At 41.5% G+C, this 115,343-nt stretch carries 120 protein-coding genes and 1 other RNA gene (1 of these 121 running past the window's edge); 34 read left to right on the forward strand and 87 right to left on the reverse strand.

Annotated elements, in window-relative coordinates; all coding sequences use genetic code 11:
- The coding region (locus OIT90_RS05230; RefSeq protein WP_474892328.1) for a BclA C-terminal domain-containing protein at window positions 1–612 on the forward strand (612 nt) is incomplete at its 5' end.
- A gap of 20 nt (window positions 613–632) precedes the next feature.
- Here the strand turns inward: OIT90_RS05230 and OIT90_RS05235 are convergent.
- The 7 genes from OIT90_RS05235 to gltB all read right to left on the reverse strand — a co-directional run bounded on the left by OIT90_RS05235 (window position 633) and on the right by gltB (window position 12,275).
- Window positions 633–1,193 carry a CatB-related O-acetyltransferase gene (locus tag OIT90_RS05235; protein ID WP_260776044.1) on the reverse strand — a complete coding sequence of 187 codons (561 nt, stop codon included), beginning with the start codon at window positions 1,191–1,193 and terminating at the stop codon, window positions 633–635.
- Window positions 1,194–1,257: 64 nt separating this feature from the next.
- Complete coding sequence (locus OIT90_RS05240; RefSeq protein ID WP_058837890.1) at window positions 1,258–2,625, reverse strand: MATE family efflux transporter; 1,368 nt, start codon at window positions 2,623–2,625, stop codon at window positions 1,258–1,260.
- A gap of 25 nt (window positions 2,626–2,650) precedes the next feature.
- Complete coding sequence (gene dacB, locus OIT90_RS05245) at window positions 2,651–4,135, reverse strand: D-alanyl-D-alanine carboxypeptidase/D-alanyl-D-alanine endopeptidase (RefSeq protein ID WP_474892329.1); 1,485 nt, start codon at window positions 4,133–4,135, stop codon at window positions 2,651–2,653.
- Between the two features lie 126 nt (window positions 4,136–4,261).
- On the reverse strand, window positions 4,262–5,236 hold the full coding sequence (locus tag OIT90_RS05250) for a pectinesterase family protein (protein ID WP_474892330.1): 975 nt from the start codon (window positions 5,234–5,236) through the stop codon (window positions 4,262–4,264).
- Between the two features lie 88 nt (window positions 5,237–5,324).
- Window positions 5,325–6,026: a DUF421 domain-containing protein gene (locus OIT90_RS05255; protein ID WP_039179181.1), complete on the reverse strand. Its 702-nt coding sequence runs from the start codon at window positions 6,024–6,026 to the stop codon at window positions 5,325–5,327.
- A 176-nt stretch (window positions 6,027–6,202) separates the two neighbouring features.
- Window positions 6,203–7,687: a glutamate synthase small subunit gene (gene gltD, locus OIT90_RS05260; protein WP_039179183.1), complete on the reverse strand. Its 1,485-nt coding sequence runs from the start codon at window positions 7,685–7,687 to the stop codon at window positions 6,203–6,205.
- Window positions 7,688–7,703: 16 nt separating this feature from the next.
- Entirely contained in the window at window positions 7,704–12,275 is a 4,572-nt protein-coding gene (gene gltB, locus OIT90_RS05265; protein ID WP_260773773.1) for a glutamate synthase large subunit, read from the reverse strand.
- Window positions 12,276–12,427: 152 nt separating this feature from the next.
- Here gltB and gltC point away from each other — a divergent pair, with 152 nt between their 5' ends.
- The 3 genes from gltC (at window position 12,428) to OIT90_RS05280 (ending at window position 16,983) form a co-directional block, all read left to right on the forward strand.
- Window positions 12,428–13,330 carry a glutamate biosynthesis transcriptional regulator GltC gene (gene gltC, locus OIT90_RS05270; protein WP_034280677.1) on the forward strand — a complete coding sequence of 301 codons (903 nt, stop codon included), beginning with the start codon at window positions 12,428–12,430 and terminating at the stop codon, window positions 13,328–13,330.
- A gap of 94 nt (window positions 13,331–13,424) precedes the next feature.
- Window positions 13,425–15,161 (forward strand): ABC transporter ATP-binding protein, encoded by a 1,737-nt coding sequence (locus OIT90_RS05275; protein ID WP_039179191.1) that lies wholly within the window; start codon window positions 13,425–13,427, stop codon window positions 15,159–15,161.
- Window positions 15,154–16,983, forward strand: coding sequence for an ABC transporter ATP-binding protein (locus tag OIT90_RS05280; protein ID WP_039179194.1), 1,830 nt, complete (start codon window positions 15,154–15,156; stop codon window positions 16,981–16,983). Before OIT90_RS05275 ends, OIT90_RS05280 begins: the two co-directional genes overlap by 8 nt.
- A 48-nt stretch (window positions 16,984–17,031) precedes the next feature.
- On the opposite strand, the gene OIT90_RS05285 is transcribed toward OIT90_RS05280, so the two are convergent.
- Window positions 17,032–17,859 (reverse strand): MerR family transcriptional regulator, encoded by an 828-nt coding sequence (locus tag OIT90_RS05285; RefSeq protein ID WP_474892331.1) that lies wholly within the window; start codon window positions 17,857–17,859, stop codon window positions 17,032–17,034.
- 87 nt (window positions 17,860–17,946) lie between these two features.
- Here OIT90_RS05285 and OIT90_RS05290 point away from each other — a divergent pair, with 87 nt between their 5' ends.
- On the forward strand, window positions 17,947–18,510 hold the full coding sequence (locus OIT90_RS05290; RefSeq protein ID WP_474892332.1) for a GNAT family N-acetyltransferase: 564 nt from the start codon (window positions 17,947–17,949) through the stop codon (window positions 18,508–18,510).
- Window positions 18,511–18,578: 68 nt separating this feature from the next.
- Here the strand turns inward: OIT90_RS05290 and OIT90_RS05295 are convergent, their stop codons facing one another.
- Genes OIT90_RS05295 through proC form a run of 3 tightly spaced genes read right to left on the reverse strand, consistent with a single transcriptional unit; the run spans window position 18,579 to window position 21,809 of the window.
- The gene (locus OIT90_RS05295; protein ID WP_474892333.1) at window positions 18,579–19,847 is read right to left on the reverse strand and encodes a glutamate-5-semialdehyde dehydrogenase; all 1,269 of its coding nucleotides are present in this window, start codon (window positions 19,845–19,847) and stop codon (window positions 18,579–18,581) included.
- An 18-nt stretch (window positions 19,848–19,865) separates the two neighbouring features.
- The gene (proB, locus tag OIT90_RS05300) at window positions 19,866–20,984 is read right to left on the reverse strand and encodes a glutamate 5-kinase (RefSeq protein WP_144464578.1); all 1,119 of its coding nucleotides are present in this window, start codon (window positions 20,982–20,984) and stop codon (window positions 19,866–19,868) included.
- Window positions 20,985–21,011: 27 nt separating this feature from the next.
- Window positions 21,012–21,809, reverse strand: a complete 798-nt coding sequence (gene proC / locus OIT90_RS05305) for a pyrroline-5-carboxylate reductase (RefSeq protein WP_474892334.1) — start codon at window positions 21,807–21,809, stop codon at window positions 21,012–21,014.
- 470 nt (window positions 21,810–22,279) lie between these two features.
- Between proC and OIT90_RS05310 the strand changes: the two genes are divergently transcribed.
- The gene (locus OIT90_RS05310; RefSeq protein ID WP_338591197.1) at window positions 22,280–23,476 is read left to right on the forward strand and encodes a cytochrome P450; all 1,197 of its coding nucleotides are present in this window, start codon (window positions 22,280–22,282) and stop codon (window positions 23,474–23,476) included.
- 131 nt (window positions 23,477–23,607) lie between these two features.
- Window positions 23,608–25,650, forward strand: coding sequence for a molybdopterin oxidoreductase family protein (locus tag OIT90_RS05315; RefSeq protein WP_366204838.1), 2,043 nt, complete (start codon window positions 23,608–23,610; stop codon window positions 25,648–25,650).
- Window positions 25,651–25,695: 45 nt separating this feature from the next.
- Here the strand turns inward: OIT90_RS05315 and OIT90_RS05320 are convergent, their stop codons facing one another.
- From OIT90_RS05320 to xylA, 3 genes are all read right to left on the reverse strand, one after another.
- On the reverse strand, window positions 25,696–26,382 hold the full coding sequence (locus tag OIT90_RS05320) for a glycoside hydrolase family 11 protein (RefSeq protein WP_025093139.1): 687 nt from the start codon (window positions 26,380–26,382) through the stop codon (window positions 25,696–25,698).
- Window positions 26,383–26,468: 86 nt separating this feature from the next.
- On the reverse strand, window positions 26,469–27,968 hold the full coding sequence (xylB, locus tag OIT90_RS05325) for a xylulokinase (RefSeq protein WP_474892335.1): 1,500 nt from the start codon (window positions 27,966–27,968) through the stop codon (window positions 26,469–26,471).
- Between the two features lie 35 nt (window positions 27,969–28,003).
- A complete protein-coding gene (gene xylA / locus OIT90_RS05330) occupies window positions 28,004–29,341 on the reverse strand; it encodes a xylose isomerase (protein WP_099663415.1) in 1,338 nt (445 codons plus the stop codon).
- A gap of 210 nt (window positions 29,342–29,551) precedes the next feature.
- On the opposite strand from xylA, the gene xylR reads away from it, so the two are divergent.
- Complete coding sequence (gene xylR / locus OIT90_RS05335; protein ID WP_474892336.1) at window positions 29,552–30,712, forward strand: transcriptional repressor XylR; 1,161 nt, start codon at window positions 29,552–29,554, stop codon at window positions 30,710–30,712.
- A 5-nt stretch (window positions 30,713–30,717) separates the two neighbouring features.
- Here xylR and OIT90_RS05340 read toward each other — a convergent pair whose 3' ends face one another.
- The 3 genes from OIT90_RS05340 to csaA form a co-directional block, all read right to left on the reverse strand.
- A complete protein-coding gene (locus OIT90_RS05340) occupies window positions 30,718–32,367 on the reverse strand; it encodes a glycoside hydrolase family 43 protein (protein WP_474892337.1) in 1,650 nt (549 codons plus the stop codon).
- A gap of 24 nt (window positions 32,368–32,391) precedes the next feature.
- Window positions 32,392–33,783, reverse strand: a complete 1,392-nt coding sequence (locus OIT90_RS05345; RefSeq protein WP_039179225.1) for an MFS transporter — start codon at window positions 33,781–33,783, stop codon at window positions 32,392–32,394.
- Window positions 33,784–34,296: 513 nt separating this feature from the next.
- Window positions 34,297–34,629, reverse strand: a complete 333-nt coding sequence (gene csaA, locus OIT90_RS05350) for a chaperone CsaA (RefSeq protein WP_039179228.1) — start codon at window positions 34,627–34,629, stop codon at window positions 34,297–34,299.
- A 244-nt stretch (window positions 34,630–34,873) separates the two neighbouring features.
- Here csaA and OIT90_RS05355 point away from each other — a divergent pair, with 244 nt between their 5' ends.
- On the forward strand, window positions 34,874–35,353 hold the full coding sequence (locus OIT90_RS05355; RefSeq protein ID WP_039179231.1) for a hypothetical protein: 480 nt from the start codon (window positions 34,874–34,876) through the stop codon (window positions 35,351–35,353).
- Here OIT90_RS05355 and OIT90_RS05360 read toward each other — a convergent pair.
- The 7 genes from OIT90_RS05360 to OIT90_RS05390 all read right to left on the reverse strand — a co-directional run bounded on the left by OIT90_RS05360 (window position 35,350) and on the right by OIT90_RS05390 (window position 41,348).
- Window positions 35,350–36,978 carry a YndJ family protein gene (locus tag OIT90_RS05360; RefSeq protein ID WP_228280261.1) on the reverse strand — a complete coding sequence of 543 codons (1,629 nt, stop codon included), beginning with the start codon at window positions 36,976–36,978 and terminating at the stop codon, window positions 35,350–35,352. The genes OIT90_RS05355 and OIT90_RS05360 overlap by 4 nt on opposite strands.
- Window positions 36,968–37,576, reverse strand: a complete 609-nt coding sequence (locus OIT90_RS05365; protein ID WP_474892338.1) for a DUF4166 domain-containing protein — start codon at window positions 37,574–37,576, stop codon at window positions 36,968–36,970. The genes OIT90_RS05360 and OIT90_RS05365 overlap by 11 nt, the downstream gene beginning before the upstream one ends.
- On the reverse strand, window positions 37,539–38,420 hold the full coding sequence (locus OIT90_RS05370; RefSeq protein ID WP_474892339.1) for a hypothetical protein: 882 nt from the start codon (window positions 38,418–38,420) through the stop codon (window positions 37,539–37,541). The genes OIT90_RS05365 and OIT90_RS05370 overlap by 38 nt, the downstream gene beginning before the upstream one ends.
- 135 nt (window positions 38,421–38,555) lie before the next feature.
- Entirely contained in the window at window positions 38,556–39,128 is a 573-nt protein-coding gene (locus OIT90_RS05375; RefSeq protein ID WP_474892340.1) for a TetR/AcrR family transcriptional regulator, read from the reverse strand.
- A gap of 3 nt (window positions 39,129–39,131) precedes the next feature.
- A complete protein-coding gene (locus tag OIT90_RS05380) occupies window positions 39,132–39,851 on the reverse strand; it encodes an MBL fold metallo-hydrolase (protein ID WP_474892341.1) in 720 nt (239 codons plus the stop codon).
- 36 nt (window positions 39,852–39,887) lie between these two features.
- Window positions 39,888–40,361, reverse strand: a complete 474-nt coding sequence (locus OIT90_RS05385; protein ID WP_474892342.1) for a GyrI-like domain-containing protein — start codon at window positions 40,359–40,361, stop codon at window positions 39,888–39,890.
- 54 nt (window positions 40,362–40,415) lie between these two features.
- Window positions 40,416–41,348 (reverse strand): helix-turn-helix transcriptional regulator, encoded by a 933-nt coding sequence (locus tag OIT90_RS05390; RefSeq protein ID WP_474892343.1) that lies wholly within the window; start codon window positions 41,346–41,348, stop codon window positions 40,416–40,418.
- Between the two features lie 118 nt (window positions 41,349–41,466).
- Here OIT90_RS05390 and OIT90_RS05395 point away from each other — a divergent pair, with 118 nt between their 5' ends.
- Window positions 41,467–41,991 carry a CcdC protein domain-containing protein gene (locus OIT90_RS05395; RefSeq protein ID WP_144494310.1) on the forward strand — a complete coding sequence of 175 codons (525 nt, stop codon included), beginning with the start codon at window positions 41,467–41,469 and terminating at the stop codon, window positions 41,989–41,991.
- Window positions 41,992–42,022: 31 nt separating this feature from the next.
- On the opposite strand, the gene czrA is transcribed toward OIT90_RS05395, so the two are convergent.
- Window positions 42,023–42,352, reverse strand: coding sequence for a Zn(II)-responsive metalloregulatory transcriptional repressor CzrA (gene czrA / locus OIT90_RS05400; RefSeq protein ID WP_024422670.1), 330 nt, complete (start codon window positions 42,350–42,352; stop codon window positions 42,023–42,025).
- A gap of 186 nt (window positions 42,353–42,538) precedes the next feature.
- On the opposite strand from czrA, the gene OIT90_RS05405 reads away from it, so the two are divergent.
- Window positions 42,539–43,864 (forward strand): APC family permease, encoded by a 1,326-nt coding sequence (locus OIT90_RS05405; protein WP_064497471.1) that lies wholly within the window; start codon window positions 42,539–42,541, stop codon window positions 43,862–43,864.
- A gap of 97 nt (window positions 43,865–43,961) precedes the next feature.
- On the forward strand, window positions 43,962–44,624 hold the full coding sequence (locus OIT90_RS05410) for a lysozyme family protein (protein ID WP_039179260.1): 663 nt from the start codon (window positions 43,962–43,964) through the stop codon (window positions 44,622–44,624).
- 231 nt (window positions 44,625–44,855) lie between these two features.
- On the opposite strand, the gene prpB is transcribed toward OIT90_RS05410, so the two are convergent.
- From prpB to OIT90_RS05430, 4 genes are all read right to left on the reverse strand, one after another.
- Complete coding sequence (gene prpB, locus OIT90_RS05415; RefSeq protein WP_039179262.1) at window positions 44,856–45,773, reverse strand: methylisocitrate lyase; 918 nt, start codon at window positions 45,771–45,773, stop codon at window positions 44,856–44,858.
- Between the two features lie 12 nt (window positions 45,774–45,785).
- On the reverse strand, window positions 45,786–47,222 hold the full coding sequence (locus tag OIT90_RS05420) for a bifunctional 2-methylcitrate dehydratase/aconitate hydratase (protein ID WP_474892344.1): 1,437 nt from the start codon (window positions 47,220–47,222) through the stop codon (window positions 45,786–45,788).
- A 2-nt stretch (window positions 47,223–47,224) separates the two neighbouring features.
- Window positions 47,225–48,367 (reverse strand): citrate synthase, encoded by a 1,143-nt coding sequence (gene mmgD, locus OIT90_RS05425; RefSeq protein ID WP_474892345.1) that lies wholly within the window; start codon window positions 48,365–48,367, stop codon window positions 47,225–47,227.
- 168 nt (window positions 48,368–48,535) lie between these two features.
- A complete protein-coding gene (locus tag OIT90_RS05430) occupies window positions 48,536–49,075 on the reverse strand; it encodes a DUF420 domain-containing protein (protein ID WP_024422676.1) in 540 nt (179 codons plus the stop codon).
- 198 nt (window positions 49,076–49,273) lie between these two features.
- Here OIT90_RS05430 and OIT90_RS05435 point away from each other — a divergent pair, with 198 nt between their 5' ends.
- The gene (locus OIT90_RS05435) at window positions 49,274–49,786 is read left to right on the forward strand and encodes a GNAT family protein (RefSeq protein WP_039183160.1); all 513 of its coding nucleotides are present in this window, start codon (window positions 49,274–49,276) and stop codon (window positions 49,784–49,786) included.
- A gap of 153 nt (window positions 49,787–49,939) precedes the next feature.
- Here OIT90_RS05435 and OIT90_RS05440 read toward each other — a convergent pair whose 3' ends face one another.
- The 8 genes from OIT90_RS05440 to OIT90_RS05475 all read right to left on the reverse strand — a co-directional run bounded on the left by OIT90_RS05440 (window position 49,940) and on the right by OIT90_RS05475 (window position 55,651).
- Window positions 49,940–50,731, reverse strand: coding sequence for a LysM peptidoglycan-binding and 3D domain-containing protein (locus OIT90_RS05440; protein WP_039179273.1), 792 nt, complete (start codon window positions 50,729–50,731; stop codon window positions 49,940–49,942).
- Window positions 50,732–50,965: 234 nt separating this feature from the next.
- Window positions 50,966–52,768, reverse strand: a complete 1,803-nt coding sequence (gene recQ / locus OIT90_RS05445) for a DNA helicase RecQ (RefSeq protein WP_474892346.1) — start codon at window positions 52,766–52,768, stop codon at window positions 50,966–50,968.
- A 133-nt stretch (window positions 52,769–52,901) separates the two neighbouring features.
- A non-coding RNA gene (gene ssrS, locus OIT90_RS05450) (6S RNA) lies at window positions 52,902–53,086 on the reverse strand.
- Window positions 53,087–53,218: 132 nt separating this feature from the next.
- Entirely contained in the window at window positions 53,219–53,719 is a 501-nt protein-coding gene (locus tag OIT90_RS05455; RefSeq protein ID WP_372556108.1) for a TraR/DksA family transcriptional regulator, read from the reverse strand.
- Between the two features lie 91 nt (window positions 53,720–53,810).
- Window positions 53,811–54,458, reverse strand: a complete 648-nt coding sequence (locus OIT90_RS05460; protein WP_144490250.1) for an SDR family oxidoreductase — start codon at window positions 54,456–54,458, stop codon at window positions 53,811–53,813.
- A 175-nt stretch (window positions 54,459–54,633) separates the two neighbouring features.
- Complete coding sequence (locus tag OIT90_RS05465; RefSeq protein WP_024422682.1) at window positions 54,634–54,972, reverse strand: PH domain-containing protein; 339 nt, start codon at window positions 54,970–54,972, stop codon at window positions 54,634–54,636.
- Between the two features lie 279 nt (window positions 54,973–55,251).
- On the reverse strand, window positions 55,252–55,389 hold the full coding sequence (locus tag OIT90_RS05470; RefSeq protein ID WP_080967843.1) for a YozQ family protein: 138 nt from the start codon (window positions 55,387–55,389) through the stop codon (window positions 55,252–55,254).
- 49 nt (window positions 55,390–55,438) lie between these two features.
- A complete protein-coding gene (locus OIT90_RS05475; protein ID WP_024422683.1) occupies window positions 55,439–55,651 on the reverse strand; it encodes a DUF6501 family protein in 213 nt (70 codons plus the stop codon).
- A 212-nt stretch (window positions 55,652–55,863) separates the two neighbouring features.
- Between OIT90_RS05475 and OIT90_RS05480 the strand changes: the two genes are divergently transcribed.
- From OIT90_RS05480 to OIT90_RS05495, 4 genes are all read left to right on the forward strand, one after another.
- Window positions 55,864–57,348 (forward strand): aldehyde dehydrogenase family protein, encoded by a 1,485-nt coding sequence (locus OIT90_RS05480; protein ID WP_474892347.1) that lies wholly within the window; start codon window positions 55,864–55,866, stop codon window positions 57,346–57,348.
- Window positions 57,349–57,648: 300 nt separating this feature from the next.
- Complete coding sequence (locus tag OIT90_RS05485; RefSeq protein ID WP_144491444.1) at window positions 57,649–59,523, forward strand: terpene cyclase/mutase family protein; 1,875 nt, start codon at window positions 57,649–57,651, stop codon at window positions 59,521–59,523.
- Complete coding sequence (locus OIT90_RS05490; protein WP_474892348.1) at window positions 59,516–60,337, forward strand: superoxide dismutase; 822 nt, start codon at window positions 59,516–59,518, stop codon at window positions 60,335–60,337. Before OIT90_RS05485 ends, OIT90_RS05490 begins: the two co-directional genes overlap by 8 nt.
- A gap of 149 nt (window positions 60,338–60,486) precedes the next feature.
- Window positions 60,487–61,437, forward strand: coding sequence for a bile acid:sodium symporter family protein (locus OIT90_RS05495; protein ID WP_039179291.1), 951 nt, complete (start codon window positions 60,487–60,489; stop codon window positions 61,435–61,437).
- Window positions 61,438–61,471: 34 nt separating this feature from the next.
- Here the strand turns inward: OIT90_RS05495 and odhB are convergent, their stop codons facing one another.
- The 7 genes from odhB to cdaS form a co-directional block, all read right to left on the reverse strand.
- Window positions 61,472–62,728: a 2-oxoglutarate dehydrogenase complex dihydrolipoyllysine-residue succinyltransferase gene (gene odhB / locus OIT90_RS05500; protein ID WP_039179294.1), complete on the reverse strand. Its 1,257-nt coding sequence runs from the start codon at window positions 62,726–62,728 to the stop codon at window positions 61,472–61,474.
- 14 nt (window positions 62,729–62,742) lie between these two features.
- On the reverse strand, window positions 62,743–65,577 hold the full coding sequence (sucA, locus tag OIT90_RS05505; RefSeq protein WP_039179296.1) for a 2-oxoglutarate dehydrogenase E1 component: 2,835 nt from the start codon (window positions 65,575–65,577) through the stop codon (window positions 62,743–62,745).
- 224 nt (window positions 65,578–65,801) lie between these two features.
- Window positions 65,802–67,718 carry a vWA domain-containing protein gene (locus OIT90_RS05510; RefSeq protein ID WP_474892349.1) on the reverse strand — a complete coding sequence of 639 codons (1,917 nt, stop codon included), beginning with the start codon at window positions 67,716–67,718 and terminating at the stop codon, window positions 65,802–65,804.
- Between the two features lie 11 nt (window positions 67,719–67,729).
- Window positions 67,730–68,608: an ATP-binding protein gene (locus tag OIT90_RS05515; RefSeq protein ID WP_047203292.1), complete on the reverse strand. Its 879-nt coding sequence runs from the start codon at window positions 68,606–68,608 to the stop codon at window positions 67,730–67,732.
- Window positions 68,609–68,697: 89 nt separating this feature from the next.
- Window positions 68,698–69,276, reverse strand: coding sequence for a superoxide dismutase family protein (locus OIT90_RS05520; RefSeq protein WP_212039960.1), 579 nt, complete (start codon window positions 69,274–69,276; stop codon window positions 68,698–68,700).
- Window positions 69,277–69,354: 78 nt separating this feature from the next.
- On the reverse strand, window positions 69,355–70,680 hold the full coding sequence (locus OIT90_RS05525; RefSeq protein WP_039179305.1) for a C40 family peptidase: 1,326 nt from the start codon (window positions 70,678–70,680) through the stop codon (window positions 69,355–69,357).
- A gap of 404 nt (window positions 70,681–71,084) precedes the next feature.
- Window positions 71,085–71,711 carry a sporulation-specific diadenylate cyclase CdaS gene (gene cdaS / locus OIT90_RS05530; protein WP_039179307.1) on the reverse strand — a complete coding sequence of 209 codons (627 nt, stop codon included), beginning with the start codon at window positions 71,709–71,711 and terminating at the stop codon, window positions 71,085–71,087.
- Between the two features lie 82 nt (window positions 71,712–71,793).
- Between cdaS and OIT90_RS05535 the strand changes: the two genes are divergently transcribed.
- Together OIT90_RS05535 and OIT90_RS05540 are read left to right on the forward strand one after the other, a co-directional pair.
- The gene (locus OIT90_RS05535; protein ID WP_008359993.1) at window positions 71,794–71,919 is read left to right on the forward strand and encodes a hypothetical protein; all 126 of its coding nucleotides are present in this window, start codon (window positions 71,794–71,796) and stop codon (window positions 71,917–71,919) included.
- A gap of 59 nt (window positions 71,920–71,978) precedes the next feature.
- Window positions 71,979–73,340 carry an MATE family efflux transporter gene (locus tag OIT90_RS05540; protein ID WP_064497477.1) on the forward strand — a complete coding sequence of 454 codons (1,362 nt, stop codon included), beginning with the start codon at window positions 71,979–71,981 and terminating at the stop codon, window positions 73,338–73,340.
- Between the two features lie 41 nt (window positions 73,341–73,381).
- Here OIT90_RS05540 and bshB2 read toward each other — a convergent pair whose 3' ends face one another.
- The 4 genes from bshB2 to rarD all read right to left on the reverse strand — a co-directional run bounded on the left by bshB2 (window position 73,382) and on the right by rarD (window position 75,684).
- Window positions 73,382–74,047 carry a bacillithiol biosynthesis deacetylase BshB2 gene (gene bshB2, locus OIT90_RS05545; protein ID WP_039179311.1) on the reverse strand — a complete coding sequence of 222 codons (666 nt, stop codon included), beginning with the start codon at window positions 74,045–74,047 and terminating at the stop codon, window positions 73,382–73,384.
- Between the two features lie 18 nt (window positions 74,048–74,065).
- Complete coding sequence (locus OIT90_RS05550) at window positions 74,066–74,416, reverse strand: YojF family protein (protein WP_008359999.1); 351 nt, start codon at window positions 74,414–74,416, stop codon at window positions 74,066–74,068.
- Window positions 74,413–74,694 carry a hypothetical protein gene (locus tag OIT90_RS05555; RefSeq protein WP_024428326.1) on the reverse strand — a complete coding sequence of 94 codons (282 nt, stop codon included), beginning with the start codon at window positions 74,692–74,694 and terminating at the stop codon, window positions 74,413–74,415. Before OIT90_RS05555 ends, OIT90_RS05550 begins: the two co-directional genes overlap by 4 nt.
- A 78-nt stretch (window positions 74,695–74,772) precedes the next feature.
- Window positions 74,773–75,684: an EamA family transporter RarD gene (gene rarD / locus OIT90_RS05560; RefSeq protein WP_474892350.1), complete on the reverse strand. Its 912-nt coding sequence runs from the start codon at window positions 75,682–75,684 to the stop codon at window positions 74,773–74,775.
- An 86-nt stretch (window positions 75,685–75,770) separates the two neighbouring features.
- On the opposite strand from rarD, the gene OIT90_RS05565 reads away from it, so the two are divergent.
- Window positions 75,771–76,244, forward strand: coding sequence for an Hsp20/alpha crystallin family protein (locus OIT90_RS05565; protein ID WP_039179316.1), 474 nt, complete (start codon window positions 75,771–75,773; stop codon window positions 76,242–76,244).
- Window positions 76,245–76,284: 40 nt separating this feature from the next.
- Here OIT90_RS05565 and OIT90_RS05570 read toward each other — a convergent pair whose 3' ends face one another.
- Together OIT90_RS05570 and yodB are read right to left on the reverse strand one after the other, a co-directional pair.
- Entirely contained in the window at window positions 76,285–76,503 is a 219-nt protein-coding gene (locus OIT90_RS05570; RefSeq protein WP_024422697.1) for a hypothetical protein, read from the reverse strand.
- A gap of 75 nt (window positions 76,504–76,578) precedes the next feature.
- Window positions 76,579–76,911, reverse strand: coding sequence for a transcriptional regulator YodB (yodB, locus tag OIT90_RS05575; RefSeq protein WP_041085725.1), 333 nt, complete (start codon window positions 76,909–76,911; stop codon window positions 76,579–76,581).
- A 138-nt stretch (window positions 76,912–77,049) separates the two neighbouring features.
- Here yodB and OIT90_RS05580 point away from each other — a divergent pair, with 138 nt between their 5' ends.
- The 3 genes from OIT90_RS05580 (at window position 77,050) to OIT90_RS05590 (ending at window position 79,595) form a co-directional block, all read left to right on the forward strand.
- A complete protein-coding gene (locus tag OIT90_RS05580) occupies window positions 77,050–77,667 on the forward strand; it encodes a nitroreductase family protein (protein ID WP_058838910.1) in 618 nt (205 codons plus the stop codon).
- Window positions 77,668–77,904: 237 nt separating this feature from the next.
- Entirely contained in the window at window positions 77,905–78,108 is a 204-nt protein-coding gene (locus tag OIT90_RS05585) for a DUF3311 domain-containing protein (protein WP_024422700.1), read from the forward strand.
- Complete coding sequence (locus OIT90_RS05590; protein WP_039179321.1) at window positions 78,108–79,595, forward strand: sodium:solute symporter family protein; 1,488 nt, start codon at window positions 78,108–78,110, stop codon at window positions 79,593–79,595. Before OIT90_RS05585 ends, OIT90_RS05590 begins: the two co-directional genes overlap by 1 nt.
- A gap of 95 nt (window positions 79,596–79,690) precedes the next feature.
- Here the strand turns inward: OIT90_RS05590 and OIT90_RS05595 are convergent, their stop codons facing one another.
- Together OIT90_RS05595 and OIT90_RS05600 are read right to left on the reverse strand one after the other, a co-directional pair.
- Window positions 79,691–80,605, reverse strand: coding sequence for a class I SAM-dependent methyltransferase (locus tag OIT90_RS05595; RefSeq protein ID WP_047203286.1), 915 nt, complete (start codon window positions 80,603–80,605; stop codon window positions 79,691–79,693).
- A 356-nt stretch (window positions 80,606–80,961) separates the two neighbouring features.
- Complete coding sequence (locus tag OIT90_RS05600; protein WP_039179325.1) at window positions 80,962–82,347, reverse strand: S41 family peptidase; 1,386 nt, start codon at window positions 82,345–82,347, stop codon at window positions 80,962–80,964.
- 150 nt (window positions 82,348–82,497) lie between these two features.
- Here OIT90_RS05600 and OIT90_RS05605 point away from each other — a divergent pair, with 150 nt between their 5' ends.
- On the forward strand, window positions 82,498–83,196 hold the full coding sequence (locus OIT90_RS05605) for a class I SAM-dependent methyltransferase (protein ID WP_474892351.1): 699 nt from the start codon (window positions 82,498–82,500) through the stop codon (window positions 83,194–83,196).
- Between the two features lie 92 nt (window positions 83,197–83,288).
- On the forward strand, window positions 83,289–83,540 hold the full coding sequence (locus OIT90_RS05610) for a hypothetical protein (protein ID WP_024422704.1): 252 nt from the start codon (window positions 83,289–83,291) through the stop codon (window positions 83,538–83,540).
- Between the two features lie 50 nt (window positions 83,541–83,590).
- Here OIT90_RS05610 and OIT90_RS05615 read toward each other — a convergent pair whose 3' ends face one another.
- The 5 genes from OIT90_RS05615 to OIT90_RS05635 all read right to left on the reverse strand — a co-directional run bounded on the left by OIT90_RS05615 (window position 83,591) and on the right by OIT90_RS05635 (window position 86,499).
- Window positions 83,591–84,421 (reverse strand): M15 family metallopeptidase, encoded by an 831-nt coding sequence (locus OIT90_RS05615; RefSeq protein WP_039179330.1) that lies wholly within the window; start codon window positions 84,419–84,421, stop codon window positions 83,591–83,593.
- Between the two features lie 68 nt (window positions 84,422–84,489).
- A complete protein-coding gene (gene deoD, locus OIT90_RS05620) occupies window positions 84,490–85,185 on the reverse strand; it encodes a purine-nucleoside phosphorylase (protein ID WP_012010274.1) in 696 nt (231 codons plus the stop codon).
- 112 nt (window positions 85,186–85,297) lie between these two features.
- The gene (locus tag OIT90_RS05625) at window positions 85,298–85,615 is read right to left on the reverse strand and encodes a hypothetical protein (RefSeq protein ID WP_039179333.1); all 318 of its coding nucleotides are present in this window, start codon (window positions 85,613–85,615) and stop codon (window positions 85,298–85,300) included.
- A gap of 54 nt (window positions 85,616–85,669) precedes the next feature.
- Complete coding sequence (locus tag OIT90_RS05630; protein ID WP_039179335.1) at window positions 85,670–86,278, reverse strand: phosphatase PAP2 family protein; 609 nt, start codon at window positions 86,276–86,278, stop codon at window positions 85,670–85,672.
- A 50-nt stretch (window positions 86,279–86,328) separates the two neighbouring features.
- Window positions 86,329–86,499 (reverse strand): YozD family protein, encoded by a 171-nt coding sequence (locus OIT90_RS05635; RefSeq protein ID WP_064497481.1) that lies wholly within the window; start codon window positions 86,497–86,499, stop codon window positions 86,329–86,331.
- Between the two features lie 119 nt (window positions 86,500–86,618).
- Here OIT90_RS05635 and OIT90_RS05640 point away from each other — a divergent pair, with 119 nt between their 5' ends.
- Entirely contained in the window at window positions 86,619–86,753 is a 135-nt protein-coding gene (locus OIT90_RS05640; RefSeq protein WP_255290989.1) for a hypothetical protein, read from the forward strand.
- Here the strand turns inward: OIT90_RS05640 and OIT90_RS05645 are convergent.
- From OIT90_RS05645 to cgeC, 8 genes are all read right to left on the reverse strand, one after another.
- Window positions 86,750–87,430, reverse strand: a complete 681-nt coding sequence (locus OIT90_RS05645; RefSeq protein ID WP_039179337.1) for a hypothetical protein — start codon at window positions 87,428–87,430, stop codon at window positions 86,750–86,752. The genes OIT90_RS05640 and OIT90_RS05645 overlap by 4 nt on opposite strands.
- Window positions 87,431–87,574: 144 nt before the next feature.
- Complete coding sequence (locus OIT90_RS05650) at window positions 87,575–87,799, reverse strand: YozE family protein (RefSeq protein ID WP_474892352.1); 225 nt, start codon at window positions 87,797–87,799, stop codon at window positions 87,575–87,577.
- Between the two features lie 79 nt (window positions 87,800–87,878).
- Window positions 87,879–88,160 (reverse strand): YokU family protein, encoded by a 282-nt coding sequence (locus tag OIT90_RS05655; protein WP_024422710.1) that lies wholly within the window; start codon window positions 88,158–88,160, stop codon window positions 87,879–87,881.
- Window positions 88,161–88,162: 2 nt separating this feature from the next.
- Window positions 88,163–89,563, reverse strand: coding sequence for a lysine 2,3-aminomutase (gene kamA / locus OIT90_RS05660; RefSeq protein ID WP_047203279.1), 1,401 nt, complete (start codon window positions 89,561–89,563; stop codon window positions 88,163–88,165).
- A 117-nt stretch (window positions 89,564–89,680) separates the two neighbouring features.
- The gene (locus tag OIT90_RS05665; RefSeq protein WP_474892353.1) at window positions 89,681–91,057 is read right to left on the reverse strand and encodes a sigma-54 interaction domain-containing protein; all 1,377 of its coding nucleotides are present in this window, start codon (window positions 91,055–91,057) and stop codon (window positions 89,681–89,683) included.
- Window positions 91,018–91,197, reverse strand: coding sequence for a hypothetical protein (locus tag OIT90_RS05670; protein ID WP_144491443.1), 180 nt, complete (start codon window positions 91,195–91,197; stop codon window positions 91,018–91,020). The genes OIT90_RS05665 and OIT90_RS05670 overlap by 40 nt, the downstream gene beginning before the upstream one ends.
- A 5-nt stretch (window positions 91,198–91,202) precedes the next feature.
- Window positions 91,203–92,498, reverse strand: a complete 1,296-nt coding sequence (locus OIT90_RS05675; RefSeq protein ID WP_327841704.1) for a glycosyltransferase family A protein — start codon at window positions 92,496–92,498, stop codon at window positions 91,203–91,205.
- A 17-nt stretch (window positions 92,499–92,515) separates the two neighbouring features.
- Window positions 92,516–92,836 (reverse strand): spore maturation protein CgeC, encoded by a 321-nt coding sequence (gene cgeC, locus OIT90_RS05680; protein WP_041085753.1) that lies wholly within the window; start codon window positions 92,834–92,836, stop codon window positions 92,516–92,518.
- A 207-nt stretch (window positions 92,837–93,043) separates the two neighbouring features.
- Between cgeC and OIT90_RS05685 the strand changes: the two genes are divergently transcribed.
- Complete coding sequence (locus OIT90_RS05685; protein ID WP_268465529.1) at window positions 93,044–93,445, forward strand: hypothetical protein; 402 nt, start codon at window positions 93,044–93,046, stop codon at window positions 93,443–93,445.
- Window positions 93,446–93,460: 15 nt separating this feature from the next.
- Window positions 93,461–94,423 (forward strand): CgeB family protein, encoded by a 963-nt coding sequence (locus tag OIT90_RS05690; protein ID WP_474892354.1) that lies wholly within the window; start codon window positions 93,461–93,463, stop codon window positions 94,421–94,423.
- Window positions 94,424–94,452: 29 nt separating this feature from the next.
- On the opposite strand, the gene OIT90_RS05695 is transcribed toward OIT90_RS05690, so the two are convergent.
- On the reverse strand, window positions 94,453–95,175 hold the full coding sequence (locus OIT90_RS05695; protein WP_099663393.1) for an acylneuraminate cytidylyltransferase family protein: 723 nt from the start codon (window positions 95,173–95,175) through the stop codon (window positions 94,453–94,455).
- Between the two features lie 251 nt (window positions 95,176–95,426).
- On the opposite strand from OIT90_RS05695, the gene OIT90_RS05700 reads away from it, so the two are divergent.
- Entirely contained in the window at window positions 95,427–96,455 is a 1,029-nt protein-coding gene (locus OIT90_RS05700) for an SDR family NAD(P)-dependent oxidoreductase (protein ID WP_212043028.1), read from the forward strand.
- A 51-nt stretch (window positions 96,456–96,506) separates the two neighbouring features.
- Here OIT90_RS05700 and msrB read toward each other — a convergent pair whose 3' ends face one another.
- Together msrB and msrA are read right to left on the reverse strand one after the other, a co-directional pair.
- Window positions 96,507–96,938: a peptide-methionine (R)-S-oxide reductase MsrB gene (gene msrB, locus OIT90_RS05705; protein WP_024422719.1), complete on the reverse strand. Its 432-nt coding sequence runs from the start codon at window positions 96,936–96,938 to the stop codon at window positions 96,507–96,509.
- On the reverse strand, window positions 96,938–97,471 hold the full coding sequence (msrA, locus tag OIT90_RS05710) for a peptide-methionine (S)-S-oxide reductase MsrA (protein ID WP_064497488.1): 534 nt from the start codon (window positions 97,469–97,471) through the stop codon (window positions 96,938–96,940). Before msrA ends, msrB begins: the two co-directional genes overlap by 1 nt.
- 138 nt (window positions 97,472–97,609) lie before the next feature.
- Here msrA and OIT90_RS05715 point away from each other — a divergent pair, with 138 nt between their 5' ends.
- From OIT90_RS05715 to OIT90_RS05725, 3 genes are all read left to right on the forward strand, one after another.
- Window positions 97,610–98,041, forward strand: a complete 432-nt coding sequence (locus OIT90_RS05715; protein WP_007500780.1) for a MarR family transcriptional regulator — start codon at window positions 97,610–97,612, stop codon at window positions 98,039–98,041.
- 54 nt (window positions 98,042–98,095) lie between these two features.
- Window positions 98,096–98,356, forward strand: a complete 261-nt coding sequence (locus tag OIT90_RS05720; RefSeq protein ID WP_060697097.1) for a hypothetical protein — start codon at window positions 98,096–98,098, stop codon at window positions 98,354–98,356.
- 120 nt (window positions 98,357–98,476) lie between these two features.
- Complete coding sequence (locus OIT90_RS05725; protein ID WP_474892498.1) at window positions 98,477–99,142, forward strand: DUF4397 domain-containing protein; 666 nt, start codon at window positions 98,477–98,479, stop codon at window positions 99,140–99,142.
- Window positions 99,143–99,172: 30 nt separating this feature from the next.
- Here OIT90_RS05725 and ypmT read toward each other — a convergent pair whose 3' ends face one another.
- The 7 genes from ypmT to ilvA form a co-directional block, all read right to left on the reverse strand.
- A complete protein-coding gene (ypmT, locus tag OIT90_RS05730; RefSeq protein WP_064497491.1) occupies window positions 99,173–99,370 on the reverse strand; it encodes a protein YpmT in 198 nt (65 codons plus the stop codon).
- 24 nt (window positions 99,371–99,394) lie between these two features.
- Window positions 99,395–99,961, reverse strand: coding sequence for a YpmS family protein (locus OIT90_RS05735; protein WP_064497492.1), 567 nt, complete (start codon window positions 99,959–99,961; stop codon window positions 99,395–99,397).
- Between the two features lie 10 nt (window positions 99,962–99,971).
- Window positions 99,972–100,733: an SGNH/GDSL hydrolase family protein gene (locus OIT90_RS05740; protein WP_058838922.1), complete on the reverse strand. Its 762-nt coding sequence runs from the start codon at window positions 100,731–100,733 to the stop codon at window positions 99,972–99,974.
- Between the two features lie 69 nt (window positions 100,734–100,802).
- Complete coding sequence (locus OIT90_RS05745) at window positions 100,803–101,393, reverse strand: SCO family protein (protein WP_058838899.1); 591 nt, start codon at window positions 101,391–101,393, stop codon at window positions 100,803–100,805.
- Between the two features lie 23 nt (window positions 101,394–101,416).
- Window positions 101,417–102,259: a DegV family protein gene (locus tag OIT90_RS05750; protein WP_024428148.1), complete on the reverse strand. Its 843-nt coding sequence runs from the start codon at window positions 102,257–102,259 to the stop codon at window positions 101,417–101,419.
- Between the two features lie 187 nt (window positions 102,260–102,446).
- A complete protein-coding gene (locus OIT90_RS05755) occupies window positions 102,447–102,698 on the reverse strand; it encodes a YpmP family protein (RefSeq protein ID WP_024422728.1) in 252 nt (83 codons plus the stop codon).
- A 36-nt stretch (window positions 102,699–102,734) separates the two neighbouring features.
- On the reverse strand, window positions 102,735–104,003 hold the full coding sequence (gene ilvA, locus OIT90_RS05760) for a threonine ammonia-lyase IlvA (RefSeq protein WP_025093104.1): 1,269 nt from the start codon (window positions 104,001–104,003) through the stop codon (window positions 102,735–102,737).
- A gap of 181 nt (window positions 104,004–104,184) precedes the next feature.
- On the opposite strand from ilvA, the gene OIT90_RS05765 reads away from it, so the two are divergent.
- Together OIT90_RS05765 and trhA are read left to right on the forward strand one after the other, a co-directional pair.
- Window positions 104,185–105,153 carry a sigma 54-interacting transcriptional regulator gene (locus tag OIT90_RS05765; RefSeq protein WP_474892355.1) on the forward strand — a complete coding sequence of 323 codons (969 nt, stop codon included), beginning with the start codon at window positions 104,185–104,187 and terminating at the stop codon, window positions 105,151–105,153.
- A gap of 14 nt (window positions 105,154–105,167) precedes the next feature.
- On the forward strand, window positions 105,168–105,806 hold the full coding sequence (gene trhA / locus OIT90_RS05770; protein ID WP_024428144.1) for a PAQR family membrane homeostasis protein TrhA: 639 nt from the start codon (window positions 105,168–105,170) through the stop codon (window positions 105,804–105,806).
- A gap of 36 nt (window positions 105,807–105,842) precedes the next feature.
- Here the strand turns inward: trhA and OIT90_RS05775 are convergent, their stop codons facing one another.
- From OIT90_RS05775 to OIT90_RS05830, 12 genes are all read right to left on the reverse strand, one after another.
- A complete protein-coding gene (locus OIT90_RS05775) occupies window positions 105,843–106,466 on the reverse strand; it encodes a lysophospholipid acyltransferase family protein (protein ID WP_059377780.1) in 624 nt (207 codons plus the stop codon).
- Window positions 106,467–106,485: 19 nt separating this feature from the next.
- A complete protein-coding gene (gene folA / locus OIT90_RS05780; protein WP_059377778.1) occupies window positions 106,486–106,971 on the reverse strand; it encodes a type 3 dihydrofolate reductase in 486 nt (161 codons plus the stop codon).
- Window positions 106,968–107,762 carry a thymidylate synthase gene (locus tag OIT90_RS05785; protein ID WP_041085780.1) on the reverse strand — a complete coding sequence of 265 codons (795 nt, stop codon included), beginning with the start codon at window positions 107,760–107,762 and terminating at the stop codon, window positions 106,968–106,970. The genes folA and OIT90_RS05785 overlap by 4 nt, the downstream gene beginning before the upstream one ends.
- 103 nt (window positions 107,763–107,865) lie before the next feature.
- Complete coding sequence (locus OIT90_RS05790) at window positions 107,866–108,393, reverse strand: phosphatidylglycerophosphatase A family protein (protein ID WP_047203262.1); 528 nt, start codon at window positions 108,391–108,393, stop codon at window positions 107,866–107,868.
- An 18-nt stretch (window positions 108,394–108,411) separates the two neighbouring features.
- Entirely contained in the window at window positions 108,412–109,029 is a 618-nt protein-coding gene (locus OIT90_RS05795) for a YpjP family protein (protein WP_059377775.1), read from the reverse strand.
- Window positions 109,030–109,313: 284 nt separating this feature from the next.
- Window positions 109,314–110,102, reverse strand: coding sequence for a class I SAM-dependent methyltransferase (locus tag OIT90_RS05800; protein ID WP_474892356.1), 789 nt, complete (start codon window positions 110,100–110,102; stop codon window positions 109,314–109,316).
- Between the two features lie 66 nt (window positions 110,103–110,168).
- Window positions 110,169–110,603 carry a BrxA/BrxB family bacilliredoxin gene (locus OIT90_RS05805; protein WP_039179382.1) on the reverse strand — a complete coding sequence of 145 codons (435 nt, stop codon included), beginning with the start codon at window positions 110,601–110,603 and terminating at the stop codon, window positions 110,169–110,171.
- Between the two features lie 81 nt (window positions 110,604–110,684).
- Window positions 110,685–112,361: a dihydroxy-acid dehydratase gene (gene ilvD / locus OIT90_RS05810; protein ID WP_024422739.1), complete on the reverse strand. Its 1,677-nt coding sequence runs from the start codon at window positions 112,359–112,361 to the stop codon at window positions 110,685–110,687.
- Window positions 112,362–112,668: 307 nt separating this feature from the next.
- Entirely contained in the window at window positions 112,669–113,805 is a 1,137-nt protein-coding gene (locus tag OIT90_RS05815) for a conserved virulence factor C family protein (protein WP_095408826.1), read from the reverse strand.
- Window positions 113,806–113,835: 30 nt separating this feature from the next.
- A complete protein-coding gene (locus tag OIT90_RS05820; RefSeq protein ID WP_039179389.1) occupies window positions 113,836–114,459 on the reverse strand; it encodes an HD domain-containing protein in 624 nt (207 codons plus the stop codon).
- Window position 114,460: 1 nt separating this feature from the next.
- On the reverse strand, window positions 114,461–114,943 hold the full coding sequence (locus OIT90_RS05825) for a glutathione peroxidase (protein ID WP_041085791.1): 483 nt from the start codon (window positions 114,941–114,943) through the stop codon (window positions 114,461–114,463).
- A gap of 74 nt (window positions 114,944–115,017) precedes the next feature.
- A protein-coding gene (locus tag OIT90_RS05830) for a formate--tetrahydrofolate ligase (protein WP_126681669.1) crosses the window boundary here: on the reverse strand, window positions 115,018–115,343 show its final stretch. 1,357 nt of this gene lie beyond the right edge of the window; only the last 326 of its 1,683 coding nucleotides appear in the window; the start codon falls outside the window, past its right edge; its stop codon occupies window positions 115,018–115,020.

Genomic DNA, 115,343 nt, shown 5'->3' on the forward strand with positions numbered 1-115,343 from the left:
GCTACCGGTGCCACTGGTATTACTGGAGCTACTGGGCCTACCGGTGCCACAGGTATCACCGGAGCCACTGGACCTACCGGCGTCACGGGTATCACCGGAGCTACTGGAGCTACCGGCGCCACAGGCATTACAGGTGCAACTGGTCCTACTGGCGTGACAGGTGTTACTGGTGTCACTGGGGCAACTGGAACAGGTGGTTTTACAGATATTGCACTTTATGCTGCTAATAGTTCTGGACCTACCATTGTTACTGTAGCCGGTGGAACGAATATTCCTCTGCCAAACTTTCAAAACATCACTGGTTTTACGGCAAACGGCACAAGTACTGTTTTTACCGTTCTGCAAACTGGTAAATATTATATTACGTATCAAGTCAACACCACTACAGCTCTTTTGATTAGTACACGTTTGCTTTTAAATGGAGCAACTACTATTTCTGGTTCTGTTCAATCACCTGTTATCTCAACTTCATTTATCAACAACACTGTTATTGTTAATTTAACAGCTGGAAGCACCATTTCACTGCAGTTTTTTGGGGCAGTTGTCACAGCTATTTTAGTTGGCGGGGGCGGTGCTGCAGGAGCAGCCTTGACCATTATACGGCTAAGCTAAACGAAAAAAGAAAGGCTTTTTCAGCCTTTCTTTTTTATGTCTTCTATTACATTTATACACTGTTCAATATCATCAGATTGCAAAAGGTGAAAAACAGATTGGATGATTGAAAACTCTAAATTCCACCATTCTAATAACTGCAGTTTTTCGATTATTTCGGATGAAAATCGATATTTCATGAGCTTCTGAGGATTTCCGGCAGCAATTGCATATGGCGGCACATCTTTTGTGATCACACTATTTGCTCCGATCACGGCCCCGTTTCCTATACATACTCCTGACATAATCGTCGCACCATATCCAATCCATACGTCATGTCCAATATGAACATCTCCCTTCGATTTGGGATGTCCTTTAATGTGGGCAGCTTCTTTGAAAATTTGATTAAATGGATACGTAGTGATCCAATCTGTACGGTGTTCCCCGCCTAAAAAAATTTTCACTTCGTTTGCTATGGAACAAAACTTCCCAATATGTAATGTCGTTCCTTCTCCCCATGTCAGCACTTGGAAATCTGGTCCGGCATAAGAAAAGTCACCGATATTGTACGAGCTTAGTTCACTTCTTTGATTTAAAAACATAGAAGATCCAGCCTCCTTAAAAGTGATAGATCTTCGTATGTATATGCTGCTTTACGCCTTCACATTATGATTGAACAAGCGCTACAATTTGTTTTTTCTTCCATACGAGCTGATAGTAGCTGTATTGGAGGAGTAAGTTCACAAAGAACGCAGCAGGGTAGCCAATCCATATTCCCTTAATGCCAAGGGATGTATAGTGTGATAGCACATAGGCGACTGGTACTTCTACAAGCCAAATGGAACAAATACTAAAGATCGTCGGCCAAAGAACTGTCCCGCTTGCTCTCATTGTGGCTGCAACAATTTGGGCCGTTCCAAAAATGAGATAGCTCCATAGTGTAATGACAACCAAACTATAGGCAATGTCAATCGTCTTAGGATCTGTTAAAAAGATAGATAAAATCTGCGGTGCAAAAATATAAACGAAAATAATGATACATCCGCCTATGGCGAAGTTAAGTCCTAACCCAATTTTAATGACATCTTTCAGTCGATTCATATTCCCTGCACCAATGAATTGTGCTGCAAAGATTGAGACCGCAATGCCAAGACTCACTGCCGGCATCTGCACATAACTCACGACTTGATTGACAACGCCGTAGGCGGCGGTCGCCTGTGATCCATAATCGTTGACAAAAGAAATGACAGCAATTTCTGATAAAGAAATGAGAATCATATTAATACTAGAAGGGATACTTAACTTTAATAACGTTTTTAATAGATCCCCTTTCATCAATAAATGCTTTCTCACCGATGCATCAATACGAAGCGGATGTTTTGTCTTATATAAGTAGATATGTAGAATGATAAACGTCACAATTGTTGAAATCACTGAAGCATACGCAGCGCCATATAAGCCGAACGCCGGCAGTCCCAGCCAGCCAAATAATAAAATGGGCAGCATCAGAATATTTGTTAAGGTACTAATCATTAAGAAATAAAAAGGTGTTTTCGAATCCCCTGTTCCCCGCAAGAATGTTGTATAAACAAAATAAAGAAATAAGATCGGCATTGAGATGAATAAAATTCTGGCGTAAGCCGCACTTTCCTCCACGATATTAGCAGGTGTTCCCATGAGGTTTAAGATGTCTGTTGCGAAAAAACCTCCAATGATCGCTAAAGATACGCCAATCAAAAAAGTGAATGAAAGCGTTGTGCCAATGATTTCTTTTAATTTCTGTTCATTTTTTGCTCCATACGCCTGTCCAATAAGGATCGAGCTTCCCGATCCAATTCCAATGGAAAAAGAAACGAGCAAAAAGAAAAGCGGAAAGAATGCAGAAATGGCAGCTACTGCATCCTCTCCAATCCATCTTCCGACAAGAACAATGGACACTAACTGTCCGATCGATTGCAAAATATTGCTTAGCAAAAGCGGGATGAGAAAAATGGACATGGTTTTTACTAAAGATTGATTGTTATCTAACGTCATGATGGTTCTCCTTCTCTCTCTAAATCTAAAGGTTCTCAGCTAATATGCTGACAATACGGTCTTCTATCTCTTTCCCTTTTTCGTCATCAACAAGGTGATTTAACAAGATGGAAAAAGTGAGCGTTTTTCCGCCCTGCGTGTCAATATATCCAGAAAGTGTGCTGACCGTTGTTAACGACCCTGTTTTTGCACGTACTTTTTCTAGCGTAACTGGTTCTTTCAATCTGTTCCTTAACGTGCCCCCCACCATTCGTTCACTCGCCCCTGCTAAAGGGAGCGCATGTTCATAGGTTTTAAACCATTTTTCCTTTTGAATGTTTGTCAAAAATAAAGTGAACTGGTTAGCAGAGACAAGGTTAATAGGTGATATCCCCGAGCCGTCACGCAAAACTGCAAGCGAAGGATCGATGCCAAACGCAGGAAGCCGTTCATTCATGACGTCCAGCCCAGCTTCAAAGCTCCCTTTGTTCTTCACTTTTTTGCCTAGTTCCTTTAGCAAAATTTCTGCATGTGTATTGTTGCTTAATTTCATCATAGGAACGAGCAGCTCTGATAATGGCATCGATGTATGGGAGGCGATTTTTTTGGCTTTTTTAGGAACTTGTTTTGCTTTCAGTGGTCCTTTTACTTGAATGCCTTCCGCCTTTAACGCTCGTTTCAATAAGTCTAAAGCATAGGCGGCCGGATCCCATAAAGCGACCCATTGTTTAGATGAGCTTGCTTTAACCGGAATGGTCCCAGTCAACGTAATCTTGTTGGTTCCGTGAGAGCGCTTAAAAGAGATTTTCTTTTTTCCGCCTTCTGGAACTGTTTTCACTTGATTGATGACTTGAGCGACATCCGTCTTCGGGATCATCTCATACTCGGCTTTCTGTCCTGCTTTTTTTCCTGGTTTTACTTCGAGAATCACGGTCCCTGCATCATAATCTTGATTCGGTGAAGCCGTGAGAGCAGAAATTTGTGCCCCGTAATATTGATCCTCATCACTCCAAGGCAGATCAATGGAGTATCTCGTGTCATCAAACCAAGTGTCATCTGCTGCAAGCTGTCCGCGAATGCTATGTATTCCGGCCTTTTTGACTTGTTTGGCAAGTGCTGCAAAATCCTTCTCTAATAAAGTCGGATCGCCGGTGCCGCGAAGATAAAGGCTGCCATGTAACGTTTTCTTTTGAATGGAACCATCCATCCAGATGTCTGTAGGGAATGTGTGTGTTTCTCCAAGTATATCAAGTGCGATGGCTGATGTGAGCAGTTTCATATTAGAAGCAGGAGTAAGACGAATATCGGCTTGATGTTCATAAAGAAGAGAGTTGTCAGAAGTATCGCGGACGCTGATGCCAGAGATCGCGCCCTCTAAATCAGGTGCTGTTCGTATGAGTTCGTCTAAAGCGGTCATCCAAGCCAGTGAATCGTCACGAGCTGTGAGCTGTTCATCTTTCGCTGAAAAAGGAAGAAATAAAATCGACAGGATACATATTTGTAAAAACATGAGCTGTGAAAAACGCTTCACGTAATCCCTCCTTATTGTAGCCGCCAAATTTAGAAGAATATGTTCATTATACACAAAAGAACGTTTGTTCTCAAAGGTTTTTTAAACAGAAAAGTCAGCTTTCTTTGACGAAAACTGACAAGCCCTTTACCTCTTTTCTGGATTCCAACCATCGGCTCCTCCAAGAACTGCTTGAACCGTGATCTGACTTGCTTCGTTATTGGTTAAAATAGTTGACCATTTTACGCGGTTTGCTGGACTGCTCCCTGCTCCTGTCGATCCAAATTCTTTATACCTGGCCGTTCTTTCGTTGTCACGGTTATCCCAGTTATGCCATCCCTCTGCTTTTATATGGTCATCCATTTTTGTATGGAGGAATGTCACAGCCGAATAAGGTCTCCACGGACGTCCTAAATAAACCGATTGCGCAGCTGCCGTTCCCTTTTTCAACGTAGCATCTATGAATACGTAGCCGTACCTTTGTGCTTCTGTTGTGGATGCTGCAGTAATATACCCATTTCCAAGGCTTTTTATTTCAGCTCTTTTAAACACAGCCGTGGCTGATCCAAAAATAAAATCGACCGTGCCCTCGATATAGCAGTTTTCATAATATTGCCGCCCTGTGCCTGTTGCATAAAGTGTATCTTGATAGCCTAACACACGTATTTGTTTGAACACAGCCCGGTCGCCAGACACATACAGCGCCACCGCCTGACCAGCATGTCTGCCAGCTGTATTTTGGAAGGTAATATTTTCTGCATAAAAATCGTTTGCACGAATCATTGTGCTTGAGCTATTGGTTGTACTCCCAGTGCTTGCATTTGTGTCATCATACGTAAGGATCGTCTTGTGCTGATCTTCTCCGACAAAAGATACGTGTGGTTTATTTTGCGGAAGCAAAATTTTTTCTCTATATACGCCATTTTTAATATAGATCGTTGCCCGCTGTTGATTGTTTGCTGGAATCGCATCAATGGCAGACTGAACGGTGCGGTATGCCCCGCTTCCCTTTTGATCAACGACAAGGACGCGGTTATGCCCTGCTTCTGCTGCTTGAAGTGAAACTGGGTCATAAAGAAATAGAGACAAGACCATGATAATCCATACGTTTCTATATTTCATCACATATCTCCTCCTCATTTTGTGAACGTTTTCATCAAACATTCTTTTTGATCCTATTCCATACACGCGCAAAAAAACACCCACGTTTTTATGTTGTGGATGTTTTTTTAGATTTTTCATATTGCATTGCATAAATTCCTTCATTTTCAATCCATTCACAAAAGAGAACGTCTCGATAAGAGGAAATATGCTGCTTTTTTAATTGATCACTCAGCCAGGATTCATCAAAGCCAGCTTCTTGTAAATCATCTTTTAAAATTTCGCCGTCAATAATAAACGTTCTAGGCAATTTGACTTCTTTTCCCTTCACGTTCACATCTTCTGCTGTGGCTGGTGCGTATTTCATTTTTGGAAGAACACTGACAGATCCGTCAGTTTCCAGTATGGCATATTCAATTTCATTCAGGGCAAAATGGCCTTTTGCGCGAACCAGTGTCTGCAGCTGATTGATATCAAGCATATTCCTCTTCAACCGGTTGTAGTGAATTTTCCCCTTATCAATCACAAGCGTAGGTCTTCCTTCTAAAAACGCACGAATGGACTTAAAGCGCTGTGAAAGCCATTCAACTGTATAAATGAGAACGCCCCATACCGCAACAGCAAATAAAATGTGCTGAATCTTGACTTCTGGGTCAAAAATGGCGTTTCCGACCATTTCGCCTAAAATAAGTGCAGAAATGAAATCAAACGGTGTGATTTGTGCAAATTGTGTTTTTCCTAATAATTTTGTAATTAAAAATAAAGCAAAAAATCCAATGAAGAGTTCAGTCAAAATATTAACGAACGGCACAAAAGTTCCTTCCTTTCTTACTGCATTTATAACAGCATATACATGAAAGGAGGGATCTAAACGTGTTCGTCATTTCCATCAATGCATCATTCTTCATCTCTATCTCCAATACATAAAAAGCCATGACCACACTTCGGTCATGGCTTTTCTTTATATTGTAACACCCTTTGTTTGACCTATTTTGGCAGAACCGAACTCCCCATTAAATAACGGTCTACCTCGTGCGCCACTTGTCTGCCTTCATTAATTGCCCAGACAATCAAGCTTTGCCCGCGTCTTGCATCTCCCGCTGCAAATACGCCTTCTACATTTGTTGTATATTCCCCATACTTTGCGTCAATGCGATTGTTTTTGCTGTCCACGCCAAAGTGTTTCACAAGCGGCTGTTCAGTTCCCTCAAAACCAATTGCAATAAAGACGAGCTGAGCAGGCCATACCTTCTCTGTCCCTGGAATCTCATGAAATTCAAACTTCCCTTGTTCGTTTTTCACCTTTTCCATTTGAATGGTATGAAGCTCTTTTAATTTCCCATTTTTATCTGCCACAATTTTTGTGGTTTGAATTGAATATTGACGCGGATCTTCTCCGAATTTTGCTTGTGCTTCTTCATAAGCATAATCCAGTGAGAAGACATAAGGCTGTTCTGGCCACATGTTATCCCCTACACGTGTATCCGGAAGCTTTGGATGCTTCCCGAATTGAACAACACTTTTTGCTTTTTGGCGAAGTGCAGTTGCGACGCAGTCAGCGCCTGTATCTCCTCCGCCAATCACAATCACGTCTTTTCCTTTTGCATCAATGAAGTTTTTGTCTTTGAATCCTGAATCAAGCATGCTTTTCGTTGCGAGTGTTAAATAATCCATTGCAAGGTGAATCCCTTTTGCTTCCCTGCCTTCAATTAACAGGTCACGCTGCTTTTGTGCACCTGTACAAAGGATAACCGCATCAAACTGCTCTTTCAGTTCGTCGGCAGTGATATCCACGCCGATTTCTGTGTTTGTCACAAAGTCAATGCCTTCTTGTCTTAGCAGTTTGACTCTTCGCTCGACCACTTCTTTGTCGAGCTTCATATTTGGAATCCCGTAAGTCAGCAGTCCGCCAAGGCGGTCAGAACGCTCGAACACTGTAACAGCGTGTCCTGCTTGGTTTAATTGATCAGCACTTGCAAGTCCTGCTGGTCCTGAGCCGACAATGGCAATTTTCTTCCCTGTACGGCTTGAAGGGATTCTTGGCGTGATCCATCCATTTTCAAAACCTTTATCAATGATCGTGCGTTCGATATTTTTAATCGAAACAGCTGGATCATTAATAGCGACTGTACATGAACCTTCACAAGGCGCAGGACATACTCTCCCAGTAAACTCAGGGAAATTATTTGTTTTTTGCAGTCTTTCGAGCGCTTCTTTCCATCTTCCGCGATAGACCAGGTCATTCCACTCTGGAATTAAATTGTAGATCGGGCAGCCAGACACGCCGCCCCTGATCTCCATACCAATTTGACAAAACGGTGTTCCGCAATCCATACATCTAGCGCCCTGTTTCTTCAATACGTCATCTGTATAAGGAGCTGAATATTCTTTCCAGTCATTTTGACGAGTGAGAGGGTCACGTTCATTTGGCTTTTCTCTTTTATATTCCATAAAACCTGTTGCTTTGCCCATTGTCCTCTCCCCTTTCTTAATGAGCGAGGGCTGCTTTTTGCCCGTTTGCCGTTTCTTGATTTTTCGGTTTTGTATTTGCTTCAAAGGCAAACATCACCGCTTCTTCATGACTGAGGCCCGCTTGTTTTTGTTCTTCAATGCTTTGAAGCATCATTTTGTAATTTCTCGGAATGACTTTGATAAATTGATCCTTTTCTTGCTCCCAGTTTTCAAGAAGTGCTGCTGCTTTTGAGCTGTTTGTATAATCAAGGTGTTCCTTGATCATTTGCTTCACTTCTTGTTCTTCTTCATGATCTGTGAGCTTTTCAAACATGATCATTTCCATGTTGCACATTCTTTTGAACTGTTTGGCATCCGATGTATGGATGTAAGCCACACCACCAGACATACCTGCACCAAAGTTTTTCCCAACGTCTCCTAAAATGACGACACGTCCGCCAGTCATGTATTCACAGCCGTGATCTCCGATTCCTTCAACAACCACATGTACACCTGAATTACGAACAGCAAATCGTTCACCAGCACGTCCGTTAATATAAGCTTTTCCGCTAGTTGCACCGTAAAATGCGACGTTTCCTACAATGACGTTTTCATGTCCATTTTGTAGAAAATGATCAGACGTTTTAACAGCAATTTTGCCTCCTGAGAGTCCTTTGCCGATATAGTCATTTGAATCACCTGTTAAATAGAGAGACATACCCTTTGGCACAAATGCGCCAAAGCTTTGTCCAGCTGAACCAGTGAATCTTAGTGTGATGGTATCCTCTGGCAAGCCCTCTTCCCCGTAGCGCTTAGATACTTCACTGCCAGTGATGGTTCCGGCCACACGGTTGATATTGCGAATGTTCAATGATAGATCAACTGGTGTTTGATGATTCAGCGCTTCTTGTACATAAGGAAGGATTTCATTCATATCCAGCGATTCATCAATTTTATGATTTTGCGGTGTTCTGAATGTCCGCGCTCCTTCTGGCTGATAAAGCAGTGTTTCAAGGTTTAGCTGCCCTGCTTTCCAGTGAGCTTTTGCTCGTTCACTGACCGCTAAGACGTCCGTGCGACCAATTAATTCATCCATTGATGTAAAGCCGAGTTCAGCTAAGATTTCTCTTACTTCTTCTGCAATAAACATCATGAAGTTCACAATGTGATCAGGGTTACCCATGAATTTTTTGCGAAGCTCTGGATTTTGTGTGGCAACACCGACCGGGCAAGTATCTAAATGACATGCTCTCATCATTACGCAGCCCAGCACGACAAGTGGAGCTGTCGCAAAGCCATACTCTTCTGCTCCTAAAATCGCAGCCATGACAACATCGCGGCCAGTCATTAACTTTCCGTCCGTTTCAAGAACAACTCTCTCACGAAGACCGTTTAGCACAAGGGTTTGATGCGCCTCTGCCAATCCAAGCTCCCATGGAAGTCCTGTGTGTTTAATACTCGTTTTCGGTGAAGCTCCTGTACCGCCGTCATAGCCGCTAATGACAATGACGTCTGCAGTTCCTTTTGCTACACCTGCTGCGATCGTGCCAACGCCTGCTTTAGATACAAGCTTGACACTGATGCGTGCATCACGGTTTGCGTTTTTCAAATCATGAATCAGCTGTGCCAAATCCTCGATGGAATAAATATCATGATGCGGCGGTGGTGAAATTAATCCGACACCTGGCGTAGAACCACGTACATCGGCCACCCAAGGATACACTTTATTTCCTGGAAGCTGTCCGCCTTCTCCCGGCTTTGCCCCTTGCGCCATTTTAATTTGCAATTCATCTGCATTGACTAAGTAATGACTTTTCACACCAAATCGGCCAGAAGCGATTTGTTTAATGGCGCTTCTGCGATCATCACCGTGTTCATCTACTGTAAAGCGGGCAGGATCTTCTCCGCCTTCTCCGCTGTTACTTTTACCGCCAATTCGATTCATCGCAATCGCAAGTGCCTCATGCGCTTCTTTACTTAAAGATCCAAATGACATGGCACCTGTCTTAAAGCGGCGCACGATGGATTCAGCAGATTCAACCTCTTCCAGACGAACCGGCTTTTGTTTTGGCTGAAATGCAAACAAATTTCTGAGGAAGCCGATTCTTTCTTCATCCGCTGCCTTTGTATATTGTTTAAATAGGTCGTAATCTTCATTACGGCATGCCCACTGGAGCGTATGGATCGTTTTTGGATTAAAGGCATGGTGCTCTCCATTTTTTCTCCACTGGAATTCACTGCCTGATTCAAGTGTCTGGTCAGTTGCTGCTTGGTACCCTGCTTCATGACGAAGTTTTGCCTCATGAGCAATGGTGTCAAGATCAATCCCGCCAAGCTGAGAAGCTGTTCCTGTGAAATACTCTTGAATGACGTCTTCACTAATCCCGACTGCTTCAAAGATTTGCGCGCCTCTATAGCTTTGCACAGTGGAAATCCCCACTTTGGACATGACTTTGACGACACCTTCTGTCACGCTTTTACCAAACTTTGTAACAGCTTCATCAAAGCTGATCGAAATCGCTTCGTCTGCAATCAGCTGTTTGTACGTTTCATAGACAAGGTAAGGATGGATCGCATCTGCCCCATAGCCAATCAGTGCGGCAAAATGATGAACCTCTCTCACCTCTCCAGATTCAACGATCAGACTGACCTTTGTCCGCAGACCTTGACGCACAAGGTGCTGATGAAGTGCACTTAGCGCAAGAATTGGTGGAATCGGTACTTTTTGTTCTGTCATTTCACGATCTGAAAGGATTAATAAAGAGACACCTTCTCTAATCGCTTTTTCCGCCTCTTCAAACATCGCATCCAGCCCGCGCTTTAAATCATCGGTGAAAAGTGTATGAATTGTTTTGCTTTTAAAGGCATTATGAACAATCGTTTTCAAGCCGTTAAATTGGCCGCTCGTTAAGACCGGAGTATAAAGTTTAATTCTTCGGCATGAATATTCATTCGGATGTAAAATATCGCCTTCGGCACCTAACCAAGTCATGGTTGATGTCACGAGCTGCTCACGAATGGCATCAATCGGCGGGTTCGTGACTTGTGCGAACAACTGCTTAAAATAAGAAAACAGAGACTGCGCACGATCTGATAACACAGCAAGCGGTGTGTCACTTCCCATTGAACCAATTGGGTCCTTTCCTTCCTCTAGTAAAGGAATTAAATACTTTTGAATGTCTTCGTACGTATAATGGAACGCACGCTGACGCGTCAACAAATCATCCATTATACTAGAATTTTCTGAATTTTCTTCCGAGCGATTGACGTGGACCATTTCTTCATCGAGCCATTTTTGATAAGGAAGTTCATTCGCAATGGTCGATTTCACTTCTTCGTCAGAAATAATTCGTCCTTCTTCTAAATCAATGAGCAGCATTTTGCCAGGCTCAAGACGATCTTTATACTTCACATCTTCTTCATTTGTGTCAATCACGCCGACCTCAGAAGAGAAAATGATATGATCATCATTCGTGACATAGTATCTAGCCGGTCTTAATCCGTTTCGGTCTAAGATGGCCCCGATTTGTTTACCGTCCGTAAAGGAAATCGCTGTTGGTCCATCCCATGGCTCCATGAGAGAACTATGGTATTCATAAAATGCCCGTTTCTCTTTCGACATGTGCGTGTTTTCCGTCCAAGGCTCAGGAATCAGCATCATCGCTGTATGAGCAGGTGTACGGCCTGCAAGCACAAAGAATTCAAAGGCATTGTCTAAAATGGATGAATCACTTCCGTCTGCATTCAGCACTGGCAAAATCTTGTCTAAATCGTCTCCGAAGGCTTCAGATACGAATTGTTGTTCTCTTGCTCTCATCCAATTGATGTTTCCTCTTAATGTGTTGATTTCTCCGTTGTGAATTAAGTAACGGTTTGGATGGGCTCTTTCCCATGTAGGAAATGTATTTGTACTAAATCTTGAATGAACAAGTGAAAATGCAGAAACAAATGTTTCATCCTGTAGATCAAGATAAAAAGCATCGACTTGATCTGATGTTAAAAGCCCCTTATATACGATGGTTTGACTCGACAGGCTGACAAAGTAAAATTGTTTTTCCTCTTTTGTTCCCCAGTTCTCAGCCTGTTTACGGATGACATATAATTTTCTTTCAAATGACAAACGATCTGTGATGTTGTCGTTTGCTCCGATAAAGACCTGCCTCACAACCGGACAGCTCTTCGCTGCGACAGTACCAATTTTCCCAGCATCGACAGGAACCGTTCTCCAGCCAATTAATGTTTGGCCTTCCTGTTTAATGAACCCGTTGATTTTCTGTTCGATGGCTTGACGCGTTTTTTCGTCATCATCTTTTGAAAAGAAGACCATTCCTACCCCGTAACGGCCCTTTTCTGGAAGTGCAAATTCTTTGCAGTTCTTTCTAAAGAAAGCGTCTGGCAGCTGTACCATTAAACCGGCACCATCACCTGTATACGGATCACTGCCTTGCCCGCCGCGGTGATCAAGCTGGCACAGCATTTGTAATCCCTTTTTGACGATGCTATGTGTCGCCTCCCCTTTTAAATGGGCGTACAGTCCGATTCCACATGCATCATGTTCAAATTCAGGACGGTAGAGACCTTGTGGTTGTGGTAGTTGATTATAAGTCATCGTTTCTCTCCCCCGTTTAAAAGATCCGTTTTTCACAGTAATAAAATCTCACAAACTCTGTAACTTATTTTAAGTTTTCAAATTGATATAAACAATATATAATTTAGATCAAAACAATCTCTTTTTGAGATAGATGGGTGTGAAGTGCAAAAATGGAGCTTCGTCAATTACGTTATTTTGTAGAAGTCGCAGACCGTGAACACGTGTCAGAAGCGGCTGAAAACTTACATGTTGCCCAATCTGCCATCAGCCGGCAGATTGCGAATTTAGAAGAAGAACTTGGAGTGGCCTTATTCGAACGAGAAGGACGAAATATCAAATTAACGAAGATCGGCAGACAATTTTTAGATCATGTCAGAACTGCACTCAAAGCCATTGATTACGCAAAAGAGCAAATTGATGAATACTTAGATCCCCACAAAGGGACGGTGAATATTGGCTTTCCTACAAGTCTAGCAAGCCAAGTGCTCCCTTCTGTCATCTCCGCTTTTAAGCAGGAATATCCAGAGGTCGATTTTTTACTTCGTCAAGGATCCTATAAGTTTCTCATTGAAGCCGTTAAAAATCGTGATATCGATCTTGCCTTCTTAGGACCTGTACCGACAAACGATTCTCAAATAGAAGGAAATATTTTGTTTTCTGAAAGCATTTATGCCCTTTTACCGGTTAGCCACCCCTTTAGCGGACAAAGGAGCATTCATTTAAGTGATTTAAGAAAGGATCATTTCGTGTTATTTCCTGAAGGGTATGTGCTGAGACAAATTGCGGTTGATGCTTGCAAGCAGGCAGGCTATGAGCCTACCATTTCATCTGAAGGAGAAGATTTGGATGCCATTAAAGGCCTCGTATCGGCAGGTATGGGCGTTACCTTATTACCCGAAAGTGCCTTTTATGAAACAACACCGCGATTTACAGTGAAAATTCCGATCGATTTTCCTCAAGTGAGAAGAACGGTTGGCATTATTGCATCTAAAACGCGAGAAATGTCTCCTTCTGCCCATGATTTTTATGTGTTTGTGAAGGATTTCTTTTCTAAAATTGAACAATATAAATAATTCACTAAAACAAGACATTTCATTTGTAGAAATAATCCCTCTTTGTATATGATGGGTTACAGAACAAAAGACTATATGGAAGAAAGGTATTTGTATGAGATCAATTTTATCATTTTTAAAGCCGTATCGGCTGTCCGTTGTGTCCATTGTTATTCTCACCTTTTTAAGCAGTATGCTCCAGCTATATTTACCGACGTTAACAGCTGATATCGTCGATGTCGGTATTGTCCAGGGAGATATTGCTTACATATGGAAGGTTGGCGGCTGGATGGTGGCTTGTTCTTTACTCGCCATTTTGCTCACCATTTGGAAGTCTTACTTGTCATCAAAGACAGCACTTGGCTTCGGCCGTGATATGAGAAGACAGCTGTTTGTACATGTCGAACAATTTTCATTAGAGGAATTTCAAAAGATCGGCACGTCTTCCTTTATTACAAGATCAACAAATGATGTGAAACAAGTCCAAGATGTGACGATCATGATTTTACAAATGATGACGCGGGCCCCGCTTATGCTTGTGGGCGGAATCATTTTGGCTGTTTCCAGGGATGCTGTCCTGTCTCTTATCTTTTTAGCAGCCCTCCCCCTTCTTGGCGGATTTATTTATTTGGTGTCAAGAAAAGCCATTCCGCTATTTGGCCAGCTTCAGAAAAAAACAGACCGGCTGAATTTAATTATGCGAGAATCTCTTTCAGGCATCCGGGTCATTCGTGCATTTAACCGTGTGGATGATGAAAAGGAGCGATTCCAAGAAGCTAACACGTCCTATAAGGATACTGGCCTTAGAGTCAACCGATTAATGGCTTACTTGTTTCCATTTATGCTGATCATCATGAACTTCACGAATATCGGTATTGTCTGGCTCGGGGCAAACCGAATTGATGCCGGAGAAATGGAAGTTGGGAATCTCATTGCCTTCATTCAATATGCGATGATGATTTTAATGGCACTGATTATGCTGTCGATGAGCTTTATTATGGTTCCAAGAGCACAAGCATCAGCTAAACGTATGAATGAAGTGTTAAACATGGAACCAAAGATTAAAGACAAAGAAGTGTCTATGACTGAGCTTCACGAGCCCGCGCAATCCATTCGCTTTGAGGATGTGTCATTTTATTACTCAAATGCAGAGAAACCGGCCGTTCAAAACATCACGTTTGAAGCCAAAACTGGCGAAACAACAGCCATTATCGGAAGTACGGGTTCTGGGAAAACTACCCTTCTCCAGCTGATGACGCGCTTTTATGAAGTGACAGAAGGCCGGATTACACTAGATGGTGTAGACATTAGAGAGCTGCCACAGGAGAAACTGAGAAACCAGATGGGCTATGTCTCGCAAAAAGCTGTTTTATTCAGCGGAACCATTGCCGAGAATGTGCGCTTTGGCAATCAGGATGCAAGCGATGAAGACGTCTGGCAGGCGCTGCGAACTGCGCAGGCCGAGGAATTTGTTTTGCAAAAAGATGGCAGAATTGATGCAGAAATTGATCAGGGTGGTTCCAATCTATCGGGCGGCCAAAAGCAGCGGCTTTCCATTGCAAGGGCGCTAGTGCGAAAACCATCATTCTATTTGTTTGACGATAGCTTTTCAGCACTTGATTACAAAACAGATGCAAAGCTGCGGGCATCATTAGAAGCAGAAAAAGCACATGCAGCCCTCATCATTGTCGCTCAACGAATCAGTACAGTGAAGCATAGTGATAAAATCATTGTACTTGATGAAGGGAAAATCGCAGGTATCGGAACACACGAACAATTAATAAAGGATAATCTTGTGTACCAAGAAATTGTCGCATCACAGGAAGGTCAGGAGGTGAGCGAGGATGAGTAAGAAAATGTCTTCCGGCATGGGCCATAAAGGCGCCCACCCTAAAGGGCCAGTCGCAAAACCGAAGGAATTTAAGAAAACACTGCTTCGGTTGACAAGCTATTTAAAACCAAGAAAATTTCAGCTGATCATCGTCTTTATTGCAGCAATTGGTTCAACTGTCTTTAATGTCATTAGTCCAAAGCTGCTTGGGGATGCCACCTCTTCCCTATTTGACAGCTTTACGAATGGAACAGCTGTTCAATTTGATGTCATTTCACGAATACTTTTGCTGCTTGTCGTCCTGTACGTCGTTGCTTCTCTCTTTTCATTCGTTCAGCAATATGTCATGGCCGGTGTCTCTCAACAGACCATTGCTGAATTACGCCAAGAAGCAAATGACAAGCTCACACGTCTCCCCCTTCGTTATTTTGATAAAACAACCCACGGGGACACGCTAAGCCGTGTGATGAATGATATCGATAATATTAATACATCGCTTCAGCAGGCGCTCACCCAAGTGATTACATCTGTTATTACAGTGATTGGAATTGTCGTCATGATGCTCTTCATCAGTCCGCTGCTTACGCTGCTTGTTTGTTTGACGCTGCCACTCAGCCTGTTTGCGATTCGCGGCATTACGTCATTTTCTCAAAAGCATTTTAAAGCGCAGCAAAAAGAGCTGGGGACGATCAATGGACATATTAATGAGATGTTCACAGGTCATCAGACAGTCCGTGCGTATGGCTACGAAAAGAAAGCGATCGATACATTTGATCAATTAAACGAAAAGCTGTATGAATCTTCAAGGAAAGCGCAGTTCATTTCTGGTTTAATGATGCCAATGATGACCTTTATCGGGAACCTTGGCTATGTGGCAGTCAGTGTAGCCGGCGGGATTCTTGTCATTAACGGGAATATTCGTGTCGGGGATGTGCAGGCGTTTATCCAATACACACAGCAAATGTCTCAGCCGCTTGTGCAAGCATCAAGCGTCGCAAACTTAGTTCAATCAGCGATCGCTTCTGCTGAAAGGGTCTTTGAAATCCTTGATGAAGAAGAAGAAAGTACCGAAGAAGATGCGGCAATTGATCTTGCATCACTCTCAGGTGATGTGAGCTTTGAACAAGTTCAATTCGGATATGAAAAAGATCAGCCGATTATTAAAGATTTGAATTTAGATGTGCAAGAAGGACAAACGGTTGCCATTGTCGGACCAACAGGCGCAGGAAAAACAACCATCATCAATCTTTTAATGCGTTTTTACGAATTAGATCAAGGCTCTATACGCATTGGCGGTGTCAAAACAACTGATCTTAGCCGTCAGCAAGTACGAGAATTATTTGCGATGGTTCTTCAGGATACGTGGCTCTTTGAAGGAACGATTTACGACAACATTGCCTACGGCAGGCAGCACGTTTCCAAAGAGGATGTCATCAAAGCCGCCAAACATGCCTATGCGGATGATTTCATCCGTACACTTCCAGATGGATATGACACACTGTTAACAGAAGATGCCGGCAACCTGTCACAAGGTCAGCGCCAGCTGTTAACCATTGCCCGTGCCATTTTATCTGATCCAAAGATCTTGATATTAGATGAAGCAACAAGCAGTGTGGATACTCGGACAGAGATGCATATTCAAAAAGCAATGAATGAATTGATGAAAGGCAGAACGAGCTTCGTGATTGCACACAGACTTTCAACAATTAAGGATGCAGACCTCATTTTAGTCATGAAGGATGGAAGCATCATTGAAAAAGGATCGCACAGCGAACTTTTAAAACAAAAAGGCTTCTATGCAGATTTATATATGAGTCAATTTGCCGAAAATCAAGTTGGTTAACATCAAAAAGAGGGTAAACACGCATGTCACATGCTGTCTACCCTCTTTTCAATTGTTATCTGCTCGCTTCTTCACTTTTACACTGAGCTTCGTTATATACTCTGCTTCATCTTTAGACATGAGCGAATGAAGTAAATACTCCTCAAATACATCTCCATCCAGCAACATGCCCTCTTTCTCGATTTCATCTAATAAATGCGAATAAGCAGACTCAATCTCATCATATGTTCCTTGATCATACATCACCGCATAGATCCCGCCAGTTTTTTTCACTGCCCCCGGTCCATCCATTCGGCAGAACAGTTGATCTGACTGATGATAGTGGCGCTTACGAAACTGTTCTTTTTTTAAGACAGAACCATTTGCCGCAGCCCCTTTTATGCCAACTTCCTTTAAAAATTCCCCTACAATACGTGATATTTCTTCTACAGGTGTATTTAAGTCGATCGGGTTTGATGCACTTAGTATGACTGGTTCTTCTGGCAGCTCTTGAAACAGGACCTCCCCTATTTTCACAGTTGATAATTCATGCGTTGTCTCGATCACCCGCATAAGAAAAGCTTGGATATCTTGCAGCTTTTCAATCTCTTGTTTGACCTTTTCTACTTGGTCGGCCGCTAGGCTTTGCAATCTCTCGCGAGAAGGTTCTGTGAAATATTGTTTTAACTCTTTGATCGGAAATTGAACAGCCCGCAAGGATTGAATCGCAATAAAATGGTCAAATTGCTCAAGTGTATAGTAACGGTAGCCATTTTCATGAACACCAGCCGGCTTAAATAAATCGATTTTATCATAATACAGAAGCGTATCTTTTTTTACATCAAATAGCTTAGCAAACTCTCCAGTGAAAAACGTTTTTTGCACATCATTGATCATGATGAAGGCTCCTTTCTTGACTATGGAGTTACTCCATCCTTTATCATAACATGCAGAAACACCATTACGCAGGGAAAGGATAAGAAAATGAACAAAATAACTCAACATGAAGTGACATTAGCACATGCAAATAAAGAAGATTTCCCTTCTATGAAAAAAGATCTTCAGAAAGCTTTTACAGCTGGCGTGATCGATGCATTCGGCGATGCGCAGGAGGGACCGATTCCACCAGATGAAGTGATTGATGAATCTTTTCATTCGAATGAACACATTGTTTATCATATTATGCTAAATGGTGAAAAGGCAGGCGGCGTTGTCATCAAAATCAACCAAGAGACACATCACAACTCGGTTGATTTGCTATACATCTCCTCATCCTCTCACGGCCGCGGCATTGGTCAGGCAGCATGGAAAGCCATCGAGGCTCAATATCCAGAAACAATTGTATGGGAGGTTGTGACCCCATATTTTGAAAAACGCAACATTCATTTCTATGTCAACAAGTGCGGTTTTCAAATTGTTGAATTTTATCACTTACACCATCCAGACCCAAACGCACCTCGTGAAGCAGATCAGGGCAATGAGACTCTAGCACCTGAGGAATTTGAATTTTTTAAATTTGAGAAGGTGATGAAGAAAAACGGTTCATAAGGATGATAACATGCATTATAAAGTTAAAAACACTACCTCATAAAAAGGTAGTGTTTCTTGAATCTTCTCTATCTTCTAATCTGACCGTCGCCACATAGAAGCAGCTTAGTTGTCGTGAGTGCAGGAAGTCCCATTGGCCCTCTTGCGTGGAGTTTTTGAGTAGAGATGCCGATTTCAGCTCCATAGCCAAGTGCGCCGCCGTCTGTAAAGCGAGTCGATGCGTTATGATAAACAGCCGCCGCATCGACTTCGTTTAGAAACGTGAGTGCATGTTTTTCATCTTCTGTCACGATGGCTTCTGAATGCTTTGTGCCATACTGATCGATATGGCTGATCGCTTCCTCGATTGAATCGACTACCTTCACTGCAAGATCAAGACTTAAATACTCATCTGTCCAATCTACTTCCCCAGCAGGAACCGCATCTGAAAAGTAAGACTCTGCTGCCTGATCTCCATGTACAGTGACACGGTGCTCCTGCAAAGCTTCATTTAATGAGGCTGCATTCTCTTTCAGCCAATCGCGATGAATAATCAGCGTCTCAAGTGCATTACATACAGCCGGACGATTCGTTTTCGCATTGATCACAATCTCAATGGCTTTTTTCACATTCGCGGTTTGATCAATAAAGACATGACAGTTTCCTGTCCCTGTTTCAAGCACTGGAATAGTGGATTCCTCCACCACTGTTTTAATTAAAGAAGCGCCGCCTCGCGGAATTAACACATCGATCCATTCTTTAAGTTGAAACATCGCCTGAACCGATGAACGGTCTGTTTGTTCAATCAATTGCACCGCATCACGAGGAATTTTTGTTTGATCCAATGCTTCATGAATCACACTGACAATGGCTTTGTTGGAAGAAATAGCGGAGGAACCGCCTTTTAAAATCACTGAGTTGCCTGCCTTTAAGGCAAGGCCTGCTGCATCGACAGTGACGTTCGGTCTCGCTTCATAGATCATCCCGATCACGCCGAGCGGTACTCTTCGGCTTTTCACATGTAAGCCGTTATCAAGAGTCCATTCATCCAATATTTCTCCAACAGGATCTGTTAATCTCGTCACAAGCCGCAAACTTTCAGCAAACTCATGAATTCTTTCTTCATTTAACATTAACCGATCTAAGAGTGCCTCCGAGAAGCCCTTTTCTTTCCCAGCATTTAAATCTTTTTGATTCTCCTGTAAAATGAAGCGGCTTTTTTGCTCTAACGCTTCTGCCATTTTAAGCAGCGCGTCATTCTTTTCCTCTGTCTGAAGTAAACTTAGTTTTTTTGAAACGTGCTTTGCTTTTTTCGCTTTTTCTTTGACCGATGTGACAACTTCAGCTGTCAGTGTCATGGAATTCCTCCCTTTTGGTTAACAAACTGGAATCGATAAATCTAAATGACAAACAAATGCTTCAAGATCGACGACATGAACGATTTCATCTTGTAACAAGTCACTCTTACGTGCGAGTTCATCTGACGCATAATTCACAATACCAAGCCCTATTTCTCTTCCATCTTGATCTAAAATACGGACGACATCGCCTTTTTTAAATGAACCTTTCACACTGACAATCCCATCAGAATCAAGACTTCCCTCTCGGTGCATGAGAAATTCCTGTGTTTTCTCTTGAACCACGATCTCACCTTTTGGTCCAGAATGAAAGGCAATCCACTGCTTCTTATAGTTCAGCGGCGCTACATTTTCGTCAGCGGTAAAATAAGTGCCGTCCTCTGTCCCATTGATCGCTTTGTCTAAAATGTGAGGCGTATCTGCTTTTCCTAAAAAGCCATTGATACCTGCGGCCATTGATATTTTAAAAGCATCGAGCTTTGATTTCATTCCGCCTGTACCTACACTGCTGCCTGCGTCTCCAGCAGCTGCTTCGATGTCTTCTGTAATGTCAGTGACTTCAAGAATTCTCTTTGCATTTGGATTTGTATGAGGATTATCTTCATACAAGCCATCAATATCAGATAAAATGGCAAGGAAATCCGCATCAATTAAGCCAGCTACTTTTGCAGACAATGTATCGTTGTCTCCAAACTTCAACCGATTGATCGTCACTGTATCATTTTCGTTAATAATGGGGATGATGCCTCGATCTAATAACACATTCATTGTGTTGCGCACATTTTGATAGCGCGTTTCATCAGAAAAATCACTTCTTGTGATTAAGAGCTGTGAGGCAATATAACCGTGTGATAAAAATAAAGTAGAATATGATTCCATTAGAAGCCCTTGCCCAATTGAGGCAGATGCCTGCTTTTCCGGCAGTGTTTTCGGTCTATCGATAAATCCTAGTTTTCGGTAACCAGCTGCAACCGCACCAGATGAAACCAAAATGACTTCGTGTCCTTCATCTTTCAGTTTCACAATTTGATTGACGAGGTTTTCTAGTTTTTTTAAACTAATCTCACCTTGAAAGCTAGTAAGAGAGCTGCTTCCGATTTTCACAACAATTCGTTTTCTCTCTTTATTTGCGTACACCTTATCACTCCTGCATCTGAACTCTATTTATATAGATACTTTTTGTTTTTGCTGATTGCTTATCTCTTTTGATCGATTGGCAGCATGTTTGACAGCCTGCTTGATCGCTTCTCCTCCGCCAAAATCATCTAATGCATTCAGTCCAGCAGCAGTTGTTCCATTTGGTGACGTAATATTCTCTCTTAGGACTGAAGGATTTTCCTCTGTTTCTTGGAGCATTTTTGCCGCACCGAGGAGTGTCTGCGCGCCAATTTGGCGAGACAATTCCTTTGATAAACCTGCCTCTTCTCCTGCTTCTTCGATTCTTTCCATTAAGAAATAAAAGTAGGCGGGCCCGCTTCCAGCAATTCCAGTAAAGATATCCATTTGCTCTTCCTGAATGGTATAGACTTCGCCCATTTCAGATAAAAGAGCCTGGCTTATGCTCATATGATCGTTTTTCACATAACGTCCAGCCGATAAAGCAGTCGCTGATGCCCCGATCGTACTTGAGGTATTTGGCATGACCCTTATAACAGGCTGGCCTTCGTGCAGCATGTCTTCAATATACGATAGCTTAACACCTGCAAGGACAGACATGATAAGCTGATCTGGCTGAATACGAGATTTTAATGATTCCAGTGCTGCTTCAGCATCCTTTGGTTTCATGGCCAGGATCAACATATCCATTTCTTCAAAAGGAAATGAATCCATTGCGGCTGTTTGAATTCCGTATTGTTTCGTTAGTTCATTCAATCGATGTTGATTTTGTCTGTTTGTTGCGTAGATTTGGCCTAGCGGCATCTGTCCTGATCGCACAATCCCTGCAATCATTCCTTCCGCCATAGAACCTGCTCCAATGAAAGCAACTTTCTTTTGATCAATGATATTGATCCTCTCCCTTGTTCGCTTTTTGTTCGTGTTTTTCACACGTTAGTTATCGTAACATGATGAGAAATCGTGTCAAGAAAGAGCCAGCGCTTTTCAAAAGTCCCGAATGCATGGCGGACAGCTTGCTGTAAGTATGTTAGCCGTGTTTTTCAAATTCAGCGAGTTAGATCAAAAGAACTATGATCATTTGAATCATAGGACCCTTTCGTTCGACTGAATTCCACATTTTATTTTTGGTTTCGGTGACTTCAATTCTATTTTTTAGAAAGCGCTCTCATTTTAATCACTTTCTATTTTCCTATTTGGTGAATGTGCTTGAATCTTTCGATTAGACTATTGACATATTTTAGAAAACATGTCCGTTGAAATGATATTTTACTGGTGATACCGTGAAAGAGAAATCATGTGAAAAAGGAGCGTTCATAATGAAAGTGAAAGAAAACTATATCAATGTGATTCCAATGAAAGAAATCCGTTCTACCGATGACCTTCTTTTCCCATTCCCTATTTACAATGAGCTGCGTGCAGAAAGTGATATTAGATATGATGAGACAAGAAAGTGCTGGGATCTCTTTCGATATGCCGATATCCAGTCTGTTTTAAAGCAGCCTAAAGTGTTCTCTTCACAGCGGGGAAGAAGCACGTCTAAAACAAGTATTTTAACGATGGATCCTCCAAAACATACAAAGATGAGAGCGCTCGTGAATAAAGCATTCACCCCAAAAGCGATCAAGCAATTAGAAGATAAGATCAAAGACCTGACACATGATCTATTAAATCAAGTCAAGGATCAACGTACGTTTGATATCGTGCAAGATTTAGCAGCTCCCCTGCCAGTGATGATCATCGCTGAGCTTCTCGGTGCAGAGGTGCAGGACAGAGAGCTGATTAAAAAACATTCTGATGCCCTTGTGGCAGGTGCTAAGGATGAATCAAAAGAAGCCATTCAGGCTGTTGTAGATATGCAAAAACGCGCTGAAGAAGAGCTGTCCATTTATTTTGCTCATCTGATCAAAAAACGAAAAGAAACGCCTGCGGATGACTTGATCTCGCTTCTCATTCAAGCAGAAATCGATGGTGAGCGTTTAACGGAGAATGAACTGCTTGGCTTTTGTATTCTATTACTCGTTGCAGGCAATGAGACAACGACCAATCTAATCACAAATGCCGTACGACTGCTGACAGAGCAGCCGCATATCGCTGAATCCGTTCGACAGGACCCCTCTCTTATTCCTCAATTGACTGAGGAAACGTTGCGGTATTATCCGCCTGTTCAAGCCATTGGCCGAATCGCCGCAGAAGATGTTGAAATTGCTGGCGCACGCATTGAAAAGGGAGACTACCTCATCGGCTGGGTTGCTTCAGCAAATCGGGATGAACAGAAGTTTGAAGATCCAGATACGTTCCGGCTTGACCGGAAATCAAATCCGCATATGAGCTTTGGATTTGGCATTCATTTCTGTCTCGGTGCACCGCTTGCCCGGCTTGAAAGCAACATTGCGCTTGATGTTTTACTCCATACGTTTCAAGACATCACCTGCGCTGCAGATCAGCTAAAACCTATACAAAGCACGTTTGTTTTTGGGGTAAAAGAATTTCCTGTACAAGTCACACGTTTTTAAAAGCCCCTTTTTCAGGGGCTTTTTTTCATTTTCTTCAATTCATCATCTCTTTCTTACCTTCCACCTCCGAACATGCTAAAATAAAGTCCATACAAAGCGATAACGGAATGCAGAAAGGAAGCCGAAAACTCATGACCGATTATACAGCAATGAAAGACGGAATTTTCAAATCAGTTTGTTCGTTAGATTGCCCGGATCAGTGCGGTCTTTTAATACATAAAGAAAATGGAAAGATCGTGAAAGTGCAGGGAGATCCGGACCACCCTGTCACACAAGGAAACATATGCAACAAAGTGCGTAATGTCACAGCCCGTTTATACGATGAAAAAAGACTGACCACTCCTTTAAAACGTGTTGGTAAAAAAGGCGAAGCGCAGTTTGCACCGATTACGTGGGAAGAAGCCATTGAAACCATTCGTCAAAAATGGACAAAGCTGATCGAAGAAAAAGGGTCAGAAAGCATTCTGCCTTACAGCTTCTATGGGAACATGGGCAATCTCAACGCAGAAGGAATGGACCGCCGCTTTTTTTATCGTCTTGGTTCAAGTCAGTTAGACCGGACGATCTGTCAGTCAGCGGGCACGACTGGCTATAAATATACAATGGGTGCAAGCATTGGGACAGATCCTGAAGACACCATTCATACGAAACTATTTATCTTTTGGGGCATCAATGCCGTATCGACCAATATGCACCAAATCACCTTGGCACAAAAAGCGCGAAAGCAAGGAGCTAAGATTGTTGTGATTGATGTTCACAAGAACCAAACCGGCCGGATGGCAGATTGGTTCATTCCGCTTCGACCTGGTACTGACAGTGCGCTTGCCCTTGGCATCATGCATGTCCTTTTTAAAGAGGAACGTACAGATGAAGCCTTTTTAGAGACTTACACGGTCGGCCATAAAGAGCTGCGCGAGCATGTGAAGCAGTATGATCCAGACACAGTTGAGCGAATCACGGGTGTCCCTAAGGATGACATCATGACACTAGCTAGAATGTACGCTGAGACATCGCCCTCTCTTATTCGCATTGGGAATGGTTTGCAGCACCATGATAATGGCGGGATGAGTATTAGAACGATTTCCTGCCTCCCTGCCCTGACTGGTCAATGGCTGCACAAGGGCGGCGGCGCGATGAAATCAAACTCTTCTTTTCTTAGCTATAATGAAACAGCTCTTCAGCGGCCGGATTTATTAAAAGAACGCACACCTAGATCATTTAATATGAACCAGCTGGGAAGTGTGCTGACAAGTGCAGAGCCTTCCGTTGATTCTCTCTTTATCTACTCGTGCAACCCTGCAGTTGTAACACCTGAAGCGAATAAAGTCAGAGAAGGTTTGCTGAGAGAGGACTTATTTACAGTGGTTCATGATTTATTTCTAACAGAAACAGCGGCGTATGCGGACATTGTCCTGCCGGCGACATCTGCCTTTGAAAATGAGGATTTCTATACATCATATTGGCATCATTATATTCAAATTCAGGAGCCAGTGATAGAACGCTACGGAGAAAGCAAATCTAATACTGAAGTATTCCGCCTGCTAGCTCATGCGATGGGTTTTGAAGATGAAGCCTTCCGAGAGACAGATGCTGAGCTCATGGAACAAGCTCTTCATCATCCAGAAAATCCGCATTATGAGGACATTTCATACGAAGCATTAAAAGAAAAGAAATGGATCAAAGCAAAACGTGGAACTTTCGAGGAATTAAAGCTTCAAACCCCAAGCGGAAAAATTGAGCTTTATTCTGAACAAATGAAAAAAGACGGGTATCCAGCACTTCCAACCTATGTGCCCCTTTATCAGGAAAGCGATTATCCGCTTACCTTTATACCGGGACCGAACCATAATTTTTTGAATTCCACCTTCTCACTTCATGAAAAGCATCAAAAGCTTGAGAAATTTCCGAAGCTTCACATGAATGAACAGGATGCAAAGGAAAGAAAAATTGAAGATGGTGACATGGTCCGTGTACTGAACGATCGAGGAGAGTGTGAGCTTGTCGTGTCAGTCGGTCAAAATGTTTTATCTGGTGTTGTGGTCAGTCAAGGATTATGGGCAGATCAAAAAGGGAAAAAACATTTAGTGAATGGGTTAACACCTGATCGATTGGCAGATATGGGCGGCGGCGCGACGTTCTTTTCTGGCAGAGTCGAAGTTGAAAAATTATCATAGAAAAAGTAAAAGCCAGCAAAAAACTGCTGGCTTTTTTATATGCTTTTATCGTCCAATAAACAGCTGGTTGGTCATCACATTCGCACTTCCACTGCTTTGGTAGCCTTCTACAGTAAATGCCGTTTCATACATTTTACCCATTGGCATGCCTAAGCTTTCCCATTTATTAAAATGCGCACTGACGGAGACCGTTCCGCTTGTACGTTTGGTTTGACGTACACTCCAATATTGCTTGAAGGTCGCAATCCCGATAATGGAAGGCTGATTGACGCGGGTCGTTTCATAAATGTCATATGTGCCTCCATCGGCATAAAATGATCCTTTATACGCTCCTGTTGGACGATATGTGCCCCATGAATCAACAATGTAGTATTCTGCTAATGGAGATTGTGTCCAGCCATAGACACATAAATAGGAATTCCCGCCTGGGTTAAAGTTTGCGTTGTAATTGATGGAGATGTTGCCAAGCTGATGATGAGTTTTAGTGGAATCAAACTTCTTTCCTTTCCGAAATAAAGCATTTCCGATACTGTTCCAGCCTGCAGTAAATGCCCCGCCGTTATTAAGTGTCATTGAGGTGTTTCCATAATCCTTCCATAATTCATAATCGTATCCGCTATGTGTACCCATTTCATTATTATAAATCGTTTTCGCATCAGCTGGCACAGCCGTCAGTGTCAGCACAAATCCAATACACACCACAAACAAAAGCCTCAATCTTTTCAAATTCATTTTCCATCCCTCTCCTTTTTTCATCCGTATTGTTCTGTCATCCCTAAGGTGAAAACCCATCACCTCCTTTCATGCAGCCTTCTCTGTTAGATGGAACGATACGGCTTTAACCCGGCATGGATGTCTTTTGTTTGTGTATAAATCCTTTGATACAAATGAAATAAATCGGCATATACTTCTGCATGCTGCTGATTTGGCTCATAAACAGCGGCTTGATGGATCAATTGATTAGCACATGCTTCAAGTGACGGATACCACCCGCAGCCAACCGCGGCAAGCATGGCTGAACCTAATGCAGGCCCTTGTTCATTGTCTAACTGGATGACGTCAGCCTGAAAAATGTCTGCTTGCATTTGAAGCCATGTCCGGCTTCTTGCACCGCCGCCAATGGACACAATAGAATCTATGTTTTTTCCTGCCTGCCGGAATAATGCGATAGATTCATTCAGCGAAAAGGTAATTCCCTCTAACACAGCCCTGACAACATGTGCCCTTTCATGCCTGCTGTCTAATCCTATCAAGCTGCCGCGAATGATCGAATCCGCATGAGGTGTTCTTTCTCCGACTAAATAGGGAGTAAAAAGCAATCCTTTCGCTCCTGGTGCAACATGAGCCGCACCTTCTAAAAGTGATTGGAACGATTCCTCAGGTGCCAGTAAGTGTTTTGCCCAGTTAAGACTATATCCCGCTGAAAGGGTGACGCCCATTGTGTAAAAAGCGTCTTTTTTTGCATGATGGAACAAATGCAAATTCCCCTGAAGTTCCCTTTCATGATCTTCTTCATAGGAAAGAATGACACCCGATGTGCCGATGCTGCATAACGTGCGGTCAGTGGATAAGATACCAGCACCAATTGCTCCGCAAGCATTATCTGCCCCGCCGGCAAAAACCTTCGCGCCCTCTTTCATCCCAACATCACGTGCAATGTGCGGCAAAAGTGTACCAACCTCTTCCTCTGATGTGACAAGCGGCGGGCAAATATGAGGAGGAATATCAAAAGCCTGACAAATCTCCTCACTCCACGTCTGTTCACCGATATTTAACAGCAAAGTGCCAGCTGCATCAGAATAATCAATATGGACAGCGCCTGTTAAACAAAATCTGACATAATCTTTTGGGAGTAAAAACATGTCGATTTGTTGATCAATATGTGGTTCATGTTCCTTTACCCATAGTAATTTAGGCAGTGTGAATCCTTCTAACGCCTGGTTTTTTGTGATCTTTTGCAGCCGGTCCCCCAGCTTTTTTGTCATGTGTTCACATTGTGCTGTCGTTCGTGTATCATTCCATAAAATTGCAGGGCGGAGCACTTCGCGAGATTCATTTAATAGAACCAACCCATGCATCTGTCCGGAAAAGCTGATGCCTTCGACTTGCCTTGAATGAACAGGTTGCTTTGCCATCAGTTCTTTCATCACAGCTATTGTCTGCTCTACCCAATCTTCAGGATGCTGCTCACAATATCCCGGTTTCTCTTGAATGAGGCGGTACGGCTTAGAGGCTTCGCAGCACACCTTTCCGCTCTCATCGACTAATATCGCTTTGACCCCGCTCGTTCCAAGGTCAATTCCCATCACATATTTCATGTTTTCACTCCTTCAAAACAGGTCCGCCCATTCAATTAATCTTCTAACAAGTATTGATTTAAACGGGCCTTCAGCTGTTCCTCTCTTCCCGATTCGTTTCTGATCAAAGGATGTTTCAGCGCATATTCTTCTAATGTATGAAAGTTTGCCTTCCCTTCTGAAATGTCACGTCCAATTCCTTCAGAAAAGCTGCGATACCGGTGCTTTATCACATCTTCAAACACACGATCTTCTATGAGTCTATGAGCGACCCGCAGTCCCTTTGCGAATGCATCCATTCCGGCAATATGGGCATATAAAATATCTTCAAGTTCAAAGGAAGCTCTTCTCACTTTTGCATCAAAGTTGAGACCGCCAGCCCCTAGCCCGCCATTTTGCAAAATTTCATACATGGCAAGAGTTGTGGCATACAGATCGGTTGGAAATTCATCTGTATCCCACCCAAGAAGCGAATTCCCTTGGTTCGCATCAACAGAACCGAGCAGCCCATGAATTCTTGCGACACGCAATTCGTGCTCAAACGTATGGCCAGCGAGTGTCGCATGATTGGCTTCGATATTTAATTTAAAATGAGAATCTAATCCGTATTGCTTTAAAAAAGCGATGGATGTCGCTGCATCTGTGTCGTATTGATGAGTTGTCGGCTCCTTTGGCTTTGGTTCAATTAAAAATTGACCTGTGTACCCAATTTCTTTTGCATAATCAACAGCCATATGCAAGAAGGCCGCCATGTGATCAAGCTCTCTTTTCATATCTGTATTAAGCAGCGTATCGTACCCTTCTCGTCCACCCCAGAAAACATAATTTTCTGCACCGAGTTCTTTGGCGGTTTCGATGCCTTTTTTAACCTGTGCGGCCGCATAGGCAAAGACATCTGCATGACAAGATGTCGCAGCACCGTGTACAAATCTAGGGTGCTTGAACATATTGGCCGTGTTCCACAGCAGCTTTACTCCGCTTTGCTGCATGTATTCTTTCATTCTTTCTAAAATGATGTCTAATTGTTGATTGGTCTCTTGAAGCGTCTCTCCCTCTGGCGCGATATCGCGGTCATGGAATGAAAAATACGGTACATCTAGTAGGTCAAAAAGCTGAAAAGCGACTTCCAATCTAGCTTTTGCTAAATCCATTCCGCTATAGGAGTCCCATACTCTCTGCATCGTGCCAGTTCCAAACATGTCAGTTCCATCAGCGGTTAATGTATGCCAATAAGCGACTGAAAAACGCAGGTGGTCTTTCATTGTTTTTCCGCCAATCACTTCGCTTGGATTATAGTATTGAAAGGCGAGTGGATTTTTTGATTGTTTTCCTTCATATTGAATTTTGCTGATTCCTTCTAAGCTGTATAACGTTTTCATATTTGATTTAGCCATTCTTCATTCCTCCTGAGTACACTTTGTAAGTTGATTCAACAAACTAATGATCAATGTATGAGAAAATCTCTTTGAATTTTCCATATTTTTTAGTTTTTTAGAAATATTTTCGTTATAATAAAGTTAAAATCATCTTTTTTATCGAATACATGCGAAAAAAAGCAGCTCTTCTCAACTTAATCTAAAGACGAAACAAATGGAGTGGATAACGTGGATATCGCTGATCAGAACTTTGTAAAAAAAATAAATCAAAAACTATTATTAAAAGAAATTCTCCAGCATGCGCCCATTTCGAGAGCAAAATTATCTGAACGCACTGGATTAAATAAATCGACTGTTTCTTCTCAAGTAAGTACGTTAATGAAGGAACATCTTGTCTATGAAATCGGCCAAGGTGAGTCTAGCGGCGGGAGAAGACCGGTTTTACTGATGTTTAATAAACGTGCTGGCTGCTCCATCGGGATTGATGTTGGTGTTGATTATGTCAATGGCATATTAACAGACCTTGAAGGGTCCATTCTTTACGAAGAGCAGATCAAGCTCCCACCGAGCTCTCCTGATGTAACGATACATAAATTAATTGAATTAATACAGCAGCTCATCACACAAATGCCCTCTTCCCCATACGGGCTCATTGGCATTGGTCTATGCATACATGGGTTAGTGAATGCAGATGAACAAATCGTGTTTACGCCTCATTCCAAATGGAAAAATGTTGATCTGAAAAAGCCGCTCCAAGACACATTCCAAGTTCCGATCTTCATTGAAAATGAAGCAAATGCCGGTGCATATGGTGAAAAAATCTTTGGTGCCGCTAAACACTATGACCATTTGATCTATGCAAGCATCGGCACTGGCATAGGGATCGGAATCATTATCAATCATCACTTATACAGAGGAGCGTACGGCTTTTCTGGTGAAATGGGACATATGACGATTGATTTTAATGGACCAACATGCAGCTGCGGGAACCGTGGGTGCTGGGAATTGTATGCATCTGAGAAAGCCTTGTTTCAGTCTCTTCAAACAGATGGTCAGCCCATCTCCCATCAAAACCTGGAACAGCTGGCCAAGTTAAATGATATGAGAACGCTCAATGCTCTGCGCAACTTTGGTTTTTACCTTGGCGTCGGCCTCACAAACGTTCTTCATACCTTTAACCCGCAAGCCATCATTTTAAGAAACAAAGTGATCGAATCACATCAGACGGTTCTACATGTGATTGGGGAGGAAGTATCCTCACGAATGGATACGCAATTCAGCTCACAGATAGAGCTGCTCCCCTCATCATTAGGACACAATGCACCAGTATTGGGGATGACATCTCTTGTCATAGAAGCTTTCCTGCAAGATGCCACCCTCACAACATGACCTATTTATTTTCCAATAAAGACAGCCCGTAGCGCGTTGTCTTTTTTTAATTCATCTGTTTCCTCGTAGCGAAAATAGTGAAAATCAGCAGGCAGACGCTCGCCGCTCGTATCTTGACACTGCATACCGACAAATGCTCCTGTAAAAAATCCCCCACCTCTAATGAAATCATCGGATAAATGGATGGATTCAAGCGGCACATCAATTTCCTTCCACTCTTTTTGATCAAAAGAATAAGAATATTTATATGTCTCTTTCTGAACGGTCACTTTTAAATAGACATAAGTGACCTCGTCTGGAATGATGATTTTATGTGTCAATGGCTGAGAAAAGGCAAGGTTTTCACAGACAGATAGCTCAAGAGTGCGCCCAAGTTCCTCATCATATGTCACCTGGAGTGCTGTCCAGTTTTCCGTATTATAATAATTCACAAGACCAGCGGCTTGCTGAAAGTTTTCTGGGAAGAACGAAACAGCTGTCTCTGCTTCAAAATAAAAGCTTTGCCAGCGCCTTGCAACAAAAGCTTGGGTAAACTTAGACGTTAAAGATTCGTGACCGAATAACCTTAAATGCTGAGGTTTCTCCGTTAACGAACCAATCTGATCGGTAAACGGAATTCTTAATGTTTGGAAGTGTCTATTTAGTGTTGATTCTTTAAATTCATCGACTGTATGGTAGGTTGGTGCAAAAACCTTTTCTTCGATCTTTGGCGCTTCAACCTCAAGCGTCCCCTCTTTTCCGCCTACAACATAAGGCCAACCATCCTTCCATTCGAGCTTTTGTATGGCTGTTTCTCTTCCTAAAGGGCACCATCCTCTCTGTTGAAAAATAGATTCCTTGCTTGATTGAATCGGGCGGCCAGTGAGATGAGCGAGATACCATTCATTTGTATGCGTTTGAACGATTGAAGCATGCCCGCATTTTTGAAGCGGATGTTCAGGCGCATGGAAAGCACTTAAAATCGGGTTATCAGGATGAACCTCATAAGGCCCTTCAATATGCGGGGACCGGGCGATCGTTGCCGCATGCTCATACCTGGTACCTCCTTCTGCCGTTAATAAATAGTAGTAGTCACCGATATGATACAGATGCGGCGCTTCTGTCAGTTTAATCGGTGTGCCTTTAAAAATGACCTTCCTTTGACCGATGAGCTTCTTTTCAGCCACACTATATTCCTGCAAGGCAATACCTGCAAAGGAATGGTGCTTTTCCCTATGATCCCACAGCATATTTAAGACGTATTTCTTCCCGCTTTGATCATGGAATAAAGATGGATCAAACCCAGAGCTGTTGAGCCGGATCGGTTCACTCCAATCGCCGTCCACTTCGCTTGCCGTGACCAAATAATTATGACCGTCTTTAAATGGACCATCCACTACTTTGATATCTGAATAAATAAGCCAAAACTGCCCATCCGCATAGCTTAAACACGGTGCCCATACTCCACCAGAATCAGGATTTCCCTTCATATCCAGCTGTGACGTTTTTTGCAAAGGACGCGCAGCAAGATGCCAATGGACGAGATCCTTTGAATGATAAATTTGCACCCCTGGAAACCACTCAAATGTAGAGACGGCCATATAATAATCTTCTCCGACACGACAAATACTTGGGTCGGGGTTAAACCCTTTGAGCACTGGATTGGTAATCTTCATTGAACTTCCTCCTCTTTCAGAGACCTACATTTTAAAATCGTCCATATGATCGATATATACCTTGTCTCTGTTCTCAAGCTCCCGTACGACTTTTTTATGTTTTTCTTCATCTAGGTTATAAAAATTAATATCCACCATCGCTAAAATCAGTAAGCATACAGGAATCACCGTTGTCGTGATTAAAATGCCAAGTAATGCTTCTGGTGTTTGCACTTGATTCGCAATATAGCCAAAGCGATCGAGTACAAGCCCTGGCACAATCCCGCCTAATGCCATTCCAAATTTAAAGAAGAATCCGATGATGGCATAGATGAGTCCACCCATCCTTTTCCCTGTTTTATATTCGCCATATTCAACGGTTTCAGGAATGAGCGCCCACATATATGCACCGGCTGTAATACTTCCTGCAGCTGCAACTAGCCTGAAAATAAGTATTAAAGTGATTTGACTCGGCGGTATCACAAGTAATGCAAGAAGACCTACGATATTCAGCAATAATGAATAATTCAGCAGCTTTTTCTTTCCTAACAGCTTGTGCAGTTTTGGAATAAACGGCAGCACCATTAAAGCAGGCAGACTCCCAATGAGTCCGTACCATTTCACTAAATCTTCTCTGCCGAGGTTATAGGTCACATAATAGATCCCAACAGAGTTGCTGATCGAGTTCACGCCAAAAATAATAATAAAGAAAATGCTTAATACAACAAGCGGACGATTCACACGTAACTGGACAAAGATATCACTGAACTTAATTTTTTCCTCCGGCTTTTGAAGCGTGACACGTTCATTCGTGCTTTTAAAACAGAAAATAAGTAATGCACCGCCAAGAACGCCGAGAAAAGCCATCGTCATCTGCCAGCCGAGGGCTGTATTTCCTGTTTTATCACTCAAAAAAGTCGCAAGAAAAGGAACAAAAAAAGCAACAACTAGACCTCCGAGATTAGCAAAAAGCATACGAACAGACGTAATACTGACAACCTCTTGGTTATTTCTTGTCATTGCGGATGTTAAAGCACCATAAGGAACATTGATGAATGTGTATGTAAGCGATAAACCAACATACGTGATGTAGGCATAAACGAGTTTACCCATTTCAGAAAGATCAGGTGTTGTAAAGCAAAGGATGGCGAGTACCACAAAAGGAAACGCCCCGAATAACAAGTAAGGTCTGAACCTGCCAAAACGGCTGTTCGTTCGATCCACCAATGCACCAATAAACGGATCTGCAAGCGCATCAATGGCCCGAACAACTAAAAACATCGTCCCTGCTGCTGCCGCTGATAAACCATACACATCTGTATAAAAAAATAATAGATACGTAGAGACAGTTGCATAAATTAAGTTACATGCGAAATCTCCTGAAGCATATCCCACTTTTTCAGACATACGAATCTTTTTTAAATTCTCACTTACCATGAGCTTTCTCCCTTCTTCTCTTAGCCTCTTCTAATGAACAGATGATGGAGGGCAGCAGCAGTCAATGCAATGAATATAAAGCGCTTTCAATTTGTTGTAAAAATGAAGCTGAAAATCTAACCCTTTCAGCTTAGCCCACATACGCAGCAAATGATTTGAATGACAGAATCATCCCCTTCAATAGTCGGATCATCACTTAGAACTCATCTTAGTTTATCGACTAAACAAACTAAGATGAGTTCATTTTATAAAATCTGATCTGACTTTTCAATATTTTTTGAAAAAATAATCCAAATAATTGATTTCTTGTCATTTTTCTGCTGAAATGACGTGAAAAACTGAAGTGAATCATTTAATGGTTGCAATTCAGCTCATCCCATGCTATATTTATCAAGCGATGAGCTGAATTGTGTAAGTCGGGTAACATGTCTCCTTGAGACACACACGAATGTGGCGTGTGGTTATTCCGCCTCAATACGCAAAAGACATCTTCTCAGGAAGATGTCTTTTTTCTTATCCTATTTTTGTCCCATTTTCTACAGGCTCATCTGTTGCTAGTAATACTACGTCTTCTTTTGACGGCATGCCCCCTAATACAAGCACTTCTGACTTGAACCCTGCAATTCTTCTTGGCGGAAAATTGACGACTGCTACGATTTGCCTGCCAATGATATTCTCAGCTGTATACCGTTTTGTCAGCTGAGCACTGGATTGTTTTAGACCAATCTCTTCACCAAAATCAATCTTGAGTTTTAATGCAGGTACTCTTGCCTCTGCAAAGAATTCTGCTTCGATAATCGTCCCAACACGAATATCTAACGCTAAAAACTGTTCAATATCTGCCATCTGATTCTCTCCTCTTCATTCCAGGGTAAGTTCATTTACTAGAGACATCCATTGTTTTTTCATTGTAGCACATTCATTTCGTAAAAAAAGTGAGTCAAAAAGCCGATTCATCGCAAATCCAACCTTTAGTTTACATAATAATTTTATTGTCTTGTATTAAATGTTTGCATACTGAAAATGAATTCAGTAAAATGGCAAATAATCCTACTGCTTCCTCCCAAATATATTGGGGAGGGGTTAACACTTGTTTACATTATCGGATATGTGGACATTTTGCTGGTCGTTTTTCGTCATTCTTCCTATCGTTGCCATCTTGCATCAGGTTGGCCATATTATGGTCGCGTGGATGTTTGGCGCAAAGGTTTCTTTTGCTCTTGGCAGAGGCAAAAAAGTATTGAAAATAGGCGTTGTTGAAATTAGACGTATCTATTTTCTAGATGCATTTTGCCATTATGAAGAAATGAGGAAAAATAACCGATTCTCGCACATTCTTGTCTACCTAGGCGGATCATTATGCAACCTGCTCAGTGTTCTCATCCTGAATACAATGATCGCCAATGATATCCTGCCAGAACATCAATTTTTCTATCAATTTGCTTACTTCTCTGTCTACTATGTATTTTTTGCACTGCTGCCAGTCCAGTATGCAGATCATCATCCGAGTGATGGGCAAGCGATTGTGAACATCATTCGGCACGGTGAACCATGTGACATCATTGACTAACAGGATGGCTTCCGGCTGTCAATTTGATAATGAATCGTTAAAAAGGGAATACCGAATAGCTTCATTTGATGAACTGCTGTGAGACTTTTATCTGTCTCCGGCTTCATATGAAAGCTTTCTTCCATTGGCAGTTTCATGGTGATAAAAGGCGTATGCAAATACAATCCTTCGTCACCGGTACTGCCTTTTGGACATGCACTTTTTAAGAGAAAGTCTTCCTTTTCATTAAAAGGTTTTAAAATGGCGGTCATCTGAGAATATGGAAGCGGCAGCGCAATATTCATATAGCCCGCAGCTGCATCGTGATGATGAGCATAAAGTGCAAAAAAGACCTGCTCCCCTTTTTCGTTGTGACGAATCCACGCCCTGACTTTCTTTCGCTCTTCTTTAGGATGTTGAAATGTAGTCAGACGTCCCTTCATTTCATATGGGATACGAGATGTTCCTAAATAGAGCTGCCCTATTTTCTTAAACATGGGCTGAAGTAAAAAAACAAACGGCCTCACCCACCAATGAAAACAGACTGCTGATTTTAACGTAAATGCCGTCGGATTTTCATAAAACCTCCGAATCACAGGTGATACCCTTTCAGCTGAAAACGTCGTTCCATTTAAATCATCAAGTGAATCGACTAAACCGAGCTTCTCGCGATCATGCATTCTTTCCTTTTGAAAAGAGATCTTATGAAAACGGCCATGCACGCTTGATATCGGAAAGTTCTTCTGTTTCAATTGATCCTTTGGCCCTTCGATCAGCCATCCAATCAGACCTGGTAAAATCACAAAAAAGGCATTGATACTGCCATGAAACCAAATCATCTGATCAATACTGATATAGGTCACGTGCATGAGCATGCCGGCAGAATATAGAAGAGATAGCACGATCGTCGCCATTAAGATGCAGCTAGAAAACACAACCAGCCTTTTTGCCACAGTCGATCGAAACCTTGTTCTCATACAAAGAATGCCGTACAAATAGAGTGCAATGACATATAGCATAACGCTGAACGTATCAAATAGACGGGAGAAGCTAATCCCAACAGCAATCATCACAGGCGACAGCAAAATCACCCAGCCTGCCCCTTTGTATAAAGCTGTCTCTTTTTCTCTCTGTCTCCCTAATAATCCATAGAAAAGCGGGATAAAAAAAGCAGAGTAATGAAAATGAATAGCAGTCAAAAGCACGATGATTGGTGAAAAGGTCATCACCTGTATATCTGCTGTATACAGCCAAAACCAAAGCCCGCCTAAAGCGAGATACATCCATGCACCATCAATCATCAATTCATGAAGCGGAACGGTTCCCCTTTTCAGCAAACGAGTAAAGCCATATAACGCCAAAATGATCGTATACAAAAACCATCCCGATGCAAACAAAGCAGAATGATAGATAAATGCAGCCGTTGCACAAAAAGCAGCTAATGGAAAAGCTTTCATTAAAATACCGAGCAGTACTCCCGGCTTACTCTCACTCTCTTCCTTCGCAAAAAAAGCTAACACTGCAGGAAGGAAAAACAGAATCGCTATCAGTACAAAAAACTCTGCTATCGGACCTGTCATCAAACGGGCGGCGATAAAACAACACATGAAGAGAAGGCTTGATATCAAGTGCCATTTATTCATCATGAGACTCCACCCTTTCAGTAAATCGGCCTTTATATGTAAAAAGAGTGCCAAACAGTCGATTTTTCACATGCACATGAATCGTATACTCATCTGTACGCTCGTCGTAGCCTTCTGTGACATCTGACACACCATAAAGCCATGAAGGGAGCGGCCATTCACGTCCTAATAACAGCAGCCTCTGCTTACCGGATTGAATGTGGAGAAAACCATGCTTTGTTACTGTAAAATGAAGCTCTGACATAAGAAGTCTAGGCTTTCCAAAATAGTCTAGTACTTTATGACTCTTCTGATCAATGATCATATCTGCATCAAAGTGCCGTTTCTTCTTTGGGAAATAAAACGTACGGAACCAGTGCATGCCTTCCTCTCCCTTATTTGTCATAAAGGGTTTATTCACAATTCGGAAGGGAATGTTTTTTCCTCTCTCAGGGAAAAAACAGCGAAAGTGTGGACCAATTTTGAAGAAAAATCGAATGAGCCTCGTTCCGCCGCCTATTTCCTCCATGGTACCTTCAGCAGTAAACGCACGGTTGTATCTCTCTTTTAATTTTGGATGCAGCTTATCGTACTCCTTTACTAGATGACGATGAACGACCATGTCTACCTCCCCTTTTCCGTTTGATCGAAAATACATCTATACAATCTTTTAAATTAATCATCCCTCCAATGGATAGGATCAAAAATGCACTCATCACAAGCGGCTCATGAAGTGTCGATTGTGGGGATAGAATCCCGATACAAAGCATCATCAGAAGAAACACGCTTTGAAGAATGAACAGATATTTCTTTGATAGTTTAGGTATCAGCCACGATACGCCTATCAGGGCATAAAATAACCGAAACCCTGTACTATGATCAAAAGCAGAATGTGAAAATGGGAGGACCGCTTGGCATAGCCAGACGATAGCAAACAGCAAACAAATTCCATAATGGGCAAGGGTTCTCTCCAGTAACAACCGAGGGTGCGTTCCCTTTTCAAGCCACGTCTTTAGTGCGCCAAAACTAAAGGCCGTCATAAATCCCATCATCGGGCGAAAAAGAAATCGATCTGCCCACGCCCATCCTTTTCCTTCTTTCGTTTTGTAATCAAATTGAGTTTGAAACACAATATGATCGTTCGTTTTCACATATTTCCAATAGCCGCCGCCTTCTTTGATAAAAGACAAGGGGTGTGACGATTTAAATTTCAGCGAGGATGCCCGTTCATTCCGTTCATCCATCATTCTAGTTCGATATGCTCCTGTCCCTGTGACACTTACACCAAATCCAAGATGCTTTTCATACAAAAAGGTTTGGGGCTGTTCATCTTGAGGTTCATTTAATGAAATGGTTGAAAAGCGCAAATCCCACTGTTCATGAAGCTTTGGATTTTGCGTATATTCCCATACTTTCTCTAAAGGTGCATGAATGGTTGTTTCCACATAAACAGGCTTTCTTTTCATCTGCCTCTACTCCTCTATGTGAATTATTTCACATAATAAGCATACCATGTTTCACAAAACTGTCAAATCTTTATTCATTTTTTCTTAAAAAATTGTGCCATTTATGATATCGGTTCGCTGCAAAAAAAAGACCTGTCATATAGACAGATCTTCTTTTTGCAATACTCCTGTGATATAGAGCCGAACCGCATAGCTCACACTTTCTTCAAGCTGTTCTTTTCGTTGAAATCCCTTTTTATTAGAAATATCACCGAAGCCGTGCAGTAAGCTTCTCAGTCCTCTGACAACATGCGTCATTTCCTCTTCCTTTACACCAAAGCGTGACATAATGGATTGAACAAACTGAACAAGGCGCTCTGCTGCAAGTCGTACTTCTTTTTCGTTCATATGTGAAAAGGCAGCTTCATAAAGACCGGGGTGTTCTCGGACAAATTGCACATATTGTCTGGCAAAGGCTAAAACAGCTGCTTCTTTTTCCAGCCCCTCTGTGACTTGCAGCCCTTTCTCACAAAGCATGGACAGCCCCCTTACTGCGAGTGCTGCCTGAATCTCATGAAGGCCGGATACGTGATTGTAAAGAGAAGGCGGTCTGATGTTCAGCCTTTTAGACAATGTAGCAATGGTCAAAGCGGAAAAGCCCTCTTCATCAACAAATGCTGCCGCTGTATCCATAATTTTTTCTTGTGTAATTCCCATTCTTGGAGACACGGTTTACTGCCCCCCTTTTTTTAGCTGGTGCTGCCTTTTACGGACGGCAGCTTGAAGCTTTTCATGAGGTTCTATCATAAGGTCACCATGTCCGGCAGCAAGACAGGATAAGCGCAGCGCTAGTAATTTTTCAGCGCTTTTTAGTGCGGTTTCTGCATCCCATGTGGCAAATGCCGGGAACGGAAAGCTCCACCGAAACTCACCCGTTACCGATAAGCCGCCTTTTGTCACAAGTGCATCACCTGCAATGACAACTCCTGACTTTTCATCGTATAAAGAAATGCTGCCAGGTGTATGGCCAGGTGTTGCAATCACTTTGAAGGGCCCAATCTCATCTCCTTCTTCGACAAGCACATCTGGTTTTGTATGAATATTTTTCATAAAACTGCCTTTGATTTTTTGCTGGGGTTCACCAGGGAGCAAGGAAAAGTCACCTTCAAAAAGGCGGGCATCACGTTTTGATAAATAGACGACTGCCTCGGGAAAAGCCTTTTTCACCTCATCTAATGCACCGATATGATCCATATGGCTATGAGTAAGAATAATCTTATGAATTGGTTTGTTCTTTTTACGGGCAAATTCGATGATCGAGTTCGCCGCCATTTTTAAAGCAGCATCAATTAAAATGAGTCCTTCCTCTTCCTCAAATACATAGCAATTTATCGGAAATAATCGCGGCATCAATGTAAGCTGGTGCAGACGGTCAAAAGTTGTTAATCTCATGATTGCCCTCCTAAAACTAATATCGTTAGTTTTATATTAACTAATGGTATTAGTTTTAGCAAACATTTTTTCATCAACCGCAATATAAATATCAATTTGCGCTTCTTTTGGATCAATAGATCTTTCATCATACCATTCAAAATCACCTGTATAAGTGCGGTATTGTCGCTGATCCCACGTCCAAATCTTGTGCCATATTTCAAGCACAACCTCTTCAATCGGTCCCTTTCTCGTTTGAAATCTTGCGTAGGTGGACGCAGGAATCTCTATGACATGATCTCGCTGATGGTCCGCAAATTGCCCAGCCGTAAATAAATAAGAGCCATGTTCATCTTTCTCATAATCTGAATAAAGCCCTATGACTGGGGCTTGTCCCCCATGAAGCTGCTGCGCAAAAAATTCCTGCCAAAGCGGCGCAATCTTCCGCTCTTTTGTTTGCTCTATTTCGTTTGTAGTTCGAACAGACAACCCTTTGATCCATTGTTTTTCTAATGTCACGATATCGTACATACATTCTCATCTCCTTTTCTCCCATCATATAAAAAGAAACCTGACAACTGTGTGTCAAGTTTCTAATCTCTTCATAAATTGTTTTAATTTGAGATCAAACGCTTCCTTGATGTGCTGCGGTGAAAGAATGTCGACGTCCGGTCCTAAATGGAATAGGAAACTGTGCAGCCAATCATCTTGCGGCACGGTCAATGCTGCCAAATAGGTTCCATCTGAACAGACGATCAATTCGTTCTCATCCATCCATTCCTTCACTTTGCCAACTGATGCTTCGGTTAACCTGAGCGTGAGCGTTGTGACTGAAGGTTCTTTATGCCAAGAGTCATTCCAAGGCTTCTCTTCATTTTTGATTCTTTTCGGCCTGAAATATGCTGAAATGGTGATCAGGTCTGTCATTCTTGTCAGCTTGAACAGACGAAACGCTTTTTTCACACAACAGAACGCATACAAATACCAATGCCGTCCTTTTAAGACAAGCGTATAAGGCTCCACTTTCCGTGGAAGTGTTTCTCCTTTTGCATTGCGATAAGTGAACTGAATGAATTGATGCGCGGAGGCAGCGCTATGGATCAGCTGCAGCTTCTTCTCTGCCTGGCTATCTTTCCCCCATGAGCTTAAATCAATAAAGACATGGTGCTGTTTCTCACTTTCATGAGTTTGTCGCGGAATAAGAGATTTGATTTTTTTCAGTACATGTTCACTTTCTTTAAAGGAGTATGCACTCGTCATGCTTTCAAGGGCTGTCAAAATAAGTTCAATGTCATCATCGGTAAATAATTTTTTCTCTAAACGATAGTCATCAACAAGTGAAATGCCTCCGCCTGCTCCTTGTGTTGTCACAACAGGAATCCCGGCTTGATTGATGGTCTCAATATCGCGATAAATCGTCCTCACACTCACTTCATGAAGTTCAGCAAGGTCTTTCGCTTGGACTTGCTTCTTGCTAATAAGCAGCATCACAATAGATAAAATACGATCGATTTTCATGCCTTTTCCTCTTTTTCATAAATGTAGGTTTTGATTTGATAAAAAAAGAAAGAATGGTAAAGATAAGGAACAGCCAGCATTCGTTTACATCCCTGCACATGCAGGAGGAGGTTGCATCATGACACATCACGTGTGGCAGTTATTCATAATTGGAGGCATTATGCTGATCTGCATCATCTTTCGAATGAATCGTATGAGACGCTATCAGCTTGTGCGCCCAATCAGTCTTTTGATGAGAATGTATGTATTTGGACTCACTGCTCTTATTCTCTTATTAGAAGGCTGGCAAAATCACAGCATTTTCATCTATGCCGCTATTGGTATGCTCTTTGGAAGCAGTCTGGCCGTTCATGCCTATGAGACGATCCGGATGAAAGAAGAAAATGGCCGTCTTTATGTGAAAACGAGTAAATGGATTGAAAGCTTCATTTTATGCTTATTTTTATCTAGACTTAGTTTTAAGCTGGGTGAGCTGACAAACCATTCGCTCACAAAGATTGGTGTCGTTGAACTGTATCAGCATATTGTGAGTGATGATGCCATGACCATGCTCAGCTTTTTTCTGTTAGCTGCTTACTATGTCGTTTTTTCTTATCAAATGATGAAAGCAGGTAAACGATCAGCACATATGCATCATGCGTAAAAACCTTCCTATATGAGTAGGAAGGTTTTTATTAGTCATGCTGCGCATGGTGAATCATTTGTTCAAGTACTTCCATCACATGCTGATCTTCAGGGCTGTAAAAAATTGATGTCCCTGCTCGTCTAGATTTCACGAGACGAAGGTTTTTTAAAAAACGGAGCTGATGAGAAACAGTTGATTGCATGAGATTCAGCGTTTCTGCGATATCATTGACCGAGTATTCACCTTGAGACAGCAGGTGCAGAATGCGAATACGTGTCGGATCAGATAAGGCTTTAAACGTTTGGGAGACAAGAAATAAGCTTTCTTCATCCAGCTCCATCCGTTCCTGTTCTTGATTTGTATTCAGTTCTTCCTTCATTTCGCTTCACCTTTCTTGTTAGTCAAATCACGACTTATTCTATGTATCATCATATACTAAAACGTGCGGCGTGCAAAGCGGGCACACTTTAGAAAAAAGATTTATTCAAATAGCATTGACACTTGGTAGCATTCTTTTTAAAATGAGCATTATTTATTCATTTTTTTAGAGGAGCTGATAGGCAAATTGACTGAAGAGCCAAGACTAAAACGCAGCCTGACTGTCTTTCCACTTGTTGTGATCGGGCTTGCTTATATGGATCCACTTGTCGTATTTGATTCATACGGCATTGTTGCTCAGCTGACGAAAGGACACGTAGCTGCAGCTTATATATTTACGTTGCTGGCATTACTATTGACAGCGCTTAGCTATGGGAATATGGTGAAGGCTTTTCCAAAAGCAGGATCTGCTTATACATATGCGCAAAAAAGTATTCACCCTCATGTCGGCTTCCTTGTAGGCTGGACACTTTTACTGGATTATTTATTTCTGCCTATGGTGAATTTTGCGATCGGAAGTGCTTATTTAACCGCAGCCTTTCCTGATGTACCTCATTACATTTGGATCATCATACTTGCTATCGCCATAACGACTGTCAATGTAATCGGTATTCGGCTTACAGCCAACATTACGGCGCTATTTGTGACGTTTCAGGTCATTGTCGCCGTCACCTTTGTTGGGTTTGTTATTTATGGGCTCACGCAAAACGCTGGCAGTGGAGAGTTATTGTCAGCCCGGCCTTTTTATTCAGCGAGCTTAGATCCAGCGCTTATTTTTTCAGGAGCGACCATTTTATGTTTCTCCTTTCTTGGATTTGATGCCATTTCGACGATGTCTGAGGAAACCATTAAACCAAAAAAGACGATTCCGCTTGCCATTTTCTTAACAGTTGCGATTGGAGGCGTACTGTTTACGTTGACGTCTTATTTTTTGCAGCAGGTGTTTCCAAATTTTCAGCAGTTCAAACATCCTGATGCAGCCTCACTTGAAATTGCAGAATTCGTGGGCGGCGCATTTCTCCACTCGTTCTTTTTAGCTGGCACAATGGTCGCTGTCATTTCTTCCTCCTTATCGTCACATGCGAGTGCAGCAAGGCTTTTATATGCAATGGGAAGAGATCAATCGTTACCGAAGCGATTCTTCGGGTATATTCATCCGACATTAAAAACCCCTGTTTTTAATATTTTATTAATCGGGGCTTTCTCCTTAACCGCAGTCGTTGGCGAACTTGAAGTCATTTATTCCTTTATCAGCTTCGGCGCGTTAATTGGATTTACCTTTGTGAATTTGTCTGTTTTTGCGTACTTTTTCGTCAGACAAAAACAAAGAGGTGTTCTGAATACATTGAGATATGCAGTGATCCCTCTATGCGGGACGGCGTTTTGTATTTGGCTGTTAACGAGCATCAGTACAAATGCATTAATCATTGGCATGATTTGGCTGATGATCGGTTTTATTTATTTCTGCTTCAGGCTGAAAACAAGGTCTGAATTTACGTTTGGATATGATTGATTATAAGGTTTTCACTTGGTATCCTGCTTAGGATATGTCATAATAAAAAGGCTGTACTTCCCTTTTAAAAGCGGGGCAAAACAGGGGTGAACTGACCTTGAAAAAGAAAAAAACAGGATGTTTTGCCATTTCAGGCTGTTTCACGATTTTTCTCTTTGTTTTCGTATTAGCAGCCATTGCCATCTCCTTTAATCAAAAGGAGTTAAAAAAGCTGCCGATTGATACGGAATCAATTGTTTTGTCGAGATTGGATGATTACAAACCGCTTGTAGAAACAGAGTTAAGAGATCAAGATTTAGATCAGTATACCGCGTTAATCCTCGGTATGATGTATCAAGAATCAAAAGGCAGAGGCGGAGATCCAATGCAGTCCTCTGAATCTCTTGGTTTGAAACGAAATGAAATCAATGACCCTCAGAAAAGCATTAAACAAGGAGTCCATCATTTTTCGACTATGTACAAGCATGGGAAGAAAAAAGGCGTTGATTTGGAAACCATTATTCAAAGCTATAACATGGGAATCGGCTATATTGATTTTGTTGCAAAAAACGGGGGAAAACATTCCGAGAAATTGGCAAAGCAATACTCCAAAAAGCAAGTGAAACGAAACCCCAAGGTCTATACGTGCGGCGGCAACAAAGATAACTTCCGCTATCCGTATTGCTACGGTGATTTCACTTACGCTGAAAAAGTAAAAGAAAAAACGAAAACAGTTGAAGAAAAGATGAAATTGGCTTCATCATCCACACCATCATCGTAAAAAAAAGCACTTCCGTCAAGGAAGTGTTTCAAATTGTTGACAAAGGGCTAAAATGATCTTGATTTTAGCCCTTTGTCTTCTTTTAAGCGTGATAGAAAACCTTTGCAGCTCTAGGAAGGACGAGGAGCGGAGCGAATTGTACATTCGTGAGCACCGGCACGCAGACCTGACACCGAATGCGAGGGTTTGTCTACACGCTGAAGCACTTCCGTCAAGGAAGTGCTTTTCATTTTATTGCTGCTCTTTCCCAATTTCCGGCAGGATCGTTTTTGCTAAATGCTGATCCATTTCCTCATATTCATCATAATGAATCGTTTCATACAGCTCTTTTCTCGTTTGCATATCCCCAAGTATCCCCTGCTGCGTTCCCTTTTCCATGATTTCTGTAAATAAACGCTCATACGCTTTTGCAGCGACTCTGAGTGATGACACAGGGTAAATGACCATTTGAAAGCCAAACATTGAAAATTCGTCTGCATGATAATAAGGCGTCTTGCCAAACTCCGTCATATTGGCAAGGAGCGGCCCTTTAATATTGTTTGACGCATGCGTGAAGTCCTCTGCTGTGATGAGTGCCTCAGGGAAAATAGCGTCAGCTCCTGCTTCTACGTAAAGATTGGCCCGGCGGATGACATCCTCCATTCCATTTACTGACTTTGCATCGGTTCTCGCAATCACCAAAAGCGTTGGTGCCGCTTGTTTAATGGCTTTGATTTTTGCGACCATTTCTTCTACTGGAACGAGTGATTTCCCGTTTAAATGCCCGCATTTTTTCGGCATTTGCTGATCTTCAATTTGAACAGCTGCCACCTTGCTTTCAACCATTTCTTTTGCCGCTCTTGCTGCATTTAAAACACCGCCATAGCCTGTATCCATATCGACCAAAAGCGGCAGCTGGGAAGCTCGAATAATCTCTTTCGCTTTTTCTGCCATTTCTGTTGAATGGATCATGCCGAGATCAGGCAGTCCTTTGCTGGCACAAAAAGCGGCACCTGATAAATAGAGTCCTTGAAAGCCCATTTTTTTTGCATAGAGCGCAGACATTCCATCGTGAACGCCTGGAATTTGAAATAAAGCTGATTTGTTCATTTGTTCTTTAAAGGCTGCGGCTAAATCAGCCTGACTTCTTTCTTCATTCACGATCCACACACTAGCTCCCCCTTATATGACGAATAAGTCCATAAATGCTGGGACTGTTGTTGTTTTTAATTGATTTGGATTTTGGCAGAGTGACACAATTTGATCGACTTGTTTTTGTGGAAATCTTGTCTTTAAATGATAGATCCACTTCTTTTCAAGCAGCGGAATGCCTTCCTGTCTTCTTCTACGATGACCAAGCGGATATTCAATTTCAATTCGGTCTGTCATCGTCCCGTCTTTAAAGAAAATTTGTACACAGTTTGCAATTGATCTCTTTTTCGGATCTAAATAATCCTCTGTATAACGCTTATCCTCTTTCACAACCATTTGATCACGCAGACGATCAATGGCCGGATTTTGCGCCGTTTCTTCTTCATAATGGTCAGCTGTTAGCTCACCATAAATCAGTCCAATGGCTGTAATATACTGCAAGCAATGATCACGGTCTGCCGGATTATAAAGCGGCCCTTTCTTATCAATAATCCGAATTGCTGACTCGTGTGTCGTAATCTCTACCCGGTCAATTTCATCTAAACGATCTTTTACAGCGTCATGCAGCATCACAGCCGCCTCAGCAGCAGTCTGCGCATGGAACTCAGCAGGATAAGCAATTTTGAAAAGAACATTTTCTATGACGTATGATCCAAGAGGCTGGGCGAGCGTAAGTGGTTTTCCTTTCATAAGAACATCTTCAAAGCCCCACTTCTCTGCACTAAGCGGCGTTTGATAGCCCATTTCCCCTTTTCGTGTCATCATTGCCAGTCTCACTCCGCGGCTTGTTGCATCCCCTGCTGCCCAAGATTTCCTAGATCCTGTGTTTGGGGCGTGGCGGTATGTCCTAAGCGGGGAATTATCAACAAACGCTTGTGATAACACATGCTGGACTTCTTCCTTTGTTCCGCCAAGCATTGCACATACAACTGCACTTGTTGCCACTTTGACAAATAACACATGGTCCAATCCATTTCGATTCAGACAATTTTCTAAAGCGAGCACACCTTGAATTTCATGTGCCTTGACGATTGCATGCAGTACGTCATTCATCGTTAGCGGCTCTTCTCCGTTTGCAAGACGAGTTCTGCTGATATAATCACTTACAGCTAATATTCCGCCTAAGTTATCTGACGGATGGCCCCACTCCTGTGCAAGCCATGTGTCATTATAATCTAACCAGCGAATCATACAGCCAATATCAAAAGCCGCTTGAACAGGATCTAGCACAAACGAAGTGCCGGGAACTCTTGCTCCGTTAGGTACGACTGTTCCAGGTACGATGGGACCAAGGTGCTTCGTACATTCTGGAAAATTGAGCGCAAGCATTCCGCACCCGAGGGTGTCTATGAGCACATAACGCGCGGTTTCAATGGCCTCTTTGCTCGTAATTTCTCCGTCTACTGCATAGGCAGCAATTTCTTCTAATAGCTGATCTGTTTGATTGGCGACTGCTGTTTTGTTCATATTCATTCCCCCGTTTTTCCATCATCATTTGAAACCTTTAATCCTCTTGGCCCTAAATACCGGACTCTCGGTCTAAAAATGCGATTATGCAAATGTTGTTCAATAACGTGGGCTGCTAATCCACTAGCCCTTGCAGCAAAGAAAATGGGTGTATAAAGTGAAATAGGAATTCCAAGCACGTAATAAATAGGAGCGGCGTAATAATCAAGATTCGGATAGAGGTTTTTCTGCTCTTTCATGTATGCCTCTCCTGCTACACACATGTCATATAGCGTTGTATCTCCCTTCGATTCAGTAAGCGTTTTCAATGAACGTTTTAAAAGAGCGGCGCGCGGATCCATTTTTCTCATGTATACTCTGTGGCCAAAACCCATCATTTTTTCTTTTGCGGCTAATTTTCGTTCAATGAGCGCAAGAAATCCTTCCGTTGTTTTTCCTTCAAGAAGCATGTGCATGACAGCTTCATTTGCTCCTCCGTGGAGGTCACCTTTTAATGAAGAGATCGCTCCAGTAAAAGCACCATACATGTCAGAATGCGTGGATGCAATGACTCTAGCCGCAAACGTTGAATTCGGCAGCTCATGTTCACTATATAATGTAAGTGTTTGGTCAAAAGCGATGATTTCGTCTTGGGTCGGGGTGCGTCCAGTTAGCATGGATAAAAAGTTTTCAGTGTAGGATTTGGTCTGATCTGGAGAAATAGCGGCGTCTTTTGTGAGAATATAATAGCTTCCAGCAACAATGGCCGGCAGCTGGCCTAGTAATCGAACTGCACGCTTCACTTGGCACGCTTCTGATCGATCATGTAGTGCATCATCGTACCCTGCAAGAGCAGATAAGCATGTTCTCATCGCATCCATAGGGTGAGTGGTTTTTGGCAGCTTCGTTAAAATGGTTTGAATCGTTGGATGTAAGTTCGTTTGTGAGGATATATCTTGCTGAAATTGGTGATATTCCATCGTTTCTGGTAATCTTCCATAAATAAGCAGATAGGCTGTTTCTAAATATGTCTTGTTTTGTGCTAGCTCAATGAGGTCGTACCCGCGAATCACAATTTCCTCTTGCTCCACATCTAAATATGATATGGACGTTTCGCTTGCCACAATGTCTTCAAGCCCCGGTTTATACTGCAATTGTTCAGTCATCATATAACCCCCGTTTCGTCCAATTGTTGATCTCCAAACGAGCAAACGGCCAGAAATGATGTGAATCTATAGATGGGAAGATACCGTGCAAGTCGGATATCCAATTTCCATTCTATCCAAAGCACTTCATCTTGTAAATAAAAGAACGTATGTCCAGTTGGACATACGTTAGCTGTAGTATGGAGAAATCATGATATAGACAATGACGCCAGTGAGACTAACATAGAGCCAAAGCGGCATCGTCCAGCGGGCAATTTTACGGTGACGCTCAACCTGCATCTGTGCGCCTCTAAATAGTGTAATCAATGCAAGCGGTACAATAATTGCTGAAAGCACAATATGTGTAATCAAAATAAAGAAGTAAATTGGACGGATGATCCCTTCTCCTCCGAAGTGTGTATCAGCTGCCATTGAATGATATGTCACATAGGAAATTAAAAAGACAAGTGTTGTTGAAAATGCAGCAAAGATAAATCGTCTATGTGCTTTAATGTTCTTTTGTTTAATCATAATGAGTGCTGAAAGTAAGAAGATAAACGTAAAGCTGTTCATCACGGCATTCAGTAAAGGAAGAAATGTAATGTCCAGATGACTAAATTTATCTGTTTTTGGCATTAAAAATAATAAAGCGATTAATCCGTTTATGGCAATTGTTAAAATGACAACAATGCCGGTGAAATTTTTCGGTTTTTGATTCTGTTCGTTCATGTTTGAAAACCTCTCTTTATTAGTTCCGACTAAGAGTATGTTATTTAACTTTCTCTATAAAGTCAATGAATTCGCTGTCTTCGTCGAATTTTAGACAAACTTGCCGATTACTGGCGTTCTAACGGCTTGAAAGATCCATCCACTTCCTTTAGAATTGGAATTTATGTGGTTTTTATGATTTCTTATATGAAAGGAGTAATGGACTTGTCAATCTTACAGGAAACAACCAAAGATGTGAAGACGTTAGAGCAAGAATTACAGCAATTGCAGTTTCAAATGTATCGAATGCAAGAAAATATGAAAGATATTTCGAAAAAAGCAAAGATCATTGGCATTGATCAGGCGAAAGAAGACGAATGGATGATTGTCTCTGCCATTGAAAGTGCGGATACATGCAAAATCATGCTCAGCGATTGTGAAAAAGCTTTTCGCGGACAATCTGATTTTTCCTTAATCGCGGAATATCCTGAAGAAGGAAAGATTCACATTGCTGATATTAAAGGCCCTCCCGATAATGGATACGGCTCAATCTGCATGAAGCATTTAAAAGAAATCGCAAGAGAGCAGAACATTCCAGTCATCACAGGTGACCTCGTCAAAAGAGATTGGAATCACGTTGACCGCTTGATCCACTTTTATGAAAAGCACCAATTTGATGTCCAAATTAATTGGGAAGAACAAAGCGGGGAAATTTATTGGGTGGACAGCTAACGCCAAAAAACCAGCGTGTATGATGAAATATACGCTGGTTTTTGTCGAAAATGCAAATTTTTCTGAAAAATATGTGTTTTTTTGACCAAAAAAAGGGTACAATAAAAGCATCAGGCCGCCACCTGATGCTTTCTTCCAAAAAACAATAGATTACTAGTTAAGTACTTTCACTTTGACTGATTTTACGCCCCAATTTTTTGCTTGGGATTTGCTTGGTACATGTACATCAATTTTGTTACCTTTAATTGCGCCGCCAGTATCTGCTGCGGTAGCTTCACCGTAGCCTTCAACATAAACCTTACTTCCTAATGGAATGACATTAGGATCTACTGCAATGACTTTCGCATTTGGGTTTTTGTTTAAGTTTACCCCTGTTGCAGTGATACCTGAGATGCCACCATCATTTGCTGTATAAGCCGTAGCCGTTACAGTCAATTCTTTTTGTACACTTTGACTAGCAGAAGATGATTCTGCTTTAGCTGTTTCCTTTTTAGGAGCAGCTTTTTGTGTTGTTTGCTCTTTTTGGACAGGCTCCTGTTTTTGTACAGGCTCTGAGCTTACCGGAGCTGAGCTTTGACCAGCAACACTTAGTGTTGAACCAGTCACAATTATATCTGAGTTTAAGTTATTCCAAGACTTAATATCGCTAATTGACACATTGAATTTTTGAGCGATTTTCCAGAGGCTGTCCCCCTTCTGGACTTTATACTGCTCCTGAGTTTTCTCTTTTGAAGAGATTGTCAATTTATCACCTACATAAATCATGTCTGTAGATAAATTGTTCCAACCCTTTAGGTCCTTTAGAGACACATCATTTTTTTGAGAGATTCCCCAAAGTGTATCACCTTTCTTCACAGTGATTTCCTTTGCAGAAGCTTGCTGTGCTCCAAATGCTGTTGTTGAGATTGCTGCAACAGCAACCAAGGACATAATAGTCTTCTTCATAAAGTAAATCCTCCCTTGTTAGCTTTTTATGGCGGCTAACGAGTGCTATCGTAACATATGTAAATGTCAATTCAATAACAAAACGATATGTTTTAGATTACAGTTCCTTTACATGAAACATCTCTCTCCATTGGTAAATCAGACCACAAAACAGCTCAATTACCCGCCATATCAAGGTTTTGAAAGGATCAGAAACCTCCTGTTGAAAACGTGTCCAAACGCAGCGAAAAAAATTTATTTTTCTTCTTCAACCTCTTTATTTTTCTCTTTTTCTATAAATAAACGGATTTCTTCTAGAAAAACATCCCCGTATTTCTCTCTTTTTTGAGAGCCTATTCCCTTAATATGGAGTAGTTCTTCTTCTGTTTTAGGCTGAACAGCTGACATTTCCTTCAAGGTTTGATCAGAAAATACAACAAATGGCGGAACGCCCTGCTCTCTTGCCAGCTTCATTCTCACCGCTCTTAGCTGCTCAAATAATGCATCGTTTTCTTGAATCGCCTCTCTTTTAACTGCCTGCTTTTTATACACCGCCTCTTGTCCGACTAACACTTTCTTCCCTTTATGTGTCACTTTTAATGTTGGGTAAGCCCCTTCAGACATGTGCAAATACTCTTCTGTAATTAAAAATTCGATGAAATCACTGATTTGCTGGGCTGATTGCTGCTTCATTAAAGCGTATGTAGGAAGACGGTCGAAACCAAGATCAAGCACTTTTTTATTTTTAGAGCCTGCCAGTACTTGAGCAATCATCATTTTTCCAAATCGCTCGTTCATTCTAACCGTACACGATAAAACCATTTGCGCTTCTCGAGTGACCTCTTCACGCTCTCTTTCATCAAGGCAATTGCTGCATTTTTGGCAAGGAGTACTTGTTGATTGATCAAAGTAGTCCATCACAAATTGCTGCAAACATTGCTCAGTATGACAGTAATCCACCATTTGTCTTAGTTTAAGCAGTTCATGCTGATAGCGCACTTCATCTTCTGTTGACTGTTCAATGAGGAAGCGCTGCATTCGTACGCCCTGCGGCGAAAACAGTAAAATACATTCACTTTCAAGACCGTCTCTGCCTGCGCGCCCAGCTTCTTGATAGTAGCTTTCAATATCCCTTGGAATTTGATGATGAATGACAAAACGGACATTTGATTTATTAATTCCCATGCCAAATGCAGATGTAGCGACCATGACTTGGATGTCATCATTTAAAAACAGGTTTTGCTGCTCTTCTCTCACATCGTCATCTAACCCGCCATGATAAATGCCAGCTTTGATCTTTTGTTTCTTTAGCCGATTGTAAATGTTTTCAGCTTCTTTTCTTGTAGCTGTATAGATAATGCCGGACTCAAGCTTGTTTTTCTTCATATAATGTGTGATAAAGCGGTCACTATTTTCTCCTTTGACCACCTGAAAAGACAAATTCTCTCTAGCAAACCCAGTAAAAATGGTTTCTTCTTCGTTCATGCCAAGCTGTTCACATATATCTCGGTGGACCTTTTTCGTGGCTGTAGCCGTTAGAGCGACAATCACTGGCCTTTTTGTCAATTTATCTAAGCATTCTTGAATAAAGCGATAGCTTGGCCTAAAATCATGCCCCCACTCAGATATACAGTGCGCTTCATCAATTGCGATTAAAGGGATCGTTAACCGATCAAGGAGCTGAAAAAAACGTTCATTTTGTAATCGTTCAGGTGTGATATAAAGCAGCTGATATTCCCCATCTGCACATTTTTTCAGCCTTTTATTCATTTCAGCTGCAGAAAGTGTGCTGTTTAAAAAGGACGATCGTATGCCCATCTCATTTAGCGCATCGACTTGATCTTTCATTAAAGAAATTAGCGGGGATACAACGATCGTTGTTCCTTCCATCATCAGGGCAGGAATCTGGTAACAAACCGATTTCCCACCGCCTGTCGGCATAATACAGACGGTATCCTTCTGTTTGTTTACAATCGATTCAATGGCTTGTTTCTGTCCCTGCCTAAAGGTGTCAAAGCCAAAGTATTGTTTCAGGAGTGCTTCTGCTTGTTCTAACATCCAATTCCCTCTCCGTCTTTTGTTTTGTCTATTTTAACATACATTCCTTCTTCATCCGGCGGTCTGTGCAATTTCGTTTTTTCACAAAATAAAAAGCCATTTTCCGAAATGGAAAATGGCTTGAATCATCCTAGGAAAAGCTGCGGATGCCGTAATCTAAGTAAGAAAGTTTTAAACCACCACTCCTCAAAGTGGGTGTTTGCAGAAACGTTCCTGTCTTCCTCTCTAGGAGGCATGACATTCCGGCTTCAATATAAAACTCCCTATTACAGCTTAAAGGTTAAAACTTAATTAACATTACGCGCATCGCAGCCTTTAAACTATACTACACGAAAGTTAATTAAATTTCAAGAGATCTTTTTTCTTTGAAATACTCATGTATACAAGATTTTTGTCCACGAGTACATATGGAAACATTATTCTGAAAAAATTTAACCTTCTCATATATTGCTATTTTTCTTCCTCCACATCAACATCCTGCTCTTCCTCGAGTCTTTCATACGTATCTGAATGCATTTGATCCATTGTTTCTCTATTCGTTAAGTCACGCATTTGATCGGAGAATGAACGGTCAAACTCGTTTGGATCTTGAGTTGTTTCCTCATTTTTCTTTGCATCAATTGAAAAGCGTGTATATGGAACTGCTTTTAAACGCTCATATGGGATCTCTTTTCCTGTTTTCTCACAAATCCCATATGTTCCGTCTTCCATTCGTTTCAGTGCTGCATCGATTTCACCTTCAAGTTGATCATCGACTTGATCCAGCGTTTGTTCTGTCATGCGGTCTAAATAGATGCTCCCATGATCAGCGATATGATTCCCAACACCATTTGATATCTCACTCGATTCAACGAGCATCGATTCTTCTTTCTTTTTTGATCCCTTCACATCTTCTTTTAGTTGAATCAATCTTTCGTATAAATCAGCTTGTTGTTCTTTCGTTAAGCCCACGGTCAATCACTCCTTTCTCATTACCTTCCCGCTGGAAGGGAAAAGAAAACATCAAAAAAGCCGCCGCCTATTTGGCAGCAGCTTTTTTCTCTTACAGATGGCGAAGTGCTTCTTCGATTGGTTTATCGCCTTTAATCAAGTCAAAGGACTTATTTTTCACATTCGATTCTGTTAAGCTCTCCACAAGAACAATGGCTACGTCCTCTCTTGAAATCTCGATGTTCTGATCATCTGGAATATGCTCGGCAGCTTTAATCTTTCCTGTCTTCTCCTTATGCAGCAAGGCGCCCGGGCGGACAATCGTATAGGAAAGACCAGACTGTTTTAAGTGTTCATCAGCTTTTCTTTTCGCTTCATAATAAGTTTCCATACTTCCTTGCCCTTTTCCCTGGTTCGGGTCATCGGCATTATAGGAACTGAGCATAACAAAATGCTGGATGTTTTCTTTTTTCGCTGTATCAACGAGGCGTTTTGCTCCTTCTTGATCGACCGCAATGGTCTTATCCGCACCTGTTTTTGAGCCTGAACCAGCTGCAAAGATGACAGCGTCTGCTTGTTTCACAGCATCTGTCACATCTTTTTCAAGATCACCGATGACAGGTGCTGCACCAAGTTCTTTTAGCGCATCAGCTTGTTTTTCATCTCGAATGAGAGCAAGCGGCTCATGTCCTTTTTCTTTTAAATAACGAACGACAAGTCTTCCTGTATGTCCATTTGCTCCTGCAACTAACACTTTCATAGTTCATTCTCCTTTCTGTATCTGTTTCATCTTTAACCTTTTTTGCTATCATTCAAACACTTAAGCAGAAAAAAGCCCCTCCCATCAGATGGGAAAGGCTCAGAAATGTGCGATCTATGAAAATAAGAACGAAGAATGAGAAAAGTGCATATGATCTATGTAATCGCAAGATTGATCAGCAAAGATGTTTTGTCAAAATGGCTTGCACATCACTCAAATCCGTCTCTTTGGAAAAGTCGAGTTCAAATACTTTTGAGCTTGTGACAAGCAGCATACCTGTGTCCTGATCAAACACGCCAGCTTCTTGAATGGCAAAACTTTCAATTGATCGATACGGCAAGGAGACCCTGACTTTCTTCTTAGAAAATACGCGGTTATCGCCAAAGATCAGTCGTTTATTTGTAAAGCAAATTTGGTCGTGACGCAGTCTGTAAACAGCCTCAATTCTTTCCCCTTCAATCAATAAGGATTCGAATTTCTTATCATTTTGTTTACTGACAGAAAAAATACCCACGTAAACCCCCTCTTCCTGCATCAAATTCCTTTATGACAAAACGGCCACACGGCTCTGTGGGTACGTTTTATTCTCACTTATAGAATACGCTATAAATGATCGTTATTCCATTACGAATAGATTAAATTTCATTTAACTTTTTCTTTTTGATCCGATGCTCTTTCCTCTATTTATTTAGACTGTTGAAGCAGGAAAAAAGTTTCAGTTCTTTTCGAGAAAAAATGCTGAATCATTCCAATAAAAAAACAGTGATTATGCCAAATCACTGTTTTTAAATACCTATTCGTCTTTTGGTGTATCAATCGTTCCCTCGGCATACACATCGGAAATCTGTTCAAGCGTAATCGCCATATCAGCATCTTCGTGTTCATGCCATGCATTTTGATTTTGCTGCTCATCATTTTGCTGCTTTTTCATCATCATCACCCTTTACTGTTTTTCTTAGTATGAGTGATGACCCTCAAAATCATTCAGCCGAAATATCTTCAAAATACTCTTTGTAATACCCGCCTACTTTACCCGTATTATCAACGACAAACAGGAATTCCTCTGTTTCATTTTTCACTTCATATGTGCTTCCAACCGTTAATGCCCGGTCGACCATATATTTTTTCGCGTTTGTATGTACACATTTTACTTGTTTTAACGTTTGAGCCGTTTGCCAGTTTTGATGGATCATGATTTAAAAACTCCTTTTTTCATCTATACATTTATTGTAGCCAAATTTTCGCGAAATGCAATGAGTGTTATGGATTGCTTTCAAACATGTCGTGTAATATGATAATTGTATACGTTTACATTTTTGTGCGTATACTGTTTCGTTGCATGTCCGCTTTTCTCACCTAGAACTCGCAGAAAACAATCCATATCTTTAAGGAGGTTTGTTTATTTATGAGCTCTACAACACTTCAAATTAGTTCAAAACTCGAATCTTTTCTCCAAGGGACGAAAAAACTCTACATTAACGGTCAGTTTGTCACAAGTCACGATAATAAAACCTTTGCTACTCCTAACCCAGCCACAGGCGAAACCCTTATTGATGTATATGAAGCAGGTGAAAAAGATATTGATGAGGCAGTAAAAGCTGCAAAAAAAGCCTTCCATGGTCCTTGGCGCTCAATGTATGCCGCTGAACGCGCCCGCCTCATGTTCAAGCTTGCTGATTTAATGGAAGAAAATCAAGAAGAGCTTGCACAGCTTGAAACTTTAGATAATGGAAAACCAATCAATGAAACAACAAATGCAGATATTCCCCTCGCTATTGAGCACATGCGCTATTATGCGGGCTGGACGACAAAAATGAATGGACAAACCATTCCTGTCAGTCAAGGATATTTTAATTATACCCGCCATGAGCCGGTTGGCGTTGTAGGACAAATCATCCCATGGAACTTCCCGCTGCTCATGGCCATGTGGAAAATGGGTGCCGCACTTGCAACAGGATGCACCATCGTTTTAAAGCCAGCCGAACAAACTCCACTCTCTGCTCTTTATTTAGCAGAATTAGTGGACAAAGCCGGCTTCCCAGAAGGCGTCATTAACATCGTTCCTGGATTTGGCGAAACAGCCGGAAATGCCTTAACTGAACATCCTGATGTGAACAAGCTTGCCTTCACAGGGTCAACAAGCGTTGGAAAATTAATTATGGAGAAAGCGGCTAAAACTATTAAAAGGGTCACATTAGAGCTTGGCGGAAAATCACCGAATATTATTTTACCTGATGCCGATTTAAAGAAAGCCATTCCAGGTGCTTTAAATGGCGTCATGTTTAACCAAGGCCAAGTATGCTGCGCGGGCTCCAGAGTCTTTGTTCACCGGAGCCAATATGATGAAGTGGTCGATCAAATGGCCAAATATGCAGGATCCCTCAAGCAAGGCGCTGGTCTTCATCAAGATACACAAATTGGACCTCTTGTAAGTAAAGAACAGCACGAACGCGTATTAGGCTATATTGAAAAAGGTAAATCCGAAGGGGCAACAGCCGTTGTCGGTGGCGATTGCCCTTATGAGGCTGGCTATTTCGTCTCCCCTACTATTTTTAAAGATGTAGAAGATGAAATGACCATTGCCAAAGAAGAAATCTTCGGACCTGTTTTATCTGCAATTCCTTACGATTCCATTGATGAAGTGGTCGAACGGGCCAACCAGTCTGAATATGGATTAGCAGCAGGACTTTGGACAGAAAACTTAAAGCATGCCCACGATATTGCTGCACGTCTTGAAGCAGGAACAATTTGGGTCAACTGCTATAATGTCTTTGATGCCGCCTCCCCGTTTGGAGGATATAAGCAATCAGGTCTTGGCAGAGAAATGGGGTCATATGCCCTTAACAACTATACAGAAGTCAAAAGTGTATGGATTAATCTCCAAGACTAATGACGTCAAGAAAGCCTTTGACCCTGTCATCGGCTCAGATCGTTGACAAAGTGCTAAAATGATTTTTATTTTAGCACTTTGTCTTCTTTTCAGCGTGATAGAAAACCTTTGCAGTCTAGGAAGGACGAGCACTGGCGCGGAGCGAATTGACATTCGTGAGCACCAGCGCACAGACCTGACACCGAATGCGAGGGTTTGTCTACACGCTGAGCCGGTGACCCTGTCATCGGCTTTTTTTGTGTTTGCATGTGACAGGCCGGCTCCTGAATATAGTATGAAAGGAAAGGAGCATGGCCGCATATGCAAGATTTTCAATTGAAAGTAAACGAATTTATCGAAGAATTGCACATACAAATGCAGCGAAGACAAAGAGATGATGGCGCCTTTGTTTTCTGCTTTGAAGGTCCTATGATGACAAATGCTTTTTTGATTATGCTGTTAAAGGCTGTCGGTGATTCGGATCAGGCGTTGGTTCATCAATTAGCAGAAGCGATACGCGAAAAACAAAATGAGGATGGGTCTTTTTCTTTGTATCATGATCAAACAGGACATGTAACTGCCACTGTGCAGGGCTATTGCGGAATGCTCGTATCAGGCAGGTTTCAACAAGATGAGCCTCATATGGAAAAAGCAGCGCAATATATACGTTCAAAAGGCGGATTAAAGAACGTTCACTTTATGACAAAGTGGATGCTCGCCGTCAACGGCATGCACCCTTGGCCGTATTTCTATGCACCACTTTCCTTTTTACTCATCCCTACATACTTTCCGCTGCACTTTTATCATCTTAGTGCATATGCAAGAATTCACTTTGTACCAATGATGATCGCACTCAACAAACGATATACCTCTCATGAGAAATTTCCAAGCTTGGCACACCTTGATGCAAACATGTCTAAGAATCCATTTGACTGGTTTATGGCAAGAGAAGAACGTTCCGCTCAACACTTTCTGACTTACATGCGATCGTATACAGCACTCGACAGCCGGCTGGACTTTTTCGGATATGAAGCAGCAAAGCGATATATGTTTGATCGCCTTGAAAAAGATGGCACGCTGTACAGCTATTTAAGTGCCAGTATTTTTATGGTCTATGCACTTATGAGTCTTGGGTACTCCCCTGGACATCATCTCATTTTAAAAGCAGTCAAAGGCATGAAAAAACTAGTTACTGTCTGTCAGGGCAGAATGTATGCAGAAAATTCCACATCCACAGTATGGGATACAGCGCTTGTCAGTTACGCTTTTCAAAAAGCTGGCAAAAAACAAGAAGACCCAGTCATCACTAAGTCTTTCTCATACTTGCTGAACCGGCAGCAAATGAAGAAAGCAGATTGGGCGATTCATAACCAGCATACTGCTCCGGGAGGCTTTGGTTTTTCAGATATCAACACAAATAACCCTGATTGTGATGATACGCAAATTGTCTTAAAAGCCATTCCGCGAACATACGCACCAGTTCAATGGAAACGAGGATTTCATTGGCTTCTTTCCATGCAAAACCGTGACGGCGGATTCTCTGCTTTTGAAAAAAATCAAGATCACTTCCTGCTTCGGCATCTGCCGCTTGAATCTGCGGAGGATGCAGCGATCGATCCATCGACTCCCGATATTACAGGCCGGGTGCTTCATCTCATTGGTCTTGAAGAGAAAAACATGTCACCACCCGTTCACAGGCAAAAAGATCAATGTGTCAAGTGGCTCCTAGATCATCAAGAGAAAAATGGATCATGGTTTGGCAGATGGGGTGTTTGCTATATTTATGGAACGTGGGCAGCATTAACAGGACTAAAAGCTGCCGGCATCCCCTCCACCCATCCTGCTGTTCAAAAAGCGTGCCGATTTTTAAAGCAGATTCAACGAGAAGATGGCAGCTTCGGAGAATCGTGTAAAAGTGCAGAGGTAAAAACGTATGTCCCCCTCCCGTTTGGCACAGTGGTTCAGACGGCTTGGGCAGCAGAGGCACTTTTACAATATGAGAAGCCAGATGACAAAACGATTTTAAAAGCCATTTCATTTTTGATCCATCATCAGCACATGAGTGAAGCCTTGCACTATCCAGTAGGCATTGGCCTGCCAAAGCAATTTTACATCACCTATCATAGCTACCCATTTGTCTTTCCCATGATGGCTTGTTCCACATTTTTAGATGAAATGAGGCGTAAGAATGAATAAGAAAGAGTATCGAATGCAGCTCAAAGAGTGGCTTAACTCCATTCAACCCGCGATTCAAGATGACAACATCCGTCAGAAAGTAGACCATTTATGGTTTTCAATGGATGATGAACATTCCAGTGAACAAGAGTGGTACGAACTGGCAGAACGTATTTCTGAGGACATGAAACCACAAGAAGACATGCGAGAGGTAGCAGCCGGAAATCATAAGTTACCTCCTCTCCCTTACCGGTATGATGCACTAGAACCGTTTATTTCAAAGGAGATTATGTATTTGCATCACCAGAAACATCATCAATCATATGTTGATGGTTTGAACCAAGCTGAGCTTGCATTAAAAAATGCAAGAAGAACCAATGATTTCAAAATGATCAAACATTGGGAAAGAGAGCTTGCCTTCAATGGTGCAGGACACTATTTACATTGTATTTTTTGGTTTTCCATGAGTCCTTCAGGAAAACGAAAGCCCACTGGACAAATGCTTCGTCTCATTGAACAATCATTTGACAGCTATGACGCATTTAAATCTCAATTTTCAGCAGCGGCCAAACAAGTAGAGGGTGTCGGCTGGGCCATTCTCGTTTGGGCGCCCAGATCCCAGCGATTAGAGATTTTACAAGCAGAACGCCATCAATTTTTGTCACAATGGGACGTAATCCCTCTTTTAGCCCTTGATGTATGGGAGCACGCCTACTATCTTCAATATCTGAATGAAAAACCGAAATACGTAGATCGTTGGTGGAGTGTAGTTGACTGGCGTGAGCCAGAAGCAAGGCTTAAGCAAGCACAGCAAGTGAAGTGGACCCCTTTTTAAGACGATGCTCCATATAGGCTCATGCTTATATGGGGTGTTTTTAGTTTACATAATTAAATTATTAACACCTTTATAAAGAACGGGTTGTTTTTTCAGAAAATTCGTTTAAAATAGGAAAGATATGTGAGGAAAGTGAGATGAAGCAATGAATGAACATTCTTTTAACCATTAGTCAATTTGCAGGAAGAACCTTCGCAATCTGGGTCATTATCTTTGCATGTCTTGGATTTGCTTTTCCTGACGTATTTTCTCAGATTGGACCGTATATCCCTTTTTTACTAGGAATCATTATGTTTGGGATGGGGCTTACGTTATCAGGTGAAGATTTTAAGGAGCTTTTTCGTAAACCTCTCTATGTGCTAATCGGGGTTTTGGCGCAGTACACACTCATGCCGCTGATCGCCTTTCTATTAGCTTACGGATTACGGCTGCCATCTGAAATTGCAGTAGGCGTTATTCTTGTGGGCTGCTGCCCAGGCGGTACTGCATCCAATGTCATGACCTTTTTAGCAAAAGGCAATATGGCCTTATCCGTAGCGGTCACAACTATATCGACCCTTCTTGCTCCCTTTTTAACGCCTCTTTTTATTTTTATCTTTGCAAGATCATGGTTACCTGTATCACCGGAGGCATTATTTTTGTCGATTGTCCAAGTTGTGCTTATTCCTATTATCTTAGGGGTTATTGTTAAGGTGTTTTTCAAAAAACAAGTAAACTATGCGGTTCAAGCATTGCCGCTTGTATCTGTTGCTGGAATTGTGGTGATCATTGCAGCGGTTGTCAGTGCAAATAAAGAGCAGATTCTTCAATCTGGTTTGCTGATATTGGCCGTTGTCATTTTACATAATGGGCTCGGTCTTTTATTTGGTTACCTGATCGCAAAATGGTGCAAAATGGATATTCCTTCTCAAAGAGCGATTTCGATTGAAGTAGGCATGCAAAACTCCGGGCTTGGTGCAGCCCTTGCAACAGCACATTTCTCACCGCTCGCAGCCGTACCAAGTGCGATTTTTAGTGTGTGGCATAACTTATCTGGTTCCTGGCTTGCGACGTATTGGTCAAAACGAGGACAACCTGACAGTGAAAAGAAAAAAAGCTAGCACCTGTTAAGGTGCTAGCTTTTATAATGGAAGATTATCCTTCAAGCAATAGCTGCTCAGGATCTTCAAGCAGGTTTTTAATCGTAACAAGGAATCCAACTGCTTCTTTACCATCGACAATACGGTGGTCGTAAGAAAGAGCTAAATACATCATCGGACGGTTCTCAAAACGTTCTTCATCAATCGCCACCGGACGAAGCTGAATTTTATGCATTCCTAAAATTCCAACTTGCGGGCTGTTTAAAATCGGTGTTGAAAGCAGAGAACCAAATGTTCCGCCGTTTGTGATCGTAAATGATCCACCTTGTAACTCACTAAGAGCCAATTTGTTATCTCTTGCTTTTTTCGCAAGATGACCAATTTCTTTTTCAATCCCTGCAAATGACAATCTGTCTGCATCACGGACAACTGGTACGACAAGACCTTCGTTTGCAGCAACAGCGATGCCGATGTCATAGAATTTCTTCAAGACAAGCTCATCACCTTGAATTTCTGCGTTAAGCAGCGGATATTTCTTCAGTGCTGCTACAACTGCTTTTGTAAAGAAGGACATGAAGCCAAGCTTGACATCATTTTGTTCTAGGAAGGCATCTTTACGACGCTTTCTTAAATCCATCACAGCTGTCATATCGACTTCATTAAATGTCGTCAGCATCGCAGCCGTTTGTTGAACTTCAACTAAACGTTTTGCAATTGTTTGTCTGCGGCGTGACATTCTTTCACGTTCAACTGGCTTTCCTGGTTGTTCAGTTTGCACCGCCGCATTTGCTTTTGGCGCGGCTTTCGGTGCACTTGCAGGTGCTTCATTCTTTTGATAAGAAGCGACATCCTGCTTTCGTACCCTGCCCAGCGGATCTACGGTTGGAATCTCAGATAAGTCTAATCCCTTCTCTCTCGCTAGTTTTCTAGCTGCAGGAGAAGCGATGGTTCTGCCATTACCAGCTTTCGGCTCTTCTTTCACTGCTTCTTCTTTTTGAGCAGCTGCCGGTTCTTCTTTCGAAGCTGGTGCAGAAGCTTGCTCAGGTGCTGGAGCTGCGGACTCGCTTCCGCCAGCTTCACCTGCTGCAATCGTTCCGATGACCTCTCCAACTTGTACAGTGTCACCAGAATCTTTGAGCACTTCTTTTAATACACCAGATTCTTCAGCAGTCAGTTCGACATTGACTTTATCTGTTTCAAGTTCCAGCAGGTACTCCCCCTGCTCCACATAATCGCCCGGCTGCTTTAGCCATTGAGCAATCGTTCCTTCCGAGATTGATTCCGCTAATTCAGGTACTTTAATTTCCGCCATTTTTCATTTCCCCCTTAGTTTTTGCGAGTCAAGCTATCAGATACAATTCGTTCTTGTTCTTTTTTATGCACAGTTGGATCACCCTCAGCCGTACTTGAACGTCTTCTTCGGCCGATGTAACGTACTTTTACTTTTTCAGGCGCAATTTCACGTAAATATGGCTCAATGTATCCCCAAGCTCCCATATTTTGCGGTTCTTCTTGCACCCATACGATTTCTTCTAAGTTTGTCAGCTTTGTTAAAATTCCTTTAATATCTTTGGCTGGGAACGGATACAGCTGTTCCACTCTTGCAACGTGAAGCCAATCTTTCGGCTCTTCCATTTGAGTAAAACGATCACTAATATCAATGGATACCTTCCCGCTAGATAGCACGAGACGCGATACTTTTTCGTGATCATGTACAAGACCTGGCTGTTCAAGAACTGGACGGAACTGTCCATCCGTTAATTCTTGGACCTCAGACAATGTGTTCGGGTTACGAAGCAGACTCTTCGGTGTCATAATGACAAGCGGACGAATCTCTTCACGAAGCAGCATTTTCGCCTGTCTTCTAAGAATATGGAAATATTGCGCTGCACTTGTCAGATTCGCAACTGTCCAGTTATTCTCAGCAGCTGATTGCAGGAAGCGCTCTGTTCTTCCACTTGAATGCTCAGGACCTTGTCCTTCATATCCATGAGGCAGCAGCATCACTAAACCTGATTTTTGTCCCCATTTTGCACGGCCAGCTGAGATAAATTGATCGAAATACACTTGAGCCGCATTTGCGAAGTCTCCGAATTGAGCTTCCCAAATCACTAACGTTTCAGGAGAATAGACATTATAACCATATTCAAATCCGATGACTGAGCCTTCTGACAGTGGACTGTTATGAACAGTAAACGATGCATTTGCATCACTCAGTTCATGAAGAGCAATAAATTCATCACCCGTTTGACTGTCGTGAAGAACAAGGTTTCTTTGAGCGAAAGTACCACGCTCTGAATCCTGTCCGGTCATTCGAATTGGCGTACCGTCTTTTAATATAGATGCAAATGCGAGTGCTTCCCCAAGTGACCATTCTACTTTACGGTCATCTGTAAACACTTTTGCACGTTTTTCAAGGATCCTTTTCAGCTTACCAAATACTTGGAAATCATTCGGCCAGCTGATCAATTCTTCATTCAGCTTTCGCAATACATCAAATTCTACTGATGTATCCACTGCTGGGAAGCCGTTTGATACAGGCTCTGGCAGTTCGATTTCTTGAATCGTATGCTCTTTCTTTGAAGGCACCTTTTTATAGGCTTCTTCTATTTTTGCCGTCACAGCCTGCTCGATTTCTTCACGCTGCTCTTTTGTCAAAAGACCTTCTGAGACAAGTTTATCTGCAAAGATATTCTTGACCGTTTTGTGCTTTCTGACCGCATCGTACAGCATTGGCTGAGTTGTAGAAGGCTCATCCATTTCGTTATGACCGTATCTGCGGTAGCCGATCAAGTCAATAAGGAAATCCTTCTTGAAACGTTTGCGGTATTCTACAGCTAGCTGAACAGCCGCTAAACACGCTTCTGGATCATCTGCATTGACGTGAACAATAGGAATCTCAAACCCTTTTGCAAGGTCACTTGCATATTTCGTCGAACGAGATTCATTGCTTTCCGTTGTAAACCCGATCATATTGTTGGCAATAATATGGATGGTTCCGCCCACTTGATAGCCTACAAGTTGACTTAAATTTAATGTTTCTGCCACAATTCCTTCTCCAGGGAATGCTGCATCCCCATGAATTAAGATGGCTAACGCTTTTTCAACGTCTTGAACTGGATAGCCTTTTTGAGTACGTGATTCCTGAGCAGCACGCGTGCTTCCTTCAATGATTGGATCAATGAACTCCAAGTGACTTGGGTTATTAGCAAGCGTGACTCTCGCACTCTTTGTATCTTCGTCTTTGATTTGACGGTCAGCTCCAAGATGGTACTTAACATCCCCTGTCCATCCATAGCTGATGCCGATAGAGCCTTCTGATGGAACAAGCTCTTTATTTGGCGCATGCTGGAATTCTGAGAAAATGATCTCATATGGCTTCCCTAACACATGTGCTAATACATTTAAACGGCCTCTGTGTGCCATTCCAATGTTAATATTTGAAGTCCCTTGTGTAACGGACTCTGAAATAATTTCATCAAGTACTGGGACAAGTGCGTCTAAACCTTCTATAGAAAAGCGCTTTTGCCCAACAAATGTTTTATGAAGAAACTGCTCGAACTGCTCAACTTCTGTTAATCTCTTGAATACAGAAACTAGTTTATCTGATGGTTTTTTCTTAAATAGTTCACCAGACTCGATTGATTTTGAGAGCCAGTTTCGCTCTTCGAAGTCATGCACGTGATCAAACTCAAATGAAATGGTACGCTTATACGTATTTCTCAAATGGTTAATGGCTTCTATGCCGTTTGAAATGTGTTTTGGTGCATCCGGACTAATAATAGATATCGGAATATTCTTGACATCTTCTTCTGTTAAACCGTACTCCTTTAAAGGAAACAGTTCTTGTAATTCCTTTTCTTTGCGAAGAGGATTGACGGAAGCATTTAAATGGCCATACGTTCTGATGTCTTCTGCCAGTTTAACGACTGATGCTATCTTTTGGATTTGTTCAGAAGTAACTACGCTATTTTCTTTTTTCCCAATTTCCTCCTTCATTTCACTCGGTGGTGCACCAAGTTCATCAAATATGCCTCTTAGATCTTCATCAACACTAGTAGGATCCTGGACATACTGATCGTAGAGCTCGAGCACATAGCCGAGGTTCGGACCATGAAATTCTTCCCAACTCAACGGTTGTTTCACATCATTTTGAAACATTTTGAACACTACCCCCAACTTTGATCATCAAGTGATTGAACACTATCTCGATATAACTTCCAGAACACAATGACCAAATTTATGTAATAAAACGCTTCCAATAATATTCTACCACTGTTTTGGATTACTTTCTACATTCTTTGTTCAATTAAAGATAAAAAATTCACAGAAAAACAAAAAATTTAAATCATTCCGAAAAATAATTTAAAGAAAGGGGCAAAACCTTATGCCCCAATGCTTTTATGCAGCAGTTTCTTCAGTAGTGGATATAAAACATCTGGCAATGTATCGACATCTGGTACAAAAATGCTGAACTTGCCATACATATCTTGAATGGTTTTCATCTGTGCTTCTTCTATCGACGAATTGGATAAAAACACATTGATCACTTCAATGCCCTTTTTCCTCGCTTCAAGAACTGCTTCATGCGTATCGACAATCCCATTTTGTTCGTAGCTGAACGCAGCTGGCTCTCCGTCTGAAAAGACAATCAGAAACTTTTGCTCTTCTCTTCGCTTTAAAATCATCTTTGTCATTTGACGAATCGCATAACCATCCCGGTTATCCTCTTCTGGCTCAAGAGACATAATAGAAGGCCCTGCATCAAATAAAGAATCTTTGAACGACACGACTGTGTTGAAGTAGTTTGGCTGACTTGTTTCTGTTGCGTCGTTTGTATCTTCCCAAAACCCAACAATTTGATGTGGGACTTGTACGGATTTTAACGCTTCATGAAATAGAACAATGCCTTTTTTCGTCTCGTCCATCTTGTCAAACATGCTCGCTGAACAGTCTACTAATAAGGTGAAAACAGCATCAATCTGAGAAGACGGTGCTTGTTTTTTATAGAAAAGACGCGGATTAGACTCTGTAAAGTAGCGAATCAGCTTTTTGCTGAGACGTCCCGCATGAAGGTCCGTTTTAGGCCAAGATTTTTTATGTTCAAGAGTTTTTTGGATCATTTGTTTTAAGCGTTTTTGGTAAGGCTCAATTTCCTTCGCATGCTGCTTGTATACATTGATTTGTTCTGGCATAGGCGGATCTGGTGAAATCATGACTGGAAACGCATATTTGTTCTCTTTTCCATTTTCATGACCGTCTGCTCCGCTTTCTTCACCTTCAGCCTCTTCCAGCGCCTCAAGCTTTGAATAATCTTTTCGGTGTGTTTGCTTTGCAGAGCCTTGTACAGTTCCGAGTGCCTGATCTCCGTCATCGCCTTCTCTTGCTGCATCCTTACCAAGATCACTTTTACCGCCATGCTCTAAATCAAATTGAAGGAAGCTTTTTGATGGCGCTTCGGTTTCTCGATGCCATACTTCCATGTACTCTTGGTGAATGTCTTCATCGCCTTCTTTTTCCCGGTCGACTTTGATGTCCTCACTTAATTTAGGTTTTCTTTTTAAGTCATGGAACAGTGGTTCTTTTGCCGCTTGTTCATAGTCCAATTCAGGGAAGAAAAAGTACGTATTCAGCATGTCCTTTTCAAGCAGCTCATCAAAGCCTTCCATCAATTCTTTGACAATAGCTGCAATGTCTGCTGTTGAACCCGCATCATACACACGTTCAAGACTTGACTCAATAAACGGAATCATCGGATTGATCTGCTCATGAAGAGGCGGAATCTCTTCGAGCGGAGAATCAGCTGTCAGCTTCACATAAATCGCACAAAAGAGTGCATCCGTTAAAATGCTTCGTTCCTGGTTAATCGTTAATTGTGTCTTAAAGTGACGCCGGTATAGCTCTCTTCTTCGTTTAAATACCTTTTTTGTTCCTGGGCGGTCATGTTTAATCCGCTCTTCAATACGGATATCTTCAAACAGCATAAACAATTGTTTACATATATCAGGAATGGATAATGTATGCGCATAACAAATGATCTCCTGAAATACAGTAAGATCACTATAAACCGTCCCTACTGCACGAAGGAACACATCACTTTTCAGCCCTGCTAGCATATCTTCTTGTTTACGATCATCCCAAAAATGACTGATAAAAATTTTCTTTTCAAACGGTTCATAGTAGGACTGCACACCGTATTCAAGCTCGACATCATCACTTTTTGCTAACGTTTTAGCTAAATCCGTTAATTCCATAAATAGAAATGAATCGATTCTGCTGTCATTAAATTTGATAAATTTCAAAAGTCAGAACCTCACTCGAATAATGTTTGGGCGATATTTCTTACCGCTGCTTTTTCCCGGTCATCTTCCAGTTTTTCAACAATCCCTCGTTCAACGGCACGAAGCGGCGGGATGTATTGCGCAAGATCACAAGTATCTAGGAGCGCGCGGATGGATGCTGCTTCTTCACTCACCTGTCCGTTATGAGCTTGTGTAATAAGGTCTGATGAGAGCTGAACGAATTGATCAATTAACCGCTCATCCTTTAAAACAGATTGAGATTGCAACACATCTTTCAGGATACCGCCGCCGATATATGGAACGTCAATGACAACAAATCGGTTTTTTAACGCTTCATTTAGAGGCACTGTGCCTACATACCCTTCATTGATTGCCGCAATGACGCCAAAGCCTTCTTCTGCTCGAACAACCTCACCTGTAAATGGGTTTGTCATCATTTTTCTGTAGTCGAGTACACCATTTAAAATAGGAAGTGTTTCTGGCTTCGCCATGTTGATTTCATCAATATATAAAAGATGGCCTTTTTTCATTGCTTTTGTCACAGGTCCTTCAATGAATTCAATCGAAGCCACCTGACCATCATTGTGAATGGTTTTATAGCCAATTAAGCTTTCAGCATCAAGATCAACCGAGCAGTTCACACTGTGCATCGGCTGCTGAAAGAAAGCGGATAATGTTTCTGCTAGTTTTGTTTTACCTGAGCCGGTCGGACCCTTTAAAAGAACGTTTTTTCCTAGTGCTAATGCAATCATGGCATCTTGAATGATAGAAGTATCCTGTGATTCATAGCCGCCTGTTCCAATAAGTGGGCGAAATTCATCTTCCAACACTTTTGCTTTTGCTTCAATCATTGCTTGAATTTCTTCTGGGAGTGATTGTTCGTTAAACATGTATGATTAATTCCTCTCTTCGATCATTTTCCTCACCAAGTATACTAAAAAAACCTTTATGCACTCAATACATAAAGGTTAGACTTCTGTTATTTTACCATTTCTTTTGTCATTGATCCGCAAGCGATGCGTTTCCCTGAGTTTCCAGAAGGGTTACTTAAATAATCATCTGCTTCTGCATGAATGATAAAGCTTCGCCCATTTTGATCGATTAATTGATTTGGGCCTCCCTTTAACGTCACATCTGGTACGTTCACGACAACATCGATTTGTCCATCTGCCCCTACCTCTAAATTAGGCATATCTCCAGCATGATGCCCTTTTGGATTGTCAAAACCATGTTCTCTATGGGTTGGATTAAAGTGAGCTCCTGCCGTTTCAAAATCTGGCGTTTCACATATTCCTGTTTCATGAATATGAAAACCGTGAGGACCTGGCGGCAGCCCTTTCGCCTTCACATGCAAATCCAGCCCATTTTCTGAGGATTCTCTGATTTCAATGCTTCCTATTTTTTGCCCGCTTTCGTTTATGAGTGACGTCGTGACTGGTAATTGTTTAGGTGCGGCAACTTCGCTTGTTTCTTCTGTCATTTCTTTTTTCGGCGGTGCATGACATGCTGACGCAGCAAAGACTAAACATATCATGATCATCCACACTGACTTTTTCATTTATGACTGCCCCCTTTTGTTATCAGTATGGACAATCACAGCAGCGGGCAAACAAAAAAAGCCGAAAATCGGCTTTTTTTAGAAGAAACGTTTTGCACCTAAGTAGGCTTTTTTCCAATATGGGTTGCTTAGGTTCGAGATCCCTACTCCATTGTCACTTGCATGAAGGAAATCTCCCCCGCCAAGGTATAGTCCCATATGAGAAGGGCCAGCTTTATACGTTGTAAAATAAACAAAATCTCCAACTTGTGGTGTGCTAACAGAAGTCATCATATTCCAGTAGCCTGCTGTGCTTAGTCTGGATACAGATGAAACTTTGTTAATGAGATAGTAAACAAAGCCGCTGCAGTCAAATCCTGCTGGAGTATTACCACCCCATCTGTAAGGAACGCCTGTCAGCTTTTTCCCCTCTTGGATCATTGTCGTGATCTTTGCGTTCATTGGTACATCGTTTTTGTTATTGTTGACCGGAGTTGTTGAACCGTTAGACGTAGATCCGTTCGATCCAGTTGAGCCGGAAACTGCACCATTAATTTTTAATACTTGTCCAATTCTAAGCACATCACTTTTCAAGCTGTTGGCTGTGCGGATGGATTGAACCTGTACTTTGAATTGATTCGCAATTTTCCATAACGAATCGCCTGATTTTACAGTATAAGATGTTGTTTTCCCGCTAGAAGACTGGTTACTGTTTGAATTGCTTGGTTTAGTAGGTTTTGACTGACTTGGTTTTGATGCAGCCGTCCCTTTGACTTTCAATACTTGATTCGGATAAATCATATCAGATTTTAATCCGTTCAATGTTTTGATTTCACCAATCGACATATTTAGCGAATTCGCAATTTTCCAAAGAGAATCCCCTAATTTAACCTTGTATGTACTTGAAGACGATGAACTATTTGAGTTCGTTGTCTTATTGCTTGAGCTGGAGTTTGAAGATGAGTTTGAATTTGATGACTGGCTTCCGCTCGTCTTCGTGCTGCCAGATACCTTTAGCTTTTGACCAGGACGAATCAAGTCGCTGTTTAAGCTGTTTAGGCTTTTTAAGCTCGCAACTGACATTTTATGATTTTTTGCAATCAGCCATAAAGAATCTCCAAGCTTTACAGTGTAGCTGGAAGTCGTTGAAGCACTTGATTTCTTCGTTGCTTTTGATCCTGTTGATGAACTGGATTTCTTGCTTTTTTCGCCAGGAATTTTCAAGCTTTGTCCTGCGAAAATCATTGTCGTTTTTAATTGATTAAGAGATTGAAGCTCCGAAATACTTGTATTGTACTGTTCGGCAATCTTCCAAAGTGAGTCACCGCTTTTCACCTTGATCGTCTGTGCTTCTGCCGGTGCAGCAAACACAGCTGAGCCAGCGATCGCTGAAACTGTGAGGCCGGTTACTACTTTTTTCTTCATAAAGAAATCTCCGCCTTTCGTATTTTGGTTCATTAAGACTTATGTACTAGTTTCGAGTTTAGCATTTAATGGTTCTGCTTCTCTTGCACTATTTTATCTTTATTTCTATTATATTACTCGACATGAAGACGTTGGGCAATAACAAATAGGCTAAAGCAGCCAACTCAAAATGCTAAAAAACAAAGCCATATCGTTTCTATCGGCTGTTTGTTTTATTTATAAACATTTTTTAAGGAATTTTTAAGTTGACGTTTAGAAATTTGTCAAAACAAGCACGCTGCTAGTTTCATAGTTCTATTCTACATGACAAATTTTTCTGTATCAAATGACTTTTTGCTTAATTGGCTATTTTTTCTCCACAAATAAAAAAGCATCCTTCCGAATGAAGAATGCAGCGTTCGTTTTTATTTTCTTATTTCCGGATCTTTTACGGTAAGCGGATAAAGCACGCCTTCTTTCGCAAACGACATTTTCCCCGTTTCTTCTGATACGACAAGAACAAGTGCATCGGTCATACCAGAGAGTCCGATAGCTGCTCTATGCCTTGTGCCGAGCGACGGGCTCACTTTTTTTGATGTAAGCGGCAGCACGTTTGCAGCAGAAACAAGTGTATTTTCTTTGACTAAAAGAGCCCCATCATGAAGTGGATTTCCCGGGTAAAAAATGCTTTCTATTAAGGAAGCACTAATTTTCGCATGAAGATTTGTCCCTTTTTGAATAAAATCCTCAACCTCATCCCTTCTTTGGATCACAATGAGTGCGCCATGCTTTTGTTTTGATAAATGCTCAATGGCTAAAGAAAATTGAGCAAATCCTGGTGTGAATTCTTCCATATACGCTTGTAAATAAAACGACGAAGCCTCTGCATGCATTTCATTAAACTGATCATGCAATGATTCGAGATCACAAAGTAAGCACTGCTCTGTTTCATCAAGAGAATCAATGATGTCACTTGCATCCTTCATAATGTTCATCAAGTGTGTTCTCATTCCTGCTTTAAATATGACTTCTTCGTTCGTCCGGTGGATCATCTGACCTTTTCCCTCCTTCTTTCGCTTGTTGTTATAAAATAGCAAATTGTGCACATTCTATTTGTATGGAGGTGAGCTTAATATGACCATTCAGAAAATCATCCAATATGCTTGCAGCATTTTAGGTGTTGTCAGTCTTTCTTTTATTTATGCCCAAATGTTTAAAAAAACGAAGCCATCTAAGAAAAATAATCCGACGGAGAATTGATTTTTTTACATAGCATGATATAATTCCTCTCGTTATTTCTGTTCAGAGAGGAACTTATGATGAGAGAAACGAATAGCATTCGAGCAAAGCTGACACTATTTTTAACCATTTTGATTCCGATTTTAATCACCCAAGCAGGTCTTTCACTTATTACCTTTTTAGATACGGTGATGTCTGGAAAAGTAAGTGCAGAAGACCTTGCGGGGGTTGCGATCGGTTCTAGTATTTGGACACCTGTTTATACAGGACTTGCCGGTATTTTGATGGCTGTTACTCCGATTGTGGCTCAGCTGATGGGGGCTGGGCATAAAGAAGATGTTCCCCGGGCTGTCTTTCAGGCGATCTATTTGTCCTTTCTTTTAAGTATCGCTGTGATTGTCATTGGTACGATCAGCGTTCCTTATATACTCGGAGGACTTGGACTCGAGCAATCTGTAGAGGATATTGCCCGGCATTTTCTCAGCTTTCTTGCGTTTGGCATCATCCCGCTGTTTGGTTATTCGGTGCTAAGGTCATTTATTGATGCGCTAGGGAAAACACGTGTGACGATGTTCATCACGCTCACAGCACTTCCTATTAACTTTGTTTTAAATTACGTACTGATTTTTGGGAATTTTGGCTTTCCAAAGCTTGGCGGTGCGGGTGCCGGCCTTGCATCTGCAATGACGTATTGGGCGATTTTCATCATGAGTATTTGTATTGTCATTAAAGCAGAGCCATTCGCCTCATTTCGTTTGTTTCAAAAACTGCCTCGAATGAATATCTCCCGTGTAGGGCAAATACTGAAAATTGGCCTTCCTATCGGGTTTGCGATCTTTTTTGAAACGAGTATCTTTGCAGCAGTGACGCTGTTAATGGGTCACTTTGATACCATTACAATCGCCAGTCACCAAGCAGCGATGAACTTTGCTTCTATTCTTTATATTTTACCGCTTAGTATCTCTATGGCTTTAACGATCGTTGTTGGGTTTGAAGCGGGGGCTAAGAGATATAAAGACGCGCAAAGCTACAGCTATATCGGCATTGGTACGGCGGTATTATTCTCTTTATGTACGGCCGCACTTATTTTGTTATTCAGACCTGAGATCGCTGGTTTATATACAGCTGAATCAGCTGTTTTACAAATGACACAGCACTTTTTGATTTACGCGATCTTCTTCCAGCTGTCAGATGCGATTGCTGCACCCATTCAAGGGGCTCTGCGCGGCTATAAAGACGTGAATTATACGCTGATTGCTGCTTTTGTCTCTTACTGGGTCATCGGTCTTCCTGCCGGTTACCTCATTGGCACATATACCTCCTTTGGTGCGTTTGGTTATTGGATTGGGCTGATTGCCGGGCTTGCCGCAGGTGCCATCGTCCTCTTTATCCGTCTTAGGTTGATTCAAAAACGTCAACTTCGATATGTATCGAATCACTAAATACAAAAAAAGCAGCTGATATTTGTCAGCTGCTTTTGCGTTTAATCATTCCATTGGTACGTCCAGAAAATTTCTTCATCAAACCATTTTTGGACGACTGGTTCTTTGTTTTTCAGTTTTTGTTCCAGTTCTCTCAGCATGCCTTCTGTTTGCGTTCTATGCGCTCTCAGTGCATTTAATTTGATATCTGCAACATCTGTAATATCAATGACAATATCCGCATTTCCAAGCACTTCTTCTCTATTTTTCGTAATGGCCATGCAGTATGTGACAGGCCGGTCTTCTTTTTTCTTGCGGTATAGAGCACGAATGACAGCTTCGCCTGTCGCATCATGATCAGGGTGTACACCGTGTCCTGGATAAAACGTCACAATGAGCGTCGGTTTGACTTCATCAATGATGGATTCCATCACATCTGCCAAATACTCGTCGTCTTCAAATTCCAATGTTTTATCACGCAAGCCAAGCATACGTAAGTCTGTGATATCCATTTCTTTGCAGGCATTGATTAATTCCTGTTTTCTTAATTCCGGAAGTGTTTCACGGTTAGCATATGTTGGGCTTCCCATATTTCTGCCCATTTCCCCAAGTGTCCCGCATGCATACGTGACGGGAATTCCGCGTTTTCTGCTTTGTGCAATGAGACCTGCAACCCCAAAGGATTCATCATCGGGGTGAGGCAGCATCACTAGTACATGTTCGTTCATGACTCGTCACCCTTTCTTCTACACCTGAAATGGTGTTTCACTAATTTGTAATGAGATCGCTAGTTTCCCGTCTGGCAAGTGCCCAGCTAAAAGGAGGCGGCCTTGGTCATCAAACACATAATCGGTTAATCCTTCTGCGTAAATCCAGCCGTCTTCTGTTTTCATTCCAACACGGTATGGACCTTGTCCTTTTATTTTCGCCTGTGAATAGACGACTTTCGCGTTGCGGATATACGCCACAACCGTCATATTTTGTTCGTTTACATGAGCTGAATAAGAACCAGTTGTCGTTTCAAGATGAACGAAGACTGGACGATTTAAAAACGATTCAAGATGTGCTGTGACATCTTCCGTTTGAATTGGTTTCATGAGTGGTTCCTTCCTTCATTTTGAATTAATTCTCGCAGCTTTTTTGTATGTAAGCTGATCAGCTGCAGCTGATGATCATGCTTAAGCTCACTTTCTAAAATTCTCTCCACAGCAAGCACATACTTTTGGTGTAATGATTTCCTCGCCCTCGGATGAGTTCGTGCATCAAGTAAATCATCACATATGGCCTCGTGTAAAGAAGACATATCATCAACATCAAGCTGACGATTTTTCCATAAAGATTGATAGGCGGCTGCAAGCTCATGAGCTGACGACATATGATCACCTCTACAGTTTTGGTAACAACTTATTATGACATGATCCGCCTGCAAAAAAAAGCAAACTGCTCGTTTGGCTTAATGAGAATTCGCTGTTTTCTTCATGCGTAATTGAGAGGTGGTAAACAGTAAAATCGCCACCCAAATACAAAGAAACGTCACAATTTTAGCTGCGGATAAGTGTTCGTGATAGACAAACAGCCCTAAAAACAGCGTAATTGTCGGTGCAATGTATTGCAAAATGCCCACTTGATAAAGAGGAATTCTTTTTGCGCCTTCTGAGAATAAAAGAAGCGGCACGGCTGTAAAAACACCTGCAAAAAATAGAAGTCCGAGCGATCCGAAGCTGTTAGGATTCATAGTCACAACAGGTTCTTTTAAGAAAAATAATAAGTACACTAGTGCAGCCGGTGCGAGAAGCAGCGTTTCAATCGTCAAACCAATCGCGCTCGTGAAGCTCATCCTTTTTTTAATCAGACCATAAAAACCGAAGCTAAAGGCTAATAAGAAAGCAACGACAGGAAATGACCCGTATTGAACTGTTGAAAGGATCACCCCAAATGCGGCAATGAGGATGGCAATGGTTTGTAATTTATTAAGTCGTTCTTTTAAGAAAATAATCCCTAATAGAACGGATACAAGCGGATTAATATAGTACCCTAAACTTGCTTCTAGCATAAGACCATGATTGACTGCCCAAATATATACATACCAGTTGACCGAAATTAAAATAGCAGATAAAAGTAATGAAAAAAATGTTTTACCATCCAGTATGAGACCCTTTACTGTTTGCATCGCTGGGCGGACTTGTTTTAAATACAAAAGAATACCGCACATAAACACAAATGACCATACAATTCTGTGCGCTAAAATTTCGCCTGACGAAATATGCTCCATCAGCTTCCAATATAACGGGAATAAACCCCAGAGTGTAAAAGATGCTGCCGTGTAGAGAACACCTTTTGAATGCTGTTCGTTCAATATAACCATCCCTTTCTAAATCTAACGTATATTATAGCACGCACGCTGGCGAATGGGCATATACTAATTCAGGGCATTTAGAAAGGATGATTCGCATGTTCGACTGGAACCGATTATTCCCTTTTCAAAAGCAGTTCTCAAAAGAAGCCTTAAAGAATTCAGATCCTAAAGATGTTGAGCAGTATGTCAATCAAGTCATGGAAAGTGTATTCGGCTCCAATTATCCTGCTCAGTTCCCATTTCAGGACCCCCTTTCTCAAAATCAAAAAACAAGAGAAACTGACGTCCAAAAGGAAAAAGAGCCAGAAGTCGAAGTGTTCGAGACGACTGATCATGTGTTTGTCAAAATTGAACTTGCTCGTCCAAACACAGAAAAAGTCAAAATCAAACATACAGCCAATCTGCTGTTTATTGATCATTTTCCTGAAGAAGGGGCGCAGAAGAAAGTCGTCCTCCCTGCTGCTGTGAAGCGAAAAGGAACGAAGGCGTCGTACCAAGACGGTATATTGGAAATTATGTTTTTAAAGCATGATGATCCAGGAATTTCTGAAATTGATATTCCATTATAAAAAGCCTGCTTTGGAATGGGAGCAGGCTTACTCTTTTTTCTTAATAATATGGTGGGTATCCGCCGCCATAAGGTGGTGGAGCAGGCGGTGGTGGCGGGGGGTAATATGGGCGGGGATAATTAAAAATCGCACTTCCTAGAAATCCGCCAAGCAGTCCGCCGACCAAAGGAGCGCCAAAACCAAAAAACAAAGGGACTCTGGATTCATATGGCGGAATGCCAGGGGCGCCGCCTCGAAAATACGGAGTATGAGGGTACATGCATTTCTCCTCCTTTGTCATGTGCCTAACATCAGCATATTCATCAAGAGTCAAAATGTTTGGGCAAACCTGAAACTAGGCTTGCTCCTTTTTGTCGTGAGTGTCTGTATACTCCCCTGCCCACCGAGATACCTCATGAAACACATCATGTAACGCATTCCCTTTTTCAGTTAAGCTGTAAATGACTTTGACAGGCGTCTCAGGCAGGACAGTCCGCTCTATAATTCCTTCTTGCTCGAGCTCTTTTAAACGCTCTGCAAGCATTTTTTGACTGATAGATGGAATCGTGTCTGTGAGGTCTTTAAAACGCTTTGGACCATCAAGCAATACATGTATAATAAGCCCATTCCACCTTTTGCCTAGGAGTAAAAAAGCTTGCTGAATGTGTGGACATAATTGGAATTCCATAAATTTCAGCCTTTCTTTTCATGATTGTTTGACAAACTAACGGTGTACAATTTAAAATATCTCTAGTTACAATAAGTAAGTTTCTCACTTTTTAGTTATTGTACCATACTATTTGCAAAAACGGGAGGAAATATCCATATGGCGACCGATCAAAAAACGATTGACATCTTAAAACAAAGAGCTTCAGTAAAAGAGTATGATACTACTCATGAAATGACAAAAGAAGAATTAACAGAGCTTCTTGAAATCACAACAAAAGCACCATCTGCTTGGAACCTTCAACATTGGCACTTCACTGTTTTCCATAGTGCTGAAGCAAAAGCGAAGTTACTTCCAATCGCGTACAACCAAAAGCAAATATCACAAGCATCAGCTGTTATTGCAGTTCTAGGTGACCTTGAAGCTAACCAAAATGGCGAAAAAATCTACAGTGAGCTGGCTGAACAAGGCTTTATTACTGAAGACATTAAAGAAACATTGATGACTCAAATCAATGGCGCATATCAAAGTGAGCAATATGCACGAGAAGCAGCGTATTCAAATGCTTCATTAGCTGCTATGCAATTAATGATTGCGGCAAAAGCAATGGGCTATGATACGTGTGCAATGGGTGGCTTCAGTAAAGAAGCATACATCAAGGAATTCAATGTAAGCGGCCGCTACGACCCAGTGATGCTGATTTCTGTTGGTAAAGCAGCAAAAGAAGCTCATAAAAGCAATCGTTTCGACATCGAAGAAGTATCTGATTTCCTTTAAAAATTGGCAAGGTCTCAGCTTTTATGCTGGGGCTTTTTTATTTGCTTCAAATATTATTTTTACATACTTTCTTTCCCCTTCTCCCTCTTTACATCTTCACTCTTTCTCCTTTTTAAGAATGAAAGCGTTATATTAGTATGATATTCACCAAAATGATTGTTTTTTCTGAAAATGGTCTTGTGATCTAATCTGACAACTGCTATTATTATGAAATTACAAAATATTCAGGAGGAAATCATGAACAAAAAATTGATGCTGGCACTACTTATCGCGATTCCATTCATTGGACAACTCGCATTGCTGCCATTTGCGAACCGCATTCATCCATTTGTCATCGGCCTGCCCTTTTTCCACTTCTGGCTCTTACTATGGATTGTACTCACACCAATTTGCACATTTATCATTTATAAGATGCAACATTCAAATGGAGGAACTGACTAATGCAAGGAAATTTAACAGCTTTATTGATTACTGCAAGTATTATTTTCATCGTCGTGGTCATCGGTTTTGCCGCTGGTCGTGACAAATCATCAAGACAGTCAGTAGAAGAATGGTCTGTCGGCGGGAGAAAATTTGGCGGACTGCTTGTCTGGTTCCTCGTTGGCGCAGACTTATATACAGCTTATACCTTTTTAGGGCTTACAAGTACAGCTTATACAGCTGGAAGTGTCGCTTTTTTCGCTATTCCGTATTCAGTCCTAGCTTATTTTATTGCTTATTTCTTTTTACCGAAACTATGGACGGTAGCGAAAAGTCACAACCTTACAACACTTGCCGATTATGCACGTGAGCGGTTTGACAGCAAGCTGTTATCTAGTTTGATTGCAATTGTTGGGGTACTTATGCTGATTCCTTATATTTGTCTTCAGTTGAGCGGGATTCAAGATACATTAACTGTCGCTGGAACGAATTATATTAATGTCAATGCAGTTGTTATCATTTCATTTATTTTAGTCGCACTTTATACATTTTTCAGTGGGATTAAAGGTCCTACATATACAGCCATTATTAAGGATATTCTCGTTTGGGTGATCATGCTGTTTATGGTGGTTTCACTGCCAATAATTCATTTTAACGGCTGGACACCGATGATGAACACGTTAGCCAAAGAAGCGCCTCAGCTTCTCACGATCCCTGAAGGCGGACCTAAAGGCATTTTATGGTTCATTACTGCTTCAGGCGTTTCTGCCCTTGCTTTGTTTATGTGGGCACACGCGGCAACTGGAGTTTTTACAGCCAAAAGCGCAGATGCCATCCGTAAAAACAGCATGTTTTTGCCTCTTTATAATATTGTATTGATTTTGGTCATCTTCCTTGGATTTATTGCCTTTTTAGTCTTACCAGAAGATACAAATCCAAGATTTGCTCTTCTTCATTTAATTCAAACATCATATGGCGGCGTAATGCAGGGGCTCGCTTATTCAACGATTGCACTGGCTTCCCTCATTCCATGCTCCATCATGGCTATTGGTGCATCGAATTTATTTGCCAATAATTTATACCGTGACTTAATTCATCCGAATGTGTCACCTAAAAGATTGACCATCATTACACGTTCGATGGTGTTTATCGTTATCGGGCTCGCTCTTTTATTCGGAATGCTATTCCCAACTGCACTTGTCACACTTCAGCTCATTGGTGTTTCAGGAATGGTCCAAATCTTCCCAGCTATTGCCATCAGCTTATTCTGGAAAAAACAATCGAGAGAAGCAACGATTGCTGGGTTAGTCATTGGAATCATCGTCACCTTTACAGCGAATATCTCACAAGTCACGTTTGGTCTTTATGAAGGTTTTCTTGGTTTACTAGCAAACGTCGTAGTCATCTTGATTTTAAATCCATTCTTCCAAAAGAAGGTCACATCCAATTCTGTCATGAATGAACTATTTGAAAAGGATGATGAAAAAACAGAAGCGATCACAAGATAAGAAAAAGCAGTCCCCTGATGAGGACTGCTTTCATCTTGTAGACAAAATCTACAAGATTTTTTGTATAACACATTTCCAATGTACATGCTGGAGTTTTATTTTTTTACGGCATGAATGTAATGAATGGTCTCAAAAGCTGATAGGTAATCTTCTCTATTGTTAAAATACAGTTTATTAATTTTTTCAGGTGATAAATGTTCATAAATGAGTAAATCTGATTTCTCTAACACCTTTTCGATTTCAAAGTACGAAAAACATGATTTCATCGGTTCTCCGCCTATTGAAGCCATTTTCACCATATTTTCAACTCTATTAGAGGTTCCTTTTTCTTCGAATAGTTTTTCATCTGCATAATCAAAAACGATTGAACTCCCTGATGGAACCTTGGTGAATAGATAATCTATTAAGCTTGAAACTTCCTCTTTCGTTAAATAGTAAGAAACACCCAGAAGACTAAAGAACGTCTTTTTGTTATCAAATCCTTGACCTATTAGGTTTTGATAGGACAAATTTTTGGTGAAGTCCATAGAAACAAAATGAAGATTACTTGGGATTTTTAAGTTAGCCTCGTCCAATCTTTGCTTTTTAAATTCCTGTGTAGTAGGATGATCAATTTCAAATATTTCTAAGCTGTTTTCCAATTCTGAATGTCGGAAGCTAAAAGTATCTAATCCAGCGCCAAGTATGACATATTGTCTTAATCCTAACGCTACCTCATGAAGCAATACTTTTTCGCAATACGCAGCACGTGATAAGGTTATTGGAGACAGCTGGACTTGTGTAATCCATTTTAATATTTCTTCTGTATTTCCTTCGAATTTTTGTGCGATATCTTTGTTGAAGAAATGTATGCCTTGAACCATATTTTCTTTGATGTCATTGAATTCTTTTTCAGAAATTAATTCTTTAGCTATATAATCATTAAAGATTTTAGGCGTATCAAATTGACTATGATAGGATCTAGCAAAAGCTGATATTAACGAAGTGACACTGGACTCATCTTTCTTCATACAAACACACTCCTTTATTTTAGAACAAAAAAATAGGATTCTCCTGGCCAGAAGAATCCTATTATATATTCTAAAAATAAGAAAGTAAATTATAGCATAATCACATTTTTTTGTCAAGTTTAAAACAGTCTTTTTCCATACAAATAGTAACACCTAACAGCGTTACATGGATCAAAAAAGAAAGTATACTTACTTTCATTGCCATGAATTTTAAAAGGAAGCAAACTAGACATGGAAAGACCCGTGTTCAGCTTAAAACTCTATATGTTTTTATCAAAAAACCCCACTTCACTTAAAATAAAGGTGGGGTTTTTCTACAATCTTAAAGCAGTCCCCTGATGAGGACTGCTTTTTCTTTATTTCATTTCTTTTTTCAAGACTTCAATGGCTTTTTTCATTTGTGTATCGTTGTTCTTTAACTTATCTTGGATCTTTGTCATCAGAACGGTCGTTGTATCTCCTGTCAGAATACCGTCTGCCTTTAAATCGTTGTCTGTTTGGAAGCTTTTGACGATAGACTGGAATGCTTGATCGTATTCACCGTTTGCTTTTGCTTTGTAGCCGAGCGCTTGGAACATTTTTTGAGCCGCTTTGACTTCATCTCCATTGTCATTTAGCTCATACGATTTTTTCGGGCTTAAGTACGGCAGCTTTGCATAACTTGGAAGAGCTGCTTTGACCTGTGGTTCGATTCCTTTTTTGTGAATCCAAGAACCGTCTGGAGTCAGCCATTTTGCAATGGTTAACTTGACACTAGAACCGTCATTATAGTTTTGCGCATTTTGAACAGTTCCTTTGCCGAACGTCTTTTCACCCACAATTTGAATGCCTGAAGATTGGTGCAGAGCCGCCGCCATGATTTCAGCAGCGCTGGCTGAGCCGCCATTTACAAGAACAACTGCCGGCTGATGGACTTTGCGTTCTTTTTCAGCCTTGTACACTTGTTTCTTCCCTTTTTCTTCAACCTGCATAATGACTTTCCCTTTATCGATAAAGTCATTGCTCATTTCAATAGCTTCTGTCATAATGCCGCCTGGATTATCTCTTAGGTCAATGACAAAACCTTTTGCCCCTTTTTTCTCGAGGTCATCAATCGCTTTATCCAGCTCTTTCGATGTAGTTTCAGCAAATGACGTAATCTGGATTTCTCCTATTTTGTCTTTTGTGAGTTTGGCATACACTGTTTCAAGCGGAATCGTGTCTCTTGTGATGGTCACATCTACATTGCCCACTCCTTGACGGTTGAGATGCAGCTGGACATCCGTTCCTTTTTGTCCTCTGATGAGAGAGACTGCTTTATTGACCGACATGCCTTTGGTGCTTTTTCCATCCACTTTTAAAATATGATCATGAGGTTTCAAACCAGCTTTTTCAGCAGGAGAGCCTTTAATCGGCGCGACAATTAAAATTTGTCCATCCTTCTCTTCTACTTGTGCACCAATTCCTTCAAATGATGAAGAAATGGTGTTGTTAAATCCTTCGGCTTCCTCCTGATCCATATATGTAGAGTATGGATCATCAAGTGATGCAATCATTCCTTGGATCGCACCATCTACTAGTTTTTGATCATCCGTTTTTTCGTAATACTCATCCTTTACCTTCGTATACGCAGCCATGAGTTTACTAAACTTCTCGTCTCCAGAGACGCTGACAGCACCTTGTTTTGTGATCACAAATGTAATCGCAGAGGACAGTGCAGCAGTCACCAGAATGGCTACCACGAACTTCATTTGTTTTTTCAAAAAAACACCACCTTTATCTCCTTTCATTATTATCAAGGACGATGCTTCATCCGTCAACCAAAGGATCAACTTCTACTTGAAAAGATAAGCCATTTGCTCCTTTATTGCATAATCTTTAGAGAGGAACAGGATAAGGAAAGAAGGGATGATATGAGTGATTATGTAGAAATGCTTGCCTATTTTGGCGTATCAGGTGCCCATCCTGGCGGAATTGAGTTAACAAAAACGATGATTGAGCATATAAAACTGCCGCCTCATGCACGTATACTGGATGCCGGATGCGGTACAGGACAGACGGCCGCCTACTTAGGAAATATAGGTTATCAGGTGGAGGCCATTGATACGCATCCATTGATGATTGAAAAGGCGAACCTGCGATTCAAGCGGGAAGAACTGCCAACCCGCGCCTTAGAGGCATCCATTGAGCAGCTGCCCTTTCCAGATCAAGCGTTCTCTCTACTCATCAGTGAATCTGTTTTAAGCTTTACCAAGCTGCCTGTCGCACTTGCTGAGATCAAACGGGTCCTTGCTCCTGGCAGTCAATTGATGGCAAATGAAGCTGTGTTAAAAGCCCCTCTTACACGTGAAGAGATGGCCGTTGTTCGAGATTTTTACGGCTTTCACTCGCTCTTGTCGCTTGAAGAATGGAAGGAGCAGTTAACAGCAGCAGGCTTCCGTGACATTCAGATTCTCTCATTCGATGAACATATGGTGCAGGAGGAACCAACAGAAATGGAATTATCTGAACACATACCGCCTTCTCTTTACGAGACGCTGCAAACACACTACGATCTCATTCAAGCACACCGCAAGCAGCTAAGTCACATTCTATTTGAATGCACTGTATAAAATGAGCGAATCCCCTATATGTTTTGTCCAAACTCTATGAGGTCTCTCGCATAGGATAAGAGTGAAAAGAGTTTGTCATAAGGAGGAAAAACATGGAGCGCTACTACAAGCTTTGTCAGCAGCACATGGGGAAAGTCGCTAGAATCACTGATCGTAATGGCAGAGTACATGTCGGACGCATTGAGCGTGTGACAAACCGCAAAGTTTATATTCGTCCAGTCGGCGGGTCTCGCGGGGGCTTTGGCTTTGGCTATTGGGGCGGATATTATGGCTGGGGTGCAGCGTATGGCATCGGCCTCGGGTTCATTACCGGCTTCGCACTAGCAGGATTGTTCTTTTTTTAAAAGAAGAATAAGAGAAGGCCTCCCGAATAGCTGGGAGGCCTTTTACTTGTTTAGATTTTCTTTACTTTGTTCATGTATTCTTCAAATGTTAAATCGTGATCATGCATCGCTTTAGCGGCTTCTTTTCCCACATAGCGCAAATGCCACGGCTCATATTCATATTTCGTAATGTCTTCTTTTCCTTTTGGATAACGGATGATAAAGCCATATTTATAGGCGTTTTTAGCCACCCATTTGCCATCTGGTGTTTCACCAAACTTTTCAGAGATCTCAAAGCCGGCACTTTTTGAGGAAATGTCCATGGCAAGGCCTGTTTGATGTTCACTTTCGCCTGGTAAAGCGACTGCTTCTTGTGCTTTTTCTTTGCCTTTTAATTTGACCTCACTATCAAAAATGACTTTTTGACGGTCATAGGAGCGATAGCCAGATACTGCAGCAAGCTCGAAGTTTTCCTTTTTTGCACCTTTGAATAACTTCTCAAGCGCTTCCGCTGCTTCTTTGCGAATATATCGCTTTTCAATATCTTCCGAAAAAGAGAATTCTACTTTTGGCACAACGAGATCAGAAGGTTTATAGGTTCCTGGTAATGCATATTCTTTGTTAACAAGTGCTAGCACATTTTCAGGATTTTGAATGGTTTTCAGACCGCTCACAACCTTGATGTCATTGAAATATTCACTCTTTAACGTCAGCTCTTGATTCGATGAATCTGCCGTATCGTTTGAGTTGTGCTGGGGAGATGAACTTGCTGCGTTTTTTTGTTCGTTTGTTTTGTTTGATTCAGATGTACCGCTTTTTTGATCCAGCAACTGGCAGCCTGATAGTGCGGCTGTCAAACCAAGAATCGATGCGATTGAGAGTATTTTGTAGCTTTTCTTCATGACATACCTTCCTTTTGCTCTTCTAAAAAAATAAAGATGCGCTACGTAGTAGCACACCCTTTATACTATTATAAAACGGAGTCTAGCGCAATTAAGATCATTTCATCAAACGTTGTTTGACGCTCTTCAGCCGTTGTTTCTTCTCCTGTTAGAACATGATCACTCACTGTCAAAATGGATAACGCTTTTCGATCAAATTTTGCTGCAAGAGAATAAAGAGCGGTTGTCTCCATTTCGATCGCTAGGATACCATATTGAGCCATGAGCTCAAGTGGTTTTTCATTATAAAATTGGTCTGCTGTAAATACATTTCCGACACGTACAGCGACATTTTTTGCTTCCGCTGTGTCATATGCTTTCTTAAGCAGGCCAAAATCGGCGCATGGCGCATAATCAATCGGCCCAAATGCCACACGGTTCATTTGTGAATCTGTTGATGATGTCTGCGCTAAAATGACGTCACGTACATTGACATCCCTTTTGATAGCTCCGCAAGATCCAACGCGGATTAAGTTTTGAACATCATAGCTTTGAATGAGTTCATTCACATAAATCGAAATAGATGGTACGCCCATCCCAGTGCCCTGTACAGAAACACGTTTTCCTTTATAGGTTCCAGTATAGCCATACATTCCGCGCACCTCGTTATAGCACTCAACATCTTCTAAATATGTATCTGCAATATATTTCGCACGAAGCGGATCGCCTGGCAGCAATACCGTTTCTGCAATTTGTCCTTTTTCTGCTCCAATATGTACACTCATTTTTTAGCCTCCACTTACGTTTACTATGTATTTTATCCTATTTATTATAAACGATAGAGCTTAAAAAAGAAAATACCAGCTGGATCTCAAGCTGGTATCATTCATCATCTATTTAGCCTATCGTCATTAGTCGTTCACTGCGTTTCCATCCTGCCGGAGAGAGCTGATAATAGCACTTCCCCTTTTTCCTATCATCAATCACAACAATATCGCCAGTTGTGATAAACCGCGCATTGTAATCATTAGGGACTGTATCATGTACATTAAATGTCGAGAATGCTTTCTCCAGTACATCAAGGTGTGTTCTGCCGCCAATCTTTGTCCGGTACACAGGCTGATGCCCACTTGCAGCGCCATATTCAGGTGTTTGATAAATGGTTAAGTGAAATGCTGAAGGTTTCTTTTGAAAAAATCTCAACGTCAATTGCATTCAAATCCCTCCCCTTTTATATAAAATTGGCTGGGATCTGTCAATTTCCTTCTTCTATTTTTGTCGAATGACAGGCAATCTTTCGTCAATCTTTTTACAAATGAGAAATAAAGCGAGCCCTATCGCAAAGCCTCCAGCGACATCTGTCAAATAATGCACGCCAATATACATCCGACTGATGCCAATGACTAGGACACCCAGCCCTGTGAGCAAATAGACGATTTTCTGTCTTTCTTTCAGCCATGGAATCATCTCAACTAATAGATAAGCCATAAAAGGATAGATGGTGGCTGCATTCATCGAATGTCCACTCGGAAAGCTGTAATACGTTTCACTTACAAGGTGATCAAAGGCCGGACGCTCTCTAGCAAACAGCCCCTTTAATTCATGATTGATTGTTTTTTCTGTGAGATATAATAGAAAAAGCATCATGATAGAGTAGTAGCGCTTATACATAAACAATACCACACTAAAAATGAGCATGATTGGAACGAGCAGCGCGCTGATGCCAAGGTCCGTCAAAGCCAGCATGACATCATTTAAAAAAGGGAGTCTGATGCTTTCAAACCATAAGATGATCTGGTTGTCCAAATCTTGAAAAGCCCCAGATACCATGAGCGCAGCAATGGCGCCAAATAAAATGAAAAGAAATAGGATGTACACGCGAAGGATTCCCCTCCCTCTCTCTTCAGAATCTCTTCAAATTATAGTGCCTACCACGCCTCTTCTTCAACTATCATTGCTTTTTTCAGCATATATTCAAATGTAATGTCAGCCAGCTCAAATGTTTCAAGCTCAGCAGGTATGTACCCTCTTTTGATCAGCTCCATGTAGAAGAACTCCGCAATTTCCTCTGTATCAATCACCAAATCTGCTTCTTTCATTGCATTCCGCCTCCTTTTTTATGATGTATGAACGCCGGCTGTTTTTTATTACAGTTTGTCATAATGGCTCATTCCATACATATAAATGCAGTAAACAAAAAGAAAAGGGGCTTGAAAGAATGAAATGGTTAAGCATATTAGATGGAGAAACATTTGATCAGGTGATGGGCCGTATCTTGAGGGGATGGTTTTATGTGATTGCATTTTTCTGTGTGCCTTATTTTTTATTCGTGTTAGGACAAGTCTTTCTTTAACCAAAATGTTCGTGTAAACTTTCCAAAATAAAATCCATCATATCCTTATATTCTGGATCTTTGAAAAATTCGTAGAGAATTTTATAATCGTTATAAATATCAAGAAGCTCATCCACTATAGATACAGCGAGAAATTCAAGTGAAGCTTCGCTTTCTTGTTTCTCTTCTAGCTGCAATAGAGCCGTTTGAACCATATCTTCTTCTAACTCTTTTGAGGTTTCTCCGACGTAATGCACAAAAAGAAGCTGATGAACAAACTGATCCATCTCATATTTCCTTAGGACAAGCGTTAAATCCTCCTCTTCTGTTTCCAGCCACTCTCCGTCTTTCAGCCTCGTAAGTTCGTAAATGACATCCTCCCAGCCATCTTCAAGGTAGCGCCAAATTTCGGTCCGATGACCGATGATTTTAAATAGCTCTTTTCCGTAATCTTTTACATATACAACATCGCCAATGAGGAACTCATATTCAATGTCCAGCTTTTCTGTATCGACAATCACCCCGCTATACTCATCGTAAAGCTGAAGTGATGTTTCAAAATAAAGCACCTCATTATGATTGACCTCATATAAATAGTGCTGGTCAATTTGATGGACTTTTGTAATCGTTCCGACTGTGCCGTACATGACAACGACGACAATATCCCCTACTTGATATTTTGGTGCTTTCGCCTTCATTCTGTCTCCCCCTTGCCCGACTTTTGGTCTTAACGTATCGTATGCCGGCGCAAGGAATTCTGCATGGGCAACCACACCATGCAAAACGCCATTTTATTTCTTATAAAAAAACCGCTTCTCCCATATGGAACAAGCGGTTGTGTGTTATTTTTTTTTGACTTCTACTTCGTATTGCTCAAACGCTTCGTCAAATGTTGTCATTGAGCTTAAATAATCACCATTTAATTCTAAATAAGCACACAGCTCATGATAATCTGTGGAAGTTTTAGGAAAGCTGTGATCCTCATACGCAGCATTTGCAAAATGGCTGATTTCATCTTTCGGTTTTGGATGTCTGAACTTCATTAAATAATGGTAAAACGACTTCACCTGTTTTTCCCTCCGCGACACACTATTTTGTTGTTATATTATACAGCAATTTGATGACTTGTATAGACGGAGGTATAACTTATGAAGAAAAGTCAAAGTAATTTCGCTTTAATAACCGCTCCATGCTCATTAATTCTTCATAGGAGATTTTTTCTGGAAGTTTTGTCTGGTCCACTAAAATTAATTGATCTTCAATCTCTTTGACCGTCTCATCCTTTTGATAGATCATACCGCAGTGCGTGCAGGAGATGGACGGCGTTTCGATGATTTCAATTGATTGTGTGCCCGTGATCAGTTCCCAATAGACTGTTGTCTGCTCAGCATTTGCTTTGTTTTCCTCACACCAATCACATGTCAGCAAGGCTATTTCTCCTCCTTCACGGTTTGTTCTTTTTTGAGCTGCGCTTGATATTTCTTCTCTTTTAATTCATCCCGTTTTTCACGTTTGTTTTTAAGTGTGTCATGCTCAGGATTTGTCTCATATGCTTCTCTACGTTTCATTCGATTTAAATTCTCAGGCGTAAACGATCTTGCTTCATCCTCAAATAGTGCGGTAATACCAATTGCTGGTTCTTGTTTTTCTTCATAAATTTCATTGAAATACGCATCTGCCTGGCCTGCGACGTAATGCTCTGGTTCTGGATAAGAGGTGATGACACCTTCAAAGTTACGAAGGACGACTTTATCAGGGCTTTGCGATAATAAATAATTTGGCTGTAAGGCAATTTTCCCTCCGCCTCCTGGCGCATCTACCACAAAGCTTGGCACTGCATAACCACTCGTATGTCCTCTTAAGCCTTCGATGATTTCAAGCCCTTTTGATACCGGCGTTCTAAAGTGGCCAATGCCCTCAGATAAATCACATTGATAAATATAATATGGTCTGACCCGAATCTTCACAAGGTCGTGCATCAGCTTCTTCATAATCGGCACACTGTCGTTAATACCTGCAAGGATGACGGCCTGATTCCCTACAGGGACACCGGCATTCACAAGACGTTCGCACGCTTCTTTTGCTTCTTTTGTAATTTCAATACTTGTGTTGAAGTGAGTATTCAGCCAAACTGGGTGATATTTTTTCAATATCTCGCACAGCTCATCTGTTATACGCTGCGGAAAGACAACCGGCGCGCGGGTTCCAATCCGAATGATCTCAACGTGCGGAATGTCACGTAAGTTTTTCAAAATGTATTCAAGCACTTGATCATTGATTAACAGCCCATCTCCGCCAGAAATTAACACGTCCCGCACCTCAGGTGTTTCTCTAATATATCCAATGGCAGCATCTAACTGCTTTTTCGGCACACCCATACCAATCTGACCGGAAAAACGTCTTCTCGTACAATAGCGGCAGTACATCGAGCACTGATTTGTCACAAGAAACAGTACGCGATCTGGATACCTGTGTGTGAGCCCCGGGACAGGTGAGTCCTCATCTTCATGCAGCGGGTCTTCCAGATCATATTTTGTTTTATGAAGCTCTTCTGCAATTGGCACAGATTGCATACGTATTGGACATCTTGGATCGTCTGGATTCATCAGTGAGGCATAGTAGGGTGTAATGTTGAGTGGAATGGTTTTGGTGGAAATCTTCACCCCTTCTCGTTCCTCTTCTGTTAAGTTTACGATTTTTTCTAAATCCTCAAGCGTTTTCACGGTATGCGTCAGCTGCCAAATCCAGTCGTTCCACTTTTCCTCAGGTACATCCTTCCAAAGCTCAATGTCCTTCCAGTGACGTGCCGGTTCATACAATTTCTGATTCATATCCATTCCCCCTATCAGCATTCACTTTATACTATGCAAGTTATGTGCCAACATGGGAAAATGCCCCTATTCTTTACAAAAGGAGCTTTACCCGTCATATTCAATTGGATGCTGTGCCTAGATTTCGGCATCTGCATATTTCTTCAGTTTATATTGCAGCGTTTGTCGAGGGATTTTTAAGGCGGCGGCGGTTTTTTTAATATTCCCATTATGCTGATGTAAAGCTTCTTGAATCAATGTTTGTTCAAATGAAGACACTTGATTTTTTAAGGAGGGTTCAGATGTTTCCCTTTCCAGTTTTTGCTCACGTAAATGAGCCGGAAGGTATAGAGGGGTGATCTCTTCCGCTTCCTTTGGCATCATCAACACGGCATGCTCTATCGTATGTTTTAATTCTCTAACATTCCCAGGCCAGTGGTGAGCCATAAACAATCGTTCCGTTTCTTCAGAAAGACGTGTGACGTTTTTTGAAAACTGCTGATGATAGGTTTGAATGAAGTGGCGGGATAGCAGCGTGATATCTTGCTTTCTCTCACGAAGCGGCGGAATATGAAAAGATGACACATGCAGTCTATAAAATAAATCTTCTCTTAAAATTTGCTTTTTCACTGCTTCGAATGGGTCCATATTGAGCGCAGTAATGAGCCGAACATCCACTTGAATGGACTTTGCATCACCGATGCGGCGGACAACGCCATCCTCTAACACACGTAATAATTTCGTCTGAAGCGTGAGCGGCATCGCTTGCAGCTCATCAAGAAAAAGCGTGCCCCCATCAGCCAATTCGAAAAGTCCCTTGCGATCAATTGCACCCGTATAGCTCCCTTTGACAGATCCAAACAATAGACTTTCAAGTAATGTTTCTGGGAGCGCTGCGCAGTTTTGCGGAATAAACACTTGGTTTTTTCGGTCAGATTCATGGACAATGGCTTGAACAAGCACTTCTTTTCCTGTCCCAGTTTCTCCGTAGACAACAACTGATGATGGATAAGCAGCTGCTTTTTTTGCCCTTTCAAGCGTTTCTTTTAAAAGCGGATCATTTGTTAAAAATGAAGCAAAATCATGCATTTGTTCTACCCCAGCCACGTCATATGTTCGCTTTTTTTGATCTAAACGATTGGAAAGGGCTGACAGCTTGGATACATCTTTTGCGACTTCGACCGCACCTATTAACTCGTTATCTTCAATAATAGGTAATGTCGTGTTCACTGTTTCAATTTTTTCTCCGTTTTTATTCAAATAGGTTTGCAGCGAATGATAAATGGGCTTTCCTGTTCTCAACACATGCATAAGCGTACTTGTTTTTTCAGTTAAAGAGGGATACACATCAAGGATGTACTTGCCAATCACCTCTTCTTTTTGTAAACAGTCAAACTTAGCGGCATTATGATTGTAAAAAATCGTCATCCCTTGATCATCTACAACATGAATGGCTTCATCAATGGCTTCTAAAATTAATTCAAACCAATCTGCTCTTTCGACAACTTTCCCCATTCTTTCCCCCTCACTTTCAGTGCCAAAAAACCGGCATCAATTGCCGAGTTTTCAGCGGCTTGATCATTTTTAAATGGTTCCCTGTCTTTTTCATGTTTCGCTTTTTCCTTTCTACTTCCTGCAAAAATTTTAAAAAGCACCCCTCTTATGAGGAGTGCTTTCGCCCGGATGTCTGATAAAGAGACATATCGAATTCTTGCAGCGATTCCCTATACAGCGGAACAATCGGCTTTCCTTCCTGAAATAACGTAAATTGGGACGGGTACAGCTTAATCGGCTGATGATAAAAAGCAAACCGCTTCACCACCTCAGGATCAATTCGGCAAAAGGCATGATGCACAAGTAAATAAACATCTTGTTTCCATTTAAACAGCCGCCTGTTTGGCGGACTGAATACAGGAGAAACTTTGATGATATCGCCATCCTCAAATGACTGAAGCTGGTCATTTGAAATCGTATAGATCTCCTTTGGGTGAAACTGAAAATATTGCACGTCACGTTTTGAAGCAAACCTTCTTTTTTTCTGTTTTTCAATATAAAAGAACGTTTTCCCCTGATCTGCGGTGACAACTGTATAATTGGGTATTGCCAGCTTCTCTTTTATTTCATATTTCATCTCACATAATAGCGGAACACGGATCGCACGCCTGTTCTTTTCATTGATCCAGCGCTTTTCAATTCCATGAAGTTTCCCGTCTGCGATTTGATAATAATCCCCTTCTTTTTCAATGATCGTTCCGTCAATTAAATCATACGGCATACTCGAAAACTGATGATGAAAGGAATGGGGCGTTTTATACGTTGTATCCAGTACAGCTTTTAATGGAAAAAACGAAGCGAAATGATTCAGCCTCATCCAAAAAACAGAATCTGCATGATGCCAGTGCTTTGGCTCATCATCCCAATATTGTCCGTATTTTTCATGAATCAGTGGAAGCAAGCGGCTTCTGTGCATGACCGAACAATGGTCCACTTGAAAGGACGCATGCTCTAGGATTTGATTTGCTTCTCGAACAAAACTCATCGTTTCCACTAAATGCTGATTCACATGCACAACCCGCTGCGAGGAATACACAATATCTATATGAGGCTTCAACCGAAAAACATCCACCATTTTAAGCAAACGATCTTTATGGTACACGGTATCATCGGTTAAATAACAAATGAGCTCACCTGTTATACGGGTTAATGCTTCATTAATAAGCGTCGCATATCGTGCGGTTAACAGCCGTTTTGCCGGATGAACCGTGTGCGAATACAGCTGAATGCGTCCATCACTCAAATAGGGCTGGATCTTTTGAATGGTGCCCTGTTCTGAGCCATCATCCATAATCAAAAGCTCCCAATGCGGATACGTTTGTTCTACCATACTCTTTAACACACGATCAATGAAATCTGGTTTATTGTAGCTTGTTAAAATCACCGATACTTTCATGATCATTATCCTTTTTGATTAGTTTAAAATGCCCCCCAGCTGACAATGTTCACAAAAGGAACACTCACTCTTAGCTGATTTGTCGCGTTTTTAAAGACCGCGACCGTATCAAACAATTGCACGACAACCACGTTTTGAAGTACATCTCCATTGACCAAATGAACACGCGGCACTGGAATGCCAAGCTCAAGCCATGGACGAAGTAATTCTTTGATGTCTGACACATTCTCTTCCTCACTTTCTTCTAAAAGGCGAAGAAGAAGTAAAATCAAGATGACTTCAAGCACTCCTTCCGACTCTAGTAATTCTTCGTTCCAACCATCTAATAATTGTTCAAATTCCATTCATAATCCCTCTCTCTTCACATTTAATCTTTACTAGAGTATGAGCGCCACTTCATTTAGCCTCAGCATTTGAAAACATTTTTAAAAATGTGTGAAGTGATTAATTGAAAAAAAGAATCAGGAATCAGCGTTCTGCTTATGCCAAAAAAAATGAACGGCATATACATAGGGGTGAGTTTGAATTGATGAAGAAAGGATGGGGAAAAAATGAGCGACAAGCGTGCTGAATTAAAAAAAGAACTATTGAAAGTGTTTTTCAAACCAATTACTCATGCATTAACAGCTAATCTCGAAGAAGGAGGAGTTCAAGTGGAAGAGAAATTGAACGATTTACTAAGTGAAGTGGCAGCTGAGGCATCACCTTCAGATTCTGCTACAACACTCGATGTATCTCAGCCAGCAAGATGGATCTTTGCAAGACTTGCACCAGGAACAGTCATTAGTATTGTCACTGACTCAGGAGATTTAATTGGACCAGTTCAATTTGTATCATTCGATGCTTCAACAGGTGTTGTATTTGTTACACAAGAAAGCTCTGTCACACCTACCGGCTCAGCAACGACTCTTTTAGATGTAGATAAAGTTGAAAGTGTTACATTCACATCTTAATGTGAGAGGGTCATCATGAAGCTTCTTTATATCAGTTCTGGCTACGGCGGAATCTATCACATGTTTGATCAATGGGTAGAAGAAAGCTTCATTGATTCCCCCTTTTCATGTGTAAAGATTGATAGAGAATCTCTACCCACTAACATGCACAAAATCCGGACATTTTCTCCGGATTTTGTTTTGATGATGATCGGTGATCATGTTCCGAAAGATGTACTTCATCAATTCAAACAAGAAAAAATCCCGATCGTTCTGTGGATGACAGAAGATCCCTTTTATGCAGATGTATCAGCTGCTTGCGCACGTGATGCTCAGCTTATCTTAACGATTGATGAAGGGATTTTGCCATTTTACAAACAATTAGGCGCCGAAAATACACACTACTTTCCCATTCCGACAAATACACGTGTTTTTCAGAAAAATGAATCGCCAGATGAGATGTGCACGTTTGACATTGCACTCATTGGCTACCCTTATCCCAACCGCATTAAGGCCATCGATACACTCTTAAAGCAAAACAAATGGCGTATTCTCGTTGCAGGTAAGGAATGGCACCGTCACTTAAATAAATCACGGAGACATTATCGTGATTTCACCCTTATAACGAATTGGCTGAGTCCTCAGCAAATGGCGGACATCTATCAGCAGACAGCGATTGTCCTGAATCCGCATAGGCCGTCTCAATTTGTATATAACAAAAATAAAGCCATGATTCAAAATATGAGCCTCAATAACAGAGCATTTGACATTGCTGCAACTGGAAGTTTTCAATTGATGGATCTACATCCGCCGCCTACTTTTTCAAGCTTTGCTTTTTACAAAGATGAGGACGATTTGATCAAACAGGTGGATTACTATGGGTCAAATGCAGGTGAAAGAAAGGCGGCCGCACTGAACAACTACGAGCAAGCCGTTCGCTGGAATACATTTGATACGATGCCGCAAAGGCTTTATGAAATCGTAAAAAGCGCCCTATAACTGGGCGCTTTTTCTTGTTGAAGGTCAGCTTATGCATGATCTTCTGCATCTCGGCGAGCCAATAAGACGTGCTCTGCCTTTTTCCGGTCCGCCTCCTGTTTCACCACAAGCGACCGCGTGTGATCCATCATATATGCTCCGACAGATCCTTCTAAAAAGGAATGAATGCATTCTTTGACATAATGAGCATGAAAAGCATATACCGCACCATTTAGCCGGCCATACGTATATGGCTGCTCATGTTTTGGCATGAAAAAGTAATGATTGTCCTTATATAAAGTAGCTTCATTGTTTTCATGCAGTGTCCAAGTTTCATTTGGGTTTTCTAACGCCTCTGTAAAAGATGCGGTGCAGTCATATCCCCCCTCCACTAAAAGCTGCAAGCACTTCTCGATATCTGCCGTCTGTCTTAGAGGAGACGATGGCTGCAGATATAGCACAATATCAAAGGTTTTCCCCTCCCGCTCTAAATAAGCAAGCGCATGCTTCACAGCTAACAGCGACGGCGTTTGTTCTGTTACATGTGTACTTGGCAGTTCAATCACATTTGCTCCGTAGTGAGATGAAATGATTTGCGTATTGACATCCTCTGAGGAGACGATGACTTCATCTAACTCAATCATTTGCAAAAGCGGCTGAATGGTCCAATAGATAAGCGGCCGCTCTGCCAATATGCGTATATGTTCATCATGCTGGCCGTCGGTACTTCTAAATGCAGGTATCATGGCTAAAATACGATTTCCCCTATACATGTCTTCTCTTCTCCCCTCGCGCACAGCTCCCTTACAATTTTCTTCTCTGACCGAGCTGATCGCAGTACTGAAGTATTCAGGTCTCTCGTTTTTCTAGTTAATCTCTTATCTCTCCATATTCTATTAAGACGGTAAGCAGATGGTTATAATTTGTTCACCTAATTTATACATGAAGTGGTTCTTTTCCTCAAACGAATGCCGCTCTTTCACATATGATGCAAAGTAGAGAAATGAGAGTTGGGGGATTAGATATGTCCAATCAGATAGAAACGACTTTGAAGACCTTTTTTCGTGACAAGACGATATTAGTTACAGGCGGTACAGGATCCATCGGCCGGCAAATCGTGAATAAATTAACAAGCTGCTCTCCAAAAAAGGTAATCGTCTTCAGTAAAGATGACAGCAAACAATACATGATGAAAAATGAATACGCAGATCATCCAGAGGTCGTATTCGCTTTAGGAGATGTCCGGGATGCAAGCCGCGTGAGACAGCTCGTCAAAGGTGTGGATATCATTTTTCATGCAGCGGCCTTAAAACAAGTACCCACTTGTGAAGATAATCCGTTCGAAGCCGTTCAAACGAATATCATCGGCGGGCAGCACGTCATTGAAGCCGCCCTCGAACATGAAGTGAGTCATGTTGTCAACATTTCAACTGACAAAGCGGTTTCTCCGACTAATGCCATGGGTGCAACAAAATTGATTTCAGAAAAACTATTTTCCCAAGCAAACGAAAGTATTCCGAATCAAAAAACCAAGTTTTGCTCTGTACGCTTTGGCAATGTGCTTGGATCTAGAGGTTCCGTCATTCCGATCATGCTCCAGCAGCTATTAAATGAAAAACCTTTGACCGTGACTGATCCTCATATGACACGTTTTTTTATGTCCATTGAAGAAGCTGTTTCCCTCACACTTCAAGCAGCAATCATGATGAAAGGCGGCGAAACCTTCATTCTCAAGATGGAGTCCTTACAGCTTGCCGATCTCTTAAAAGCATTTCATGAATATGCCGCCCAAATCAATGCTAAATCTCCAGATATTCTCGTTGTCGGAAAAAGACCTGGCGAGAAGCTTCACGAGGAGCTCACATTCCCGCACGAAGCAGATGCACTCTTTGAACATGAACAATTTTATGCCATTTTACCGAGGCCACATTTACACCCTTCCTTTCAAAAAGTCGATTTAACGAATTACACATCAAAAGAAGCACCGCTCATTACAAAAGAAAAGCTGTTCCACATCATCGAACAATTACATCATACACATCATAAAAAATAAAAAATCGTCACACGGAAGCAAATGCTTTCCATGTGACGATTTTTAAATGGATCAATCAAATAGATGTTTCAAATCCCCGTAACCTTCTTTTTCAAGATCATCCTTTGGGATAAACTTCAAAGCGGCTGAGTTAATACAATACCGAAGACCGTTTGGCCCTGGTCCATCAGGAAAAACATGGCCAAGATGAGAATCAGCTGTTTTGCTGCGAACCTCTGTCCGTACCATTCCATGACTCGTATCAACCTTCTCTGCTACTTCTTCCTCTTCAAGCGGTTTTGTAAAACTTGGCCAGCCGCAGTGGGCATCAAACTTATCTAAAGAAGAAAACAGCGGCTTTCCTGAAATGATATCCACATAAATACCTTCTTCTTTATGATCCCAAAATTCATTTTGAAATGGCGGCTCTGTGCCATTATTTTGCGTGACTTCATACTGCATGCGGTTTAATTCTTTTATACGCTTTTCTTTTTCATTTGCCATTATTTATCACTCCAATGAGACTCAATAAAACCGGCTCTGCCCGAACCGACATGATATCGTTCGTAGTGCATTTTGTTTTTCTTATAATAGTGCTGATGATATTCCTCTGCTGGATAAAAAGGACCTGCATCTAAAATTTCTGTCACGATTGGCTTTTTGAAAATCCCGCTTTGGCTCAGCTGCTCTTTCGATGCTTCTGCTAGCTTTCGCTGCTCGTCATGATGAACATAAATACCAGTACGGTAAGATTCTCCTCTATCACCAAATTGCCCGCCATCGTCTGTTGGGTCTATTTGCTGCCAATACAGTTCTAGTAGCTTCTCATACGGGAACACGTCAGGATTAAACGTAATTTGAACCGCTTCTCTATGTCCCGTTGTATTTGTACATACTTCCTCATAGGTCGGATTCACTGTATGTCCGCCAGTATACCCTGATTCAACTTTGATAATGCCCGGCTGTTCATCAAAAGGTTTAACCATACACCAGAAGCAGCCTCCTGCAAATGTGGCTAATTCTTGTTTTTCAGACATATTAGTGCCCCCTTCATTTAAAAAATGGTATCATCATATTATAACATGATAAAAAATAATGAAAATGATACGACTTGTATACCTAAAATAAAAGAAAGCATTCTGTCGTATCTTTAAAATATAATGGGGGTTTAATGATTGGAACAAAGAAAACAAATGATGTACGAAATGGACACTTTACTGAGAACCGTATTTAAGCAGATCCGTTATGAAATTAACAGCCTGCTCGAAAACGAATTATCTCGGAATGAATTTCTTATTTTAAATCTGCTCCGTGAGCAAGGTGCAAAAAAAGTAACGGAATTCGCTTCCATTCTTGGAGTGTCAGCAAGTCATATTACCGCTGTGACTGACACACTCGTAGAAAAAGGCTGGATCACCCGTATTCGTTCAAAAGAGGACCGCCGCATCATCAAAATCCACTTAACCGATAAGGGTAAGGAAATTACTGAGCATTTTGAGAAAAAGAAAACAGAATACTTTATGGAGCGATTTGAGTCATTTGATGACGAAGAACTCAAAACGATGATCAAATTATTTAAAAAGCTGGATAAAAGTCAAAAGGATTAAGCATAGATTTTAGCGCTTAGGACATGCTACGGATAAAAAGAGGTGGAATGAACCATGACAAGCCCTTATCTTTGTCCAAACTGTAAAACAAACAGAACGCGCTTTAATCTCATTGAGCAGCTTTCAGAACCTGTCAAGCTAGATCCAGCGACAGGAGCAGTTGTTGAAAGATACGAAGGAGAGCAGCTGTCTCCTTTTCACATGAGCTATCAAGGTCCTCAAATGAAGGTCCAGTGCGGCGTTTGCGGTTTAATTGAGGATGAAAAAACGTTTATTAAACTAGCTGAATATCATCAATATTCTTCTCCTTCTTAACATGCCGGCCTGACGTATTCCGTCAGGCTTTTTTCTTTGCTTCTTTTGCCTATACAGATCGTCTTTTTCATGCATACGCTACAAAAAACACCATTGTATGAGAAAGAAGGGATTGATGACATGCAGCAGCTCTTTTATCATGACTTTCCATATCGGCCATTCACTGCCGCCTATGAGCATCTTCAAAGCAGCCCTTCATCAAAAGCCTTTATTCGATTATTTCACGCTGCACCAGATCTCAGTGAGCTCGCTGTTTATGTGAACCGGAAGCAGCTGATGAAAACAATGCCTTACAGCCATTTGACCGCTTACATGGAGTGGGATGAGGGAATGTATGAAATAGAAGTGTTCAAACTGGCTACAAATGAAAAAATTCTTCATTCTCGCATTCAATTTAAGAGCGGCCAGGTCTATACACTCTGTATCACAGGTGCTCGTGCAGGCTTTGCACTGCTGACTGAGCAGCAGACTACTTTGATCAAACAAGAAGACCTGTCAGCACTTACATTTGTACAGCTGTCTCCGGACCTTCCTTCTATAGATATATATGAACGAGACCAAGGGATCATATCTAAGGAGCTTGATTATGTAAACAGTACCCACATTCATCATTTCTCCCCGAATAAATATCATTTTGAATTGAAAGCCGCCGGCACTCAAAGTGTACTGCTTGATATCCCCAAAGTTCATTTGCAAACAAAGCGCGCATACCTGATTCTGCTTCATGGATTTGCTAACGGAGAGCCAGAACTTATGGCGAAGGTCGTCTTGTCTCGGCAAATATAAAAAAGAGCCTTTCCCAATGGAAAAGGCTCCTTACGAGACATCTTCAGCTTTTTCTTGCTTTTGAAAATCAAAAGTAAGAATCATCGTGCCTAGAAATAATGCACAGTAGGCAATATTTAAGTAAAACTGATCGATATTCTCTGCTTTTAAAGCATTGGCAGCTGTTATGCCAAAGTACGCAGCAAATAAAAACGACAGTAAACTAAAATATTGATAGACTCGCTTCATGATTTCACTCCTGACTCACACGTTCTATTGCTTTGGATGATAATATGAGAATTCAATTTCATCGTTCTGTAGATCAATTTTGTTCGCTTTGACATACATATCATTCGTCAGCGGCATTTCAGAAAGGCGCACTTCAACCGTTTTTTGATCTGGTTTTACATGAACGAATTCTGGCAGCTCATAGAACTGACCCATGTAGCTTAAAACAAAACTAATTGGAATGCTCAATTGTCCAATTGAAAAGTCATCCACTTTCAAAAGCACATCACCATTATCTTCAACAGTTGGCGTAAATGAGACGTTTGCATCAATCGTTGAAGAGAAAGCTTTAATTGCGCCTGTTACTTTCACATCTTGATCGATCGCTACATGAAAGTCTGGCATATCATTTGATCCTTGATTTTTCAAATAATCATTCACAAAGCTGGTGAGCGATTCTTTTGAGCTGGATATATTAAAAGCATATTCGCTTTTCACTTTTTTGGTTGAAGCGGATTGACCGCCTGGCAGCAGCATTAAAATACCGCAGGCAATCACAATCAATAGATTGATTGCAAGTAAAATAAAAAATAAGCTTTTCCATTTTTTCATCTATTTCACCCTATTCCTTCGGCAGTCCTTCTTTTTTCACTTCGGAGAATAAACGATTTGCCATAAGAGAGTACCCCTTTTGGTTTGGGTGGAAATCATCATCTGCCAGTAATTTTTCATCAGAACCTTCTTCAAATAAATCTGCTACGTTGATCATATCCGCATTGCCGTCTTTTTTGAGTTCCTTTTTGGCAGCGGCATTCCAGTCTTTGACGACTTCATCAATATCTCGCAGCTCAGACAAACTGAACTTAAAAGGATTGTACATGCTGACATACATAATTTTCGCATGGCCATTCTGTTCTCTCAGTTGAGCAAGAATGGTTTTAAAGCGCTCCTCAAAAGGACCCTGCTCTTTTTTAAAAGGAGCAAACGTCAAATTAAGCACATTTTGACGGACAACATGCATGAGATCATTCCCGCCGATTGTAAAGAAAATATAATCAGCGTCTTTCAGTCCGTCCTGCACCTTTTTTTCTTTTAATCTTTTTAACAAATCTACTGTTCTACTGCCTTTAATGGCATAGTTTTTTAATGTGACAGATTGCACGCCGTCGACCGCTTCTATCTTGTCACGGGTCATGCCTGCATAGCCTTTTTTATCTTGATCTCCGATTCCTTCTGTTAAGGAATCTCCAACCGCTGCGATGGTAATATGTTCTTTTACGTTTTGTGTGTCTTCTAGTTTATCCTTTATGCCAGCCTCTTGCGCAGAACATGCAGAAAGAACAAATGCTAGAGACATCACAATCAAAATCAAACGAGCCTTCAAACGATGATGTCCCTCCTTTTTCTGATTAAAAAAGTGTATCATGTTTTCGCCCATTTGAACATCCTTATGCTAGCTTCGGTTCAGCGTTTTGATGTCCTTGATGATGTCATCATAAGGTGTGTTTTGCACGCCATCATAATTTTTCATCACTTTCCCTTCTTGATTAACAAGGAAAAACAGGGACTGATGAATCACTTGGTCTTCATCTTCAGGTTTTTTGACAATGGTCTTAAAGCTCTTCATTGCGAATTTTTCGATTTCTGACTGTGAATACCCCGTGAGAAAATCCCAATTTTTAAAGGACAATGGATAGGCTTTTGCAAATTCTTTTAGCTTTTTCGGTGAATCGACCTCTGGGTCCACACTAAAGGAAATGATATGCGCATCCAATTTTTCTTCTTTTATTCGTTTTTGCAGCTCTGTCATATGAGCGGTCATCGGCGGACAGATCGTTTCACAGCTTGTGAAAATAAAATCTGCTACCCATACTTTCCCCTTCAAATCTTCCAATGACACCTTTTGACCATCTTGGTTTTCAAACTCAAACGGCTCTATTTGATAATTTAACGCATCTTTGATTTGTCCATTTGAACATGAGACTAAAAGAAGCACGCTTATGATCATAAGCGCACCAAGTGAGGCTCCCCTTTTTCTATCCATGATATGCCCATCCCCTTTTTCCATCAATCGGTATAAAAAGTAAAGCCTATTGCGCCCTTTCCGGTATGACACGAAATAATCGGTGTTGTGTAGGCGATGTCAATCAGTGCTTCAGGTGTATGATCAAGCAGCGCTTTTTTTAGCTTTTCAGCGAGTTCTAATGCATCTGCATGTGCGATCCCAATGGCTTGAACTGTTTTTCCCTTCACCGCCTGTACATACTGTTTTGTCAGATGACGGACAAGCGCAGAATAGCTTCTCACATTCGCTTCTGGCGTATATACCCCGTCTGTTAAGCTGGCAATTGGTTTGATGTGAAGTAGTGAGCCGATCAGCGCCTTTCCTCTTCCAATTCTGCCGCCTTTGACGAGATTTTCTAATGTATCGATTGTGACATATAGCTTTGTTTGAAGACGGATTTTATCTAATTCTGTGATAATGTCTTCACGGCTTGCACCCTTTTTGGCTAGTTCTGCTGCTTTGATGACTTGAAATCCTAATCCATAGGAAATAAAATTCGAATCAATCACCGTGATGTTTCCATCTACCATTTTCGAAGCGCTTTCAGCAGTTTGAACAGTACCACTCATCCCACCAGTTAAATGGATACTGATCACTTCACTTCCATCTGCCGTCAGCTTTTCATATAATTCGACGAATTGACCGATCGCAGGTTGAGACGTTTTCGGCAGTTCCTCAGCGGCCTCCATTTTTTCAATAAATTCATCTGGCTGTATATTCACTCGGTCAATATAATCAACTCCAGAAATGGAGATATTGAGCGGAATCACGTGAATGGAAAGATCATTGATTTTCTCTTGCGGAAGGTCCACAGTTGAATCTGTTACAATTTTAATTTGTTTCACTATCGTCTCATCCTTGCTGTCTTAGTCTTTACTTATGATATTACCTTATTTCCTGCACACTTGAAAACAACTGACCTAACGTTTTTGAAATTGTCACAATTTCTTCTTGTCACGAAAAAAATCCTTGCCAAACTGAGCGGCAGCCATTTCAAAATGGCTGCTTCCTCCTTTTGACAAAGATTCCTGCTTACGCATTGTGTTTCAGTGTAGGCTCCTGATAGATCTGTTCATATGTGCTCCACTTGACGTTACGTTTCACATCCTCTCTGAAAGAGTACACAGCTCTCTTTCCTTTAGATACATAGACTTTTTTCAAGAAAGCTTCAAGTCTAAAGGTGAGCATGAAACGATACGTCTCATCCCCCTTTAGAACAGGGACTTCTGTTACCTTGATCTGAGCTCCATCCATCCGTCTAAAACATATTGTTTTGAGCAGCACAAACGATCAATCCTCTTTTCCAATTATCTGTTAAGCCTAAATAAATAGGTGGAATAAATCTTGATCTTTATTCACTTCAACATAGTGGAAGCCTTTTTTGTCCATCCGCTCAATCAGCGCGGCATAGTCATCTCTTTCTTTCAATTCGATGCCGACAAGCGCAGGGCCTTTGCTTCGGTTATTCTTTTTCGTATATTCAAAGCGTGAGATATCGTCATTTGGTCCTAACACTTCATCTAAAAATTCTCGAAGTGCTCCTGCTCTTTGCGGAAAATTGACAATAAAGTAATGTTGAAGCCCTTCATAGATCATTGAGCGTTCTTTGATTTCCTGCATTCTGCCGATGTCATTATTTCCTCCACTGACAATGCAGACAACATTTTTGCCTTTAATCTCCTCGCGATGGGCATCTAATGCTGCGATTGGCAATGCGCCTGCCGGTTCTGCTACAATCGCACATTGATTATACAGCTCCAAAATTGTTGTACATACTTTCCCTTCTGGTACTAGACTGATTTTATCGACAACAGACTGAAGCGATGTAAACGTCTTTTCGCCAATCCGCTGAACCGCTGCTCCGTCTACAAACTTATCAATCGAATCAAGTGTCACAACCTCGCCCTTCTCATGTGACGCATGCAGTGAAGCTGCGCCAAGCGGTTCGACTGCAATGATTTCGGTTTCTGGTGAGATATTTTTGATATATGTACCAACACCAGATAACAGACCTCCACCTCCGACACTTGCAAATAAAAAGTGAGGCTCCACTTCGATATCATTTAATATTTCGACAGCAGTCGTTCCTTGTCCTGCCATCACATCCAAATCATCAAACGGATGGATAAATTCGCGCTTTTCTTCATCTCCGCATTTTACGGCTTCATGATATGAATCATCAAACGTATCTCCGGTTAAAATAATTTCAACATATTCTTTTCCGAACAGCTCCACTTGGGATACTTTTTGCCTTGGCGTCGTAGCAGGCATAAAGATTTTCCCGTGGATGCCTAAATATTTACAAGAATAGGCAACACCCTGTGCGTGATTTCCAGCACTTGCACAGACAATGCCATTTTCTAGTTTATCTTTTGGAAGCTGGCTCATTTTATTAAAAGCGCCTCTTAATTTAAAGGAACGAACTACTTGAAGATCCTCTCTTTTTAAGTAGACATTACATTCATATCGTTCAGAAAGTCGCTCATTTTTTTGAAGTGGTGTATGAATGACTACATCCTTCAAATTTTGATGGGCTTTTAAGATGTCTTTCACTTGAATTAGCGTATTTTCTTTGAGCAACGGTTTCATGTACAAGATCCTTTCTCTTTAACCTTATTTAATTTGTCATTATAACATGAATATTCAAAAAATAAACCAATAGATCACGGATCCATCATAAATTTTATAAAATTTCTCGTTTTCCTGTACATTTGTTTTAATTGGGTGTTACAATTGAACCAATTAGAACCACAAAGAAAGGAACCACCTCATGGCCACACAATCGTTCACGTCTATATATGGAGATCATCAAGACATCAAGCATGCCATTCATCTGGCAAAACAATTTTCGAAAAACGAACAACCAGTCTTAATAACAGGAGGCACCGGCACAGGCAAAACACTATTTGCCCAAGAAATGGCGAACGCATCTATTCCACACGCAGCACTGACACACATGTATTGCCCCATCTTGAATGAAGAAATCTTACAGAAAGCCTTCACAGAAAAAAACAATCAAATTCTTTATTTAGATGAGGTCGCCGCATTAAGTATTCCTATGCAGCACAAGGTCATTCACTTTCTAGAAACCTCACCTGCAACAAAAGTAATCGCTTCTTCGTCTTTATCAATAGAGGCACTTAGGGTTTCTTCAACCTTTTTACCCGAGCTGTTTTATCGTTTGAATGTTCTTCATTTGGCCCTTCCGGCTTTAGCTGAACGAAAAACAGACATTCCTGTGTTAACAAATGCTTTCTTTCAAGAGCTGAACATGGCTCCTGACATTGATCCAAGTGTTTGGGAAGCCTTGCAGCAGTATCCATTTGAAGGAAATGTGCAAGAGCTCAAAAATATCGTTCATTACGCTGCGTCCATACTCGAGGGTCACACGGTATTTTTACATCATTTACCTCCCTTTGTGTTAGCACCTCTTCCCTCAGCCGTAAAAGGTAAAAAGGAAGAACACCAGCTCACACTAATGGAAAAACAAGAGTTTGTTTTCTTGCTGGAAGCCATTAAATCTCTCAATGAAAAAGGAGAAGCAGCCAGCAGACGCATCTTGTCTGAACTAAGCAAGCAAGGAGACATTCCGCTCACCCCTCAGCAGGTGAGAAACCGCTTAGATGATCTTGAGAAAAAAGCATACGTGACGAAAGGAAAAGGCAGGGCCGGAACGAAGATTACACTTGAAGGTCTTTCATTCCTGAAGTCACTTGATGGTTATATACCGGTTCAATAAAAGGAGGACATCCATTGTTTACTGTAAAAGAAGAAATTGCAAACGCCATTACACATGGCATTGGTGTTATTTTATCCATACCAGCTATTGTGTTTCTCGTCTTATTCGCTGTTCAATACGGCACAGTCACAGATATTATCAGCTTTTCGATATTTGGCGCATCCATGCTGCTGCTCTATTTAAGTTCAACCTTGCTTCATAGCATTCGGCACAAAAAAACAAAAGATATTTTTGAAATCCTCGACCACTCGGCTATTTATGTATTGATTGCTGGTACATATACACCCTTTTTACTTGGACCACTAAAAGGTGCACTCGGCTATACGCTCCTTGCGATTGTATGGGCGCTTGCTGCTGGTGGGATTGTCTTTAAAATCTTTTTCGTCAAACGCTTTATAATCGTATCTACCCTCGTCTATTTATTAATGGGCTGGATGATTATCATTGCCATCAAACCGCTTTATATCCAATTAACAGGTGCAGGATTTGGACTCTTACTGTTAGGCGGCATATTATATTCAGTCGGAACCATCTTTTATATTTGGCGGAAAATCCCCTATCACCATGCGATTTGGCACAGCTTTGTTCTCGGCGGCAGTGCATCGATGTTCTTCTGTATTTTATTCTATTGCGTAAACATTCCTGCTGCATGAAAAAAACCAGCATCCACTATTCGGATGCTGGTTTTTCTATGCACGCTTTTGTGCGTAATCACTGATCATGACAGGAGCTTTAATATGAATATCGACATTAACAGGACGCATTCTCTTCACGAACTTCCCCATTAAAAGACGATCCGTTCCGCTCGTTTCAATCGGTACAAGCGGACAATCGAATTCTTCAGCAAGCGCCTCTGCAATATGACGATACTCTTCTGAAAGCAGTAGACTCTGCCCAGACATGATTCTTTCCTTTGCTTCTTCTAATAAAACCTCATCCGTTTGATTCTGGTGAATGACCGCCATTTTTTTCAACCATTGTTTTAAAATCGGATACCGAAAGAGCTTCGGCTTTGCCATAAAAGCAACTGGCTGCTCAAGGTGGCCGATCAATAATGTCGTCGTGACTGGATTCAGCTCTTTTGTGACATAAATAACCGGGCAGTCTGGCAGCTTCTTTTGCTGATGAATGGTCATGACTGATCCTGATTGATCAATACATCCCCGGGCAAACCTTTTTGCATGCTCATGAATGAGATGCATTCGTTTCGTATAGGAAATGCGTGGATCCGTTAATTCATGATCGTACAAATGCCTCATACTTTTTAAAAAGGATACAACAACATAAATCGTTAAAAACCAATAACGAAACAACCGTACTCCTCCTACTCACTTATCCTTTTTTGTCATAGACGACAAATTCATAATTGTAGGGGTTCTTTTCGTCACGATGGCCTTTTTCGCGTGATACAATCGTCCATTCGTCTTCATTGTAATACGGGAAATAACGGTCTCCTTCAAACGCATGGTGAATGTGCGTGATATAGAGACGATTCGCATATGGCATCATCTCCTCATACAGCTTAGACCCGCCAATAATAAATAGCTCTGTCTCGCTTTCCGCAATTGCCAAAACGTCAGCAATTGAATGAACAACCTCGCATCCTTCTGCTTTAAAAGAAGAACTTGTGGTCAGCACAATGTTTCGGCGGTTAGGCAGCGCTCGTCCAATCGATTCAAAGGTTTTTCTGCCCATGACAATCGTATGTCCGCCTGTGACTTTTTTAAAATACGCTAAATCTGCGGGTAAATGCCAAGGCATTTGATTATCTTGACCAATGACTCTGTCTTCTCCTGTCGCCACAATCATGGAAATCATACACTGACTTCTCCTTTAATATGCGGATGCGGATCATAGTTCTCAAGCACAAAATCATCAAACGTAAAATCAAAAATGCTCTTTACATCCCTTGTGATGCGAAGCTTAGGAAGCGTGCGTTCCTCGCGCTCCAGCTGCATTTTCACCTGCGGAAGATGATTTTGGTAAATATGAGCATCTCCAAGTGTATGAATAAACTCGCCTGGCTCAAGATTTGTGACTTTAGCAATCATCATCGTTAGGAGAGCATATGAAGCGATATTAAACGGCACGCCTAAAAAGATATCTGCCGATCTTTGATATAGCTGGCAGGAAAGCTTCCCGTTTGATACGTAAAATTGAAACAGACAATGACAAGGAGGCAGCGCCATTTGATCAATTTCCCCCGGGTTCCAAGCACTGACGATCAGTCGTCTTGAATTCGGATTGTGCTCAATATCATGAATCAGCTTTGTGATCTGATCCACGGTCTCGCCGTCTCCACTTGCCCATGATCTCCACTGCGCTCCGTACACACGGCCCAGCTCTCCATTTTCATCTGCCCATTCGTTCCAAATCCGGACACCATTTTCTTGAAGATATTTGACATTTGTATCACCTTTTAAAAACCAAAGCAACTCATGAATGATTGATTTCAGGTGTAATTTCTTTGTTGTTAAAAGAGGAAATCCTTCCTGTAAATCAAATCTCATCTGGTAACCGAACGTGCTAATTGTACCTGTACCCGTTCTGTCACCTTTTTCATCCCCGTGCTGTAATACATGACGGCATAACTCTTTGTATTGTTTCATTTTTTTCATCCTTTATTTATGTTCTTGTTGTAGTTTACCTTATTTCTGCTTTTGTTGAAACCAAAAAAACATGCCTGCATGATGAGCAGACATGTTTTTCTTTTTATACTTGATTCACTCGTTCCTGCTCTTCATCTTTAATATCTTGGTGTGAGTGAGCAATGCGGCTTGCAGCTGCTGCGGCAAGTGCAGCGACTAGGTCATCAAGGAAAGTATGCACTTCACCTGGACGGCCCTCATCTAATTCACGAATAATACCAAATTTCTCTTTATCTAAATAACCGAAGTTGGTCAAACCGATTGATCCATATACATTGACAATGGAAAGCGGAATAATCTCATCAATTCCATATAGCGGCTCATCTGTTTCAACTAAGTGCTGTAAAGGTTCTGGCAAAAGCTTTTGTTCTGCCAGCTGGTCAAGGGCAAGTCCTGTTAAAACCGCATGGACAATTTCTCTTTTATTCAGCACTTTTTCAACATTTTCAATACAGACACTAAGTGGAAGGTTTGGATGATATTTTTCTTGGAGCTTCAGCACAATGTGTGCGATATCTTCAATTTTCACTCCGCGGTCGTTTAACATTTGTTTTGTAATCTGCACCATTTCGTTCATTGTATATTTTTTCAATTGGCATGACATCTCCTTCTAGTGGCTCATCCAGCTCGGCGGGGTGTTTTTATCCCAGTAAATATTACCGAGTTCATGATGCGTCTGGAATCCATCTTCTGCTGTATGGTAATGAAAGTTAAACCAATATCCGCTGTGAGGCGGCTGATCTCTTCTGACATGGAAACGGAGCAAATCTTCTCCGGTCTTGCGGTTGTAAATGTGGAAGATTTTTTCGCCATTTCCGCTTGAAGGCTGATCAGTTAAAACAACATCTTGAAATTTTTCGTCATCTTTGAAATTTGTTAAATAGTCGGTTAACACTTGTTCAATCTTCGGCTGAATCTCTTCTCTGTACTCGTCCTCAATGACAGGTGTGATTTTACGGCCAAATTTGAGAAAGGATTGATTTTCTGCATTTGACAGCACCTCTTGCTTATATTGCTCAAAGGGATCTGTCTGCTCTTTGCTTTCCTCTTGCGTTAGTTCCCAGCTGCGCATTTCATCTGATGTATCATAAACAGCTGTATAAGGCGTTTTATCAGATGAAGAAAGTTCAGAAGGCTTGTCTGTCATCAAAGCCGACGGAGGAGAGACTAAACCAAAAGTTGCAATCGTAAAGAGCACAACAAGCGTTTTTCTCATCCACATCTTCATGATATCTAATTCCTTCCATAAGTTATCATACTGCTATTCTAGCATATAATGAATTTTCAGTCATTCAATTTGGCCATCGATTTGAGACTTTCTTTTTCATAATAAAACGTTTACAATGGTAGCAAAGGCGACTAAAATTTGGGAGGAATGGGTATGCTTGAAGGGTTTTTCATTACGGCTTCCTTGCTGACGTTATTTTATTTTGTCTATATGGAGATTACAGATTAAAAGCCCTAAATAAGGGCTTTTTTAGATGATTGACAAGGAATTCAAAGCATTGTCTATTAGTGAGGGCTTTTTTCTTTCTCAATATATCCATAATGAAATTGAGCTGTTTTTCGTTTTAAAACGTGAAATTGATAGGAGTCTGCTAGAAATCGGGTGCTTTTCCAATGATCTTTTAAAACTACCCTTTTTCTCGCCACTCTCAGTGCTTCTTGGACGGCTATTTCGTTGTCAAAGTGGTGCTCTGCTGCATGACGTAGCGGAGCGATACTTGCAGATTCTTGAATTGTCTCCTCAAACATCGGATCAAAATAGACGACATCAAATGAACCATCAGAAAGCTTCTTTAGCTGCTCGATACTGTCTCCACTTACAACAGATATCCGTTTCATCGCTTCATCTGCTTCTCTTAACCCTGTCTCCCATGTGTTTAGTCCTTCTCGCACTAGCAATGCTGTCATGGGATTCTTTTCGATACCAACGACCCTTCCATTCGTACCTACTCGCATGCTTGCTGTAATGGCATCTGATCCTAAGCCAAGCGTACAATCTAAAAAGGTATCGCCAGGCTGAAGCTGCGCGGCTTCGATTAAAGGATCCTTTTCTCCGCGCATGAGCCGCTTCACCCTGAACATTGCTGAGCTTGGATGAAAGAAAAACTTTTCACCATTTGGCTGATACCATTCGAATCTTTCTTTCCCCACAACAAGGACGTCTCCTCGTTTTATCGCAAGCTGCTTGACAGATTGTTTGCGCCTCTCTACATACTCGCCGTGTAAATCCTCTGCAAGGGCTTTTGCTGTTTCAATCGTTTGTTCATTTGCTCTAAAGCTTGTTGTGATAAGCATGCGGTTCCTCCATCATGATCATGAAAAAATGCCCTGATTTGATCACAGGACATTTCAACATGTGTATTAGCAATGTTTTTCGAATGCAGATAAGACGTTGTTCATGATGTCTTCCATTTCATGACCTTCAATTTCGTCACGCGGAATAAAATGAACAAGTTCATTTCCTTTTAAAAGTGCCATAGATGGAGACGATGGCTCTTCGCCTGTGAAGTATTCTCTCATTTTTGCCGTTGCTTCCCTGTCCTGGCCAGCAAAAACTGTGACAATTCGATCTGGCGTTTTTTCTGCCTTCATCACAGCTTGAGTAGCAGCTGGACGTGCTAATCCGGCAGCGCACCCGCATACAGAATTGACAACCACAAATGTCGTTCCTTCTCTTTCTTGCATCGTTTGTTCTACTTCTTCTTCCGTTGTTAGTTCTTGAAATCCTGCACTTGTCAGCTCTTGACGCATCGGTACAACGAGCTGCCGCATGTATTCTTCATATGCCATTGACATAAAAAAGCCCCCTCTATAATCCTTATGTTGTGAATAAAGGATACTATAGAGAGAGCCAATTTTCAAATGTTCGATATCAGATTAAATTTTCATGATTCCGCCTGTATTAGCTGATGTCACAAGTTTTGAATATCTAGCAAGATAACCCGTTTTTACTTTTGGCTCAAAGCCTTTCCAGTTTGCTTTTCTTCTTTCCCATTCTTCCTCTGGAACATCTACGCTTAAAATGCGCTGCTCGATATCGACAACGACATGGTCACCATTTTCAACAAAGGCAAGCGGGCCGCCCTCAGCTGCCTCTGGTGAGACGTGTCCAATAGACAATCCGCGAGAAGCGCCGGAAAAACGTCCGTCTGTAATTAAAGCAACCTTTGGTCCAAGTCCCATACCGACGATTTGTGAAGTAGGTGCAAGCATTTCAGGCATGCCAGGTCCGCCTTTAGGTCCTTCGTAGCGAATGATGACAACATGTCCTGCTTCTACTTTTCTATTAATGATGCCTTCAAGGGCTTCTTCTTGGGATTCAAATACGATCGCAGGTCCCTCATGGCGTGTGATCCCGTCTTGTACCCCGCCCGTTTTAATGATGGCTCCATCTGGCGCAAGGTTTCCAAATAAAACGGCTAAGCCGCCTTTTTCAGTAAATGGCTTGTCAATTGGATAGATGACGTTATAATCTTTTACCTCATGTCCCGCAATGTTCTCGCCGAGCGTTTTCGCAGTAACGGTCATTGTATCTAAATGAAGAGCGCCTTCTTTTTTAGACAATTCATTTAGTGCCGCTGTAACGCCGCCTGCTTCATGTAAATCCTCAATATAAACATCTGAAGCTGGAGCAAGTTTCGATAAATGAGGCACACGTTCTGCTACTTCATTGATACGTTCAAGTGAATATTCAACACCTGCTTCATTCGCAATCGCCAATGTGTGAAGAACAGTATTAGTTGAACCACCAAGAGCCATATCTAATGCAAATGCATTATCAATTGCTTTTTCAGTGACAATATCCCGTGGTTTAATATCTTTTTTGATGAGCTCCATGAGTTGTTTTGCAGACTTCTTCGCAAATTCTCTTCGCTCTGGTGATGTCGCCAAAATTGTTCCATTTCCAGGAAGAGCAATCCCGAGTGCTTCTGCCAAACAGTTCATTGAGTTAGCTGTAAACATACCTGAACAAGATCCGCAGGTTGGACAGCCAAACTGTTCTAATTCATTTAATTCCTCTTCATTGATTTTACCTGACTGGTATGCACCAACACCTTCAAAAACAGAAGAAAGAGAGATTTTTCTGCCATCACTTGTTCTACCCGCTTCCATCGGTCCGCCGCTCACAAAAACAGTCGGGATATTCACGCGCATCGCTGCCATCATCATTCCTGGTGTGATTTTATCGCAGTTAGGAATACAAACCATTCCATCAAACCAATGAGCAGATACAACGGTTTCTACAGAGTCAGCAATGATTTCACGGCTTGGCAATGAATATCTCATCCCGATATGACCCATGGCAATTCCATCATCGACGCCAATCGTATTGAATTCAAATGGAACGCCGCCAGCTTCACGAATGGCTTCTTTCACAATCTTCCCGAATTCCTGAAGATGGACATGTCCTGGGACAATATCAATATAGGAATTACATACGGCAATAAATGGCTTGCCGAAATCCTCATCCTTTACCCCCGCTGCTCTTAGTAAGCTTCGGTGAGGTGCTCTGTCGATTCCTTGTTTAATCATATTACTGCGTAGTTCTGCCATCTGTTTAAAAAGCCTCCTATACTACAAGTCTTGTTGACTGCATGATTTTGAGTTGATTTTATTTTACAAATTTTCTGTTTATTTAGCCACCTATGAATGACTGATGACTAACATAGCTGCTGAAGCAAGCGCTCAGCAAGATTCGTGTCATAAAATCTGACCTCCAATATTCTATATTGGTACTACTATATAGAGTTTTTTCGCATATTTCAACAATATTCAAAATAATTTTTCTAAAAAAATTTTTCTGTCTATCTTTTTTAAAAAAACAAGCTGCTTTTCATTGGCAGCTTGTTCATTTTTCTCATCATTCTGATGCATTCTTTCTACTTTCTGTCATTTGCTTCCACACAGAGCCTTTCGCTTCTTCTCCATGCTCAATGCGCTCAATCGCCATTTTGACTTGAAGACTGACTTCAAACTCAGGGTCTTGCTCTGCTTCTTTTAATGCTTCAAGTGCCGTTTCGTCCCCTTCTTCATAAAGGAACATCGCTGCACGCCAGCGGACGAGCTTACTCGGGTCCTTTAATGCTGCGATCATGGCTGCTATAGCACTAGGGTCACCAAGGTCAGAAATGCAGTCACCAGCCGTTCTGCGGACTGTCACTGTTTTGTCCTCGAGCCCCTTATATAAAATAGGCAGAATAGCAGGATCCTCAATCATGCCAGCATTCACAACGGCTTGTCTGCGAATAGACGTTTTTGGATCCTCCATTGCTTTCATTAAAACAGGTATATCCTTTTGCTCTGGCTGCATTTGCTCTAAATGGGCAAAACGTTTTTTCCAATCTTCCTCTTGCAGCATGTCTTCTGTTACATCATATGCTTTTCGGTTCACCTGTCTATCTACAGCTTCCTGCCCTTCTTTTACTGCCTCTGTTAATCGGGCTAAACGCTCATCATCATAGGCTGCTTGCAGCTCCTCTGTGACTTCCTGACCGATATCAGCAAATTCCCCAAAACGAACGCCGTGTTCTTTCCACACACGTTCAAACACGACATTGTCTGAGCTGCTTCTAAGCTTTAAAATGGCTGCTTGAAAACGTTCAGGCATGCCGAACCGCTCTTCTCTTTCACCGTCTGACAGTTTGACCTGCATCGGAATCCCATTAAACATTTGGACAAACACTTTCACTTCACCAAATGTGTCATCGCCTGACTGCGATCCTTCCTGAAGGCCTTCTGTTTCTTGTCCAAAGGCTTCTCTGACCTGCTGTAAAATACCCTGCCAGTCAAACTTTGCATTTCGCTCGACTGCTAAGAAATCTGCGACATGATAAACCCCTTTTACACCTTCAATGCTTAAAATACGCTTGATCATTTCTGGGGCTTCGTCTTTTTGATCCTTTTTGTAGTTGTTGCTTTTACCGCCGGCAAGTGCTTCTGTCAAAATAACCTTCATGGTATTCGGACTTGGCGTCGGTTCTATGGCTGTTATTTTCATTGATATATCCTCCTTACACACATAAAGACCCTACTCATCTGTAAGGCCGCATTCTTCTTTCCATTTCTTGATAAATAAACTCATCAATTCATGCCGCTCATCAGCAAGCTGCTTCCCTGCACGAGTGTTCATCAAGTCTTTTAATTTGAGCAGTTTTTCTTCCATATGCTTTAGCACAGAGCCCTGCTGCGTGTCCTTTGTATAATGGGGCTCACCTGTTGCGCCAGCATACGTAAACACTCTAGCGATACCGCTTGCTCCTATCGCATCCAGCCTATCCGCATCTTGAACAATAGTCCCTTCTAACGTCATCGGCCTAAACTGCTTATGCCGGTGACGAAAAGACATCGTTGTAATGATGTCCATGATGTAGCGGATATCCCTCGTATCCAATTCCCACAAAAGGAGCTGGTGCTCAAGCTGCTCCTTAGTGACTTTCCATTCACTTGACAGCTTTTCATCAATGACATCATGTACAATTGCCGCCATTTCGATGATAAAGAAAGAGCCGCCTTCCTGATGTGCAATACGGACGGCAAGCTGGCGCACACGAGCAACATGAGCCGCATCGTGTCCAGTTGGTTCATCCTTCAGCCTGTCTGAAACAAAGGAGGCAGCTGCCTCCAATTGTTTTCGCTGCATGACTGTCAGCATCTTATTTGTCCAACAGAGCGATGATTGAGCTTTCTAATTCTTTTGGTGGCGTTTTTGGAGAGAAGCGTTCAGTGACTTCTCCGTTTTGGTCAACGATAAATTTTGTGAAATTCCATTTCACTGTTTTTGTCCCAAGCACACCTTTCGCTTCACTTGTTAAATGCTTGAACAGCGGGTGCGCCTCTTCGCCATTAACATCTACTTTCGCAAACATAGGGAAGGTCACTCCATAATTCAAAGAACAGAATTCTTGAATGGCTTCTTCTCCTTCTGGCTCTTGGTTCATAAATTGGTTACACGGAAATCCTAAAATTTCAAGGCCCTTTTCATGATATTGATCATATAGCTCTTGTAATTGTTTAAATTGAGGAGTCAGTCCACATTTGCTTGCTGTGTTTACAATAATGAGCACTTTTCCTTTGTAATCTGCCATCGATTTTTCCTGACCGTTAATGGTCTTGACCTGAATATCATAAATTGACATCTCATAGCCTCCTAGGATTCACTTTTTCCTATCGTAACATGCTTCTTTTAGAAAATCGCTTTTTATGCTCCCGTTTAAAAGAGTCCTGTCACACTGCCGTCTTCTAATAAATCCATTTCGAGAGCCGCAGGTTTTTTAGGTAATCCAGGCATTGTCAAAATGCTTCCGGTTAAGGCCACAATAAATCCTGCTCCTACAGATGGCTTTAACTCGCGAATCGTAATGGTAAAGCCTTTAGGTCTGCCGATTAAAGCTGGATCATCCGAAAGAGAATATTGTGTTTTTGCCATACAAACCGGCAAATGAGCCCAGCCGTTTTCCTCAATGGCAGCCAGCTGCTTTCTTGCTTTGGATGTGAGCGTGACCCCATCTGCCCCGTAAACCACTTTGGCCACTTTAG

The organism is Bacillus sp. ABR (assembly GCF_056172715.1).

What these genes read in the sequence shown, in the direction of transcription:
- OIT90_RS05235 (WP_260776044.1), bottom strand. Translation starts at nt 1,193, where the DNA reads ATGTTTTTAAATCAAAGAAGTGAACTAAGCTCGTACAATATCGGTGAC.
- OIT90_RS05240 (WP_058837890.1), bottom strand. Translation starts at nt 2,625, where the DNA reads ATGACGTTAGATAACAATCAATCTTTAGTAAAAACCATGTCCATTTTT.
- OIT90_RS05250 (WP_474892330.1), bottom strand. Translation starts at nt 5,236, where the DNA reads ATGAAATATAGAAACGTATGGATTATCATGGTCTTGTCTCTATTTCTT.
- gltD (WP_039179183.1), bottom strand. Translation starts at nt 7,687, where the DNA reads ATGGGCAAAGCAACAGGTTTTATGGAATATAAAAGAGAAAAGCCAAAT.
- gltB (WP_260773773.1), bottom strand. Translation starts at nt 12,275, where the DNA reads ATGACTTATAATCAACTACCACAACCACAAGGTCTCTACCGTCCTGAA.
- gltC (WP_034280677.1), top strand. Translation starts at nt 12,428, where the DNA reads ATGGAGCTTCGTCAATTACGTTATTTTGTAGAAGTCGCAGACCGTGAA.
- OIT90_RS05275 (WP_039179191.1), top strand. Translation starts at nt 13,425, where the DNA reads ATGAGATCAATTTTATCATTTTTAAAGCCGTATCGGCTGTCCGTTGTG.
- OIT90_RS05280 (WP_039179194.1), top strand. Translation starts at nt 15,154, where the DNA reads ATGAGTAAGAAAATGTCTTCCGGCATGGGCCATAAAGGCGCCCACCCT.
- OIT90_RS05285 (WP_474892331.1), bottom strand. Translation starts at nt 17,859, where the DNA reads ATGATCAATGATGTGCAAAAAACGTTTTTCACTGGAGAGTTTGCTAAG.
- OIT90_RS05290 (WP_474892332.1), top strand. Translation starts at nt 17,947, where the DNA reads ATGAACAAAATAACTCAACATGAAGTGACATTAGCACATGCAAATAAA.
- OIT90_RS05295 (WP_474892333.1), bottom strand. Translation starts at nt 19,847, where the DNA reads ATGACACTGACAGCTGAAGTTGTCACATCGGTCAAAGAAAAAGCGAAA.
- proC (WP_474892334.1), bottom strand. Translation starts at nt 21,809, where the DNA reads ATGGCGGAAGGAATGATTGCAGGGATTGTGCGATCAGGACAGATGCCG.
- OIT90_RS05310 (WP_338591197.1), top strand. Translation starts at nt 22,280, where the DNA reads ATGAAAGTGAAAGAAAACTATATCAATGTGATTCCAATGAAAGAAATC.
- OIT90_RS05315 (WP_366204838.1), top strand. Translation starts at nt 23,608, where the DNA reads ATGACCGATTATACAGCAATGAAAGACGGAATTTTCAAATCAGTTTGT.
- OIT90_RS05320 (WP_025093139.1), bottom strand. Translation starts at nt 26,382, where the DNA reads ATGAATTTGAAAAGATTGAGGCTTTTGTTTGTGGTGTGTATTGGATTT.
- xylB (WP_474892335.1), bottom strand. Translation starts at nt 27,968, where the DNA reads ATGAAATATGTGATGGGAATTGACCTTGGAACGAGCGGGGTCAAAGCG.
- xylA (WP_099663415.1), bottom strand. Translation starts at nt 29,341, where the DNA reads ATGGCTAAATCAAATATGAAAACGTTATACAGCTTAGAAGGAATCAGC.
- OIT90_RS05340 (WP_474892337.1), bottom strand. Translation starts at nt 32,367, where the DNA reads ATGAAGATTACCAATCCAGTGCTCAAAGGGTTTAACCCCGACCCAAGT.
- OIT90_RS05345 (WP_039179225.1), bottom strand. Translation starts at nt 33,783, where the DNA reads ATGGTAAGTGAGAATTTAAAAAAGATTCGTATGTCTGAAAAAGTGGGA.
- csaA (WP_039179228.1), bottom strand. Translation starts at nt 34,629, where the DNA reads ATGGCAGATATTGAACAGTTTTTAGCGTTAGATATTCGTGTTGGGACG.
- OIT90_RS05360 (WP_228280261.1), bottom strand. Translation starts at nt 36,978, where the DNA reads ATGATGAATAAATGGCACTTGATATCAAGCCTTCTCTTCATGTGTTGT.
- OIT90_RS05365 (WP_474892338.1), bottom strand. Translation starts at nt 37,576, where the DNA reads ATGGTCGTTCATCGTCATCTAGTAAAGGAGTACGATAAGCTGCATCCA.
- OIT90_RS05370 (WP_474892339.1), bottom strand. Translation starts at nt 38,420, where the DNA reads ATGAAAAGAAAGCCTGTTTATGTGGAAACAACCATTCATGCACCTTTA.
- OIT90_RS05380 (WP_474892341.1), bottom strand. Translation starts at nt 39,851, where the DNA reads ATGAGATTAACAACTTTTGACCGTCTGCACCAGCTTACATTGATGCCG.
- OIT90_RS05385 (WP_474892342.1), bottom strand. Translation starts at nt 40,361, where the DNA reads ATGTACGATATCGTGACATTAGAAAAACAATGGATCAAAGGGTTGTCT.
- OIT90_RS05390 (WP_474892343.1), bottom strand. Translation starts at nt 41,348, where the DNA reads ATGAAAATCGATCGTATTTTATCTATTGTGATGCTGCTTATTAGCAAG.
- OIT90_RS05395 (WP_144494310.1), top strand. Translation starts at nt 41,467, where the DNA reads ATGACACATCACGTGTGGCAGTTATTCATAATTGGAGGCATTATGCTG.
- czrA (WP_024422670.1), bottom strand. Translation starts at nt 42,352, where the DNA reads ATGAAGGAAGAACTGAATACAAATCAAGAACAGGAACGGATGGAGCTG.
- OIT90_RS05420 (WP_474892344.1), bottom strand. Translation starts at nt 47,222, where the DNA reads ATGAACAAAACAGCAGTCGCCAATCAAACAGATCAGCTATTAGAAGAA.
- mmgD (WP_474892345.1), bottom strand. Translation starts at nt 48,367, where the DNA reads ATGACTGAACAATTGCAGTATAAACCGGGGCTTGAAGACATTGTGGCA.
- OIT90_RS05430 (WP_024422676.1), bottom strand. Translation starts at nt 49,075, where the DNA reads ATGAACGAACAGAATCAAAAACCGAAAAATTTCACCGGCATTGTTGTC.
- OIT90_RS05435 (WP_039183160.1), top strand. Translation starts at nt 49,274, where the DNA reads ATGGACTTGTCAATCTTACAGGAAACAACCAAAGATGTGAAGACGTTA.
- OIT90_RS05440 (WP_039179273.1), bottom strand. Translation starts at nt 50,731, where the DNA reads ATGAAGAAGACTATTATGTCCTTGGTTGCTGTTGCAGCAATCTCAACA.
- recQ (WP_474892346.1), bottom strand. Translation starts at nt 52,768, where the DNA reads ATGTTAGAACAAGCAGAAGCACTCCTGAAACAATACTTTGGCTTTGAC.
- OIT90_RS05460 (WP_144490250.1), bottom strand. Translation starts at nt 54,458, where the DNA reads ATGAAAGTGTTAGTTGCAGGAGCAAATGGACATACAGGAAGACTTGTC.
- OIT90_RS05470 (WP_080967843.1), bottom strand. Translation starts at nt 55,389, where the DNA reads ATGAAAAAGCAGCAAAATGATGAGCAGCAAAATCAAAATGCATGGCAT.
- OIT90_RS05475 (WP_024422683.1), bottom strand. Translation starts at nt 55,651, where the DNA reads ATGATCCATCAAAACTGGCAAACGGCTCAAACGTTAAAACAAGTAAAA.
- OIT90_RS05480 (WP_474892347.1), top strand. Translation starts at nt 55,864, where the DNA reads ATGAGCTCTACAACACTTCAAATTAGTTCAAAACTCGAATCTTTTCTC.
- OIT90_RS05485 (WP_144491444.1), top strand. Translation starts at nt 57,649, where the DNA reads ATGCAAGATTTTCAATTGAAAGTAAACGAATTTATCGAAGAATTGCAC.
- OIT90_RS05490 (WP_474892348.1), top strand. Translation starts at nt 59,516, where the DNA reads ATGAATAAGAAAGAGTATCGAATGCAGCTCAAAGAGTGGCTTAACTCC.
- OIT90_RS05495 (WP_039179291.1), top strand. Translation starts at nt 60,487, where the DNA reads ATGAACATTCTTTTAACCATTAGTCAATTTGCAGGAAGAACCTTCGCA.
- odhB (WP_039179294.1), bottom strand. Translation starts at nt 62,728, where the DNA reads ATGGCGGAAATTAAAGTACCTGAATTAGCGGAATCAATCTCGGAAGGA.
- sucA (WP_039179296.1), bottom strand. Translation starts at nt 65,577, where the DNA reads ATGTTTCAAAATGATGTGAAACAACCGTTGAGTTGGGAAGAATTTCAT.
- OIT90_RS05515 (WP_047203292.1), bottom strand. Translation starts at nt 68,608, where the DNA reads ATGTTTAACGAACAATCACTCCCAGAAGAAATTCAAGCAATGATTGAA.
- OIT90_RS05520 (WP_212039960.1), bottom strand. Translation starts at nt 69,276, where the DNA reads ATGAAAAAGTCAGTGTGGATGATCATGATATGTTTAGTCTTTGCTGCG.
- OIT90_RS05525 (WP_039179305.1), bottom strand. Translation starts at nt 70,680, where the DNA reads ATGAAGAAAAAAGTAGTAACCGGCCTCACAGTTTCAGCGATCGCTGGC.
- cdaS (WP_039179307.1), bottom strand. Translation starts at nt 71,711, where the DNA reads ATGATCCACCGGACGAACGAAGAAGTCATATTTAAAGCAGGAATGAGA.
- OIT90_RS05535 (WP_008359993.1), top strand. Translation starts at nt 71,794, where the DNA reads ATGACCATTCAGAAAATCATCCAATATGCTTGCAGCATTTTAGGTGTT.
- OIT90_RS05540 (WP_064497477.1), top strand. Translation starts at nt 71,979, where the DNA reads ATGAGAGAAACGAATAGCATTCGAGCAAAGCTGACACTATTTTTAACC.
- bshB2 (WP_039179311.1), bottom strand. Translation starts at nt 74,047, where the DNA reads ATGAACGAACATGTACTAGTGATGCTGCCTCACCCCGATGATGAATCC.
- OIT90_RS05550 (WP_008359999.1), bottom strand. Translation starts at nt 74,416, where the DNA reads ATGAAACCAATTCAAACGGAAGATGTCACAGCACATCTTGAATCGTTT.
- OIT90_RS05555 (WP_024428326.1), bottom strand. Translation starts at nt 74,694, where the DNA reads ATGTCGTCAGCTCATGAGCTTGCAGCCGCCTATCAATCTTTATGGAAA.
- rarD (WP_474892350.1), bottom strand. Translation starts at nt 75,684, where the DNA reads ATGGTTATATTGAACGAACAGCATTCAAAAGGTGTTCTCTACACGGCA.
- OIT90_RS05565 (WP_039179316.1), top strand. Translation starts at nt 75,771, where the DNA reads ATGTTCGACTGGAACCGATTATTCCCTTTTCAAAAGCAGTTCTCAAAA.
- OIT90_RS05570 (WP_024422697.1), bottom strand. Translation starts at nt 76,503, where the DNA reads ATGTACCCTCATACTCCGTATTTTCGAGGCGGCGCCCCTGGCATTCCG.
- yodB (WP_041085725.1), bottom strand. Translation starts at nt 76,911, where the DNA reads ATGGAATTCCAATTATGTCCACACATTCAGCAAGCTTTTTTACTCCTA.
- OIT90_RS05580 (WP_058838910.1), top strand. Translation starts at nt 77,050, where the DNA reads ATGGCGACCGATCAAAAAACGATTGACATCTTAAAACAAAGAGCTTCA.
- OIT90_RS05585 (WP_024422700.1), top strand. Translation starts at nt 77,905, where the DNA reads ATGAACAAAAAATTGATGCTGGCACTACTTATCGCGATTCCATTCATT.
- OIT90_RS05590 (WP_039179321.1), top strand. Translation starts at nt 78,108, where the DNA reads ATGCAAGGAAATTTAACAGCTTTATTGATTACTGCAAGTATTATTTTC.
- OIT90_RS05595 (WP_047203286.1), bottom strand. Translation starts at nt 80,605, where the DNA reads ATGAAGAAAGATGAGTCCAGTGTCACTTCGTTAATATCAGCTTTTGCT.
- OIT90_RS05605 (WP_474892351.1), top strand. Translation starts at nt 82,498, where the DNA reads ATGAGTGATTATGTAGAAATGCTTGCCTATTTTGGCGTATCAGGTGCC.
- OIT90_RS05610 (WP_024422704.1), top strand. Translation starts at nt 83,289, where the DNA reads ATGGAGCGCTACTACAAGCTTTGTCAGCAGCACATGGGGAAAGTCGCT.
- OIT90_RS05615 (WP_039179330.1), bottom strand. Translation starts at nt 84,421, where the DNA reads ATGAAGAAAAGCTACAAAATACTCTCAATCGCATCGATTCTTGGTTTG.
- deoD (WP_012010274.1), bottom strand. Translation starts at nt 85,185, where the DNA reads ATGAGTGTACATATTGGAGCAGAAAAAGGACAAATTGCAGAAACGGTA.
- OIT90_RS05625 (WP_039179333.1), bottom strand. Translation starts at nt 85,615, where the DNA reads ATGCAATTGACGTTGAGATTTTTTCAAAAGAAACCTTCAGCATTTCAC.
- OIT90_RS05635 (WP_064497481.1), bottom strand. Translation starts at nt 86,499, where the DNA reads ATGAAAGAAGCAGATTTGGTGATTGATACAGAGGAAATTGCGGAGTTC.
- OIT90_RS05640 (WP_255290989.1), top strand. Translation starts at nt 86,619, where the DNA reads ATGAAATGGTTAAGCATATTAGATGGAGAAACATTTGATCAGGTGATG.
- OIT90_RS05645 (WP_039179337.1), bottom strand. Translation starts at nt 87,430, where the DNA reads ATGAAGGCGAAAGCACCAAAATATCAAGTAGGGGATATTGTCGTCGTT.
- kamA (WP_047203279.1), bottom strand. Translation starts at nt 89,563, where the DNA reads ATGAATCAGAAATTGTATGAACCGGCACGTCACTGGAAGGACATTGAG.
- OIT90_RS05665 (WP_474892353.1), bottom strand. Translation starts at nt 91,057, where the DNA reads ATGGGGAAAGTTGTCGAAAGAGCAGATTGGTTTGAATTAATTTTAGAA.
- OIT90_RS05675 (WP_327841704.1), bottom strand. Translation starts at nt 92,498, where the DNA reads ATGATCATGAAAGTATCGGTGATTTTAACAAGCTACAATAAACCAGAT.
- cgeC (WP_041085753.1), bottom strand. Translation starts at nt 92,836, where the DNA reads ATGGAATTTGAACAATTATTAGATGGTTGGAACGAAGAATTACTAGAG.
- OIT90_RS05685 (WP_268465529.1), top strand. Translation starts at nt 93,044, where the DNA reads ATGAGCGACAAGCGTGCTGAATTAAAAAAAGAACTATTGAAAGTGTTT.
- OIT90_RS05690 (WP_474892354.1), top strand. Translation starts at nt 93,461, where the DNA reads ATGAAGCTTCTTTATATCAGTTCTGGCTACGGCGGAATCTATCACATG.
- OIT90_RS05695 (WP_099663393.1), bottom strand. Translation starts at nt 95,175, where the DNA reads ATGTATAGGGGAAATCGTATTTTAGCCATGATACCTGCATTTAGAAGT.
- OIT90_RS05700 (WP_212043028.1), top strand. Translation starts at nt 95,427, where the DNA reads ATGTCCAATCAGATAGAAACGACTTTGAAGACCTTTTTTCGTGACAAG.
- msrB (WP_024422719.1), bottom strand. Translation starts at nt 96,938, where the DNA reads ATGGCAAATGAAAAAGAAAAGCGTATAAAAGAATTAAACCGCATGCAG.
- msrA (WP_064497488.1), bottom strand. Translation starts at nt 97,471, where the DNA reads ATGTCTGAAAAACAAGAATTAGCCACATTTGCAGGAGGCTGCTTCTGG.
- OIT90_RS05720 (WP_060697097.1), top strand. Translation starts at nt 98,096, where the DNA reads ATGACAAGCCCTTATCTTTGTCCAAACTGTAAAACAAACAGAACGCGC.
- OIT90_RS05725 (WP_474892498.1), top strand. Translation starts at nt 98,477, where the DNA reads ATGCAGCAGCTCTTTTATCATGACTTTCCATATCGGCCATTCACTGCC.
- ypmT (WP_064497491.1), bottom strand. Translation starts at nt 99,370, where the DNA reads ATGAAGCGAGTCTATCAATATTTTAGTTTACTGTCGTTTTTATTTGCT.
- OIT90_RS05735 (WP_064497492.1), bottom strand. Translation starts at nt 99,961, where the DNA reads ATGAAAAAATGGAAAAGCTTATTTTTTATTTTACTTGCAATCAATCTA.
- OIT90_RS05745 (WP_058838899.1), bottom strand. Translation starts at nt 101,393, where the DNA reads ATGGATAGAAAAAGGGGAGCCTCACTTGGTGCGCTTATGATCATAAGC.
- ilvA (WP_025093104.1), bottom strand. Translation starts at nt 104,003, where the DNA reads ATGAAACCGTTGCTCAAAGAAAATACGCTAATTCAAGTGAAAGACATC.
- OIT90_RS05765 (WP_474892355.1), top strand. Translation starts at nt 104,185, where the DNA reads ATGGCCACACAATCGTTCACGTCTATATATGGAGATCATCAAGACATC.
- folA (WP_059377778.1), bottom strand. Translation starts at nt 106,971, where the DNA reads ATGATTTCCATGATTGTGGCGACAGGAGAAGACAGAGTCATTGGTCAA.
- OIT90_RS05785 (WP_041085780.1), bottom strand. Translation starts at nt 107,762, where the DNA reads ATGAAACAATACAAAGAGTTATGCCGTCATGTATTACAGCACGGGGAT.
- OIT90_RS05795 (WP_059377775.1), bottom strand. Translation starts at nt 109,029, where the DNA reads ATGAAGATGTGGATGAGAAAAACGCTTGTTGTGCTCTTTACGATTGCA.
- OIT90_RS05800 (WP_474892356.1), bottom strand. Translation starts at nt 110,102, where the DNA reads ATGCTTATCACAACAAGCTTTAGAGCAAATGAACAAACGATTGAAACA.
- OIT90_RS05805 (WP_039179382.1), bottom strand. Translation starts at nt 110,603, where the DNA reads ATGTCAATGGCATATGAAGAATACATGCGGCAGCTCGTTGTACCGATG.
- ilvD (WP_024422739.1), bottom strand. Translation starts at nt 112,361, where the DNA reads ATGGCAGAACTACGCAGTAATATGATTAAACAAGGAATCGACAGAGCA.
- OIT90_RS05815 (WP_095408826.1), bottom strand. Translation starts at nt 113,805, where the DNA reads ATGAAAATAACAGCCATAGAACCGACGCCAAGTCCGAATACCATGAAG.
- OIT90_RS05820 (WP_039179389.1), bottom strand. Translation starts at nt 114,459, where the DNA reads ATGCTGACAGTCATGCAGCGAAAACAATTGGAGGCAGCTGCCTCCTTT.
- OIT90_RS05825 (WP_041085791.1), bottom strand. Translation starts at nt 114,943, where the DNA reads ATGTCAATTTATGATATTCAGGTCAAGACCATTAACGGTCAGGAAAAA.